At 63.8% G+C, this 105,157-nt stretch carries 101 protein-coding genes; 48 read left to right on the top strand and 53 right to left on the bottom strand.

Annotation, left to right across the window (positions count from 1 at the left end):
• Positions 1 to 118: 118 nt before the first annotated feature.
• The 19 genes from ACQKPZ_RS16490 to cbiE all read right to left on the bottom strand — a co-directional run bounded on the left by ACQKPZ_RS16490 (position 119) and on the right by cbiE (position 18,634).
• Positions 119 to 634 (bottom strand): N-acetyltransferase family protein, encoded by a 516-nt coding sequence (locus ACQKPZ_RS16490; RefSeq protein WP_427540030.1) that lies wholly within the window; start codon positions 632 to 634, stop codon positions 119 to 121.
• Positions 635 to 665: 31 nt separating this feature from the next.
• The gene (urtE, locus tag ACQKPZ_RS16495; RefSeq protein WP_391129378.1) at positions 666 to 1,364 is read right to left on the bottom strand and encodes an urea ABC transporter ATP-binding subunit UrtE; all 699 of its coding nucleotides are present in this window, start codon (positions 1,362 to 1,364) and stop codon (positions 666 to 668) included.
• 141 nt (positions 1,365 to 1,505) lie between these two features.
• Positions 1,506 to 2,363: an urea ABC transporter ATP-binding protein UrtD gene (urtD, locus tag ACQKPZ_RS16500; RefSeq protein WP_427540033.1), complete on the bottom strand. Its 858-nt coding sequence runs from the start codon at positions 2,361 to 2,363 to the stop codon at positions 1,506 to 1,508.
• Entirely contained in the window at positions 2,360 to 3,439 is a 1,080-nt protein-coding gene (gene urtC, locus ACQKPZ_RS16505) for an urea ABC transporter permease subunit UrtC (RefSeq protein ID WP_427540036.1), read from the bottom strand. Before urtC ends, urtD begins: the two co-directional genes overlap by 4 nt.
• Positions 3,439 to 4,926 carry an urea ABC transporter permease subunit UrtB gene (urtB, locus tag ACQKPZ_RS16510; RefSeq protein ID WP_427540039.1) on the bottom strand — a complete coding sequence of 496 codons (1,488 nt, stop codon included), beginning with the start codon at positions 4,924 to 4,926 and terminating at the stop codon, positions 3,439 to 3,441. Before urtB ends, urtC begins: the two co-directional genes overlap by 1 nt.
• Positions 4,927 to 5,105: 179 nt before the next feature.
• A complete protein-coding gene (gene urtA / locus ACQKPZ_RS16515; protein ID WP_201202524.1) occupies positions 5,106 to 6,371 on the bottom strand; it encodes an urea ABC transporter substrate-binding protein in 1,266 nt (421 codons plus the stop codon).
• A gap of 285 nt (positions 6,372 to 6,656) precedes the next feature.
• On the bottom strand, positions 6,657 to 8,063 hold the full coding sequence (gene cycA / locus ACQKPZ_RS16520) for a D-serine/D-alanine/glycine transporter (protein ID WP_427540042.1): 1,407 nt from the start codon (positions 8,061 to 8,063) through the stop codon (positions 6,657 to 6,659).
• Positions 8,064 to 8,285: 222 nt separating this feature from the next.
• Positions 8,286 to 9,653 carry a PepSY-associated TM helix domain-containing protein gene (locus ACQKPZ_RS16525; RefSeq protein WP_427540045.1) on the bottom strand — a complete coding sequence of 456 codons (1,368 nt, stop codon included), beginning with the start codon at positions 9,651 to 9,653 and terminating at the stop codon, positions 8,286 to 8,288.
• Between the two features lie 58 nt (positions 9,654 to 9,711).
• Positions 9,712 to 11,778, bottom strand: coding sequence for a TonB-dependent copper receptor (locus tag ACQKPZ_RS16530; protein WP_427540048.1), 2,067 nt, complete (start codon positions 11,776 to 11,778; stop codon positions 9,712 to 9,714).
• A gap of 66 nt (positions 11,779 to 11,844) precedes the next feature.
• Positions 11,845 to 12,276: a DUF2946 domain-containing protein gene (locus tag ACQKPZ_RS16535; RefSeq protein WP_132844125.1), complete on the bottom strand. Its 432-nt coding sequence runs from the start codon at positions 12,274 to 12,276 to the stop codon at positions 11,845 to 11,847.
• Positions 12,277 to 12,298: 22 nt separating this feature from the next.
• The gene (locus tag ACQKPZ_RS16540) at positions 12,299 to 12,784 is read right to left on the bottom strand and encodes a copper chaperone PCu(A)C (RefSeq protein WP_427540051.1); all 486 of its coding nucleotides are present in this window, start codon (positions 12,782 to 12,784) and stop codon (positions 12,299 to 12,301) included.
• Positions 12,785 to 12,830: 46 nt separating this feature from the next.
• Positions 12,831 to 13,220 carry a DUF2946 domain-containing protein gene (locus tag ACQKPZ_RS16545; RefSeq protein WP_427540054.1) on the bottom strand — a complete coding sequence of 130 codons (390 nt, stop codon included), beginning with the start codon at positions 13,218 to 13,220 and terminating at the stop codon, positions 12,831 to 12,833.
• Between the two features lie 219 nt (positions 13,221 to 13,439).
• Positions 13,440 to 14,294: an SPFH domain-containing protein gene (locus tag ACQKPZ_RS16550; protein WP_016712216.1), complete on the bottom strand. Its 855-nt coding sequence runs from the start codon at positions 14,292 to 14,294 to the stop codon at positions 13,440 to 13,442.
• Positions 14,295 to 14,320: 26 nt separating this feature from the next.
• On the bottom strand, positions 14,321 to 14,758 hold the full coding sequence (locus tag ACQKPZ_RS16555) for an NfeD family protein (protein ID WP_104833875.1): 438 nt from the start codon (positions 14,756 to 14,758) through the stop codon (positions 14,321 to 14,323).
• A gap of 128 nt (positions 14,759 to 14,886) precedes the next feature.
• The gene (gene vapC, locus ACQKPZ_RS16560) at positions 14,887 to 15,297 is read right to left on the bottom strand and encodes a type II toxin-antitoxin system tRNA(fMet)-specific endonuclease VapC (RefSeq protein WP_427540057.1); all 411 of its coding nucleotides are present in this window, start codon (positions 15,295 to 15,297) and stop codon (positions 14,887 to 14,889) included.
• On the bottom strand, positions 15,297 to 15,527 hold the full coding sequence (vapB, locus tag ACQKPZ_RS16565) for a type II toxin-antitoxin system VapB family antitoxin (protein WP_427540060.1): 231 nt from the start codon (positions 15,525 to 15,527) through the stop codon (positions 15,297 to 15,299). The genes vapC and vapB overlap by 1 nt, the downstream gene beginning before the upstream one ends.
• Before the next feature lie 92 nt (positions 15,528 to 15,619).
• Positions 15,620 to 16,339 carry a cobalt-precorrin-6A reductase gene (locus tag ACQKPZ_RS16570; protein ID WP_427540063.1) on the bottom strand — a complete coding sequence of 240 codons (720 nt, stop codon included), beginning with the start codon at positions 16,337 to 16,339 and terminating at the stop codon, positions 15,620 to 15,622.
• Positions 16,336 to 17,430 (bottom strand): cobalt-precorrin-5B (C(1))-methyltransferase, encoded by a 1,095-nt coding sequence (locus ACQKPZ_RS16575; protein WP_427540066.1) that lies wholly within the window; start codon positions 17,428 to 17,430, stop codon positions 16,336 to 16,338. Before ACQKPZ_RS16575 ends, ACQKPZ_RS16570 begins: the two co-directional genes overlap by 4 nt.
• Positions 17,423 to 18,634: a precorrin-6y C5,15-methyltransferase (decarboxylating) subunit CbiE gene (gene cbiE / locus ACQKPZ_RS16580; RefSeq protein WP_427540069.1), complete on the bottom strand. Its 1,212-nt coding sequence runs from the start codon at positions 18,632 to 18,634 to the stop codon at positions 17,423 to 17,425. The genes ACQKPZ_RS16575 and cbiE overlap by 8 nt, the downstream gene beginning before the upstream one ends.
• Positions 18,635 to 18,863: 229 nt before the next feature.
• Between cbiE and cobG the strand changes: the two genes are divergently transcribed.
• From cobG to ACQKPZ_RS16615, 7 genes are all read left to right on the top strand, one after another.
• Positions 18,864 to 20,195 (top strand): precorrin-3B synthase, encoded by a 1,332-nt coding sequence (gene cobG, locus ACQKPZ_RS16585; protein WP_427540072.1) that lies wholly within the window; start codon positions 18,864 to 18,866, stop codon positions 20,193 to 20,195.
• Complete coding sequence (locus ACQKPZ_RS16590; protein WP_016489386.1) at positions 20,188 to 20,814, top strand: precorrin-8X methylmutase; 627 nt, start codon at positions 20,188 to 20,190, stop codon at positions 20,812 to 20,814. The genes cobG and ACQKPZ_RS16590 overlap by 8 nt, the downstream gene beginning before the upstream one ends.
• Positions 20,811 to 21,545, top strand: coding sequence for a precorrin-2 C(20)-methyltransferase (locus ACQKPZ_RS16595; protein ID WP_391129336.1), 735 nt, complete (start codon positions 20,811 to 20,813; stop codon positions 21,543 to 21,545). The genes ACQKPZ_RS16590 and ACQKPZ_RS16595 overlap by 4 nt, the downstream gene beginning before the upstream one ends.
• A complete protein-coding gene (cobJ, locus tag ACQKPZ_RS16600) occupies positions 21,533 to 23,230 on the top strand; it encodes a precorrin-3B C(17)-methyltransferase (RefSeq protein ID WP_427540075.1) in 1,698 nt (565 codons plus the stop codon). The genes ACQKPZ_RS16595 and cobJ overlap by 13 nt, the downstream gene beginning before the upstream one ends.
• Before the next feature lie 93 nt (positions 23,231 to 23,323).
• Positions 23,324 to 24,004, top strand: coding sequence for a hypothetical protein (locus ACQKPZ_RS16605; protein ID WP_427540078.1), 681 nt, complete (start codon positions 23,324 to 23,326; stop codon positions 24,002 to 24,004).
• 59 nt (positions 24,005 to 24,063) lie between these two features.
• A complete protein-coding gene (locus ACQKPZ_RS16610) occupies positions 24,064 to 24,756 on the top strand; it encodes a hypothetical protein (RefSeq protein WP_427540081.1) in 693 nt (230 codons plus the stop codon).
• Positions 24,704 to 25,372 (top strand): hypothetical protein, encoded by a 669-nt coding sequence (locus ACQKPZ_RS16615; protein ID WP_427540084.1) that lies wholly within the window; start codon positions 24,704 to 24,706, stop codon positions 25,370 to 25,372. The genes ACQKPZ_RS16610 and ACQKPZ_RS16615 overlap by 53 nt, the downstream gene beginning before the upstream one ends.
• Here ACQKPZ_RS16615 and ACQKPZ_RS16620 read toward each other — a convergent pair.
• From ACQKPZ_RS16620 to ACQKPZ_RS16660, 9 genes are all read right to left on the bottom strand, one after another.
• A complete protein-coding gene (locus ACQKPZ_RS16620) occupies positions 25,369 to 25,965 on the bottom strand; it encodes a MarC family protein (RefSeq protein ID WP_391129322.1) in 597 nt (198 codons plus the stop codon). The two genes, ACQKPZ_RS16615 and ACQKPZ_RS16620, sit on opposite strands and share 4 nt — an antisense overlap.
• Positions 25,966 to 26,122: 157 nt before the next feature.
• Positions 26,123 to 28,894, bottom strand: a complete 2,772-nt coding sequence (locus tag ACQKPZ_RS16625) for a response regulator (protein WP_427540087.1) — start codon at positions 28,892 to 28,894, stop codon at positions 26,123 to 26,125.
• Positions 28,895 to 29,044: 150 nt separating this feature from the next.
• Positions 29,045 to 30,340, bottom strand: coding sequence for a phosphoribosylamine--glycine ligase (gene purD / locus ACQKPZ_RS16630; RefSeq protein ID WP_427540089.1), 1,296 nt, complete (start codon positions 30,338 to 30,340; stop codon positions 29,045 to 29,047).
• Between the two features lie 182 nt (positions 30,341 to 30,522).
• The gene (purH, locus tag ACQKPZ_RS16635; RefSeq protein ID WP_391129314.1) at positions 30,523 to 32,130 is read right to left on the bottom strand and encodes a bifunctional phosphoribosylaminoimidazolecarboxamide formyltransferase/IMP cyclohydrolase; all 1,608 of its coding nucleotides are present in this window, start codon (positions 32,128 to 32,130) and stop codon (positions 30,523 to 30,525) included.
• Between the two features lie 81 nt (positions 32,131 to 32,211).
• Entirely contained in the window at positions 32,212 to 32,532 is a 321-nt protein-coding gene (gene fis, locus ACQKPZ_RS16640; protein WP_019099786.1) for a DNA-binding transcriptional regulator Fis, read from the bottom strand.
• Positions 32,529 to 33,542, bottom strand: a complete 1,014-nt coding sequence (gene dusB / locus ACQKPZ_RS16645; RefSeq protein WP_391129311.1) for a tRNA dihydrouridine synthase DusB — start codon at positions 33,540 to 33,542, stop codon at positions 32,529 to 32,531. Before dusB ends, fis begins: the two co-directional genes overlap by 4 nt.
• A 255-nt stretch (positions 33,543 to 33,797) precedes the next feature.
• A complete protein-coding gene (locus ACQKPZ_RS16650; protein ID WP_427540092.1) occupies positions 33,798 to 35,156 on the bottom strand; it encodes a DUF3426 domain-containing protein in 1,359 nt (452 codons plus the stop codon).
• Positions 35,157 to 35,198: 42 nt separating this feature from the next.
• Positions 35,199 to 36,077 (bottom strand): 50S ribosomal protein L11 methyltransferase, encoded by an 879-nt coding sequence (gene prmA / locus ACQKPZ_RS16655; RefSeq protein ID WP_391129305.1) that lies wholly within the window; start codon positions 36,075 to 36,077, stop codon positions 35,199 to 35,201.
• A 211-nt stretch (positions 36,078 to 36,288) separates the two neighbouring features.
• Complete coding sequence (locus ACQKPZ_RS16660) at positions 36,289 to 36,744, bottom strand: MaoC family dehydratase (RefSeq protein WP_427540095.1); 456 nt, start codon at positions 36,742 to 36,744, stop codon at positions 36,289 to 36,291.
• 143 nt (positions 36,745 to 36,887) lie between these two features.
• Between ACQKPZ_RS16660 and ACQKPZ_RS16665 the strand changes: the two genes are divergently transcribed.
• The 3 genes from ACQKPZ_RS16665 to ACQKPZ_RS16675 are packed head-to-tail and all read left to right on the top strand — an operon-like array spanning position 36,888 to position 38,563.
• Entirely contained in the window at positions 36,888 to 37,250 is a 363-nt protein-coding gene (locus tag ACQKPZ_RS16665) for a CidA/LrgA family protein (protein ID WP_391129301.1), read from the top strand.
• Positions 37,247 to 37,963 carry an LrgB family protein gene (locus ACQKPZ_RS16670; protein ID WP_427540098.1) on the top strand — a complete coding sequence of 239 codons (717 nt, stop codon included), beginning with the start codon at positions 37,247 to 37,249 and terminating at the stop codon, positions 37,961 to 37,963. Before ACQKPZ_RS16665 ends, ACQKPZ_RS16670 begins: the two co-directional genes overlap by 4 nt.
• A 9-nt stretch (positions 37,964 to 37,972) precedes the next feature.
• Complete coding sequence (locus tag ACQKPZ_RS16675; RefSeq protein ID WP_391129296.1) at positions 37,973 to 38,563, top strand: LON peptidase substrate-binding domain-containing protein; 591 nt, start codon at positions 37,973 to 37,975, stop codon at positions 38,561 to 38,563.
• A gap of 128 nt (positions 38,564 to 38,691) precedes the next feature.
• Here the strand turns inward: ACQKPZ_RS16675 and ACQKPZ_RS16680 are convergent, their stop codons facing one another.
• Both ACQKPZ_RS16680 and ACQKPZ_RS16685 read right to left on the bottom strand, forming a co-directional pair.
• Positions 38,692 to 40,008 (bottom strand): bifunctional DedA family/phosphatase PAP2 family protein, encoded by a 1,317-nt coding sequence (locus ACQKPZ_RS16680; protein ID WP_427540101.1) that lies wholly within the window; start codon positions 40,006 to 40,008, stop codon positions 38,692 to 38,694.
• Positions 40,009 to 40,010: 2 nt separating this feature from the next.
• Positions 40,011 to 40,679 carry a DNA-3-methyladenine glycosylase gene (locus ACQKPZ_RS16685; protein ID WP_427540104.1) on the bottom strand — a complete coding sequence of 223 codons (669 nt, stop codon included), beginning with the start codon at positions 40,677 to 40,679 and terminating at the stop codon, positions 40,011 to 40,013.
• A 330-nt stretch (positions 40,680 to 41,009) separates the two neighbouring features.
• Between ACQKPZ_RS16685 and ACQKPZ_RS16690 the strand changes: the two genes are divergently transcribed.
• From ACQKPZ_RS16690 to ACQKPZ_RS16750, 13 genes are all read left to right on the top strand, one after another.
• Complete coding sequence (locus ACQKPZ_RS16690; protein ID WP_427540107.1) at positions 41,010 to 42,281, top strand: glutamate-5-semialdehyde dehydrogenase; 1,272 nt, start codon at positions 41,010 to 41,012, stop codon at positions 42,279 to 42,281.
• Between the two features lies 1 nt (position 42,282).
• A complete protein-coding gene (gene nadD, locus ACQKPZ_RS16695; RefSeq protein ID WP_427540110.1) occupies positions 42,283 to 42,942 on the top strand; it encodes a nicotinate-nucleotide adenylyltransferase in 660 nt (219 codons plus the stop codon).
• Between the two features lie 43 nt (positions 42,943 to 42,985).
• Positions 42,986 to 43,405: a ribosome silencing factor gene (gene rsfS, locus ACQKPZ_RS16700; protein ID WP_198752385.1), complete on the top strand. Its 420-nt coding sequence runs from the start codon at positions 42,986 to 42,988 to the stop codon at positions 43,403 to 43,405.
• Positions 43,406 to 43,415: 10 nt separating this feature from the next.
• A complete protein-coding gene (gene rlmH / locus ACQKPZ_RS16705; protein ID WP_003249722.1) occupies positions 43,416 to 43,883 on the top strand; it encodes a 23S rRNA (pseudouridine(1915)-N(3))-methyltransferase RlmH in 468 nt (155 codons plus the stop codon).
• Between the two features lie 16 nt (positions 43,884 to 43,899).
• Positions 43,900 to 45,789 carry a penicillin-binding protein 2 gene (mrdA, locus tag ACQKPZ_RS16710; protein WP_427540113.1) on the top strand — a complete coding sequence of 630 codons (1,890 nt, stop codon included), beginning with the start codon at positions 43,900 to 43,902 and terminating at the stop codon, positions 45,787 to 45,789.
• A gap of 38 nt (positions 45,790 to 45,827) precedes the next feature.
• Positions 45,828 to 46,931, top strand: coding sequence for a rod shape-determining protein RodA (rodA, locus tag ACQKPZ_RS16715; protein ID WP_284353465.1), 1,104 nt, complete (start codon positions 45,828 to 45,830; stop codon positions 46,929 to 46,931).
• 17 nt (positions 46,932 to 46,948) lie between these two features.
• On the top strand, positions 46,949 to 47,959 hold the full coding sequence (gene mltB, locus ACQKPZ_RS16720) for a lytic murein transglycosylase B (RefSeq protein WP_427540116.1): 1,011 nt from the start codon (positions 46,949 to 46,951) through the stop codon (positions 47,957 to 47,959).
• The gene (locus ACQKPZ_RS16725) at positions 47,959 to 48,957 is read left to right on the top strand and encodes a septal ring lytic transglycosylase RlpA family protein (RefSeq protein WP_427540119.1); all 999 of its coding nucleotides are present in this window, start codon (positions 47,959 to 47,961) and stop codon (positions 48,955 to 48,957) included. The genes mltB and ACQKPZ_RS16725 overlap by 1 nt, the downstream gene beginning before the upstream one ends.
• A gap of 362 nt (positions 48,958 to 49,319) precedes the next feature.
• Positions 49,320 to 50,480 carry a D-alanyl-D-alanine carboxypeptidase family protein gene (locus ACQKPZ_RS16730; protein WP_012274373.1) on the top strand — a complete coding sequence of 387 codons (1,161 nt, stop codon included), beginning with the start codon at positions 49,320 to 49,322 and terminating at the stop codon, positions 50,478 to 50,480.
• 73 nt (positions 50,481 to 50,553) lie between these two features.
• Positions 50,554 to 50,829 (top strand): DUF493 domain-containing protein, encoded by a 276-nt coding sequence (locus tag ACQKPZ_RS16735; RefSeq protein ID WP_003249736.1) that lies wholly within the window; start codon positions 50,554 to 50,556, stop codon positions 50,827 to 50,829.
• A complete protein-coding gene (lipB, locus tag ACQKPZ_RS16740; RefSeq protein ID WP_427540122.1) occupies positions 50,829 to 51,476 on the top strand; it encodes a lipoyl(octanoyl) transferase LipB in 648 nt (215 codons plus the stop codon). The genes ACQKPZ_RS16735 and lipB overlap by 1 nt, the downstream gene beginning before the upstream one ends.
• A gap of 2 nt (positions 51,477 to 51,478) precedes the next feature.
• A complete protein-coding gene (gene lipA, locus ACQKPZ_RS16745; RefSeq protein ID WP_391129268.1) occupies positions 51,479 to 52,495 on the top strand; it encodes a lipoyl synthase in 1,017 nt (338 codons plus the stop codon).
• Positions 52,496 to 52,582: 87 nt separating this feature from the next.
• Positions 52,583 to 53,521, top strand: a complete 939-nt coding sequence (locus ACQKPZ_RS16750; protein ID WP_427540124.1) for a S66 peptidase family protein — start codon at positions 52,583 to 52,585, stop codon at positions 53,519 to 53,521.
• 133 nt (positions 53,522 to 53,654) lie between these two features.
• On the opposite strand, the gene ACQKPZ_RS16755 is transcribed toward ACQKPZ_RS16750, so the two are convergent.
• From ACQKPZ_RS16755 to leuS, 5 genes are all read right to left on the bottom strand, one after another.
• The gene (locus tag ACQKPZ_RS16755) at positions 53,655 to 54,971 is read right to left on the bottom strand and encodes a lytic murein transglycosylase (RefSeq protein WP_427540127.1); all 1,317 of its coding nucleotides are present in this window, start codon (positions 54,969 to 54,971) and stop codon (positions 53,655 to 53,657) included.
• Between the two features lie 60 nt (positions 54,972 to 55,031).
• Positions 55,032 to 55,196, bottom strand: coding sequence for an alternative ribosome rescue factor ArfA (gene arfA / locus ACQKPZ_RS16760; protein WP_003257578.1), 165 nt, complete (start codon positions 55,194 to 55,196; stop codon positions 55,032 to 55,034).
• Positions 55,197 to 55,393: 197 nt separating this feature from the next.
• On the bottom strand, positions 55,394 to 56,431 hold the full coding sequence (gene holA / locus ACQKPZ_RS16765; protein WP_427540130.1) for a DNA polymerase III subunit delta: 1,038 nt from the start codon (positions 56,429 to 56,431) through the stop codon (positions 55,394 to 55,396).
• 39 nt (positions 56,432 to 56,470) lie between these two features.
• Positions 56,471 to 57,076, bottom strand: coding sequence for an LPS assembly lipoprotein LptE (gene lptE, locus ACQKPZ_RS16770; protein WP_391129255.1), 606 nt, complete (start codon positions 57,074 to 57,076; stop codon positions 56,471 to 56,473).
• A gap of 61 nt (positions 57,077 to 57,137) precedes the next feature.
• Positions 57,138 to 59,744, bottom strand: a complete 2,607-nt coding sequence (gene leuS, locus ACQKPZ_RS16775; protein WP_427540133.1) for a leucine--tRNA ligase — start codon at positions 59,742 to 59,744, stop codon at positions 57,138 to 57,140.
• 228 nt (positions 59,745 to 59,972) lie between these two features.
• On the opposite strand from leuS, the gene ACQKPZ_RS16780 reads away from it, so the two are divergent.
• Positions 59,973 to 60,287 (top strand): hypothetical protein, encoded by a 315-nt coding sequence (locus ACQKPZ_RS16780; RefSeq protein ID WP_198752397.1) that lies wholly within the window; start codon positions 59,973 to 59,975, stop codon positions 60,285 to 60,287.
• Between the two features lie 133 nt (positions 60,288 to 60,420).
• Positions 60,421 to 61,182, top strand: a complete 762-nt coding sequence (locus tag ACQKPZ_RS16785) for a YdcF family protein (protein WP_427540136.1) — start codon at positions 60,421 to 60,423, stop codon at positions 61,180 to 61,182.
• A gap of 156 nt (positions 61,183 to 61,338) precedes the next feature.
• Here ACQKPZ_RS16785 and lnt read toward each other — a convergent pair whose 3' ends face one another.
• From lnt to ACQKPZ_RS16805, 4 genes are read right to left on the bottom strand one after another with little or no spacing between them, the layout of a single operon-like run.
• Entirely contained in the window at positions 61,339 to 62,856 is a 1,518-nt protein-coding gene (gene lnt / locus ACQKPZ_RS16790; protein WP_427540139.1) for an apolipoprotein N-acyltransferase, read from the bottom strand.
• Between the two features lie 8 nt (positions 62,857 to 62,864).
• Positions 62,865 to 63,704, bottom strand: a complete 840-nt coding sequence (locus tag ACQKPZ_RS16795) for an HlyC/CorC family transporter (RefSeq protein ID WP_391129244.1) — start codon at positions 63,702 to 63,704, stop codon at positions 62,865 to 62,867.
• A 25-nt stretch (positions 63,705 to 63,729) separates the two neighbouring features.
• The gene (gene ybeY, locus ACQKPZ_RS16800) at positions 63,730 to 64,203 is read right to left on the bottom strand and encodes an rRNA maturation RNase YbeY (RefSeq protein ID WP_403199625.1); all 474 of its coding nucleotides are present in this window, start codon (positions 64,201 to 64,203) and stop codon (positions 63,730 to 63,732) included.
• Positions 64,196 to 65,194, bottom strand: coding sequence for a PhoH family protein (locus ACQKPZ_RS16805; RefSeq protein WP_016712170.1), 999 nt, complete (start codon positions 65,192 to 65,194; stop codon positions 64,196 to 64,198). Before ACQKPZ_RS16805 ends, ybeY begins: the two co-directional genes overlap by 8 nt.
• Positions 65,195 to 65,455: 261 nt before the next feature.
• Between ACQKPZ_RS16805 and ACQKPZ_RS16810 the strand changes: the two genes are divergently transcribed.
• Positions 65,456 to 65,782 (top strand): DUF1820 family protein, encoded by a 327-nt coding sequence (locus ACQKPZ_RS16810; RefSeq protein ID WP_198752411.1) that lies wholly within the window; start codon positions 65,456 to 65,458, stop codon positions 65,780 to 65,782.
• A gap of 3 nt (positions 65,783 to 65,785) precedes the next feature.
• Here the strand turns inward: ACQKPZ_RS16810 and ACQKPZ_RS16815 are convergent, their stop codons facing one another.
• The 4 genes from ACQKPZ_RS16815 to ACQKPZ_RS16830 all read right to left on the bottom strand — a co-directional run bounded on the left by ACQKPZ_RS16815 (position 65,786) and on the right by ACQKPZ_RS16830 (position 69,306).
• Positions 65,786 to 66,331 carry a tetratricopeptide repeat protein gene (locus ACQKPZ_RS16815; protein WP_391129237.1) on the bottom strand — a complete coding sequence of 182 codons (546 nt, stop codon included), beginning with the start codon at positions 66,329 to 66,331 and terminating at the stop codon, positions 65,786 to 65,788.
• 239 nt (positions 66,332 to 66,570) lie between these two features.
• The gene (gene hemL, locus ACQKPZ_RS16820) at positions 66,571 to 67,854 is read right to left on the bottom strand and encodes a glutamate-1-semialdehyde 2,1-aminomutase (RefSeq protein ID WP_427540142.1); all 1,284 of its coding nucleotides are present in this window, start codon (positions 67,852 to 67,854) and stop codon (positions 66,571 to 66,573) included.
• A gap of 17 nt (positions 67,855 to 67,871) precedes the next feature.
• Complete coding sequence (gene thiE / locus ACQKPZ_RS16825) at positions 67,872 to 68,495, bottom strand: thiamine phosphate synthase (RefSeq protein WP_391129231.1); 624 nt, start codon at positions 68,493 to 68,495, stop codon at positions 67,872 to 67,874.
• A gap of 13 nt (positions 68,496 to 68,508) precedes the next feature.
• Entirely contained in the window at positions 68,509 to 69,306 is a 798-nt protein-coding gene (locus tag ACQKPZ_RS16830) for a hydroxymethylpyrimidine/phosphomethylpyrimidine kinase (RefSeq protein WP_427540144.1), read from the bottom strand.
• Between the two features lie 265 nt (positions 69,307 to 69,571).
• Between ACQKPZ_RS16830 and ACQKPZ_RS16835 the strand changes: the two genes are divergently transcribed.
• The 4 genes from ACQKPZ_RS16835 to ACQKPZ_RS16850 all read left to right on the top strand — a co-directional run bounded on the left by ACQKPZ_RS16835 (position 69,572) and on the right by ACQKPZ_RS16850 (position 76,041).
• The gene (locus ACQKPZ_RS16835; protein ID WP_427540147.1) at positions 69,572 to 71,560 is read left to right on the top strand and encodes a sensor histidine kinase; all 1,989 of its coding nucleotides are present in this window, start codon (positions 69,572 to 69,574) and stop codon (positions 71,558 to 71,560) included.
• Between the two features lie 504 nt (positions 71,561 to 72,064).
• On the top strand, positions 72,065 to 73,717 hold the full coding sequence (locus tag ACQKPZ_RS16840) for an acyl-CoA dehydrogenase family protein (protein ID WP_427540149.1): 1,653 nt from the start codon (positions 72,065 to 72,067) through the stop codon (positions 73,715 to 73,717).
• Positions 73,718 to 73,932: 215 nt separating this feature from the next.
• A complete protein-coding gene (amn, locus tag ACQKPZ_RS16845; protein ID WP_403199643.1) occupies positions 73,933 to 75,396 on the top strand; it encodes an AMP nucleosidase in 1,464 nt (487 codons plus the stop codon).
• Between the two features lie 6 nt (positions 75,397 to 75,402).
• Positions 75,403 to 76,041: a pseudouridine synthase gene (locus tag ACQKPZ_RS16850; protein WP_427540151.1), complete on the top strand. Its 639-nt coding sequence runs from the start codon at positions 75,403 to 75,405 to the stop codon at positions 76,039 to 76,041.
• 137 nt (positions 76,042 to 76,178) lie between these two features.
• On the opposite strand, the gene ACQKPZ_RS16855 is transcribed toward ACQKPZ_RS16850, so the two are convergent.
• Together ACQKPZ_RS16855 and ACQKPZ_RS16860 are read right to left on the bottom strand one after the other, a co-directional pair.
• A complete protein-coding gene (locus ACQKPZ_RS16855; protein WP_003249787.1) occupies positions 76,179 to 76,382 on the bottom strand; it encodes a DUF2788 domain-containing protein in 204 nt (67 codons plus the stop codon).
• 54 nt (positions 76,383 to 76,436) lie between these two features.
• Positions 76,437 to 76,913: an Lrp/AsnC family transcriptional regulator gene (locus tag ACQKPZ_RS16860; protein ID WP_016712159.1), complete on the bottom strand. Its 477-nt coding sequence runs from the start codon at positions 76,911 to 76,913 to the stop codon at positions 76,437 to 76,439.
• A gap of 395 nt (positions 76,914 to 77,308) precedes the next feature.
• On the opposite strand from ACQKPZ_RS16860, the gene ACQKPZ_RS16865 reads away from it, so the two are divergent.
• Positions 77,309 to 78,103 carry a DUF6515 family protein gene (locus ACQKPZ_RS16865; protein ID WP_427540154.1) on the top strand — a complete coding sequence of 265 codons (795 nt, stop codon included), beginning with the start codon at positions 77,309 to 77,311 and terminating at the stop codon, positions 78,101 to 78,103.
• A 155-nt stretch (positions 78,104 to 78,258) separates the two neighbouring features.
• Here the strand turns inward: ACQKPZ_RS16865 and ACQKPZ_RS16870 are convergent, their stop codons facing one another.
• The gene (locus ACQKPZ_RS16870) at positions 78,259 to 79,128 is read right to left on the bottom strand and encodes a cation diffusion facilitator family transporter (protein ID WP_427540157.1); all 870 of its coding nucleotides are present in this window, start codon (positions 79,126 to 79,128) and stop codon (positions 78,259 to 78,261) included.
• A 24-nt stretch (positions 79,129 to 79,152) separates the two neighbouring features.
• Positions 79,153 to 79,572, bottom strand: coding sequence for a polyribonucleotide nucleotidyltransferase (locus tag ACQKPZ_RS16875; protein ID WP_391135373.1), 420 nt, complete (start codon positions 79,570 to 79,572; stop codon positions 79,153 to 79,155).
• A gap of 117 nt (positions 79,573 to 79,689) precedes the next feature.
• Here ACQKPZ_RS16875 and hrpB point away from each other — a divergent pair, with 117 nt between their 5' ends.
• The gene (hrpB, locus tag ACQKPZ_RS16880) at positions 79,690 to 82,218 is read left to right on the top strand and encodes an ATP-dependent helicase HrpB (protein ID WP_427540160.1); all 2,529 of its coding nucleotides are present in this window, start codon (positions 79,690 to 79,692) and stop codon (positions 82,216 to 82,218) included.
• Between the two features lie 18 nt (positions 82,219 to 82,236).
• On the opposite strand, the gene ACQKPZ_RS16885 is transcribed toward hrpB, so the two are convergent.
• Positions 82,237 to 82,893 carry a YciC family protein gene (locus ACQKPZ_RS16885; RefSeq protein ID WP_427540163.1) on the bottom strand — a complete coding sequence of 219 codons (657 nt, stop codon included), beginning with the start codon at positions 82,891 to 82,893 and terminating at the stop codon, positions 82,237 to 82,239.
• Positions 82,894 to 83,059: 166 nt separating this feature from the next.
• Here ACQKPZ_RS16885 and ACQKPZ_RS16890 point away from each other — a divergent pair, with 166 nt between their 5' ends.
• The 5 genes from ACQKPZ_RS16890 to ACQKPZ_RS16910 all read left to right on the top strand — a co-directional run bounded on the left by ACQKPZ_RS16890 (position 83,060) and on the right by ACQKPZ_RS16910 (position 87,506).
• Positions 83,060 to 83,824, top strand: coding sequence for a DUF2076 domain-containing protein (locus tag ACQKPZ_RS16890; protein ID WP_427540166.1), 765 nt, complete (start codon positions 83,060 to 83,062; stop codon positions 83,822 to 83,824).
• 162 nt (positions 83,825 to 83,986) lie between these two features.
• The gene (locus tag ACQKPZ_RS16895; RefSeq protein ID WP_016489324.1) at positions 83,987 to 84,466 is read left to right on the top strand and encodes an NYN domain-containing protein; all 480 of its coding nucleotides are present in this window, start codon (positions 83,987 to 83,989) and stop codon (positions 84,464 to 84,466) included.
• A 9-nt stretch (positions 84,467 to 84,475) separates the two neighbouring features.
• Positions 84,476 to 85,081 carry a 3'-5' exonuclease gene (locus tag ACQKPZ_RS16900; protein WP_427540169.1) on the top strand — a complete coding sequence of 202 codons (606 nt, stop codon included), beginning with the start codon at positions 84,476 to 84,478 and terminating at the stop codon, positions 85,079 to 85,081.
• A 123-nt stretch (positions 85,082 to 85,204) separates the two neighbouring features.
• Positions 85,205 to 86,125: a drug/metabolite exporter YedA gene (yedA, locus tag ACQKPZ_RS16905; RefSeq protein WP_427540172.1), complete on the top strand. Its 921-nt coding sequence runs from the start codon at positions 85,205 to 85,207 to the stop codon at positions 86,123 to 86,125.
• A 55-nt stretch (positions 86,126 to 86,180) separates the two neighbouring features.
• The gene (locus ACQKPZ_RS16910; RefSeq protein ID WP_391135352.1) at positions 86,181 to 87,506 is read left to right on the top strand and encodes a DEAD/DEAH box helicase; all 1,326 of its coding nucleotides are present in this window, start codon (positions 86,181 to 86,183) and stop codon (positions 87,504 to 87,506) included.
• A gap of 136 nt (positions 87,507 to 87,642) precedes the next feature.
• Here the strand turns inward: ACQKPZ_RS16910 and ACQKPZ_RS16915 are convergent, their stop codons facing one another.
• From ACQKPZ_RS16915 to ACQKPZ_RS16925, 3 genes are all read right to left on the bottom strand, one after another.
• Positions 87,643 to 88,884 (bottom strand): TIGR03862 family flavoprotein, encoded by a 1,242-nt coding sequence (locus ACQKPZ_RS16915; protein WP_427540175.1) that lies wholly within the window; start codon positions 88,882 to 88,884, stop codon positions 87,643 to 87,645.
• Positions 88,885 to 89,032: 148 nt separating this feature from the next.
• A complete protein-coding gene (locus ACQKPZ_RS16920; RefSeq protein WP_427540178.1) occupies positions 89,033 to 89,947 on the bottom strand; it encodes a histone deacetylase family protein in 915 nt (304 codons plus the stop codon).
• A gap of 197 nt (positions 89,948 to 90,144) precedes the next feature.
• Positions 90,145 to 90,831 (bottom strand): histidine phosphatase family protein, encoded by a 687-nt coding sequence (locus tag ACQKPZ_RS16925; protein ID WP_427540181.1) that lies wholly within the window; start codon positions 90,829 to 90,831, stop codon positions 90,145 to 90,147.
• Between the two features lie 179 nt (positions 90,832 to 91,010).
• On the opposite strand from ACQKPZ_RS16925, the gene ACQKPZ_RS16930 reads away from it, so the two are divergent.
• The 7 genes from ACQKPZ_RS16930 (at position 91,011) to ACQKPZ_RS16960 (ending at position 97,429) form a co-directional block, all read left to right on the top strand.
• A complete protein-coding gene (locus ACQKPZ_RS16930; RefSeq protein WP_391135340.1) occupies positions 91,011 to 91,580 on the top strand; it encodes a GNAT family N-acetyltransferase in 570 nt (189 codons plus the stop codon).
• A 96-nt stretch (positions 91,581 to 91,676) separates the two neighbouring features.
• The gene (gene tesB / locus ACQKPZ_RS16935) at positions 91,677 to 92,546 is read left to right on the top strand and encodes an acyl-CoA thioesterase II (RefSeq protein ID WP_016712127.1); all 870 of its coding nucleotides are present in this window, start codon (positions 91,677 to 91,679) and stop codon (positions 92,544 to 92,546) included.
• Positions 92,543 to 93,133: an HAD family hydrolase gene (locus tag ACQKPZ_RS16940; protein WP_427540184.1), complete on the top strand. Its 591-nt coding sequence runs from the start codon at positions 92,543 to 92,545 to the stop codon at positions 93,131 to 93,133. Before tesB ends, ACQKPZ_RS16940 begins: the two co-directional genes overlap by 4 nt.
• A 229-nt stretch (positions 93,134 to 93,362) precedes the next feature.
• Positions 93,363 to 94,373: a zinc-dependent alcohol dehydrogenase family protein gene (locus ACQKPZ_RS16945; RefSeq protein ID WP_427540187.1), complete on the top strand. Its 1,011-nt coding sequence runs from the start codon at positions 93,363 to 93,365 to the stop codon at positions 94,371 to 94,373.
• Between the two features lie 124 nt (positions 94,374 to 94,497).
• The gene (locus tag ACQKPZ_RS16950) at positions 94,498 to 95,613 is read left to right on the top strand and encodes an ABC transporter substrate-binding protein (RefSeq protein WP_427540190.1); all 1,116 of its coding nucleotides are present in this window, start codon (positions 94,498 to 94,500) and stop codon (positions 95,611 to 95,613) included.
• Positions 95,610 to 96,671: a FecCD family ABC transporter permease gene (locus tag ACQKPZ_RS16955; RefSeq protein ID WP_427540193.1), complete on the top strand. Its 1,062-nt coding sequence runs from the start codon at positions 95,610 to 95,612 to the stop codon at positions 96,669 to 96,671. Before ACQKPZ_RS16950 ends, ACQKPZ_RS16955 begins: the two co-directional genes overlap by 4 nt.
• Positions 96,668 to 97,429: an ABC transporter ATP-binding protein gene (locus ACQKPZ_RS16960; RefSeq protein ID WP_427540195.1), complete on the top strand. Its 762-nt coding sequence runs from the start codon at positions 96,668 to 96,670 to the stop codon at positions 97,427 to 97,429. The genes ACQKPZ_RS16955 and ACQKPZ_RS16960 overlap by 4 nt, the downstream gene beginning before the upstream one ends.
• Before the next feature lie 166 nt (positions 97,430 to 97,595).
• Here ACQKPZ_RS16960 and ACQKPZ_RS16965 read toward each other — a convergent pair whose 3' ends face one another.
• A complete protein-coding gene (locus tag ACQKPZ_RS16965; protein WP_427540198.1) occupies positions 97,596 to 98,297 on the bottom strand; it encodes a FadR/GntR family transcriptional regulator in 702 nt (233 codons plus the stop codon).
• A 261-nt stretch (positions 98,298 to 98,558) separates the two neighbouring features.
• Between ACQKPZ_RS16965 and ACQKPZ_RS16970 the strand changes: the two genes are divergently transcribed.
• The gene (locus tag ACQKPZ_RS16970) at positions 98,559 to 99,911 is read left to right on the top strand and encodes an MFS transporter (protein ID WP_391135318.1); all 1,353 of its coding nucleotides are present in this window, start codon (positions 98,559 to 98,561) and stop codon (positions 99,909 to 99,911) included.
• Between the two features lie 19 nt (positions 99,912 to 99,930).
• On the top strand, positions 99,931 to 101,286 hold the full coding sequence (gudD, locus tag ACQKPZ_RS16975) for a glucarate dehydratase (protein ID WP_391135315.1): 1,356 nt from the start codon (positions 99,931 to 99,933) through the stop codon (positions 101,284 to 101,286).
• A gap of 175 nt (positions 101,287 to 101,461) precedes the next feature.
• Here the strand turns inward: gudD and ACQKPZ_RS16980 are convergent, their stop codons facing one another.
• Positions 101,462 to 102,349 (bottom strand): LysR substrate-binding domain-containing protein, encoded by an 888-nt coding sequence (locus ACQKPZ_RS16980; RefSeq protein WP_427540201.1) that lies wholly within the window; start codon positions 102,347 to 102,349, stop codon positions 101,462 to 101,464.
• Between the two features lie 99 nt (positions 102,350 to 102,448).
• Here ACQKPZ_RS16980 and ACQKPZ_RS16985 point away from each other — a divergent pair, with 99 nt between their 5' ends.
• Together ACQKPZ_RS16985 and ACQKPZ_RS16990 are read left to right on the top strand one after the other, a co-directional pair.
• Positions 102,449 to 103,399, top strand: a complete 951-nt coding sequence (locus ACQKPZ_RS16985) for a 2-hydroxyacid dehydrogenase (protein WP_427540204.1) — start codon at positions 102,449 to 102,451, stop codon at positions 103,397 to 103,399.
• 191 nt (positions 103,400 to 103,590) lie between these two features.
• A complete protein-coding gene (locus ACQKPZ_RS16990; RefSeq protein ID WP_391135307.1) occupies positions 103,591 to 104,934 on the top strand; it encodes an MFS transporter in 1,344 nt (447 codons plus the stop codon).
• Positions 104,935 to 105,157: the final 223 nt, after the last annotated feature.

Here is a 105,157-nt window from a genome sequence, read left to right on the forward strand (position 1 = left end):
CGCGAAAGGGCCGCAAAGCGGCCCCAGATTTTTGTCCTGCCTCAGGACTGCCGGGGCTGCTGCGCAGCCCATCGCGACACAAGGCCGCTCCTACAGGGGGCGCGTCAGGCCTGGGTTCTCAGGTTGGTTCAGCCCCCGGGTTCAACACCAACTGCATGAAGGTCAGGTCCAGCCAGCGGCCAAACTTCACCCCCACCTGTGGCATCTGCCCGGTCACCACAAAGCCCAGCCGCTCATGAATGCGCACCGAAGCGGCATTGCCACTTTCGATTGCCGCCACCATCACATGCTTGCCGCATTCCCGCGCTCGCTCGATCAGCGCCGCCATCAACACTGGCCCTAGCCCTTTGCCACGCTGGTCACCACGTACATACACCGAATGCTCCACGGTCAGGCGAAACCCTTCGAACGGCCGCCAGTCACCAAACGAGGCATAACCCAGCACGCCGGTGGCATCCACCGCAACCAGAATCGGATACCCCTGCTGCGCCCGTGCTTCAAACCAGGCCTGGCGGTTGCCAAGGTCAACCGGGGTTTCGTTCCAGATCGCCGTGGTGTTGCGCACCGCGTCGTTGTAGATGTCGAGGATGCCCGGCACGTCGGTAGGCAGGGCGTCGCGGATTTCGTAACTCATGACAGCGTCTCGCAAGGTCGTTGTTTGCAGATTAAATGGTTACCAGGCCGCGCACACCTTCGGCTTGCATGTTTTCACCACGGCCACGCTGCACGATCTCGCCACGGGCCATGACCAGGTACTGGTCGGCCAGTTCCTCGGCAAAGTCGTAGAACTGCTCCACCAGCAAGATTGCCATGTCGCCGCGCTCGGCCAGGCGGCGGATGACCGCACCGATTTCCTTGATGACCGAGGGCTGGATGCCTTCGGTCGGCTCATCAAGGATCAGCAGGCGCGGGCGGCTGGCCAGGGCGCGGCCGATGGCCAGCTGTTGCTGCTGGCCGCCAGACAAGTCGCCGCCGCGGCGTTGCTTCATCTGCTCCAGCACCGGGAACAGTTCGTAGATGAACGCTGGCACTTCGCGGGCTTCCCGAGCGGGGAAGCGCGACAGGCCCATCAGCAGGTTTTCCTCCACGGTGAGGCGCGGGAAGATCTCGCGGCCCTGGGGCACGTAGGCGATGCCCGCGTGCACCCGCTGCTGCGGTTTGAGGGCGGTGATCGGCTTGCCTTCCCATGTGATGCTGCCGTCGCGGGCGGGCACCAGGCCCATCAGGCAGCGCAGCAGGGTGGTCTTGCCCACGCCATTGCGGCCCAGCAGGCAGGTCACTTCGCCAACCTTGGCTTCGAAGGACAGGCCGCGCAGGATGTGGCTGCCGCCGTAGTACTGGTGCAGGGTGTCGATCTTGAGCATGTTGGTATTCCTGAAAGGGTTGCTGTGCCTGTGCCGGCCTCTTCGCGGGCTCGCCCGCTCCCACAGGAAACTCGTAGTTTTCGAGCCCTGTGCCTGTGGGAGCGGGCAAGCCCGCGAAGGGGCCGGCACAGGTTTCCTTGTCTAGCGGCCCAGATACACCTCGACCACCCGCTCATCCGCCTGCACCTGCTCCAGCGACCCCTCTGCCAGCACACTGCCCTGGTGCAGTACGGTCACATGGTCGGCAATGCTGCCGACAAAGCCCATGTCATGTTCCACCACCATCAGCGAATGCTTCCCGGCCAGGCCCTTGAACAGCTCGGCGGTGAACTCGGTCTCGGCATCGGTCATACCCGCCACCGGTTCATCCAGCAACAGCAATTGCGGCTCCTGCACCAGCAGCATGCCGATCTCCAGGAACTGCTTTTGCCCGTGCGACAGCAGCCCGGCCGGGCGCTGGGCCAGCGGCAACAGGCGCAAGGTGGTCAGCACCTCTTCGATACGCTGGCGCTGTTCACCGCTCAAGCGCGCTGCCAGGCTGGCCCACACCGACTTGTCGGTCTTCAAGGCCAGCTCCAGGTTCTCGAACACCGTCAGGGCCTCGAACACCGTGGGTTTCTGGAACTTGCGGCCGATGCCGGCCTGGGCGATCTGGTATTCGCTCATGCGGGTCAGGTCGAGGGTGTCGCCAAAGTAGGCGCTGCCCGTGTCGGGGCGGGTCTTGCCGGTGATCACGTCCATCATCGTGGTCTTGCCGGCGCCGTTGGGGCCGATGATGCAGCGCAACTCGCCCACGCCGATGTACAGGTTCAGCGCATTGAGCGCCTTGAAGCCATCGAAGCTGACGCTGATGTCTTCCAGGCTCAGCACCGTGCCGTGACGGGTGTCGAGGCCGGCCTTGCGGCTTTGGCCCAGGCCGATGGCGTCACGGCCGGCGCCGAGGTTGTCGAATACCGGCTCCAGCATGAATTCCGGGTGTACCGGGGGCACGCCTCTCATGGCTGGCTCCTTTTTTTCAACAGGCCGACCACGCCCTTGGGCAGGTACAGGGTCACGAGGATGAACAGTGCGCCGAGGAAGAACAGCCAGAACTCCGGGAAGGCCACGGTGAACCAGCTCTTCATGCCATTGACCAGGCCGGCGCCGAGCAGCGGGCCGATCAATGTGCCGCGCCCGCCCAGGGCCACCCACACGGCGGCTTCGATGGAGTTGGTCGGCGACATCTCGCTGGGGTTGATGATGCCCACCTGCGGCACGTACAGCGCGCCCGCCAGGCCGCACAGCACGGCGCTGAGCACCCACACCAGCAGCTTGAAGCCACGAGGGTCGTAGCCGCAGAACATCAGGCGGTTTTCGGCGTCGCGCACGGCGGTGAGAAGGCGACCGAATTTGCTGCGGGTCAGGCGCCAGCACAGGTACAGGCTGGCCAGCAGCAACCCGACGGTGAGCAGGAATAGCACGGCCCGGGTGCCTTGCGCGGTAATGTCGAAGCCGAGGATGGTGCGGAAGTTGGTGAAGCCGTTGTTGCCGCCAAAGCCGGTTTCGTTGCGGAAGAACAGCAGCATGCCGGCGAAGGTCAGGGCCTGGGTCATGATCGAGAAGTACACGCCCTTGATCCGCGAGCGGAAGGCGAACCAGCCGAACACCAGTGCCAGCAACCCCGGCGCCAGCACCACCAGGCACAGGGCCCAGGCAAAGTGCTGGGTACCGGCCCAGTACCAAGGCAGTTCGGTCCACGACAGGAAGGTCATGAACCCCGGCAGGCCGTCACCGGCCGCCTGGCGCATCAGGTACATGCCCATGGCGTAGCCGCCCAGGGCGAAGAACAGCCCGTGCCCCAGCGACAGCAGGCCGGCGTAGCCCCAGACCAGGTCCAGGGCCAGGGCGACAATGGCGTAGCAGAGGATCTTGCCGACCAGGGTCAGGGTGTAGGCCGACACTTGCAGGGCATGGTCCGCCGGTAGCAACGACAGCAGTGCAAGGGCGACCAGCAGCAGGATGACGACGGCGCCGATGGCCAGCGTCAGGCGGGGCCCGGCCTTTTGCGTAGCGGTGACAAGCAGTGGCTGGTTCATCAGTCGATTACCCGTCCCTTGAGGGCGAACAGGCCTTGCGGGCGCTTCTGGATGAACAGAATGATCAACGCAAGGATGAGGATCTTGCCGAGCACCGCACCGATCTGCGGCTCCAGCAGCTTGTTGGCGATGCCAAGGCCGAAGGCGGCCCAGAGGCTGCCGGCCAGTTGCCCGACGCCACCCAGCACCACCACCAGGAACGAGTCGATGATGTAGCTCTGGCCCAGGTCCGGGCCGACGTTGCCGACCTGGCTCAAGGCCACGCCGCCGAGCCCGGCAATGCCAGAGCCCAAGCCGAATGCGAGCATGTCGACGCGCCCGGTGGACACGCCACAGCAGGCGGCCATGTTGCGGTTCTGGGTGACTGCGCGCACGTTAAGGCCCAGCCGTGTGCGGTTGAGCAGCAGCCAGGTGAGCAGCACCACGGCCAGGGCGAAGCCGATGATGACCAGGCGGTTGTACGGCAGCACCAGGTTGGGCAACAGCTGGATACCGCCCGACAACCACGCCGGGTTGCTGACCTCGACGTTCTGCGCGCCGAACAGCAGACGGATGGCCTGGATCAGGATCAGGCTGATGCCCCACGTAGCCAGCAGCGTTTCCAATGGGCGGCCGTAGAGGTGGCGGATGACCGTGCGCTCCAGTGCCATGCCGACCCCGGCACTGATGGCGAAGGCCACCGGCAGGGCAATCAGTGGATAAAACTCGATGGCACCTGGGGTGTAGCGCTGTACCAGCACCTGGACCATGTAGGTGCTGTAGGCGCCGAGCATCAGCATCTCGCCGTGGGCCATGTTGATCACCCCGAGCAAGCCGAAGGTGATGGCCAGGCCCAGCGCCGCCAACAGCAGGATCGAGCCCAGCGACAGGCCGCTGAAGGCCTGGCCGAGCAGTTCGCCGACCAGCAGCTTGCGCTTGACCTGGGCCAGGCTGGTTTCGGCCGCGGTGCGTACGCCTGGGTCGCTTTCTGCATCGGGTTGCAGCAACGCTTCAAGGCGGGTGCGGGCCAGCGGGTCGCCTGTTTCACCCAGCAGACGCACGGCGGCCAGGCGTACCGCTGGTTCGCTGGCGCCCAGTTGCAGGTTGGCCAGGGCCAGGCCGAGGGCGGCATGCACGGCGGCGTCCGGTTCGCTGGCGAAGCGCCGGTCGAGGAAGGCCATTTGCGCCGGCTGTGCGCTTTTTTGCAGTTGCTGGGCGGCGGCCAGGCGCGTTTCGCTGTTGTCGCTGAGCAGCTGGTGGCTGGCCAGGGCGTTGTCGATCAGGCCGCGCAGGCGATTGTTCAGGCGCAGTTTGCGGGTGTCATCGGCGGCGATGCGGCCTTGGCGCAGGTTGTCCAGCAGTGGCAGGCGCGCGGCATCGGGTTGCGCCGCCCAGCTTTCGAGCAGGCGGGCTTGCTCGGCGGGTTTGGCGGTGAGGAAGAATTCGCCCTCGTTGGCCTGGGTGGCCAGGGGGAATAGCAGGAGCAGGGTGAGCAGCAGTCTGAGCATGCGGGCAATCCTGGAAATCGGCGGTGGATTCTTCGCGGGTGAACCCGCTCCCACAGGTACGGCGCAAGCGCTGAAGTTTGTGCAATCCCTGTGGGAGGTACGGCGCAATGGCTGAATCTTGTGCGGTCCCTGTGGGAGCGGGTTTACCCGCGAATGGGCCGCATAGCGGCCCCGTACACTCAGTTACCTTTCACGGCGTAATCAGGCCGCTTGTCATTCCCCGGAATGAACGGGCTCCACGGCTGCGCCCGCAGCGGCTGCTCGGTTTCCCACACCACGCTGAATTGCCCGTCATCCTGGATCTCGCCGATCATCACCGGCTTGTGCAGGTGGTGGTTGGTCTTGTCCATGGTCAAGGTAAAGCCCGAAGGCGCTTTGAAGCTTTGCCCGGCCAGCGCCTCACGCACCTTGTCGACATCGGTGGACTTGGCTTTCTCCACCGCCTGCGCCCACATGTGGATGCCCACGTAGGTGGCCTCCATCGGGTCGTTGGTCACTGCCTTGTCGGCGCCCGGCAGGCCCTTGGCCTTGGCGTAGGCCTTCCAGTCGGCAACGAACTTCTGGTTGACCGGGTTATCCACCGACTCGAAGTAGTTCCAGGCGGCCAGGTGCCCCACCAGCGGCTTGGTGTCGATACCGCGCAGCTCTTCTTCACCCACCGAGAACGCCACCACCGGCACGTCGGTGGCCTTCAGGCCCTGGTTGGCCAGTTCCTTGTAGAACGGCACGTTGGAGTCGCCGTTGACCGTGGAGATGACCGCCGTCTTGCCGCCGGCAGAGAACTTCTTGATGTTGGCGACGATGGTCTGGTAATCGGCGTGGCCGAACGGCGTGTACACCTCTTCGATGTCCTTGTCGGCCACGCCTTTGCTGTGCAGGAAGGCGCGCAAAATCTTGTTTGTGGTGCGCGGGTAGACGTAGTCGGTGCCCAGCAGGAAGAAGCGCTTGGCGCTCCCGCCGTCTTCGCTCATCAGGTATTCCACCGCCGGGATGGCTTGCTGGTTGGGTGCGGCGCCGGTATAGAACACGTTCGGCGACATCTCTTCACCCTCATACTGCACCGGGTAGAACAGCAGGCCGTTGAGCTCTTCGAACACCGGCAGTACCGACTTGCGCGACACCGAGGTCCAGCAGCCGAATACCACCGCCACCTTGTCCTGGGTCAGCAGCTGGCGGCTTTTTTCGGCGAACAGCGGCCAGTTGGAGGCCGGATCGACCACCACCGGTTCGAGCATCTTGCCGTTCACGCCGCCCTTGGCGTTGATCTGCTCGATGGTCATCAGCGCCATGTCCTTGAGCGAAGTCTCGGAAATGGCCATGGTCCCGGAAAGCGAATGCAGGATGCCGACCTTGATGGTTTCGGCGGCCTGGATACTCCAGCTCAGGCCCATTGCGGCAATCGATGCGCTAAGGGTAAAGGCCTTGATCAGACTGCGACGCTTCATGTGCTCTCTCCGCTGGGGTTTTTATGGTGTTGGGCAAGCGGGGAGGGGCGTTGCAAGGGGTGTGCCTAGTGGCGAAAGGGGCGGGATAGAGGGGTTGTGCGAGGTGTTGGGGCGCTTTTTAGGTCCAGCTTGGTGCCCGTGGGATTTGAGTGCACAGGATTGGGGCCGCTGTGCGGCCCATCGCGACACAAGGCCGCTCCTACAGTAGTCCGCGTTCCCCTGTAGGAGCGGCCTTGCCGGGGCGCCGGACCGGTCGGATGGGCTGCAAAGCAGCCCCCGAGGCCATCAGCCGTTACGCACAGCCGAACGCGGATGACGGCGGCTACGCACGCCCTGATAGGTCACTGCCAGCAGCAAGAACCAGATAGGCGTGACGACCAGCGCCGAGCGTGTATCTGCCTCCAGGCTCAACAACACCAGGATGAAAGCAAAGAACACCAGGCACACGTAGCACATGAAGCGCCCGCCCGGCATCTTGTACTTCGACGCCTGGTGCAGCGCCGCACGGTTTTTGCGGTACTTCAGGTACGACAGCAGGATCAGCGTCCAGACGAACATGAACAGCACCGCCGAAACCGTGGTCACCAGGGTGAACGCTTCGACAACGTTCGGCACCAGGTAGATCAGCACCGCACCCAGCAGCAGGCAGGTGCACGAGAAGTACAGGCCGTTGGCCGGCACCGAGCGGCTCGACAGCTTCTCGAACGCCTTGGGCGCGTCACCTTCCTGCGACAGGCCGTAGAGCATACGGCTGGTGGAGAACACGCCGCTGTTGGCCGACGAGGCCGCCGAGGTCAGCACCACGAAATTGATGATGCTGGCCGCTGCCGGCAGGCCGGCCAATACGAACAGCTCGACGAACGGGCTCTTGCCCGGCACCACGTCGCGCCAAGGTGTCACCGCCATGATCGCGATCAGCGCCAGCACATAGAACACGATGATGCGGATCGGGATCGAGTTGATCGCCCGCGGCAGGGTGCGCTCCGGGTTCTTCGCCTCGGCGGCGGTGGTGCCCACCAGTTCGATACCGACGAACGCGAACACGGCAATCTGGAAACCGGCGAAGAAGCCCATCAGGCCATTGGGGAACATGCCGCCGTCATTCCACAGATTGGCCAGTTGCGCCGTGCGCCCGCTGGGCGAAGTGAAGCCGGTGATGACCATGTACAACCCGGTGGCGACCAGGCCGAGAATGGCGACGATCTTGATCAGGGCGAACCAGAATTCCATCTCGCCGAACATCTTCACGGTGACCAGGTTCAGCGACAGCAGCAGCCCGACACAGGTCAGCGCGGGTATCCACTGTGGAAGGTCCGGGAACCAGAACTGCGTGTAGGCCGCGATGGCCACCACGTCGGCAATACCGGTGACCACCCAGCAGAACCAGTAGGTCCAGCCGGTGAAGTAACCTGCCCACGGGCCGAGCAGGTCGGCGGAGAAGTCGATGAACGACTTGTAGTTGAGGTTCGACAGCAGCAGTTCGCCCATGGCGCGCATGACGAAGAACAGCATGAAGCCGATGATCATGTAGACGAAGATGATCGATGGCCCGGCCAGGCTGATGGTTTTGCCCGAGCCCATGAACAGGCCGGTACCGATCGCGCCACCGATGGCGATCAGCTGGATGTGGCGGTTGGTCAGGTTGCGTTGCAGGTGTTGCTCTTCTGGTGGTGTGGGTGAGGTTTGCGTCATAGGCTGCATTCCCTTGTAAGGTCGGTCTTCTTGTCTGAGGTAGCCGGCTAGGCTAACACGCGCGTTCCAGTTCAGGGCGCGACAGATCGACTCTACTTTTGGGTGGCAGCTGTGGGCTGCTGTGCAGCCCTTTCGCGACACAAGGCCGCTCCTACAATGATCGCGCATTCCTGTAGGAGCGGCCTTGTGTCGCGAAAGGGGCGCAAAGCGGCCCCGGCGATCTCAAGCCTGAACCAGCATCCGGCGGCGCCTTACCACCAGGCTATCGACAACCCACATCACCACCATCGACACCCCCACCAGCGGGAACATCACCCCCAGCACCAGCATCACCCCCACCGCCGCCTTCCAGCGCGGCAGGTCATGGCGCAGCGGCGGTACGCCCAGCCCACCCGTTGGCCGGCGCTTCCACCACATCACCAGCCCGCTCACCGAGCCCAGCAGGATCATCAGGCACACCAGCAGGATGATGATCTGGTTGAGGGCGCCGAACATCTTGCCTTCGTGCAGCATCACCCCCAGCTCGGTGGCGCGGGCGACCGGGCTGTAGTCCTGCCAGCGCACATCGGCCAGGACCTTGCCGGTGTACTGGTCGACATGCAGGGTGGCGTCGTTGCGCGGGTCGTCGGCGAACACGGCAATGGTGAACACGCCGTCTGCCGTGGTTGGCAGGGTGATGCTGTAGCCCGGCTCGACCTGGCGGGCAGTGGCGATGTCTTCGACCTGCTGCACGTTCACCTGAGGTGCTGCGGGCATGTCCGACATCATGTGGTGCCCGGCGTGTTCGGCGTGCGCGCCGGACTGCGGCATCGGTGTGTTCTCCATCGCCCAGGGCACGGTCTGGCGGTGCGCACTGTTCAATTCACCCGCCTGCTGGTCCGACTTGGGCACGTCGTTCCACATGGCCGCCGGGAAGCGGTTCCACACATCGGCGTACTGCTTGCCCCACAAGCCTGTCCAGGTCATGCCGCTGACCAGCATCAGCAACAGCAAGGCCGAGCCCCAGAAGCCGGTTACCGCATGCAGGTCGCGCCACAGCAGCCTGCCGCGTGACGACAGCCGCGGCCATAGCACGCCGGCACCGTTGCGCCCGCGCGGCCACCACAAATACAGGCCCGACACCACCAGCACGATGCCCCAGCCGGCCGCCAGCTCCACCAGGCGGTCACCGACCGTGCCGACCATCAGTTCGCCATGCAGGGCGCGGGCGATGGCTTGCAGGTTTTGCTTGCCGTCCTGCTCGCCGAGGACCTTGCCGCTGTACGGGTCGACAAACACATTCAGTTCACGCCCGCCGTCATGCACCACGAACTGCGCACTGCGCTCCGCGTTCAGCGGTGGCAGGTACTGGCCGACGTGGGCCTTGGGGTAGGCCTGGCGCACTTCGGCCAGCATCACGTCGGCGCTCTGTCGATGGTGGCCGGCTTCGACCACCATCAGATCGCGGTACAGCAGAGGGTCGAGCTGCGGCTTGAACAGGTAGATGATCCCGGTGATTGCCAGCAGGATCATGAACGGGGCCACGAACAGCCCCGCATAGAAATGCCAACGCCAGGCCAGGTTATAGAAGTTGATGCGTGTTCCTCTCATGGGAACCTCCTGTGTGACCAGCTGATGGGCGCAACCGAAGTTGCGCCCGTTGTTGTTATCAGAAGCTGAAATCGACCTTGGTCCAGAAGGTCCTGCCTGGCTCATTGACCGGCTGTGGATCTGTAGCCGGGTAGCCGAACCCGGCGTTCCCGGCCAGGTTCAAGTGCTCGGCGTAGGTTTTGTCGAACAGGTTGTCGACCCCCGCGCTGAGCTTGAGGTTGTTGTTCACCTTGTAGGCGCCATTGAGCGAGAACACGCCGAAGCCGGCGCTCTTGTCGTAGTCCTTGCCGACCACGTTGCCCTGGTTCTCGGCAATGCGGTTTTGCGCCGCCACCAACCGCCACAGTGCGCCGACGCTCCACACATCACGGCTGTAGGTCAGGCCCAGGCGGCTCTCCAGGGGCGGCATTTGCGGTAGCGCTTTGCCATCACTGCTGTTCTTGCCCCAAGCGTAGGCCAGCGTGCCGTCGGCCTTCCAGTTTTCGGTCAGCTGGTAGGCCGCGCCCAGTTCGCCGCCCATGATGCGGGCGTCGATGTTCTGTGCCTGAGAGGTGCTCATGCCCATCATGCCGGTGCGGTAGTCGAACAGGATGTAGTCGCGAATCTGCCCGACATAGCCCGAAGCCCAGGCGTCCAGGCGCTCGGTGCGGTACTGGATGCCAAAGTCGAGCTGGGTGGTTTTCTCCGGCTTGATACCGTCAAAGGCGTTGGCCGCCCCTGGTGGTGCCAGCTTGGGCGAGAACAGCTCCCAGTAGTCGGGGAAACGCTGAGCGTGGCCGAGGCCGATGTAGGTAGTGGCCGGGATGGCTGCCAGGTCGTGCTCATAACGGACGAAGCCGCTGGGCAGGGTATCGGCGCGAGTGTCGCCTTCGGTGGCGCTGCCTTTGCGGAAGTCACGGGCCGAGGCGCGGTCCAGGCGGGCACCGGTAATCAGCCGGTCTTCACCGCTGAGGTACCAGGTCAGTTCGCTGAAAGCACCGTAGTTATGGAAGTCGGCGTCCTTGGTCCAGGCCTGGCCCTTGTGCGCATCCACGCCCATGCCGCCACGCTGGCGGTGTTCGTTGGTTTGCGCGTCGATGCCGCTGATCAGTTGCACGTCGGCCCAGCGCCAGGTGGCCTTGATACGTGCACCCATGGTGCGACGGTCGACGTTGCTGACCATTGGCATGCCCATCATGCCGCTGCCCGAAGGGGTGCGCAGGCTGTAGTTGTCCATCACATGGTCGGCGTAGTTGTAGTAGACCTGCGCCTCGACCTTGTCGAGCACCTCGCCGAGGTTGGACTTTTCAAAGCGCAGGCCCAGGCTTTCACGCTTGAACTGCGAGCCGTCCATACCGCGCCCGGCATAGCGGGCCTCGCCATCGCCCTTGCCGGCAGTCAGCTCCAGCAGGGTGTCCTGGTCGGGCGTCCAGCCGAGGGCGACATCGCCGTTCCATTTTTCCCAGCGCGACGGCACGGTGTCGTTGTTGCCGTCGTGGTAGTCGTCCGAGCGAGACTGGTTACCGACGAAGCGGGCATAGGCCTGGCTGTTGCCGGCGGCGGCATCCAGCACCTTGTCGAAGCGGCCGTTGGAGCCGGCCAGCAGGCTGGCGTTCACGCGGCTGCCGAGGGTGCCGAATTTCTCCGGTTCGCGTTCGAAAAGGATGGTGCCTGCCGAGCCGCCCGGGCCCCAGATCACGCTTTGCGGGCCTTTGATCACGGTGAGGCGGTCGTAGGTTTCCGGCGAGATGTAGGACGTGGGCGCGTCCATGCGGTTGGGGCAGGCGCCCAGCATCAGGCCACCGTTGGTGAGGATGTTCAGGCGCGAGCCGAACATGCCGCGCAGTACCGGGTCGCCGTTTGTGCCACCGGCACGGATTGCCGAGAAGCCGGGGATGGTCTTCAGGTAGTCGGCGCCGTCGCTGGCCGGTACGGGCTGGCGCGGGTCTTTCGGGTTGGTGACCACGGTCAGCGGCGAACTCGGGGCCACGGCGGTGATCACCGTCGGGCTCAGCTCGGGTGCTTCGTGCACATGGCCTTCATGGCCAGGGTCGGCGGCCAGGGCCATGGGCGCGAGCAGCGAGCCGCACAGGGCGGCGATGGTCCCACGCAGGGACAAGGCAAAAACAGGGGTGCAGCCGGACATAATGATTCCAGTCGATCAGTCATGAGTTAGCGCGAAGCCTCCTGGCTTCGTGCGCAAAATGTGGGTTCAGACGCTGATCGAGGAAGGTGGGGCGCGGCTGCGCGCACCGGGGAATACAGCCTGCCGGGCATGGCCCTGGTGCGTTGGCGCAAGCAGGTGGGTGGTGGGGACGACGCTGCCGGCACTGAGCGGGCTGAGGGCCTGGGGCAGGGCCGGGCAGTTGAACAACAGGCTGCAGTAACCGCACTTTTCCCACATCACATGCAGCTGGCCATCGCCGCCGTGGCCGTGATGGGTGTCGCCGCCATGCTGATGGGCAGCGGCCATTGGCATGTCCATCGGCATGCTCATGCCGGCGTGGTGGTCCATCGGCATCGACTGGGAAATCAGCGGGCCGATGAAGATCATCCACATGGCGAACAGGCTCAGCCATCCGCCACCGGCGCGCCTGCGGTCAGGGCGGGTGGTACGGCTGATGCTGTTGCGCGGCAGGCTCATGGCGAGTGCCTGTCAGCAGGTGTCAGTGCGCGTGTTCGTGGGCTTGCGGCTGGTCCGCTGGCGCCTGCTTCTGCACGGCCACTTCGACGGTGACGTCGCCGGCCTTTTCAAAGTGCAGGGTCAACGGGAAACGCTTGCCGTCGACCAGCAGGCTGCGGTCCTTGGGTTGCATCAGCATCACATGGTAGGCGCTGGGAGCAAACGTCAGATCTTTGCCGGCAGGCACCACCACGTTAGGCACCTGCTGCATCTTCATGGCGCCGCTGGCACTCATGGCATGCTCGTGCAGTTGTGCGTCATCGCTGATGGGGCTGTCGACACTCAGCAGGCGGTCGTCGGCCTTGCCGTTGTTGTGCACCACGAAATAGGCGGCGACATTGGGCGCGTTAGGGGGTAGCTGCAGCGACCAAGGGTGAGCGATGTGCAGGTCACCCACGCTGTATTCGTGGGCATTGGCAAAGGCGCCGGGCAGCAGCAGGGCGGCCATGACGAGGGCGTGCTTGAGCATGGTGAATCTCCGTTCTGGTCAGGTTCAGGCAGACAGCGTGATGAACTCAGGCCAGCGGAGAGGCACGGGGATTGAGCGCAGGCCATAAATGGCGCGGCGTGGGTTGGTAGTCGGCAGGTGGCGGCAGTCGCCCGGCGAGCAGTGTCGGTGGGTTGTGCAACTGCGGCGGGTAGCCGGGCAGGGCCAGCAGCGGTGCGGCGCCCGAGCAGCACCAGCAGTTCATCATGCTGGCGCTGTCATCGCTTTGCGGGCCGAGGTCGATCTTGGCCAGGGCCTGGACATCGACTTTGGCCTTGTTGGCCATGCTTGAACAGAAAGCCCCCCACAGCAGCTGCTCGGCCGGGCCCTTGGGCACGGCAGAGGCCAGCGGCATGGCCAGCAGGTTGAACAGCACTGCAAGGCAGGCTATCCAGGCGATGTGCCGACGTGGGGGCATGGAGAGATCCGGTCAGGAATCGTGGTGGGTATTGTAAGGCGGAGTATAGGTAAAAATGGCGGGGTGCGGTGAAGTGACGCAGGTGGCGGGGATTGGGGGCTGCTGCGCAGCCCATCGCGACGCAAGGCCGCTCCTACAGAGGAACGCATCATGGCCAGCATGCGCGGTCTCTGGAGCGGCCTTGTGTCGCGATAGGGGCGCAAAGCGCCCCCGGCATTCTCAAGCCTTGTTACGGCCCATCAACCCGCGCACGGTTTCCTGTAGGTCCGCCGGCAACACCACCACCTTGGCATTGCTGCTGCCCGCCAGGTTCTCCATGGCCCCGACATATCGCTCGCCCAGCAGGTACATGGCCGGTACGGTCTCATTGCCCACCGCTTCCTTTACCAGCGAAATCGCCCGCGCCGAGGCCTCGGCCAGGCTTATCTGTGCTTCGGCATCCAGCCTGGCCGCTTGCAAGCGTGCTTCCGCTTCAAGGATCGCCGCTTGCTTGGCCCCTTCGGCGCGGGTCACGTCTGCCTTGCGCTCACGCTCGGCGGCAGCCTGGCGTTCCATGGCCAGTTGCATGTTTTCCGAAGGCTTGATGTCCTGGATTTCCACCGAGCGCACGGTCACGCCCCAGTCTTCGGTCTGCTCGGACATCGCGTCGCGAAGGCGAGCCTTGATTTGCTCGCGGCTGGACAGCGCTTCGTCCAGGTCCATGGCACCGACGATGGCGCGCAGCGAGGTCATGGTCAGGCTGGTGACGGCAAACGAGAAGTTCTGTACGCCGTAGGAGGCCTTCTGCGGGTCCACCACCTTGGCAAAGCACAGGGCGTTGGCGACGATCACCGCGTTGTCCTTGGTGATGATTTCCTGCTGTTGCACATCAAGGATGATGTCCTTGGTCGGCAGGCGGTAGGCGACCACATCCATGTACGGAATGAGGATGTTCAGGCCGGGCTTCAGGGTGCTGTGGTAGCGGCCCAGGCGCTCGACGATCCATTCCTCGCCCTGGGGCACGATACGCACCCCCTTGAACACGGTGATCAGGACGAACAGGGCGATGGCAGCGACGACGATGAGGCTGGTCATGATGCTAAATTCCTTTTAGTGCAGGTTCAGGCCCGAATGACGCGGGCGGTGTTCCCCTCGATGGCAGTAAGGCGCACCCGCTCGCCGGCCGGGATCTCGCTGTCGGCGATGCAGGTCCATTCTTCGTTACCCAGGATCGGCTTCTGGAAGCGTACCCGGCCTTTCTGGAACTCCGAAACGCCGGCAGTCAGCAAGCCGACTTCGCCGATCACGCTGTCGGCTGTCCAGCGCACATCCGGCTGCTTGCGCCGGAACAGCTTGAACCAGCACGCGGTGGTGACCGACGACAGCAACACCCACAGCAGCACCTGCATGTCCAGTTGCAGGCTGGGGGCGGCCAGGGAGATGAGCGAGACCAGCACGGCACCGATGCCGAACCAGAGGATGAAGAACGTCGGCAGGACCAGTTCGAGCAGGATCAGCGCGATGCCGAACACCAGCCAGATCCACCATTGCATTTCCATATGGGTGAAACCTTCCGGGGGAGGGGACTAAAGCTTAATGCAGCATTAGCCACGAAGGCCATTTGGATTAGCGGTTTACGTGCTGGAGAAAGTCGATCAGGGCTGTAGGAAAACCTGCAGTGAAGGATTCAAACGGGTGTAGTCAGCCAGTCTTCTACTCGTAATCCGGGTACACGCTGAAACTCTCGGAGGTTGTTGGTGACCAGTATCAGGCCAAGCGCCCGAGCATGGCCGGCAATAAATTGATCATACGGGCCGATAGGTGTGCCGGCCTTGGCCAGTTCTGCACGTAGCTGGCCCGTGTGTTCTGCTGCATGCTCGTCGTAGTCAAGAACATCCAAGCGAGCAGCGAACCCTTCGAGGACCGTGAGATTTCTCTGTGGGTCGGCAGATTTCTCAGCGCCGTAGATCAACTCCATCAGGGTCACGGTACTGATCGCCAGTTGTCCATGATGGCGATTGAAGGCTTCTCGAACGATCCTGGGTTTATTCTTGATCGTGAAAATGCAGATGTTGGTGTCAAGCATGTACCTGAGCATTAAAAACCTTCACGTTCCTGATCGGCGGGTTGGTCGCGGCTAGCCATGTAGTCCGTCGTGGCATCGATATCGTCGAACCAGCTGTCCCACGATTCCCCGGCAGGCGTGATGATGCGCGTGCGACCTATTGCAACAATGTCTACACGAGTAACGTCTTCGGGAAGTGCGACGGACTTTGGCAAGCGGATGGCCTGGCTGCGGTTGCTTTTGAAGACTGCACCTTGCTCCATGATAGGCCTCCTTTAAAAGCCGAAATGTGTGACTGAAGTTTAGGGATCACGCTGTATATGTCAACGGGATATACAATTTGCCGGGTATGTGTTCAGGTGCCCAACCTGCTCAAAATATCGTCAGCGCACGCTACCATCACATCTACTCTCGGCAGAATTGGCCGCTTCAGCACCAGCACCGGCACCCCCATCTCCCGCGCCACTTCCAGCTTCGGCTCGGTCGCCACACTGCCGCTGTTCTTGCTGATCAGCACATCGATCCTGCGGCGCTGGAACAACGCCCGTTCATCCTCGATATGGAATGGCCCACGCGCACCAATCACTTCGCAACGCTCGTTGCCAGGGCACGCCTCCAGCGCCCGCAACGTCCAGAACTGCTCCGCCGGAATCTCGTCCAGATGTTGCAGCGGCTCCCGCCCCAGCGTGAACAGCGGCCGGCGAAACGGCTTGAGCGCTTCGATCAACCCGGCCCAGTCCTCGACCTCGCGCCAATCGTCCCCCGCCTGCGCCTGCCAGGCCGGGCGGCGCAGGGCCCAGCACGGGATGCCGGCGCTGCGCGCAGCACTGGCAGCGTTGCGGCTGATCTGCGCCGCGTAAGGATGGGTGGCGTCGATCAGCAGCGTGATACCTGCCTCGCGCAGGTAGCTGGCCAGGCCTTCGGCGCCGCCAAAGCCGCCGACCCGCACCTGGCATTGCAGGTCCTGCGGAACGCGGCCGATACCGGCCAGGCTATAGACATGCTGTGGGCCCAGGCGACGGGCGATGGCCAAGGCTTCGGTAACGCCGCCCAGCAACAGGATGCGCGCCGTCATTGCACACCCGCCCGGCCAACGATGCCGCCTTGGCGGTCGATGGCGAACACTTCCACGTGCACCTGTGCCGGCACCACGCTGCGGGCGAAGGTCAGGGCGTGGGCGCATACCGCGTCACCCAGGGCAACGCCAGCCGCATGCGCCAGTGCGAGCGCTTGCTGGCTGGTATTGGCATTGGTGATGGCCGCCTGCAACGCTGCGTCAGCGCCTATATCAGCAGCCCAGCCGGCCAGTTGCGGCAGGTCGATGCTGGAATGGCGGCTGTGCAGGTCCATGTGCCCGGCAGCCAGCTTGCTGATCTTGCCGAAGCCGCCACACAGGGTCAGGCGTGGTACCGGTACTTTGCGCAAATGCTTGAGCACCGCACCGACAAAGTCGCCCATTTCGATCAGGGCGATTTCCGGCAGGCCGTAGACCCGGCGCATGGTGTCTTCGCTGGCGTTACCGGTACAGGCAGCGATGTGCGTGTAGCCGTTGGTGTGGGCTACGTCGATGCCTTGGTGGATCGAGGCAATATAAGCGGCACATGAGAACGGCCGCACGATGCCGCTGGTGCCGAGGATCGATAGCCCGCCAAGGATGCCCAGGCGCGGGTTCATGGTCTTCAGGGCCAGTTGCTCGCCTCCCTGCACATTGACCGTGACTTCGAAGCCGCCAAGGTAACCGCATTCGTCAGCCAGGCGTTGCAGGTGTTCGCTGATCATACGCCGAGGTACCGGGTTGATGGCTGGCTCACCCACCGCCAGCACCAGCCCCGGGCGGGTCACTGTGCCAACGCCGGCGCCGGCGATAAAACGGATACCCGGTTCAGTCAGCAGGCGCACCTGGCTGTAAAGCAGGGCGCCGTGGGTCACATCCGGGTCGTCGCCTGCATCCTTGAGCGTGCCGGCTTCAGCCCCTTCGCCGGCCAGGCGGCAGAACTCCAGGCGCATCTGTACCACCTTGCCTTTGGGCAGGGTGATGCTCACGGCATCGCTGCTTTCACCACACAGCAGCAGGCGAGCAGCTGCCAGGCTGGTGGCGGTGGCGCAGCTGCCGGTGGTCAGGCCGCTGCGTAGGGGAGCGGGCTGTTCGCGGGTTTCTTCACGCATCGACAGGTTTTACCACGTCCAGCAGGGTGATCGGCAGCGCCTGGCGCCAGGTGTCGAATGTGCCCAGGGGCTGGGCATGGGCGACATGCAGGCGGGTCAGTTCACCGCCGTGTTGTTCACGAAAATGCGCCAGGGCCAGCTCGCTTTGCAAGGTCACGGCGTTCGCCACCAGCCGGCCGCCGGGGCGCAGGTTCGCCCAGCACAGGTCCAGCACGCCTTCACGGGTGACGCCGCCGCCGATGAAGATGGCATCGGGCTGTTCCAGGCCTTGCAGTGCCATTGGCGCCTTGCCGCGAACCAGTTGCAGGCCGGGTACGCCTAGCGCATCGCGGTTATGTTCGATGAAGCCCTGGCGGCCTTCGTCGGCCTCGATGGCCAGCGCGCGGCAGGCCGGGTGGGCACGCATCCATTCGATGCCGATCGAGCCGCAGCCTGCACCCACGTCCCACAGCAGTTCGCCGGGCTGGGGGGCCAGGCGCGCCAGGGTGATAGCGCGGACATCGCGCTTGGTCAGTTGGCCGTCGTGCCGGAAGGCGCTGTCTGGCAGCCCCGCCAGGCGGTGCAGGCGCGGCGCTTCGGGCGTGGCCAGGCATTCGATGGCCACCAGGCTGAGCGCTGCGATCTCGGCATGCGGCCAGTCCTGGGCGGTGCCGGCCAATGCGCGTTCGTCCTGGCCCCCCAGGTGCTCGAAAACCCGCAGGCGGCTTGGCCCGAAGCCACGATCGCGAAGCAATGCTGCAACGGCCGCCGGGCTGTCGCCATCGTTGCTCAGCACCAGCAAGCGCACACCGCTATGCAGGTGGGCATTGAGCGCCGCCAAGGGACGGGCAACCAGCGACACCACTTGCACGTCCTGCAGCGGCCAGCCCAGGCGCGCAGCGGCCAGGGCGCAGGAGGAGGGCATCGACAGCACGCGCATTTCATCGGCAGGCACCTGGCGCGCCAGGCTGGCGCCGACGCCGTAGAACATCGGGTCGCCGCTGGCCAGCACGCACACCGCCTCGCCGCGCAGGGCCAGCACCGGGGCCAGCGAGAACGGGCTTGGCCAGCCCAGCCGTTCGCCGGGCACGCAGCGCGGCAGCAGGGCCAGCTGGCGCGGGCTGCCAAAGATTCGCGCAGCGCCCAGCAGCGCGCGCCGGGCCTGTTTGCCCAGGCCACTGAAGCCGTCTTCGCCGATGCCTACTACTGTCAGCCAGGGAGCCATTTATACCTCTTCAAGATTTCGGGGCCGCTGCGCGCCCCATCGCGACTCAAGGCCGCTCCTACAAAGGGTACGGTGATCCCTGTAGGAGCGGCCTTGTGTCGCGATGGGCTGCATGGCAGCCCCAAAATTTCAGCCCAAACTCGAATGATGCTCGACCACCGGCTTTTCATGCCGCCGGACAAAGCAGGCATAATACCGCGCCTTCTACACTCAAGCGCATTTTCACAGATTGCCGGACGCCCCTTTGACGCAGGCCCATGCCCCCAACGTTTCGCCCCGTCCCTCGGCTTGCCCGGGGTTGTGGCGCATTGTCAGTGCCCGTGACGGCGGCATTTGCCGCATCAAGCTGCCGGGCGGCTTGCTGCTGGCCGATCAGGCCGAAGCGGTAGCGGCGGCGGCCGAGCGTTTTGCTGGCGGTGTGATCGAGGCCACCAACCGTGGCAACCTGCAGATCCGTGGTATCGGCAACGCTCATCGTGCCTTGATCGACACCTTGCTCGATGCCGGCCTTGGCCCGCGTGATGCCGCCGGTGACGATGTGCGCAACCTGATGCTCAGCCCGCTGGCCGGGCACGACCCGGCGATGCTGCTGGATGCCAGGCCATTGGCCGGGCAGATCCTCGACATGCTGGAAAGCACACCGCGCTTCCATCAGCTGTCGGCCAAGTTCGCCGTGCAACTGGACGCCGGCGAACGCCTGGCAATGCTCGAACACCCTCACGACCTGTGGCTGTCAGCCCTGCGCCTGGAGCAGCAGACCTGGCTGGCGTTCGGCCTGGCGGGTTGCCCGGCGGACGGCCAGGTGCTCGGCGCAGTGCCGCTGGAGCAGGGCCTGGCACTGGTGCGTGCCGTGCTGGAACGCTTTCTCGATCTGGCAACCCCTGCGCAGTCGCGCATGCGCCAGCTGCTTGAGCTGTGCCCGCCAGGCGATTTCGTCGACGGGCTAGGGCTGGACATCCGCCGCGATGCCACCGTGCTCGCGTGGCGACGCGAACACCACCGTGCCTCTTGGCTGGGCCAACTGGCTCAGGTTCAAGGCCTTGCCCTTGGCGTTGCCCCGCCGCAAGGCCGCCTGACCCCGGCCATGCTGCGCGGCGTTGCACGTATTGCCCGTGAATGGGGCGATGGCAGCCTGCGCTTCAGCCCTTGGCAAAGCCTGGTGCTGACCAACCTGCAAGCGCAACGCATTGATCAGGCCCAAGCCGGGTTGTCTGCACTGGGCTTGCTGTGCAACGACCAGGAACCCCTGGCGCGCATCAGCGCCTGCACGGGTGCCAGCGGCTGCGCCAAGGCCCTTGGCGAAACCAAGGCCGACGCTGTTGTCCTGGCCGCACTTCTGGGCCCTGGTACACCCGCCAGCGTGCACCTGTCTGGCTGCCCCCGTTCTTGCGCCGTGGCCCATGTTGCCCCGGCCACCTTGCTGGCCCGCTCGCCGGGCCGATATGACCTGTACCTGCGTGATGCGCGCCAGCCGGGCTTCGGTACCCTGCGCGCCACCGACCTTACCTTGAATGAAGCAGGCGCCATGCTCGACCTGCCGACGGAGCACCTTGATGATTGACTACATCCGCGATGGTCAGGAGATCTATCGCAATTCCTTCCGGATCATCCGTGAGGAAGCCCGGCTCGAGCGGATCCCCGCAGACCTCGAGAAGCTCGCCGTACGCGTGATCCACGCCTGCGGCATGGTCGATGCCATTGATGGCCTGCAGTTCTCCGAAGGCGCCGGCCGCGCCGGGCGCGAGGCGTTGCTCAATGGCGCGCCGATCCTGTGCGACGCGCACATGGTGGCCGAAGGCATCACCCGGGCACGCCTGCCGGCAGACAACAAAGTCATCTGTACACTGCGTGACCCAAGTGTGCCAGGCCTGGCCAAGGACGCCGGCAATACCCGTTCCGCCGTGGCCCTGGAACTGTGGCGCCCGTACCTGGAGGGCAGCGTGGTGGTCATCGGCAACGCGCCTACTGCGCTGTTCTACCTGCTGGAGATGATTGACGCCGGCGCACCCAAGCCGGCCCTGATCCTCGGTTTCCCGGTCGGCTTCGTTGGCGCTGCCGAGTCCAAGGCGATGCTCGCTGCCGACAGCCGTGGCGTGCCGTTCGTGATCATGCAAGGCCGCCTGGGCGGCAGCGCGATGGCCGCCGCCGCGGTCAACGCCTTGGCCACGGAGGTGGAATGATGGCGCCGCGTGGACGACTGCTGGGCCTGGGCGTGGGCCCGGGCGACCCTGAACTGATCACCCTCAAGGCCCTGCGCCTGCTGCGCGAGGCACCGGTGGTCGGGTACTTCGTGGCCAAGGGCAAGCGTGGCAATGCCTTCGGCATTATCGAGGCACACCTGCAGCCCGAGCAGACACTGCTGCCGCTGGTCTACCCGGTAACCACAGAGGCCCTGCCAGCGCCGCTGTCCTATGAGCAGGTAATCAGTGACTTCTACGACGAAGCCAGCGTGCAGGTGGCCGAACACCTGGATGCCGGCCGTGATGTGGCGGTGATCTGCGAAGGCGACCCGTTCTTCTACGGCTCGTACATGTACCTGCACGACCGCCTGGCGCAGCGCTATGAGGCCGAAGTGATCCCGGGCGTCTGCTCGATGCTGGGTGGCGCGTCGGTGCTGGGTGCGCCGCTGGTGTACCGCAACCAGAGCCTGTCGGTGCTGTCGGGCGTATTGCCGGCCGAAGAACTCAAACGCCGCCTGGCCGACGCCGATGCAGCGGTGATCATGAAGCTTGGGCGTAACTTCCCCAAGGTGCGCGAAGTGCTGACCGAGCTGGGCCTGGAGGGGCGTGCGCTGTATGTGGAACGGGCGACCATGGCCAACCAGAAGATCGTGCCGCTGGACCAGGTCGACCCGCAGTCGTCGCCGTACTTCTCGCTGATCATCGTGCCGGGGGAAAAATGGCAGGGGTGAACATGCACAAGGCACCGGCAATCGTCATCCTTGGTCCGGGCAGCCTGGCCACCGCGCAGCGTATCCAGCAATGTTATCCACAGGCGTCGATCCATGGCCTGCAAGGCCGGGTCGAGGGTGCCGACCACTATTACAGCGCGTTTGGCGATACCTTGCGTGGGCTGTACGAACAGGACACGCCCATTATCGCCCTGTGCGCCGCAGGTATCGTCATTCGCAGCCTGGCCAGCCTGCTCTGCGAGAAAGGCACGGAGCCGCCGGTACTGGCCGTGGCGGAAGATGGCAGTGCGGTGGTGCCGTTGCTCGGTGGCCTGGCGGGCGTGAACGTGATGGCACGTGAGATCGCAGAGGCACTGGGTGTTGCTGCTGCGATTACCACCAGTGGCGAGTTGCGTTTTGGCACCTGCCTGCTGAACCCGCCGCAGGGTTACGCCCTGGCGGACATCGAGCAAGGCAAGCGGTTTGTCTCCGATTTGCTGGCCGGTGAGTCGGTGCGCGTCGAAGGTGATGCACCGTGGCTGCAACAGGCGCAACTGCCCTCCAGCGAGGCTGCCCAGCGCACCATTCATGTGGGGCACCAGGCGCGCCCGGCCAGCCGCGACGAGCTGCTGATTCACCCGCGTTCGGTAGTGGTGGGTGTTGCCGACGGCGACTTGCACAGTATTCGTGCCGCATTGCAGTTGGCTGGTGTTGCCGAGCCATCCCTGGCCTGCGTGCTGGCGGATGAACACGCCATGGCCAGTAACGCCCTGCACGAGGCGGCACAGGCCCTGGGTGTCGCTTTGCGCTTCGCTGCCAAGCCGCACGATGTGGCGGGCATGGTTGCCGGGGCTTTGCCCGATGCCCGGTTGATCGAGCAGGGTGACGTGGTCATCGCAGTGGCACCGGCACCGGTCGAGGTGGCGCGGGTTGGCCGCCGCCGCGGTCGCCTGGCGGTCATCGGCCTGGGCCCGGGTGCTGCCGAACTGATGGTACCAGCAGTCAAGGCCGAGCTTGCGCAGGCCGAAGATGTACTGGGCTATGAAACCTACGTGCGCATGGCCGGGCCGTTCCGTGACGAGCAGGTGCTGCACTGCACCGATAACCGTGAAGAAATGCAGCGCGCCCGGCATGCCTTCGAGTTGGCGGCCCAAGGCCGTTCGGTGGTGGTGGTGTCGTCGGGTGACCCGGGCGTGTTTGCCATGGCTGCCGCAGTGCTTGAAGCGTTGCATGAGTCCAGTGACCCCGCCTGGCATCGGGTGGATCTCGAAATCCTGCCCGGCGTATCGGCCTCGCTCGCAACCGCCGCCCAGGCGGGGGCGCCGCTGGGCCACGACTTCTGCGTGATGTCGCTGTCGGACAACCTCAAGCCTTGGTCGATCATCGAGAAACGCCTGGACCTGGCCGCTCAGGCCGATCTGGTATTGGCCTTCTACAATCCGATTTCCAAGTCCCGACCGCACCAACTGGGGGTGGCACTGGAAGTCGTGCGCCGACATCGCGACGGGAACACGCCTGTAGTCCTTGGCCGTGACATCGGTAGGCCGGGGCAGGCGCTGAAAGTAGTCACCTTGGCCGAACTGGTGCCAGAAATGGTCGACATGCGCACCATGGTGTTGGTCGGTTCCTCTACAACCTGCGTGTTTCCTCGCCTGGCAGGTGGGGTGTGGGCCTACACGCCCCGTTGGTACCCTTCGGCCGACTAGTTGCTCCGGAAACCCTTCAGCGCGTTGCATGGCGAGCTCGCTGGCTAAGGTGGTTGCCCCTGAACAATGGGGCAACCACCAAGGAGTTTCCCGATGTCCGATGAAACACAAATCACAGCCACCAACACCGCCATGCTGGTCGAAGGCAACCTGCTGGCCTGCGGCGCAGGCATGTCTGCGCAAAGCCGTCACGATGTGAAGAATGCCTTCCACTTCGCCACCTTGGTGGCCGACAAGGCGTTCGATGCCGAGAAACAGAGCCGGGCGTGGTACGACAAATTCGTCGATGTCATGCGTGACCTTGGCTTCACCATCCCACGGCGTACCTTCGAGCTGGAAACCTCGGCAGAGCTGTCTGTCACCGTTGGCGCCGTTGCGATCCGTGCGATCGGTGTAGTTGGCAATGCGGTGCTGGGGGGGACGAAACTGGGCGAAGTGGCGAAGCTGGCCTTCGACAAGCTGACCACCATCGAAAACGACGCCAAGGTGCTTGATCACAAACGCAAGAACAAGGCGAGGGGCATGGTTGGCCTGGCCGCCTGCATCGAAACCGAAAACAACGACGTGGTCATGGTGGTGAGCTGCATCCAGGCATCTGCCCCGCAACTGGACGATGACGTACTGGGCATCCAGTGGAAGCTGGACAAGACCGAATACTACGCCGGTACGGCTGTGCTGACGCTCAACAACTTCGTCTACGACAAAGTGCGTGAAACCGTGGAAAACAAACTCGGCGTGCGCAGTGTCGAGAACGTTCTGCAATACGACATCTGATTGCACGGCGGCGTTACACCAACGCCGCCTTGTTCGCTTACTTGTGGTGAGACAAGACCATGAATACTGCAGTTGAGCAGCTGATGCTGATTGGCGGGACGGCATTGCTGTATTCCACGGGCGCCGTCGCGCAACAACGCCAAGCCGCATTTGACTCGATCCTTTACGCACAATTGTTGGCCAACAAGAGTGCCGGGCCACGTTTTGACGACCATGAGCGTTGGTATGCCGCCTACAGGGACGCGTACCGTCAACTGGGTTGGATCAAACTGGCCAGTACCTATGACCTCAAGCAGCTGGGGCAGCCTGTGCGCAGCGCGCCCGTGCAGCCGCTTGAGGCATGGCTGAGAATGCGCTCGATCCGGCATGAAGCCGTGCTGGCCGCTGTGAAGGCGGGTTTGAGCCGCTCAGCGGAGAGTTTTGCCCACGTGTTGAAATTCAGCACGCAGGATCAGGCGCAGGGTTCAAAGCTGGTGATCGAGCTCGGCATACTCAAACCGGGGCCGGTGGTGGACCTGTGCTGCATTACGATGCAGACCGACAAACCGCTTACTGGCGTTTCGCTGGACAGGCTGTTACGTGAGCAGGTGTTTCAGGGTGAAGCCGAGTTTAATGGGGTTTCGCTAGCACTTGATAACGGGCGGTTCCAAGGCCAGCGGGAAGAACTCCAGGCGCTGATGAATGCCAAGGACGCGCAGGGTGACTACCGGTTTGACCCTAACGCTTCGCCAGCAGGAGCAAATCATGTCTGAGACCGCATCCGCCGTGATCGGCGCAGGCATCGTTTCGTTCCTGCCGGGTATTTCTTCACTACAGGCAAACAAGGTGAAACTGGCCTTGGCGATGGCCGAGCGGGCTACTGAAACGGCGTACCAGGAAGGGTTGATACAAGACTGGTTTACCTATTATCGCAATCAGCTCAAGTTCATGGGGTGGGACTCGGTTTCGGCCGAACAAATTCATTGGCCTGACGAGCGCCGCAACAAACAGAGCGATCAGGTTCTGGAAACCATTGCCGCCACTGCCGGTGAGCATTTTGCTGCAGCAACCAGCCTCGCCATGCAGAAACTGTTTTCCAGCCCGGCGGCCCTGGGTGAACTCGAACGCCGGGCTTATGAGCGTCAGCACTTCCAGTTGTTACCTTGTGCGCCAGCGGGTGCCAACCGTGTCGATATGGTGCTTTACCACGAAGTCGATATTCGCGCGGCTTTCAGCGCAGGCTTCATCAGCCACAAGCGCAGCCATCAAATCGTGCGGGCAGAACTGGTGCGCTTCAATCTGCTGGCGTTTGAAAACAGTTACTTGCCCAAGGTGCAGGAGCGCGTGGTGCAGGTGTCGTTACGGCGCATTCTGGATTACGGCGTTTAAGGCGCCATGTAGCCTTTTATGCCGGTGAAGATGATTTGCGCAGCCAGGGCGCAGACGAACAACCCCATCAGCCGGCTGACGATCTGCAACCCCTGGTCGCCGAGAATGCGCTCGATACCGTGTGACAGGTAAAGCACCAGGCCGACGGTAAAGCTGGCCAAAGCGATGCTGATGATGGCCAGCAGCTTGTCGTCCCAGTGCGGCTGGCCGACGCCCATCACCAGCAGGGCGCCGATGGTGCCAGGGCCGACGGTCAGCGGGATGGTCAACGGAACAATGGTCACATCCTGCTGCACGTTGTCGGCCTGCACTGCCGGCTTGCCTTGGGCCATGCCCAGGGCGGAGATGAACAGCACGCTGCCGGCACCGATGCGGAAGGCGTCGGCGGTGATGCCGAAAATACCGAAGATTACCCGGCCGAACAGGTACAGCAGCACGCTGGCGACCAGTGCCGCGAAGGCTACCTTCCAGGCCAGTTGCTTACGCTCCTTGCTGGAGTGGCCACGGGTCAGGCTGATGAAGCACGACAGCACGAAGAACGGGCTGTAGAGGACGAGCATTTTCAGGTAGACGCTGAATAACTCATGGAGCATGGGCGCTGGTCCTTGGCAAATATGCGGTCGTGTTGGAGCGGCCTTGTGTCGCGATGGGCTGCGCAGCAGCTCCAGATCCCCGATTCAGCATAGACCTTGGGGCTGCTGCGCAGCCCATCGCGACACAAGGCCGCTCCCACACGGGAAGTCGTTGTCGCTAGGAAATATGCGCCGGGTTCACTTTGGCTTCGCGCTGGTTGGCCCAGTACTGGATAAGCTCGCGCAACTGCGACAGCTCTACTGGCTTGGCCATGTGCCCGTCCATGCCCGCCAGCCGTGCGCGTTCCTTGTGCTCAGCCAGAATGTGCGCGGTCAACGCCACCACCGGGGTGCGCTGGCGCTGGTTGGCCACCTCCCAGGCGCGCAACTGCTGGGTGGCTGAGAACCCGTCCAGTATCGGCATCTCGCAATCCATCAACACCAGGTCATAGCGCTGTGCTTTCATCGCCTGCAGCGCCTCTTCGCCATTGCTGGCGGTGTCCGGCTCAAGGTTGAGCTTGCCGAGCATCCCGCGGATTACCTTGGTCGAAATGCTGTTGTCCTCGGCTACCAGCACCCGGAAGTCGCCTGGCAGGTCCAGCGCTTGCGGGATGCCAGGCAAGCTGGCAGGCACTGCCTGCTCGCGGCCGCGCTGGGCCAGTTCCTCGGCCAGGGTAGTCTTCAGCGTGTAGCCGGCGACCGGCTTGGCGAGTATCCGCTTGACCCCGGCGTTGCGTGCGATGACCTTGCTCGGGGCATTGCTGATACCGGTCAGCATCACCACCAGGATGTCGTGGTTCAGGCTTGGGTCTTCCTTGATCTTTGCAGCCAGCTGCATACCGGTCATGCCCGGCATGTTCTGGTCCAGCAGCACGGCGTCGAAGTAGTCGCGCAGGTGCGCCTTGGTACGCAACAGGGCCAGGGCCTCTTTGCCCGACGGCACCGCGCTCACATTCATGCCCCAGGCGCTGCACTGTTGCACCAGCACCTTGCGGCAGGTGTCGTTGTCGTCCACCACCAGCACGCGGGCATCGCGCAGCGGGCTGTCGAGGTCGGCCGGTGGCTGCTCCAGGCGCGAAGGGTCCAGCGGCAGGGTCAGCCACAGGGTGTTGCCCATGCCGGTACTGCTTTTGATGCCGAACTCGCCCTGCATCAGGCCAATCAGCTGTTTGGCGATGACCAGGCCGAGGTGGCCGCCCAGCTTGCTGCTGGAAAGGAAGTGGTGGCTGTGTAGCTCGGCCTGTAGCAAGGCTTCGCGGTCGGCGGCGGGCAAGGGTTCGCCACTGTCCTGCACGGCAATGCGCAGGCGCGGTGTTTCGCCGCGTTGATCCAGCGCCACTACCAGCAGAATCTCGCCCTGGTCGGTATTTTTCAAGGCGTTTTCCAGCAGGCTCGACAGCGCCTGACGCAGGCGCGTCGGGTCGCCGCTGATAACCTGCGGTACCTGCGGCTGGGTAAAACTGATCAGCTCGATGTTCTGTTGCTCGGCCTTGGCGCGGAAGATGTTAAGGCAATCCTCGACCAGCGCGTTGAGGTCGAATTGCACGTCATCCAGTTCGATCTGCCTGGACTCCAGCTTGGAAATGTCGAGAATTTCGTTGATCAGCGTCAGCAGTTCGTTGCCGGCACTGTGGATGGTCTGCACGTAGTCACGCTGCTTGACCGACAGTGGTGTGCCCAGCAGCAGCTCGGTCATGCCCAGCACGCCATTCATGGGGGTGCGGATTTCGTGGCTGATCTTGGCCAGGAACTCGGCCTTGGCGTTGATTTCGGCGTCGCTGGCGGCCAGTGCGCGGCTGGCGCTGAAGCGTTCTTCGCTCATGCGCCGCAGCCGTTCGCTGACGGCCAGGTTGAGCAACAAGCCGCTGGCCACCGTCAGGCCCAGCAGGATGCACAGCAGCCAAGGCGTGGACGTGCGGGTCAGGCCCAGCAGCGCCGGCAGCAGCACCAACCCGCCCAGGTTGAACACCACCATGGCAAGGCTGAACAGGCGCCCGGGTGCATAGCCCCGGTACCAGTGGTAGCTGCTGACCAGCAGCATGCTGACGCTGCCCAGGGCCAGCAGGGCGTAGGTCATCAGGTTGAGGGGCAGGGTATCGACAAACAACAGCACCAGGCCGCTGACCCCGACCACCAGCATTTCACCTTGCAGCAGGCGGTTAAGCCGTGGTGAGTTGCAGGGGGTAAAGAAATGCTGGGTGAAATAGAGCCCGGCCAGGCCCGCCAGAACCAGCGTCAGGTAGGCGGCCGGGGTTTGCGCGTTGTGCCACACGTGCCACCAGGGGCCACTGAGGTTCAGCAAAATCAGGCCGCTGAGCAGCATCAGGCCGTGGTACAGCGCCAGAATCAGGGTGGTGGTGGAGCGGCTGTAGAGGAAGCGGATCAGGTTGTGCAGGATCAGCATCACCAAACCGCCAAACAGCATGCCGAACAGCAGTGGCTGGCTTTGGTCCGAGGCGGCTACGGCTGCAGGCTCCAGGCTGATAGCCGGGCGCAACTGATGTTCCGAGACCAGGCGCAGGTAGATATCCAGCGGTTGCTGGCTATTGGGCAGGGGCAGTACATGGTCGCTTCCCCTCAGGGTCGGGCTGGCATTGCCGGCCAGGCGCCCGTGGTGCAGCTGACGCAGAAGCTTGTCGCCTTCGAGGGCGTAGAGGTCAAGGCCAGAGAGGTCGGGTGCGAATACCCGTAGCAGTTGCTCCTGGTCGCCTGGCGCCAGGCGGTAGTGCAGCCACAAGGCCTGTTCTGGTGGGGCAGCATCCAGCTCGGCAAGCACCAGCGGGCTGAACTGGTTACGGTAGCGTTCGGAGCGTACATCGCTCAGTTGCAGGTTGGCCTGTTCATCAAGCAGAACGGTCCAGCCTCCGTCAGTTTCGGCAGCAGCCGGGAACAGGCAGAGCAGGGTCAGCAAGCTGACGATCAGAGCTGAGGCAATCCGAAGCCGACGCACTACGAGATCCCTTCTTAGCCGATGTGCCGGGTGTTAACTATGCGCGGCGCGCCAAGTCGAAGGCAAGGCCCGTACCGGGCCTTGTCGACGAGCCGGAACCCATGCGCCGGGCGTTTCACAGCCCCGGGCAGCACGGCGTTCCGGTACAACTTACTGCTGGTGCTCACCGCGCTCACGGGCGATTGCCCGGTAGCCGATGTCGGTACGGTAGAAGCTGCCGTTCCAGCTCACTTCCTTGGCCAGGCGGTAAGCCTGCTGCTGTGCATCGGCAACGGTGCTGCCCATGGCAGTGGCGCACAGGACGCGCCCGCCGTTGGTAACCACTTGGCCGTCCTTGAGCGAAGTGCCGGCATGGAATACCTTGCCTTCGATCTTGGCAGCAGCGTCCAGGCCGTTGATGGCGTCGCCCTTGGCGTAATCGCCCGGGTAACCGCCAGCAGCCAGTACTACGCCCAGGCTCGGGCGCGGGTCCCATTGGGCTTCGACTTTGTCCAGCGCCTTGGCGAAGGCGGCTTCGATCAGCAGCACCAGGCTCGATTCCAGGCGCAGCATGACGGGTTGGGTTTCCGGGTCGCCGAAGCGGCAGTTGAACTCGATGACCTTGGGGTTGCCCGCCTTGTCGATCATCAGGCCAGCGTAAAGGAAGCCGGTGTAGACGTTGCCTTCCTCGGCCATGCCACGCACGGTCGGCCAGATGACCTGGTCCATCACGCGCTGGTGAACGTCGGCGGTGACCACCGGGGCAGGGGAGTAGGCACCCATGCCGCCCGTGTTCGGGCCGGTGTCCTGGTTGCCAACGCGCTTGTGGTCCTGGCTGGTGGCCATGGGCAGCACGTTGTGGCCGTCGACCATGACGATGAAGCTGGCTTCCTCGCCGTCGAGGAACTCTTCGATCACCACGCGCGAGCCTGCTTCGCCGAAGGCGTTGCCAGCCAGCATGTCACGTACCGCGGCTTCGGCTTCTTCGAGGGTCATGGCAACGATCACGCCTTTGCCCGCAGCCAGGCCGTCGGCCTTGATCACGATCGGTGCGCCTTTCTCTTGCAGGTAGGCAAGTGCAGGCTCGATTTCGGTGAAGTTCTGGTAGTCGGCGGTCGGGATCTTGTGGCGCGCCAGGAAGTCCTTGGTGAAGGCCTTGGAACCTTCCAGCTGGGCCGCGCCCTTGGTTGGGCCGAAGCAGTCCAGGCCACGGCTGCGGAACAGGTCGACCACACCAATGACCAGTGGCGCTTCCGGGCCGACGATGGTCAGGTCGACGTTCTTCTCGGCGAAGTCGGCCAGTTGCTCCAGGGCGCAGACGTCGATGGCGACGTTCTCGCACTTGGCTTCAATGGCGGTGCCGGCGTTGCCTGGGGCAACGAAGACTTTCTCGACGCGTGGGTCCTGGGCGACTTTCCAGGCCAGGGCGTGCTCACGGCCGCCGCTGCCGATGATCAAAACTTTCATGTCAAAACCTCTGTTTGGCGGCGTACCTCGTCCCCTGTGTAGGAGCGGCCTCGTGTCGCGAAAGGGCCGCAGAGCGGCCCCGGGATTTATGCTGTGTTGCAAAGGCCCGGGGGCTGCTGCGCAGCCCTTTCGCGACACAAGGCCGCTCCTACAGGGGGCCGAGGTTTGCTCGGCCAGCTGAATTAGTGGCGGAAGTGGCGCATGCCAGTGAAGACCATCGCGATGCCGGCTTCGTCAGCAGCGGCAATGACTTCAGCATCACGCATCGAACCACCCGGCTGGATCACGGCGCTGATACCCACTTTAGCCGCGTTGTCGATGCCATCACGGAACGGGAAGAACGCATCCGAAGCCATGACTGCGCCCTGCACCTGCAGGCCAGCATGCTCGGCCTTGATTGCAGCAATGCGGGCGGAGTTGACGCGGCTCATCTGGCCGGCGCCTACGCCGATGGTCTGGCGCTGCTTGGCGTAGACGATGGCGTTGGACTTGACGAATTTGGCCACTTTCCAGGCGAACACCAGGTCGTGGACTTCTTGCTCTGTCGGCGCACGCTTGGTGACGATTTTCAGGTCATCGGCGGTGATCATGCCGATATCGCGGCTCTGCACCAGCAGGCCACCGTTGACGCGCTTGAAGTCCCAACCGGCAGCGCGCTCGGCAGGCCACTCGCCGCATTCCAGAAGGCGAACGTTCTGCTTGGCAGCCACCACGTCGCGCGCAGCCTGGGAAATTTTCGGGGCGATGATCACTTCGACGAACTGGCGATCGACGATGGCCTTGGCGGTTTCGCCGTCCAGTTCGCGGTTGAAGGCAATGATGCCGCCGAATGCCGACTCGGTGTCGGTAGCGTAGGCCAGGTCGTAGGCCTTGCGGATGCCGCCCTCGTCTTCAGGCACTACCGCCACGCCGCATGGGTTGGCGTGCTTGACGATGACGCAGGCTGGCTTGACGAAGCTCTTAACGCATTCCAGCGCGGCGTCGGTGTCGGCCACGTTGTTGAACGAAAGTTCCTTGCCCTGCAGCTGCACGGCGGTGGAAATGCTGGCTTCGCCTTTCTTGGCTTCTACGTAGAACGCCGCGCTCTGGTGCGGGTTCTCGCCGTAGCGCATTTCCTGGGCCTTGACGAACTGGCTGTTGAAGGTGCGCGGGAATTCGCTGCGCGCTTCGGTGCTCAGGGTGTCTTTGGCCTGGTCGATGGTGCCCATGTAGTTGGCGATCATGCCGTCGTAGGCGGCGGTGTGCTCGAACGCCTTGAGCATCAGGTCGAAGCGCTGGGCGTAGGTCAGGCCACCGGCCTTCAGGCCTTCGACGATGCCGGCGTAGTCGCTGGCGTTGACCACGATGGCCACGTCTTTGTGGTTTTTGGCAGCCGAACGGACCATGGTCGGGCCGCCGATGTCGATGTTCTCGATGGCCGTCGGCAGGTCACAGCCAGGCTTGGAAATGGTTGCCTCGAACGGGTACAGGTTGACCGCGACCAGGTCGATCGGCTTGATACCGTGCTCGTTCATGATGGCGTCGTCGGTGCCGCGACGGCCGAGGATGCCACCGTGGATCTTCGGGTGCAGGGTCTTGACCCGGCCATCCATCATTTCGGCGAAGCCGGTGTAGTCGGCCACTTCCACCGCGTTCACGCCGTTGTCCTTGAGCAGCTTGTAGGTGCCGCCGGTGGACAGGATCTCGACACCGAGCTGCTGCAGCTCACGGGCGAATTCGAGGATACCGGTCTTGTCGGAGACGCTGATCAGGGCGCGGCGGACTGGCAGGCGGGTAGTCTGGTCGGTCATTTCGGGTTCCAATAACGCGGTGGAGTCAGCAAAAAAGGCGCCTCTGTTCAGGGAGCCGCCTTTTCTGGTTGGGATTCTGGCTTACAGCAAGTCGTACTGCTTGAGCTTCTTGCGCAGGGTGCCTCGGTTCAGCCCGAGCATCTCGCTGGCCTTGGTCTGGTTGCCCTTCACGTAGTTCATCACGCATTCGAGCAGGGGCGCCTCGACTTCGGAGAGCACCAGGTTGTACACGTCCGTGACGGTCGCGCCTTCCAGGTGGGCGAAGTAGTTGTGCAGCGCCTTCTCGACGCTGTCGCGAAGGGTCTGGCCCTCTTCGCTCGGCGTGTTGAGGTGCTGTTTCAGGTTGGCGTTGTCGCTCACGGGCGTTGTTCCACTCACAAATGTCTCGGTCATCATCGTCATGCGGCCACCCCTTGTCCGTCCTCTGTCTCAAGGCTCTGTCGACGTTCACTGAAAAACGCGCGAACGTTGGCGCACTGCGCTTGTGTGTCTTCCAAAGCGTTGAACCGGGAGCGAAACTCCTTGCCGCCGGGTCGTGTTGCCAGGTACCAGCCAACGTGCTTGCGGGCGATACGTACGCCCATCACATCGCCATAGAAGGCATGCAACGCGGCCAGGTGCTCCAGCAGGATGCGTTCCACTTCATCCAGTTGCGGCGCTGGCAGGTGTTCACCAGTGCGCAGGTAATGCTCGACCTCGCGAAAGATCCATGGTCGCCCTTGGGCAGCCCGGCCGATCAGCAGGCCATCGACCCCGGTGGCATCCAGCACCGCCCGGGCCTTTTCTGGCGAAGTGATATCGCCGTTGGCAAAAACCGGAATCGACACCGCCTGCTTGATGGCAGCGATGGTGTCGTATTCGGCTTCGCCTGTGTACAGGTCGGCGCGTGTGCGGCCATGCACCGCCAGCGCCTGGATACCAGCCTGTTCAGCGATTTTCGCCACGTTCAGGCCGTTCTTGTTCGCCCGGTCCCACCCGGTGCGGATCTTCAGGGTCACCGGTACGTCCACGGCGCCGACTACGGCGTGGAGGATTTCGCTGACCAAGGCTTCATCTCTCAATAAAGCAGAGCCTGCAGCTTTGTTGCAGACTTTTTTTGCCGGGCAGCCCATGTTGATGTCGATGATCTGGGCACCCGCTTCGACGTTGGCCTTTGCCGCCGCTGCCATCATCTGCGCATCACCACCGGCGATCTGAACCGAGCGTGGCTCGGGATCACCTTCATGGATGCGGCGCAGGCTCGACTTGCGGCTGTTCCACAGGCTCATGTCGCTGCTGACCATTTCCGACACCACCATGCCTGCGCCCAGGCGCTGGCAAAGTGTACGGAAAGGCTGGTCCGTGACCCCGGCCATGGGCGCGAGGATCAGGTTGTTACGTAGTGTGTATTGGCCGATGCGTACCGCCGACATAGGTGATCCCTGTTGTGGGGCCGAATCTTGGAGTTCGAAAAAGGGTTGGCATGATACCCGCTCTCGGTGACCGGATAAAGATGGATTTGGATAAAATCTGAACAGTTGTCGGCTTATGACTTTTGGTATGAGCAAAGATCCGGGCATCGCGCGGACCCTGTGGGAGCGGGCGTGCCCGCGAAGCAGGCGCCGCAGTGGATGGCACGGGCTTTGCCCGTGTTCGCGGGCATGCCCGCTCCCACAGGGTTGTGCTGACTATTCCGGCGAACGGAAGCTCAGGCTGTAGTTCACGGCCTTCGGCCCCGGGTCGAGGATGTCCAGGGCGATATGGATCGGCGTCTGGCTTGGCATGTCGCCACGCCCGGCCAACTCGCCGGACAGGTACTCGCTGGGCTTGAAGCGCCGGCTGGCAATCAGTTGGCCATTGAGGTCGGCAAAGCGTAGCTCCAGCAGCGGGAAGGGCTGGGCGAACGGTGCACGGTTGTAGATGATCGCATCGACGATCAGGGCGCCTTTGAAGTCCGGGTGGCTGCGCACCACCAGGTTACTGCTCTTGATTCGTGCAATATCAACGCGGGTTGGCACCTCGCAGCCGACCAACGGGCAGAGTTGCTGGAAGATTGGCCGGTACTGGTCCTGGCGGGCCATTTCGTCAAAATGGAACCACACATACTGGAACAGCAGCAGGCCAGCGGCCAGCAGGGTCAGAAAACCCCATAGCAGGCGCTTGCCCCAGTTGGGTGCGGGTTTTTCCCAGCCCAGTTGCAGCGGGTCGTCGACCACGTCGACCAGCGGCTCCTTGCGCGCCGGGCGCTCGGGCTTGCCGGCAAGGCCCGGTTCCAGGCGCTCACCGGGCAAGGGCTCGATAGCGTCGTCATCGCGCGCCGACAGGTGCAATGCCAACGGCTCATCGTCGTGGGCGCTCAGGCCTTGTTCCGGGATTTCGTCATCGCCGGCACGCAATGGCTCGTTGAATGCGGGCTGGTCATCGATTACGGCGGCGTGGCGTACGGGCGGCTCGTCATCGATGTCCAGGTCAAGGCTGCTGCCCAAGGTCGGCTCGGTGCGCTCGCCGGGCTCAGGCTCCAGGTCCAGCTCCAGGGGCTGCGGTTCCAGCAGTACCGGGGCAGGCTCTGCTGGCGTTTGCGGCTCGAAGGGCTCGTCGGTGGCGTTGCCGAACAAGTCGTCCGCATGCTCGTCCGGGTGCAGCTCGTCACGGCGCGCCTGCAACCCGTCATCCTGGTTGGCGGGGCGTGCCGGTGCCGGCTGGCCGCGCTGCTCCAGGCGCGCCAGTTCCTGGTCGAGGTCCAGTGCGTCCAGCGCCTGGGCCGTCAGGGCCCAGTCCTCGTCAGGCGTGATGCTGCGCTCGCGGCTGGCAGGTTCGGGCGTGATCGACGGCTCGACTAGTGGCTCGGCAGGTGCCGCTGGCACAGGCGCCGGTACCGGCACCTCAGGTGCGCTGGCACGGCTTTGTTCCAGCAGTTGCCTGGCGGCATTGAACACCTGCAGGCAATGGCCGCAGCGCACCACGCCGCGGGCCACGCTCAACTGGTGGTGGGTGACGCGAAAGCTGGTCTGGCAATGCGGGCACTGGGTGACGAAACTGTCGGTCATGCGGCGATCCGGGAGCTGTGCAGAGAAATATTCTAGGCCCGCTTAGCGGCGGCGACCACTGATGCGCACCCAGCCATCGCGAACGACGATCGGGTCCAGCTCGAAGTCGGCGGCGTAGGCAGCTGCCACTTCCTCGCCCTGCTCGGCAAGGATGCCCGACAGCGCCAGCAGGCCACCTGGGCGGACCAGGCCGGACAACTGCGGCGCCAGCGAGACCAGTGGGCCGGCCAGGATGTTGGCGACCAGCACATCGGCCTGCATGGCCGGCATGTGCTCGGGCAGGTACAGCGCCAGTTTCTCGTCGGCGATGCCGTTGCGCTGAGCGTTGTCACGCGAAGCCTCGATGGCCTGCACGTCGATGTCGGTACCCACCGCTTCACGTGCGCCCAGCAACAGCGCAGCGATGGCCAGGATGCCCGAGCCGCAGCCGAAGTCCAGCACCTGGGTGCCTTCCATTTGCTGGCCGTCGAGCCACTCCAGGCACAACGCGGTGGTGGGGTGGGTGCCAGTGCCGAAGGCCAGGCCTGGGTCGAGCAGCAGGTTGACGGCGTCCTTTTCCGGGGCGTCATGCCAACTCGGCACAATCCACAGGCGCTGGCCGAAACGCATCGGCTGGAAGTTGTCCATCCAGCTGCGTTCCCAGTCCTGGTCCTCGATCACTTCGGCCTGGTGCTCGGGCAACTCGGCGCCGGTCAGCAGGCGCAGGTGGGAGAACACCTGCTCAGGTTCGGCATCGGCCTCGAACAGGGCCAGCAGATGGGTGTGCGACCACAACGGGGTGGTGTTGAGGTCTGGTTCGAAGATCGGCTGATCTTCGGCGTCCATGAACGTGACCGAGACGGCACCTACTTCGAGCAGGGCATCTTCGTAGGTTTCGGCTTGTTCCGGGCTGATGGCCAGGCGTACTTGCAGCCAGGGCATGGCGGGCACCTTTGGTAAATCGACAGAGGGCAGCCCTAGGCTGCGCGAAGGCTGGCAGTTTACGCGAGTGCGGGGGATTTGTGGATCGGCTTGGGAAGGGGGCCGCTGCGCAGCCCGATCGCGACACAAGGCCGCTCCTACAGGAGATCGCATTCCCTTGTAGGAGCGGCCTTGTGTCGCGATCGGGGCGCGCAGCGCCCCCAAAAATCCATTAGACAAAACAGAGCGAAAGCGACTCGGCTATATAAGCAGGCTTATCTTCATCCTCGATTTCCAGCGTGGCAATTGCCTTGAGCAGCCACTGCCCCGGCTTTTTCTCCGTCACCTCGGCCAGGTCCACCTTCAATCGCACCTGGCTGTCGACCTTGACCGGCTGGATGAACCGCACGCTGTCCAGCCCATAGTTCACCACCATCTTCAGCCCTTGCGGCAGGACCAGGATGTCCTCGATCAGCTTGGGGATCAGTGACAATGTCAGGAAGCCATGCGCAATCGTGCCGCCAAACGGGGTTTTCGCGGCTTTTTCAGGGTCGACATGAATGAACTGGAAATCGCCCGTCGCCTCGGCGAACAGGTTGATGCGCTGCTGATCGATCTTCAGCCAGGCAGAGTGGCCCAGTTCCTTACCAACGTATTGCGAAAGCTCTGTAACCGGTACATAGGGCATCGCTGACTCTCCAGGTTGTCAGTTGGTACGAAAGTGCTAGATCAGCACGGCGAACCGTTTCAGTCAAGTTGTCCGCTTTTCGGCGAATATCGATCTATAGCCGTGCGTGCTTATAATGGCGGCCATGCCCGAGGGAGATGCTTATGCTGTTGCGTGGTTTGACCTGGCTGGTGCTGTTCCAGCTGCTGGGGACGGCGATCAATCACTTGTTGGTGCCGTTTCTGCCGGGGCCGATCATCGGCCTGGTGCTGCTGTTGTGCTTCCTCATGGCCCGCGGTGAAGTCGGCAAGCCGCTCAATGAAGCCGCCAGCAGCCTGCTGCGCTATCTGCCGCTATTGCTGGTGCCGCCGGCGGTGGGGGTAATGGTGTACGCCAAGGACATCGCCGCCGATTTCTGGGCAATCGTCGGTGCCTTGCTGATTTCCTGCTTGCTGACGCTGGTGTTTGTCGGTGTGCTGATGCAGAAACTCATCCACCGCCAGGGCAAGCGCGAGGAGCAGCCATGATGCTCGACTGGCAAGGCGCGGTGGACGCGGTGGTGCATCATCCCTTGTTCGGCATCGGCATTACGCTGGGGGCTTATCAAGTGGTGCTGGCAGCCTACGAGAAAACCCGCTGGATCTTCTTGCAGCCGGTACTGGTGTCGATGTTGCTGGTGATCGGCGTGTTGCTGCTGTGTGGTATCGACTACAGCGAGTACCGCAAGAGCACCGAGATCATGAACATTCTGCTGGGCCCGGCCACCGTAGCCCTGGCCGTACCGCTCTATCTCAACCTGCGGCGTATCCGGCAGCTATTCTGGCCCACATTTACTACGCTGGTAATCGGAGGCCTGTTCGCCACGCTCTGCTGCCTGTTGCTAGGCTGGTGGTTCGGTGCAGAACACATGATCCTGATGACCATGGCACCCAAGTCGGTGACCTCGCCAATCGCCATGCTGGTGGCAGAGCAGATTGGCGGTGTGGCGGCCCTGGCGGCAGTGTTCGTACTGATCACCGGGGTGATTGGCGCGATCTTCGGCCCGGCGCTGCTGAGCCGCTTTGGCGTGCACAGCCCCGAGGCGCGCGGCATGTCGCTGGGGGTTACAGCGCATGCGGTGGGCACTTCGGTTGCCCTGCAGGAAAGTGATGAATGCGGCGCTTTTGCCGCGCTGGCGATGAGCTTGATGGGGGTAGCCACGGCAGTGTTCCTGCCGTTGGCGGTCAGCCTGGTGGCTTGAGGAGTTGTGATGACACTACCGCTGTTTCCGCTCAATACCGTGCTGTTCCCGGGCTGCTTTCTCGATTTGCAGATTTTCGAGGCGCGTTATCTGGACATGATCGGGCGCTGCATGAAGCAGGGCGCAGGTTTTGGCGTGGTCTGCATCCTGGAGGGCGAGCAGGTTGGCAAGGCGCCACCGATGGTCGCCTCGATCGGCTGTGAAGCGGTGATTCGCGACTTCGTGCAGCAGGATAATGGCTTGCTGGGCATTCGCGTCGAAGGTGTGCGGCGCTTCAACCTGGACAGCACCGAGGTGCAGAAGGACCAGTTGCTGGTGGGGCAGGTGCAATGGTTGCCGGAGCAGGCGGACAGCCCGTTGCTTGAGGCAGACGATGACTTGTTGGCGTTGCTGGTGGCCTTGGGCGAACACCCCATGGTCGAGGCGCTGGACATGCCGCGCCCGGTGGACGGGCGCCAGGCGCTGGCCAACCAGCTGGCTTACCTGTTGCCGTTCATGGAAGAAGACAAGCTGGACCTGCTGACCCTTGACTCGCCGCAGCAGCGGCTGGGCGAGATCCAGAAGCTGCTGGAGCGGATTCAGGGCGAGTTGTTCGCTTGATTGTTCTCTAGTGCCAGTGCCGGCCTCTTCGCGGGCTTGCCCGCTCCCACAGGTATGTCACGCGCTGCAAGGCTGGTGCAGTACCTGTGGGAGCGGGCAAGCCCGCGAAGGGGCCCGCACTGGCAACATCAATATTGGTATCTGAGCAAGGCCTGTGGCAGCGCATGCATGGCAAAGAACGCCAGCAGCGCGGTACACGCTGGCAACACCAGCCACCACACCCGCTGCGGCAATGCCGGCAACGTCTGCCGGTGTTGCACCAGCGTCAGGCTAAGCGCACACACGCAGCATGCCAGCAGGGCCCCGGCGAGGATGTCGGTCGGCCAGTGTGCCCCCAGGTACACCCGCGATAGCGCAATCGCCAGTGCCGGAATACAGCCCAGCATCACCCAGGTCAGGCGCATGCGTGGCGGCTGGCCACGCCCCGCCAGCACCGCCAATACCAGAAAGAACGCAAACGACGCCGAGCTGTGCCCGCTGGGCATGCTGTAGCTGGTCAGCGGGTCAGTCAGTACTTCAGGCCTGGCGCGGGCAAACAGCCATTTGAGGCTGCCGTTCGCCAGCGCTGTACCTATCAGTGCGCCACCGGCGAACAGGGCATGGCGCCATTGCCGGGCAAGTAGCAGCAAGCCCGTCAGCAAGCCACCGAGAAAGAACTGGGTCTTGAAGTCGCCCAGGCGAGTGACCAGCACCACGGTGCCATCAATGGCTTGGCTGCGGTGTTCCTGTACCAGCGTCATCACGCCCTGGTCGAACTCGTGCAAGTAGGGCCAGCCCAGGAAAATCCCGGCCAATGCCAGAAAACTCAAGCCCGCGACCAACCGGGTGCCGTGGCGCTGATCGCGAATACTGGTGTTCAGGCTCAGCCCGATGATGACTGCCAATGTGCCGGCGATGATGCCGGCATCCAGCCAGAAGCCTTCCGGTAGCGGCAGGCGCATGGCCGCCCCGGTGGCCCAGCCTGGCAGCAGGTAGGCTACCGACCAGCCAGCACCTGCCACCAGGCTGACGGCGATGAAGCGCGGCAGGGGCATGTCGAACATGCCGGCGACCATGGGCAGCATCGGCCGCAGCGGGCCGATGAAGCGGCCTACCAGCAGGCTGGCAATGCCGTAGCGCTGGAAGTAGGTCTCGGCGCTGCTGATCCACTCTGGGTGGTGGCGTATTAGCGGCAGGCGTCGGATGTTCTGGTGGAAGTACTTGCCCACCGTGTACGACAACGCATCGCCCAGCAGGCCGCCAAGAAAGCCCAGCAGCAAGGTTTCGCCCAGGGTGAAGGCGCCACTGCCGGCCAGTACCGCGACCGCGAATAGCAGCACGGTGCCCGGCACGATGATGCCGGCGATGGCCAGGCACTCGATGCAGGCGATGAGGAAAATTGCCACGCCAAGCCACTGCGGGTTGGCGCTGAGCCAGCCGGTCAGGCCGTCGAGCCATTGGCCCATGTTCAGCTTCCTTGTTCGAGAATGAAGAAATCACGGCCTTCGACTTGGCCACGACGTAACGGGTTCCGCGTGCAGAACCGGGCGTACTCGGCGTCTACAAAGCGGTAGGGCAGGTGCTCGTCGCGCCCGTGCGGAATGCCCAGGCGGGCGGCCTGGATCACGCGCGGCACGCTGTTGCCGCAATCCTCCACGTACAGCCGCTCGGCGTCGAAGCGTTGGGCGTCCCAGTGCGGCACTTTCAGGCCCAGGGCGCGGCACAGCAGGGTCTGGCCGGCGCACAGGCGCTCATCCGGGCGCAGTTTGCCGCTGGCGTCGGGGTTGTTCAGTTGCATCTGCGCCAGGCTGTTGGGCCCAGAAAGGGCATCCTGCCAAGGATAGGCGGACTTGATCAGCACCGCGTTGCCCGGCCCGTGGGCGCTGAAGTTCAGCGAGTCGCCGCCGCGGGCGTAGTACATGTAGATATGCCCGCCGTCGAGGAACAGCGCCTTGCGCTTCTCGGTGTAGCCGAGCGAGGCGTGGCTGCCTTTGTCGGTGAGGTAGTAGGCCTCGGTTTCGATGATGCGCGCAGCCAGCCACAGGTCGCCGTGGCGATGGCGGATGACCTTGCCGAGCAGGGCCTTGGCCAAGGTCTGGGCATCGCGGTCGAAAAAGCTGTCGGGCAGGGCTGGCATGCGGGCGGTTCGTGGCTGGGAGGCGGGTGATGATAGCAATGAATGGCTTAATCGAGGCTGAATCGAATGCGATGTTGGTGGTGCGGGCCTCTTCGCGGGTGAACCCGCTCCCACAGGTGTCGTGGAGGTCTGGGGCCTTGTGGAATCCCTGTGGGAGCGGGTTTACCCGCGAAAGGGCCAGAGCAGGTAGAGGAATTTTCGATAAGTGCAGTTACATCTTTCCTGCATATTGTCCCTGACCATTTTCTACCATCCGCCACCCGCCGCTGGGCGTACACCTGCGCGGCAGTTATAATCAGCCGATTTCCCCTTCGCCAAGACACCGAACCCATGACTGAGTCCGTTCTTGACTACATGACCCGCTTGGGTCGCGCTGCCCGTGAGGCTTCCCGGGTGATCGGCCGTGCCAGCACCGCGCAGAAGAACCGCGCCCTGCAAGCCGCTGCCGACGCGCTGGACGCTGCCCGTGCCGAGCTCACGGCTGCCAACGAGCTGGACCTGGCCGCCGGCCGCGCCAACGGGCTGGAGCCTGCGCTGCTCGACCGCCTGGCGCTGACCCCTGCACGCATCGATGGCATGATCACCGGCCTGCGTCAGGTGGCCAGCCTGCCGGACCCGGTCGGTGCCATCCGCGACATGAGCTACCGCCCATCGGGCATTCAGGTAGGCAAGATGCGCGCGCCGCTGGGGGTGATCGGGATCATCTACGAGTCGCGCCCGAACGTGACCATCGATGCCGCCAGCCTGTGCCTGAAGTCGGGCAACGCGACCATCCTGCGTGGCGGCTCCGAGGCCATCCACTCCAACCGCGCCATCGCCACCTGCATCCAGCGTGGCCTGGCCGCTGCCGGCCTGCCGGCAGCCGTGGTGCAAGTGGTCGAAACCACCGATCGCGAAGCCGTGGGCGCTCTGATCAGCATGCCGCAATTTGTCGACGTCATTGTGCCGCGAGGCGGCCGTGGGCTGATCGAACGCATCAGCCGCGATGCCCGCGTGCCGGTGATCAAGCACCTGGACGGCATCTGCCATGTCTATGTCAGCCAGCATGCCGACATGGACAAGGCCTGGAACGTGGCTTTCAACGCCAAGACCTACCGCTACGGCATCTGTGGCGCCATGGAAACACTGCTGGTCGACCAGCAGGTGGCCGACCGCTTCTTGCCGGAAGTGGCCCGTCGCTTCCAGGAAAAAGGCGTGGAGCTGCGAGGCTGCGAGCGCACCCGGGCGATCATCGACGCCAAGCCGGCCACTGAAGACGACTGGCACACCGAATACCTGGACGCGATCCTGTCGATCCGCGTCGTCGATGGCCTCGACCAGGCCATCGAGCACATCAACCACTACGGTTCGCATCACACCGACTCGATCATCAGCGAACACCAGGGTGAAGCCCGCCAGTTCATGGCTGAAGTCGACTCGGCGTCGGTCATGCTCAACACCCCGACCTGCTTCGCCGACGGTTTCGAGTACGGGCTGGGTGCGGAAATCGGTATTTCCACCGACAAGCTGCATGCCCGCGGCCCGGTAGGCCTGGAGGGCCTGACCTGCGAAAAGTACGTAGTGATCGGCGACGGCCAGCTGCGCGGCCAGGGGTCCTGCTGAGTTGAGCAAGGCCCAGGCAGTCCGGCGTATCGGCATTCTTGGCGGCACTTTCGACCCCGTGCACATCGGCCACCTGCGCAGCGCGCTGGAAGTGGCCGAATTCATGGGGCTGGATGAGCTGCGCCTGTTGCCCAACGCCCGGCCGCCGCATCGCGACACCCCGCAGGTAGCCGCCGAGCATCGCCTGGCCATGGTTCGCGAAGCGGTGCAGGGTGTTGCCTGCCTGAGCGTCGATGCCCGCGAACTGGAACGTGACAAGCCGTCGTACACCATCGACACGCTGGAATCGATCCGCGCCGAGCTGGCCGGCAACGACCAGCTGTTCCTGGTGCTGGGCTGGGATGCCTTCTGTGGTCTGCCTACCTGGCACCGCTGGGAAGAACTGCTGCAACACTGTCACATCCTGGTGCTGCAACGCCCGGATGCCGACGTAGAACCCCCTGACGAGCTGCGCAACCTGCTGGCTGCGCGCTCGGAGAGCGATCCCGCCGCCATGTCCGGCCCGGCGGGAAATATTTCGTTCGTCTGGCAGACGCCGCTTGCGGTGTCGGCTACACAGATCCGACAGCTGCTGGCCAGCGGCAAATCGGTGAGGTTCCTGGTGCCGGACGCCGTACTGGCCTACATCGAGGCGCACGAACTGTATCGTGCGCCTAACTGACGGTGCCTTTGGCGCCTCATCCAACGAGTTGAACGAGTTTTATATGACCAAGCAGAAAATTTACGGCGAAGAACTGGTCGCCCTGACCAAGGCAGCGCTGGAAGACGTCAAGGCCCAGGACATCCAGGTCATCGACGTGCGCGAGAAGCACAGCCTGACCGACTACATGATCATTGCCACCGGTACCTCCAACCGCCAGATCAACGCGATGCTGGAAAAGGTCCGCGAAGCGGTGAAGAGCAAGGGCGCCCAGCCACTGGGTGAAGAAGGCAAGGGCGACAGCGATTGGGTGCTGCTGGACCTGAACGACGTCATCGTCCACATGATGACCGCCGCTGCCCGCCAGTTCTACGACCTGGAGCGCCTGTGGCAGGGTGCCGAGCAAAGCCGTGCCGCCGATGGCAAGCACCACAGCCCGGACCACGCCCACGAGTACTCCGACAAGCTCAAAGACCGCGAATAAGGAAAGCGCCGTGCGTTTGCGCCTGATCGCGGTCGGCTCGCGCATGCCGAAGTGGGTGGAGGAAGGCTGGCATGAATATGCCAAGCGCCTGCCCGCCGAGCTGTCGCTGGAGCTGGTGGAAATCCCGCTGAACACCCGTGGCAAGAATGCCGACGTCGCCCGCCTGATTCGTCAGGAGGGCGAGGCCATGCTAAGCAAGGTTCAGCCAGGGGAACGCATTGTCACCCTCGAGGTCCATGGCAAGCCCTGGAGTACCGAGCAACTGGCGACCGAGCTGGACCGCTGGCGCCTGGATGCGCGCACGGTGAATTTGATGGTGGGCGGCCCGGAAGGCCTGGCGCCTGAGGTTTGTGCGCGCGCCGAGCAACGCTGGTCGCTGTCGCCGCTGACCTTGCCGCACCCGTTGGTAAGGATACTCATCGGCGAGCAGATCTACCGCGCCTGGACCGTGTTGTCCGGGCACCCTTACCACAAATGAGCCTGTAAGCAGTCCGATGTCGCAGCCGATCCGTCTCAAGGACCACGAGAAAGACGCCCGCCTGGTGCGCAACCGCGTCGTGGTCGGCGCAGTGGCGATCATGCTGCTTATTTGCGTGCTGATTGCGCGGCTGTACTACCTGCAGATCATCCAGTACGACTATCACTCGACGCTGTCGGAGAACAACCGGGTGCATGTGCAGCCGATTCCGCCGACGCGCGGGCTGATCTTCGACCGCAACGGTGTGATCGTGGCCGACAACCGGCCCAGCTTCAGCCTGTCGATGACCCGTGAACGTGCGGGTAACTGGCAGGAAGTGCTGGACACCATCGTCGAAGTGCTGGAGCTGACGCCAGAGGACCGCGCCCTGTTCGAGAAGCGCATGCGCCAGGGGCGCCGGCCATTCGAACCGGTGCCGATCCTGTTCGAGCTCAACGAAGAGCAGATCGCCCGGGTGGCGGTAAACCAGTTCCGCCTGCCAGGTGTAGAGGTGGTGGCCCAGCTGGTGCGGCATTACCCGCAGGGGGCGCATTTCGCCCATTCGGTGGGCTATGTGGGGCGCATCAACGAGAAAGAGCTGAAAACGCTCGACCCGGTGAACTACAGCGGCACCCACCACATAGGCAAGACGGGTATCGAGCGCTTCTACGAAGACGCCCTGCATGGCCAGGTCGGCTACGAGGAAGTCGAGACCAACGCCCGGGGGCGTGTGCTGCGGGTGCTCAAACGCACCGACCCGAAGCCGGGCAAGGACATTGTGCTGAGCCTGGACATCAAGCTGCAGGAAGCCGCCGAGGCCGCCCTGGGTGGCCGGCGTGGCGCGGTGGTGGCACTCGACCCGCGTACCGGCGAGGTTCTGGCAATGGTCAGCCAGCCAAGCTTCGATCCCAACCTGTTCGTTACCGGCATCAGCTTCAAGGCTTACGCCGAACTGCGTGATTCGATCGACCGGCCACTGTTCAACCGCGTGCTGCGTGGCCTGTACCCACCTGGCTCGACCATCAAGCCCGCGGTAGCCATCGCCGGCCTGGACAGTGGCGTGGTCAATGCCGGCAGCCGGGTATTCGACCCTGGCTACTACCAGCTGCCCAACTACGACCACAAATACCGTAACTGGAACCGCACCGGCGATGGCTGGGTAGACCTGGATACCGCGATCATGCGGTCCAACGACACCTATTTCTACGACCTTGCGCACAAGATGGGTATTGATCGGCTGTCCAGCTACATGAACAAGTTCGGCATCGGCCAACGGGTTTCCCTCGACATGTTCGAGGAATCTGCCGGGTTGATGCCGTCGCGAGAATGGAAGCGTGCCACTCGCCGCCAGGCCTGGTTCCCCGGTGAAACCCTGATTCTGGGTATCGGCCAGGGCTACATGCAGGCAACGCCGCTACAACTGGCCCAGGCCACTGCGTTGATCGCCAACAAGGGCGTGTGGAACCGCCCGCACCTGGCCAAGACCATCGAAGGCCAGCCGCCGGTGGACGAAAACCCCATGGAAAACATCGTACTGCGTGACAAGTCCGACTGGGCCAAGGTCACCCATGGCATGGAGCAGGTGATGCACGGCGCCCGCGGTACCGCACGCAAGGCCGCTGCCGGTGCCCAGTACCGTATTGCCGGCAAGAGCGGTACCGCCCAGGTGGTGGCGATCAAGCAGGGCGAGAAGTACGACCGCAACAAACTTCAGGAGCGCCACCGCGACCACGCGCTGTTCGTCGCCTTTGCCCCGGCCGACGACCCGAAGATCGTGGTTTCGGTGATGGTCGAGAACGGTGAGTCCGGCTCCGGTGTCGCCGCCCCCGTGGTCCGCCAGATCATGGACGCCTGGCTGCTCGACGAAAACGGCCGGCTCAAATCCGAGTTCGTGCCTGCCACCGTTACCCAGGAATCGGCCCTGTGATGAACAATTTCGATCGCATGCTCTCCAGCGAGGATGTGATGCGTCGGCGCGCCAGCTTTTTGCAGCGCATCCATATCGACGGCCCCTTGCTGGTCATTCTGCTGACCCTCGCGGCCGGCAGCCTGTTCGTGCTGTATTCGGCCAGTGGCAAGAACTGGGACCTGCTGCTCAAGCAGGCCACTTCGTTCGGCATCGGCCTGGTGTCGATGTTCGTCATTGCCCAGCTGGAGCCCCGTTTCATGGCCCGTTGGGTGCCGCTGGCCTACCTCACGGGGGTGCTGTTGCTGGTGGTGGTGGACGTGATGGGCCACAACGCCATGGGCGCCACGCGCTGGATCAACATCCCCGGGGTGATCCGCTTCCAGCCCTCGGAATTCATGAAGATCATCATGCCGGCGACCATCGCCTGGTACCTGTCCAAGCGCACCCTGCCGCCGCACCTGAAACACGTGGCAATAAGCCTGGTGTTGATCGGCGTGCCGTTCATTCTTATCGTTCGTCAGCCTGACCTGGGCACCGCGCTGCTGATCCTGGCCTCCGGTGCTTTCGTGCTGTTCATGGGTGGCCTGCGCTGGCGCTGGATCCTCAGCGTGCTGGCCGCGGCGGTGCCGGTGGCGGTGGCGATGTGGTTCTTTGTGATGCACGACTACCAGAAGCAGCGAGTGCTGACCTTCCTCGACCCGGAAAGCGACCCGTTGGGCACGGGCTGGAACATCATCCAGTCCAAGGCTGCCATCGGCTCGGGCGGGGTATTCGGCAAGGGCTGGCTGCTCGGCACCCAGTCGCACCTGGACTTTCTGCCAGAGAGCCACACGGACTTCATCATCGCCGTACTGGGCGAAGAGTTCGGCCTGGTCGGTATCTGCCTGCTGCTGATCGTCTACCTGCTGCTGATCGGCCGTGGCCTGATGATCACCGCCCAGGCGCAGACCCTGTTCGGCAAGCTGCTCGCGGGCAGCCTGACCATGACCTTCTTTGTATACGTGTTCGTCAATATCGGGATGGTCAGCGGCCTTCTGCCCGTGGTGGGCGTGCCGCTGCCCTTTATCAGCTATGGCGGAACATCGTTGGTGACGCTGCTGTCAGCGTTTGGCGTTCTGATGTCGATCCACACGCACCGCAAATGGATCGCGCAGGTTTGAATAAGGTGAAGAATTTCATGCAAGCAGTGCGTAACTGGGCTGCCCGTTGTGCGCCGTGGTTCGGTGCGGTGGGCCTGTTCGGCGCTGTACAGCTGGCCCATGCCGGCGATTACCAAGGCTCGCCGCAGGTGGCCCGGTTTGTCGGCGAAATGAGCCGCGACTACGGTTTTGCCCCTGAGCAACTGATGGGCGTGTTTGCTGAAGTGCAGCGCAAACAGGCAATCCTCGACGCCATTTCGCGCCCGGCCGAACGGGTCAAGCCGTGGAAGGACTACCGGCCGATGTTCCTCACCGATGCGCGCATCGCCCGTGGTGTGGACTTCTGGCGCCAGCACGAAGCGGTACTGGCGCGTGCGGAGCAGGAATACGGCGTGCCGGCGCAATACATTGTCGCCATCATCGGCGTGGAAACCTTCTTTGGCCGCAACACTGGCAACTATCGGGTGATTGACGCGCTGTCGACCCTGGGCTTCGATTACCCGCCGCGGGCCGAGTTCTTCCGCAAGGAACTGAGAGAATTCCTGCTGCTTGCCCGTGATGAACAGCTCGACCCGCTTACGCTCAAGGGCTCCTACGCCGGTGCCATGGGCCTGCCGCAGTTCATGCCGAGCAGCTTTCGCAACTTTGCGGTGGACTTCGACGGCGACGGCCACATCAATATCTGGAACAACCCGGACGATGCCATTGGCAGTGTCGCCAGCTACTTCAAGCGCCATGGCTGGGTGGCCGGTGGCGGCGTGGTCAGCCGCGCCTGGGTGGAGGGCGCACGTGCCGACGAAGGCCTGACCACCGGCATCGAGCCGGTGAAAACCGTCGGGGAGTTGCGCGCGCTTGGTTGGTCGGTTCATGATTCGCTGCGCGATGATCTGCCGGTTACCGCCTTCCGCCTTGAGGGCGACAGTGGGCCTGAGTACTGGATGGGCCTGAAGAACTTCTACGCGATCACTCGCTACAACCGCAGCGTGATGTATGCCATGGCGGTGCATCAGCTTGCGGAACAGCTGGTTCAAGCACGGGGCGTCAAGTAATGCGCGCAATCATCTCTGCCAATTCGTTCAAGTTGCTCACCTGCCTCGCCGTTGGCGTGGTGCTGGCCAGCTGTTCTTCCAGCCGCCCGGCTCAGCAAAGCAGTGGCAACGTGGTGCGCAGCCAACCGGGCCTGGACATCAACCGGGCGCACAAGGATGGCGCGCCGTGGTGGGACGTGGATGTGAACAAGATCCCCGACGCCACGCCGACCGTGCACACTGGCAACTACAAGGCCAACCCGTACACGGTGCTGGGCAAGACCTACTACCCGATGCAGGACTCGCGCAATTACCGCGCCGAGGGCACCGCTTCGTGGTATGGCACCAAGTTCCATGGGCAGAACACCGCCAACGGCGAGCTGTATGACCTGTATGGCATGAGTGCGGCGCACAAGACCCTGCCGCTGCCCGCCTATGTGCGGGTGACCAACCTGGCCAACGGCCGTAGCGTGATCTTGCGGGTGAACGACCGTGGCCCGTTCTATTCCGACCGTATCATCGACCTGTCCTACGCGGCGGCGAAAAAGCTTGGCTATGCCGAGATCGGCACTGCGCATGTGCGCGTCGAGGGCATCGACCCGCAGCAGTGGTGGGCCCAGCGTGGCCAGACACCACCGATGGTGCTGAAAGAGCCGCAGGTGGCCCAGACCCAGGCAATTGCGGCGAATACCGGGCGCGTCGAGCAGTGGACCCCACCGGCACAGCAGCATGCGGCACCGGTCGTGCCGGTGCAGGTAGGTGGCAACAACGTGCCGGCGGGCAACGGCGGCAGCTTCTTGCAGGTAGGCGCCTTCGCCAACCCGGACGCCGCTGAACTGCTGCGCTCCAAGCTCAGCACCATGGTCAGTGCGCCGGTGTTCATCAGCTCGATCGTGCGCAACCAGCAGACCTTGCACCGCGTGCGCCTGGGGCCGATTGGCAGCCAGGGCGAGATCCAGCAAGCACAAGACAGTATCCGCCTGGCGAACTTGGGGCAGGCCAAGCTGGTCACAGACTGACTGAAAGTGGAACTCCAGCGATGATGCGCTTTCTGTAGGAGCGGCCTTGTGTCGCGATCGGGCTGCGCAGCAGCCCCGGCAATTTTTGCACTCACGCTAAAATCATGGGGCCGCTTTGCGGCCCTTTCGCGACACAAGGCCGCTCCTACAGTGACCGAGTCCCAAATCAGGGCACCGTTAAACTGTCGGTTTTGTCATGAATTGCCGGGCGTGGGCATGTACAATGTCGGCTTTTGCCCGCAGCGACATAAAGCCGCACTTTCGCGGGCCAGGCCAACGGCCATAAAACTAGACTGACTGGCGCTGGGCACACGATCTTGCCCAGGGAACATCTCAGACCATTAGCGATTTTCGAGAGACGGATGAACATCACCAACCTTGCCAAACGACTTTGCCTGCCTGTACTGCTGATGATCACGCCTGCCGCCTTCGCGGCGGAGCAGATGACGCCGGCGCCACCGCAACTGGCAGCCAAGTCCTACGTACTCATGGACGCGTCCAGCGGCAACGTGCTGGTCGAGAACAACGGTGACGAGCGCCTGCCGCCAGCCAGCCTGACCAAGCTGATGACCGCCTACATCGCCACCCTGGACATCCGCCGTGGCCAGATCGGTGAGAACGACCCGGTTACCGTCAGCGAAAACGCCTGGCGTACCGGCGGTTCGCGCATGTTCATCAAGGTGGGCAGCCAGGTAACCGTCAGCGACCTGCTGCACGGCATCATCATCCAGTCCGGCAACGACGCCTCGGTGGCCCTGTCCGAGCACATCGCCGGCAGCGAAGATGCCTTCGCCGACATGATGAACAAGACGGCTGCCGACCTGGGCATGACCAACAGCCACTTCATGAACCCGACCGGCCTGCCGAACCCGGAGCACTACTCGTCGGCGCATGACATGGCGACCCTGGCCCGTGCGATCATTACCGTCGATCCGGCCCACTACGCCATCTATTCGCAGAAAGAGTTCTTCTGGAACAACATCAAGCAGCCTAACCGCAACCTGCTGCTGTGGCGTGACAAGACCGTCGATGGCCTGAAAACCGGCCACACCGACGAAGCCGGCTACTGCATGGTGGCCTCGGCCGTTCGCGATGGCCAGCGCCTGATCGCCGTGGTGTTCGGTACCAACAGCGAGCAGTCGCGTGCTGCCGAGACCCAGAAGCTGCTGACCTACGGTTTCCGCTTCTTCGAAACCCAGACCTTCTACCAGAAGGGCACCGAGCTGACCCAGGCCCCGGTCTGGAAGGGCGCTACCGGCCAGATCAAGGCTGGCCTGGCTGACGACCTGACCATGACTATGCCTAAAGGCCAATTGAAGCGCCTGCAGGCTTCGATGACCATGAACCCGCAGCTCACTGCACCGATTGCCAAAGGTGACGTGATCGGCAAAGTGGAAGTCAAGCTGGACGAGAAAGTGGTTCACAGCGCCGACCTGATCGCCCTCGATGGCGTTGAGGAAGGTGGTTTCTTCCGCCGTATGTGGGATAGCATCCGTCTATTCTTCTATGGCTTGTTCAACTGACACGTGACCGGCATGCCCCCGCGTATCTCGCGGGGGCGTTGTTGTTGCCACGGCTTACGAGGCCGTTTCCGCCATGAGCGAACCAGACGTCAAGTCGCATAAAATCGAATTCCCTTGCGACGATTACCCGATCAAGGTAATCGGCGATACCGTTGTCGGCTTCAAGGACACGGTAATCGAGATCCTCAGCAAGCACGCGAAGGTTGACCTTTCCACCCTGGCCGAGCGCCAGAGCAAGGAAGGCAAGTACACCACCGTGCAATTGCACATCGTTGCCGAAAGCGAGAACCAGCTGCACGATATCAACAGCGCCCTGCGCGCTACCGGCATCGTGAAAATGGTGCTCTGATGCCCGCTTGTCTCGGTTTTCGCGAGCTTGGCCTGCAGCCCTACGAACCTGTGCTGGAGGCCATGCGTCGCTTTACCGAGCAGCGCAGCCCGGACAGCCAGGATGAAATCTGGCTGGTCGAGCATCCCGCAGTCTTTACCCAGGGCCAGGCCGGCAAGGCCGAGCACCTGCTGGTGCCGGGCGAAATCCCTGTGGTGCAGACCGACCGCGGCGGCCAGGTCACCTACCATGGCCCCGGGCAGCTGGTGGCTTACCTGCTGCTGGATGTGCGCCGGTTGGGCTTTGGCGTGCGTGAGCTGGTCAGCCGTATCGAGCAGACGCTGGTCGACCTGCTAGCCAGTTACGGCGTGCAGGCATTGGCCAAGCCCGATGCCCCGGGCGTCTATGTCGATGGAGCGAAAATCGCCTCCCTCGGCCTGCGAATTCGCAACGGCCGTTCGTTCCACGGCCTTGCCCTGAACGTGGACATGGACCTTGCGCCATTCCGCCGAATCAACCCCTGCGGTTATGCGGGGCTGGCCATGACCCAGCTGCGCGATCTGGCAGGTCCGATCGAACTCGACGAGGTCAGGACAAGGCTGCGCGGACAGCTGGTCAAGCACCTCGACTACGCTGAGCAGACGACCCTCACGGGCGGAATCGACTGAATATGACAACTGTGCAAGAAGCCGTGCCGAACCTGATACCCACCCAGGATGTCACCCCGCGCCAAGCGCCGAAGAAGGTGGAAGCTGGGGTAAAACTGCGTGGCGCCGAAAAGGTGGCGCGCATCCCGGTGAAGATCATCCCGACCGAAGAGCTGCCGAAAAAGCCCGACTGGATTCGCGTGCGTATTCCGGTATCGCCCGAGGTAGACCGCATCAAGCAACTGCTGCGCAAGCACAAGCTGCACAGCGTGTGCGAAGAGGCCTCCTGCCCGAACCTGGGCGAGTGCTTCTCCGGTGGTACTGCCACCTTCATGATCATGGGCGACATCTGCACCCGTCGCTGCCCGTTCTGTGACGTCGGCCACGGCCGGCCGAAGCCGCTGGACCTGGACGAGCCGAAAAACCTGGCTGTGGCTATTGCCGACCTGCGCCTGAAGTACGTGGTGATCACTTCGGTGGACCGCGACGACCTGCGTGACGGCGGTGCCCAGCACTTTGCCGACTGCATCCGCGAAATCCGTGCGCTGTCGCCGGGCGTGCAGCTGGAAACCCTGGTACCGGACTACCGTGGCCGTATGGACGTTGCGCTGGAAATTACCGCGCAAGAGCCGCCGGATGTGTTCAACCACAACCTCGAAACCGTACCGCGCCTGTACAAGGCTGCGCGCCCGGGCTCGGACTACGACTGGTCGCTGGACCTGCTGCAGAAGTTCAAGCAGATGGTGCCGCATGTACCGACCAAGTCGGGCCTGATGCTCGGCCTGGGCGAAACCGACGAGGAAGTGATCGAAGTGATGCACCGCATGCGCGAGCACGATATCGACATGCTCACCCTCGGTCAGTACCTGCAGCCGTCGCGCAGCCACCTGCCGGTTCAGCGTTTCGTTCACCCGGACACCTTCGCCTGGTTCGCCGAGGAAGGTTACAAGATGGGCTTCAAGAACGTTGCTTCCGGCCCGTTGGTGCGTTCGTCGTACCACGCCGACCAGCAGGCTCACGAAGCCAAGATCAAGCTCTGAGCCACGCGCAGGGTTGAACATGCCGATGCGCGCCGAAGGGCGGCATCGGCATTTTTGTTTGTGTACCACGCGCTGCAAGGAGCCACGATGATTTGCGCCGAACCCTTCGAAATCTGCCTGCCGGCTGCGCTGCCGCGTAATGCCTGCTTTGCCATTGTCGCCCCGGCTGGCGCAGCGCGGCTGGATACGCACAAAGTCAGCCAGTGGTTTGCCGACCGCGGTTACCGCTGTCGGGTGTATCCGGGTGCGCTTCAGGCGCAAGGTTACCTGGCGGGGTCGGACCAGCAGCGCTTGCAAGACTTGCACGATGCCTTTGCCGACCCGGCTATCGACGCCATCCTGTGCATGCGCGGTGGTTACGGCAGCATGCGCCTGCTAGACCGGCTGGACTTTGACCTGATTCGCCGCAACCCCAAGCCGTTGATCGGCTACAGCGACATTACCGCGTTGCACACGGCTATCTACCGGCATGCCGGGCTGATCACGTTCCATGGCGGGATGCTTAATGCCGACCTGCTGGGGGCCAAGTTGCCGCCGACCGAGTCGTCGTTGCTGGCGCAGCTGGGTGGGCATGTGCGGGCAGGCGAGCACGTCGTGCACCCGGCGGACCATGCCTTGAGCAGTGTATTGCCGGGTGTGGCCAGCGGACCGCTGCTGGGCGGCAACCTGTCGATGCTGGGCGCGACCATGGGAACCGTTGCCGAGCTGGATACCCAGGGCTGCATCCTGTTCATTGAGGACGTGAACGAGCCGCTGTACCGGGTGGATCGCCTGCTGACCCAGATGCGCCTGGCGCGCAAGCTGGAGGGGGTGAAGGGCGTGCTGGTGGGGGACTTTGCCGGGATTACCACGGCGGCGTTGACGCCGTTGCTGGTGGACATCTTTGCGCCGCTGGGCGTGCCGGTGCTGGCGGGGTGGCGCAGCGGGCATTGCGACCCGAATGTGTGCTTGCCGTTGGGGGCTCGGGTCAGGCTGGACAGTGATCAGCAGAGTCTGGTGTTGGAGCAGGACCTGTTCAAGGCTTGAGATTGTCGGGGCTGCTTTGCAGCCCATCGCGACACAAGGCCGCTCCTACAGGGATCGCGTAACTACAATGTATCGCGGTTCCCTGTAGGAGCGGCCTTGTGTCGCGATGGGCCGCGCAGCGGCCCCAAAAATCTCACTGGCTACGCAAGCTCTCAAGCAACTTGTGGGTCGGGTAGCCATCTGCCGGCCACCCCAGCCCCTGCTGGGCATTGCGAATAGCCTTGCGGGTATTGGCGCCGATGATGCCGTCGGCATTCCCGGCCTCATGCCCGCGGCTGTTCAACAGGTTCTGCAACTCCATGCGCTCGCTGCGGCTCAGCGGCAAGTCCTCTTTCGGCCAGCTGCCGGCGATGAAGCCCCAGCCAGTGAAGCGATCCCCCAGCAAGCTCACTGCCAGCGCATAGGACGACGAGTTGTTGTACTTGAGAATGGCGCGGAAGTTATCCAGCACCAGGAATGCCGGGCCACGTGCTCCCGCTGGCAGCAGCAGGGCGGCCGACAGCGGGTTGCTACCTGCCGGCAGTTGAGTGCCTGCGGGCAGTTTCACGCCCATTGCCAGCCACTCACTCACCGGTTTGCGCAGCGCGCCATCGGCTTGCCAGAAGTCGAAACCAGCCGGTACCTGTACTTCGAAGCCCCACGGTTGACCACGCTTCCAGCCCGAGCTTTGCAGGTAGTGCGCAGTCGAGGCCAGGGCATCCGGTGTGCTGTTCCAGATATCGCGGCGGCCATCACCGTCGAAGTCCACGGCATGGGTGTTGTAGGTGGTCGGGATGAACTGGGTCTGGCCCATGGCGCCCGCCCACGAGCCGCGCATGGCTTCTGGCTGGATGTCGCCATGCTGGATGATTTGCAGCGCTGCGATCAGCTGGTCCTGGGCAAATTGCGGTCGGCGGCCCTCGTAGGCCAGGGTAGCCAGCGAGCGGATCACCGACTTGTTGCCCTGGAACTGGCCGAAGTTGCTTTCCATCCCCCACACCGCGACCAGCACCTGGCGGTCCACGCCGTAGCGTTGTTCGATGCGTGTCAGCAGCTCGGCGTTCTGCTCCAGCAGCTTCTTGCCGTTGCGCACGCGCAGGGGCGACAGGGCGCCTTCGAGGTATTCCCACACTGGGCGGGTGAATTCCGGCTGGCTGCGGTCGGCCTTGATCACGTCCATGTCCGGCGTGACGCCGAGGAACGCGCGGTCGAAGGTGCTTGGTGAAATGCCGGCTTGCAGGGCTTGTTGGCGGAAGTTCGCCTGCCACTGGGCGAAGGTTTGCAGAGGCTGGATTTCGGTGCTGACGTCAGGCGTTGCGCCGGGTACGGTTACCACGGGCGCGGGTTGCGCAGGGGCTAGCGGCAGTGCGTCGGCAGCGGTGGGTTTTTCCGCGCAGGCCACGAGCAGGATGAAGCTGGAGGCCGCGATCAGCTGGCGGGTTTCCCAACGGGGGAGAAGACGGAAGAGCATGCACAGATCCAGAATTGCAGGTCAGGTGACGACCATACCATGCCTGCGCTTGCGATGCTTTCATGCCGCCAAAAAGTAGGAAGCCTCCCAATCTCTCGATTGGAAGGCTTCGCGGCGGTAGCTGCCTTTGCCCTTGTTCGGTTGTTCCTGGCGGCAGCGGAACAGCGGTTGGGCGATGATCGATTTGGCCTTGTTGGGGCCGTGCTTTTTCGGCTTTTTGCTCATGGTGAAATTCCCGGGTTGGGTGGGTTTCGGGGCGCACTGTAGGGCTTGGGGTAGGGTGGGGCCAATTGATTGTGTATATGGCTGAGATCCCGGGGCTGCTTCGCAGCCCTTTCGCGACACAAGGCCGCTCCTACAAGGGAATGTGATCCCCTGTAGGAGCGGCCTTGTGTCGCGAAAGGGGCGCGAAGCGGCCCCAGCTATTGCGAAGGAAGCACTAGTCTTTGCCCGGCCATCAGCAGCGCCAACCGCGACAACCCGATCCAGGGCGAACCCTCGGCCTGCCCCTTGATCTGTGCATCGATGCGCTGGGCATCCTGCAGCAACTGCGACCAGCGCTGCGCCGACAGGCGCTGCAGGGCCTTGCTGACCAACGGTCGTCGTTTGTCCCAGATCGGTGGGCGGGCCTGGCTGAAGGCCTTGTCCAGCGGTACACCCTGGCTGAACTGCTGGGCTAGCCCGGCCAGCTGGCGCAACTCACGGGCCAGGGCCCAGAGGATCACCGGTGGCTCCACACCCTCACCACGCAAACCTTCGAGCATGCGCAGGGCATGTGCGGCTTCGCCATTGAGGATGGCGTCGACCAGGCCGAACACATCGAAGCGGGCGCTGTCGGCAACGGCGGCCTGCACGGTTTCCACGGTGATCTGGTTGCCGTCGGCGAGCAGCTTGAGCTTTTCGATTTCCTGCGCGGCCGCCAGCAGGTTGCCTTCCACGCGGGCAGCGATCAGGTCGACAGCGTCACGTTGTGCCGACAGGCCCGCTTGCTGCAGGCGCTGGTTGATCCACTGCGGCAACTGGTGCACATCCACCGGCCAGATCTGGATGAACTGGCAATGCGCGCCCTCGATCAACGCCTTGCCCCACTTGGTCTTTTGCGCACTGCCGTCGAGCTTGGGCAGGCTGACCAGCAGCAGGGTGTCTTCGGCGGGGTTCGCGCAGTATTCCATCAGTGCAGCGGCGCCTTTGTCACCGGGCTTGCCAGAGGGCAGGCGCAGTTCCAGCAGGCGACGCTGGGCGAACAACGAAAGGCTGGCGCCCGCCTGGAGCAGGGTGCCCCAGTCGAAGTTGGCATCGGCACTGAAGACCTGGCGTTCGTCGAAACCTTGCTGACGCGCGGCATTGCGGATGGCGTCGGCGGCTTCCTGGCACAGCAGCGGGTCGTCGCCGCTGACCACGTAGACCGGTGCCAGGGCGCCTTGCAGGTGCTTGTTGAGCTGGGCGGGGGCGAGTTTCATGGGAAACAGGCGGGGCACCCGAAGGTGCCCCACGCGGGCTTAGTTGCCCGGAACTTCCAGTGGCGACTGCTGAGGCGTTTCGGCCTGCTGACGCTGGGCAGCCTCCAGCGCGGCGGCTTCGGCCTTGGCGCGTTCGTCGGCTTTGCGCTGCAGCTCGTCGAGCTGGGACGGGCTCAGCATCTGCAGGCGAACGACCATGGCGTTTACCAGGTCGCGGCGCATTTCTTCACGGGCGCGGTTGGCTTCCTGCTCGGACCCTGTGATGTTCGAGCCGTCACGCACATAGATCTTGCGCACTTCCAGCTTGTCGCTCATCAGTTCCAGGTTGTTCAGGCCCTGGATGCTGTAGTTCAGCACGGTGGTCAGTTCGTATTCGGCAGTACGGTTGCCGCTGCTGTAGGTGGCGGAACGTTCGTTTTCCTGCTCGTTGGTCAGTACCAGGCGGTAGGGTGCGCCGGTGTGTACGTTGACACCGCTACGCTCCAGTACTTTGCGCAGCTCGACCACGGTCGGGCCGTAGGCGTTGCGTGCGCTGACGTCCATTTCCTTCACGCTCAGCTCGGTAGAGCCGGTGCCGCGCAGCTGGAAACCGCAGGCGCTGAGCATGACCGCCAGGCCGATTACCAGCAAATTGCGTTTGATCATGTTGTTGCTCCCTTGTGGGCCTGTTACGCCCGCCCGCAGTGACTGCGAGCGGGCGCTGCCATCAGTTGGCGACGATGTTGACCAGCTTGCCCGGTACCACGATGACCTTGCGGATAGTCAGGCCATCGATGAAGCGCAGGACATTCTCGTTGCTGCGGGCGGCGGCTTCGACTTCTTCGCGGCTGGCCGCGGCAGGCATCTCGACCTGGCCGCGCAGTTTACCGTTGACCTGGACCACCAGGGTAATGGTGTCCTGCACCAGCGCTTGTTCGTCGACGCTCGGCCAGGCGGCATCGATTACCGAGCCTGCGTGGCCCAGTTGCTGCCACAGTTCGTGGGAGATGTGCGGGGTGATCGGCGCCAGCAGCAGGGTCACGGCTTCAAGGCCTTCCTGCAGCAGGGCGCGGTCCTGTTCGCTGGCCTGCGGGGCCTTTTCCAGCACGTTCATCACGGTCATTACCTGGGCAATGGCGGTATTGAACTTGTGGAACTGGCCCACGTCGGTGCTGGCCTGCTTGATGGCGGCGTGGATGGCGCGGCGGATGACCTTTTGCGCGTCGTCCAGGGCGGCAACATCCAGCTTGCCAGGCAGGCCTTGGCTGACGTGCGCCTGGGCCAGGCGCCAGACACGGCGCAGGAACCGGCTGGCACCTTCGACGCCGGAGTCGGACCATTCCAGGCTCATGTCGGGCGGCGAGGCGAACATCATGAACAGGCGGCAAGTGTCGGCGCCGTAGGCTTCGATCATCGACTGCGGGTCGACGCCGTTGTTCTTCGACTTCGACATCTTCTCGGTGCCGCCGATTTCCACCGGCAGGCCGTCGGTCTTCAGGCGGGCGCCAATGATCTTGGCCTTGGCATCGCGCTCGATCTCGACATCGGCCGGGTTGAACCAGTCCTTGCCGCCGTTGCTGGCCACACGGTAGTAGGTTTCGGCGACCACCATGCCCTGCGTCAGCAGGTTCTTGAATGGCTCGTTCGAGGTGACCAGGCCTTCGTCGCGCATCAGCTTGTGGAAGAAGCGCGCGTACAGCAGGTGCAGGATCGCGTGCTCGATACCGCCGATGTACTGGTCGACCGGCAGCCAGTGGTTGGCGGCTTTCGGGTCTACCAGGCCCTTGTCGTAGTTAGGCGAGGCGTAGCGGGCGAAGTACCAGGACGACTCGACGAACGTGTCCATGGTGTCGGTTTCGCGCTTGGCCGCGGTGCCGCATTTCGGGCAGGTGCACTCATAGAATTCAGGCATCCGCGCCAGTGGCGAACCGGCGCCGTCCGGCACAACGTTCTCTGGCAGGGTGACCGGCAGCTGGTCTTCCGGCACCGGTACGTCGCCGCAGGACGGGCAGTGGATGATCGGGATCGGGCAGCCCCAGTAGCGTTGGCGGCTGATACCCCAGTCACGCAGACGGAACTGGGTACGCGACTTGCCCAGTTCCTTGCGCAGCAGGGCCGCTTCGATGGCGTCGAAGGCGCCGGCGAAGTCCAGGCCGTCGAACTCGGCGGAGTTGATCAGCTGGCCGTGCTCGCCATAGGCGGCCTGCCATTCGTTGCCGACTTCATCGCCAGCGCTGGTGCGCACCACGGCCTTGACCGGCAGGTTGTACTTGTGGGCGAACTCGAAGTCACGCTCGTCGTGGGCCGGCACGGCCATCACGGCGCCGTCGCCGTAGTGCATCAGCACGTAGTTGGCGACCCATACCGGCAGCTTCTCACCGGTCAGCGGGTGCTCTACCAGCAGGGAAGTGGCCATGCCCTTCTTCTCCTGGGTGGCCATGTCGGCTTCGGCTACGCTGCCGCTCTTGCACTCGTCGATGAACGCCTGCAGCGCCGGGTTGCCCTGGGCTGCCTGGGTGGCCAGCGGGTGCTCGGCGGCAACGGCAACGTAGGTCGCGCCCATCAGCGTGTCGGGGCGGGTGGTGAAGACCTTCAGGGTGCCTTCGTGGCCGATGCTGGCCTGGTCGTACGGGAACTGTACTTCCATGCCGCGCGACTTGCCGATCCAGTTGCGCTGCATGGTCTTGACCTGTTCAGGCCAGCCCGGCAGCTCGTCGAGGCTTTCCAGCAGCTCGTCGGCGTAGTCGGTGATGCGGAAGTAGTACATCGGGATTTCGCGCTTTTCGATCAGCGCGCCCGAGCGCCAGCCGCGGCCGTCGATGACCTGCTCGTTGGCCAGTACGGTCTGGTCCGCCGGGTCCCAGTTCACGGTACCGTTCTTGCGGTAGATGATGCCTTTCTCGAACAGGCGGGTGAACAGCCACTGCTCCCAACGGTAGTAGTCGGGCTTGCAGGTGGTGACTTCACGTGCCCAGTCGATGGCCAGGCCCAGGCTCTTGAGCTGGGTCTTCATGTAGTCGATGTTTTCGTACGTCCACTTGGCCGGGGCGACGTTGTTTTTCATCGCCGCGTTTTCTGCGGGCATGCCGAAAGCGTCCCAGCCCATCGGCTGCAGGACGTTCTTGCCCAGCATGCGCTGGTAACGGGCAATCACGTCGCCGATGGTGTAGTTGCGAACGTGGCCCATGTGTAGCTTGCCGCTCGGGTACGGGAACATCGATAGGCAATAGTAGGTGTCTTTGCCTGGCTGTTCGGTAACAGCGAACGATTGTTGCTCGTCCCAGAACTTCTGGGCGGCGGCTTCGATATCACGGGGCGTGTATTGTTCGTGCATGGCTACTTTTGGCTGAGAGAGAAGAGACCTTGTTCCAGGCAGCGGAACCTCGCTGCGTCCGGCACTCCGGTGTCGTTCAGAGTGAACGCCGTAGCATACAGCAGCGCCGCGCATCGTGGGAAACCTTCGTTGCGAATGGCCGCTGGTCGCAGCGCCCGGCTGCTTTTCATGGCGCCGCTAAGCTCAGGTGTGGGGGGAGATATTCTTTATCTTCAATTGAGGTGACGGATGGGAGAGACGCAGCTACCCGCTATGAAACCGGAGCTTTACGAGCGCCTGATCGACCGGCTTGGCCTGGCACTGGAAGTGGCCAGGACCTCGGTACGATTGCGCGACGAGATGCCAGCCGAGCTGGAGTTGCGTGGCCTGAGCCACGCAGAGTTCGAAGTGATCAAGGCCTACCTGGAATCCCTCCCGGAGCGCCACAATGCCTCTGTCGGCAGTTACCCACAAGCGGAGCCGACATCGGCCAAGATCATCTGGCTCAAGGACAAGAAGCGCCCCGCCAATCCGGCGAGGTCCAGGACGCTGCCACATCGCTAGCCGTTCAGGACGCCAGGCGCGGGCTGGCGAGCCGGTTCTTCGACTACACACAACTCATGATCGGCGCCGGTCGCACCCTTGTTGACCGGCGCCGATCCTTCTAGGCTGCACGCCTGCCAAGGAGGTGTGGCCGATGCCGATCCGATTCTTCATCAAACAATGGCTGATGCCGCCGGGCATCCTGTTCCTGCTGCTGCTCGCGGCCTGGTGGTTGCGTGCGCGGCGGCCACGGCTGGCGGCGCTGTGCTTTGCCGTGGGGCTTGGTGGCCTGTGGCTGATGAGCCTGCCGCTGGTGGTGCAGCAAACCGCCCGTGTGCTGGAAAGCGAACCACCGTTGTCTGTCAATGACTGGGCCGACCTTGCGAAACGGGCGGATGCCATTGTGGTGCTGGGCGCAGGGCGCGAACGTGGCGACCCGGCCTGGGGCGGCAGCGACCAGCCCACGGCCACGGCTTTGGAACGCATGCGTTTTGCTGCGCAGCTGGCCAAGGCGTCAGGCCTTCCGGTGCTGACCAGTGGCGGGTTGCACTATGGTACGCCGCCGAGTGAGGCGCGGCTGATGGCTGATCGTCTGCATGAGGATTTCGCGGTCGAAGTGAAGTGGCGCGAAGAGGCCAGCCGCACGACCTGGGAGAACGCCCAGCTAACAGCCAAGGTGTTGCAGCCGTTGGGCATTCGCCGGGTGGTGGTGGTGACGCAAGCCTGGCACATGCAGCGCTCGCGCTGGAGCTTCGAGCAGGCGGGGTTCGAGGTGGTGCCGGCGCCAGTGGGGTTCCTAGGGCGCGATCATGCTCGCCCGTTTGGCGGGTTGCTGCCGGAGAGCCGGGCGATGTGGCAGAGCGGGCAGTTGTTCAATGAGGTGGTGGGGCTGGTGGGATATCGGGTGTTCTATTGAGCCCAAGGCATACACAGCCCTTTGTAGGAGCGGCCTTGTGTCGCGAACGGGCCGCGAAGCGGCCCCGGCAATATCGGCTGCGAAGCTGAAATCTGGGGCTGCTGCGCAGCCCTTTCGCGACACAAGGCCGCTCCTACAGGGATCTGTGTTGCCTGATTAAACGGTCTTGGCAATGCGCCCAGCCAGCAGCGCCCAACCCAGCAGCAGCGCACAGACAATCGCCAGCGGCCACGACCGCCATTGCAGGTACGGCGTCAGCTGCTGCATCGGCACCACCTCGCCATACAGCACCGCCTGCTGGAACTGCGGAACCTGCGTGGTGATGCGGCCAAACGGGTCGATCAGCGCGGTCACGCCGTTGTTGGTGGCGCGGATCATCCAGCGGCCGGCTTCCAGTGCGCGCATTTGCGCCATCTGAAGGTGCTGCAACGGGCCGATCGACTTGCCGAACCAGGTGTCGTTGCTGATGGTCAGCAGCAGGTCGCTGCGAGCGGCCAGGCCTGCGGCGAACTCGGGGTAGACCACTTCGTAGCAGATGTAAGGCGCAATCTGGTAACCCTTGGCCTGCAGCAGTGGCTGATCTTCCGGCCCGCGGGCAAAGTCCGACATGGGCAGGTTGAAGAACTCGATGGCGCCCCGCAGCATGTCCTGCAACGGCACGTACTCGCCGAATGGCACAAGCTTCTGTTTGAGGTAGGTGCCATCGCCTTCGCCGGCCACCGTGATGCCGTTGTAGTAACGGCGTTGGTGGTGCACCACTTCCCGCACCGGTACGCCGGTGATCAGCGCCGAATGCCGCTCGGCGGCGAAGCGGCCCATCACGTCGATATAGCCCTGGGCCTGGTCCTTGAGTACCGGTACTGCGGTTTCTGGCCAGATCAGCAGGTCCACCGGCCTGGAGCTGAAACTCAGGTCACGGTACAGCGCCAGTTGCGCGTCGATGTGCGCCGGGTCCCATTTCAGGTCCTGTTCGACGTTGCCCTGGATCGCCGCCACTTTCAGCGGGTCGCCCGCCGGCTTGGTCCAGGCATGGCCCTTGAGCGCCAGGCCCAGCGCCCACGGGGCCAGCAACAGCAGGCAGCCCACGGCCAGGAACGAAGGCCGCGCGCGCAAGCGGTGCAGGTTGCACAGCAGGGCAGCCGTGAGCGCCAGGGCGAAGGAAACCAGCCATACGCCGCCCAGCGGTGCCAGGCCGGCCAGCGGGCCGTCCAGCTGGCTGTAGCCGGAATAAAGCCAGGGGAAACCGGTAAGGAACCAGCCGCGGAAGGCTTCTTGCAGCAGCCACAGGGCGGCAAAGCACAGGGCGTCGGCCAGCGGCGCTTCATTGCGCCGCAGCCAGCGCGCCCATAGCCAGGTGGGCAGGGCAAAGAACCAGGCCAGGGCGGCGAAGAACGCCAACAGCAGCAGGATCGCCAGCAATGGCGATGCGCCGCCGTAAGTGTTCATGCTGACGTAGATCCACCAGGTGCCGGCGCCATACAGGCCGAAACCGAACCACCAGCCACGCCACATGGCCTGGCGCGGGTTGAGCTCGCGCAGGCCAAGGTAGAGCAGGGCGATGGACAACACGGCCAGCGGCCAGATGTCGAACGGCGCCAGGGCCAGGAGGGTGGAAGCACCGGCCGCCAGGGCCAGCAGGTTACCGGGCCAGCCGGGGCGGGTGATCCAACGCATGTTTGTCCTTAACGGGTGATCGGGGTCAGGCGCAGCAAGTGTATCCGCCGGCTGTCGGCGTTGAGAATACGGAACTTGTAAGCCCCGATCTCGGTGGTTTCGTTGCGCTTGGGCAGGTGGCCGAAAGCGCTCATCACCAGGCCACCGACCGTGTCGAACTCGTCATCGGAGAACTCGCTGTCGAAGAACTCGTTGAAGTTCTCGATCGGGGTAAGCGCCTTGACCAGGAAGTCACCGCTGGGCAGCGGCTTGATGTAGCTGTCTTCCTCGACATCGTGCTCGTCCTCGATATCGCCGACGATTTGCTCCAGCACGTCTTCGATAGTCACCAGGCCAGCCACTCCGCCATATTCGTCGATGACGATGGCCATGTGGTTATGGTTGGCGCGGAATTCGCGCAACAGCACGTTCAGCCGCTTGGACTCGGGTACGAAGGTGGCCGGGCGCAGCAGGTCCTTGATGTTGAAGCTGTCGCCGTTCTCTTTGAGGATCAGCGGCAACAGGTCTTTGGCGAGCAGGATGCCGAGCACATCGTCGTGGCTTTCGCCGATCACGGGGTAGCGGGAGTGGGCGGCGTTGATCACCGCTGGCAGGAACTCGCGCGGCGACTGGCTGGCCTTGATGCTGATCATCTGCGAACGCGGCACCATGATGTCGCGAACCTGCAGGTCGGCGACCTGGATGGCGCCTTCGACGATGGTCAGCGCTTCGCTGTCCAGCAATTTGTTCTGATGGGCTTCGCGCAGCAGCTCAAGGAGCTCCTGGCGGTTTTTCGGCTCATGGGCAAAAGCCTGGGTCAGTTTACCCAGCCAGGACTTCTGCCCGTTGCTCGATCGATCTTCGCTCATGGCGGTTCTCGTGATCCTTCGTGTTTCAGTGTGTGATTGAGTCGGTTTCATCGTCGGCATACGGGTCGGGGTGACCCAGTTCTGCCAGCAATTCCCGTTCCAGGCCTTCCATTTCCTCGGCTTCCTCATCATCGATGTGGTCGTAGCCGAGCAGGTGCAGGCAGCCGTGGATGACAAGGTGGGCCCAGTGGGCTTCAAGCGCCTTGCCTTGTTCGGCAGCTTCGCGCTCGACCACGGACACGCAGATCACCAGGTCGCCCAGCAGCGGAATATCGAGCAGGTCGTCGGGCACATCGGCCGGGAACGACAGCACATTGGTCGCGTAGTCCTTGTGCCGGTAGGTGTGGTTCAGCTCACGGCCTTCGGTTTCGTCGACCAGGCGAATGGTCATTTCCGAGTCGGCGCTGCGCTGGCGCAGGGCCAGTTCGCACCAGCGGCGGAAAGCGGCGTCATCCGGGGCGGCAGCGTCCGTGGCCCGTTGGATATCAAGTTCAAGCATCTTTGCCGGGCGCCTCGGGCTTGGCCTGGCGGGCTTCGAAGCGGTCATAGGCTTCGACAATGCGCTGCACCAGTGGGTGACGAACCACATCTTTGGGTTGGAAGTGGGTAAAGCTGATCCCCGGAACGTCCTTCAGCACCTCGATGACATGTGCCAGGCCCGACTTTGTGCCCCGTGGCAGGTCGACCTGGGTGATGTCACCGGTGATCACCGCCGTTGAGCCGAAGCCGATGCGGGTGAGGAACATCTTCATCTGTTCCAGCGTGGTGTTCTGGCTTTCGTCAAGGATGATGAAGCTGTTGTTCAGGGTGCGGCCACGCATGTAGGCCAGCGGGGCGATCTCGATTACCTGGCGCTCGATCAGCTTGGCGACGTGCTCGAAACCGAGCATTTCGTACAGGGCGTCGTACAGCGGGCGCAGGTACGGGTCGATCTTTTGCGCCAGGTCACCGGGCAGGAAGCCGAGCTTTTCGCCCGCTTCGACCGCCGGGCGCACCAGCAGGATGCGGCGCACTTGTTCGCGCTCCAGTGCGTCCACGGCGCAGGCCACGGCGAGGTAGGTCTTGCCGGTGCCGGCCGGGCCGATGCCGAAGTTGATGTCGTTGGCCAGGATTTCCTTCACGTAGCGCTGCTGGTTGAGCCCGCGCGGGCGGATGTTGCCCTTGCGCGTACGCAGCGACACGCTGACCTCGTTGACGGCCGGGTTGTCGATGTTTTCGACAGCCGACTCCTGCAGGTACAGGTGCACGGTCTCCGGCGACAGGTCGGTAGCCTTGGTCTCGCGGTAGAGACGGCGCAGCAGCTGTTCGGCCGCGGAGGTGGTCTTGGGTTCGCCGATCAGTTCGAACTGATTGCCGCGGTTGCGGATTTCGATGGCCAGGCGCTGTTCGATCAGGCGCAGGTGCTCGTCGAACTGGCCGCACAAATTGGCGAAACGGTGGGCCTCGAAGGGCTCGAGGATGAAACGATGGGGTTCTATGGGTGCGTTCAAGGTCGTTTTTAGCCGCTCGACGGCAATGGAGGTGAACTCAAGAATAACCCTTGAATGGCAGTGGCGAAAGCACTGAAACGATCAAGGGTTGGCACAAGGTATGTAGTGCCTGTTCTGGCCTCTTCGCGGGCAAGCCCGCTCCCACAGGTACTGCACCGGTTTGAAGGTGGGTGCAATACCTGTGGGAGCGGGCTTGCCCGCGAAGGGGCCGGTGCAGGTATGATGCCTGCCTTTTCTTACGCATGTGTTATCCCGCCGAACATGAGCAAACGCGAACCTGCCATCTATAAAGTGATCTTCCTCAACCAGGGGCAGGTCTTCGAGATGTATGCCAAGCAGATCTACCAGAGCGACCTGTGGGGGTTTCTGGAAATCGAGGAGTTCGTCTTCGGCGAGCGCTCGCAGCTGGTGGTGGACCCGAGCGAGGAAAAGCTCAAGACCCAGTTCGAGGGGGTGGTGCGCAGTTTCGTGCCGATGCACTCGATCGTGCGCATCGATGAGGTGGAGCGCCTGGGCACGGCCAAGATCAGCGAAGCCAAGGGTGGCGGCAATGTAATGCCGTTCCCGATGCCGATGCCGGAAAAGTAAGCCTCAGGGGAGTGGCGAGAACGGCGTGCGCCCTTCGGCGTTCTGCAGTTCCAGCAGGTACTTGCGGAAGATCTGGCCGAGCACCTGGGTGGCATGCTCCAGCTCGTCGCGGGGCATTTGCTCGGTCACTTCGTCAGCCATGTCCAGTGCATCTTCAGCACCGTTGACGGCGGCCATCTTCAGCAGGATGTAGGCCTGCACATTGTTGGCCTTGACCCCTTCGCCGTGGAAGAACATGGCGCCCAGGCGATACTGTGCGTCGGCCTGGCCTTGCAGTGAGGCCTTCTGGAACCAGTCCAGGGCCTTGTTCAGGTTTTTTGGCGTTTGCGTGTAGTAGTACTCGCCCAGTTCGAATTGTGCCTGGGCATCCCCGTTCGTCGCCGTCTGCTCGCAAGCTTTGAGGGCGTTTGCCAGGTCTTCTGGCTGGACGTTCAAGGTGCAGCGGCCCGTGGCTGGAATGAGCAACGAGTTACCGCCCTCCGCCAAGGCCAGCAGGGGCTGAAGAAGCAACAGGCAGCCCAGGGTCAGGGCGCGGCCGGTGCGGTTCATGGGGATCGACTTACCTCTGCAAAGCTGCGGCCAATGTCTCTGGTGGCACATTATGGGATAAGCAGCGCCAACCTTACAAAGTTTTACTCGAATTTCTGCTTGGTTGGGGAAGTCAGCTGATTGTGCACGAATAAATGTTGCCTGTACTGGCCCTTTCGCGGGCTCGCCCGCTCCCACAGGTTACGCGCTTGAACTGTGGGAGCGGGCGAGCCCGCGAAGAGGCCAGCACAGGCTAACTATTACTTCAGGGCTGCAAAGGCCTTTTCAGCCGCATCCAGGGTGATCTGCAGTTCCTTGTCGCCATGAGCGATGGAAGTGAAGCCCGCCTCGAATGCGCTCGGTGCCAGGTACACGCCACCGTCCAGCATCAGGTGGAAGAAGCGCTTGAAGCGCTCGGCATCGCTGGCCATCACGTCTTCGAAGGTGACGATATCGTCGGCACCGCTGAAGTACAGGCCGAACATGGCGCCGGCCTGGGTGGTGACGAACGGTATGCCAGCTGCGTCGGCACGTTGCTGCAGGCCATCGAGCATGCGGCTGGTGTAGTCGGTCAGCTCGGCGTGGAAGCCTGGGCGGCTGATCAGCTTCAGGGTGGTCAGGCCGGCGGCCATGGCCAGCGGGTTGCCCGACAGGGTGCCGGCCTGGTAGACCGGGCCGAGCGGGGCGATGCAGCCCATGATCTCGCGCTTGCCGCCGAAGCAGCCGACCGGCATGCCGCCACCGACGATCTTGCCGAAGGTCGACAGGTCTGGCTTGATGCCGTAATGGCCCTGGGCGCCGCCCAGGGAAACGCGAAAGCCGGTCATCACTTCGTCGAAGATCAGCACCACGCCGTGCTTGTCGCACTGCTCGCGCAGGCCTTCAAGGAAGCCTGGCGCCGGCGGTACGCAGTTCATGTTGCCAGCCACCGGCTCGACGATGATGCAGGCCACGGTCTGGCCGACGTCGGCCAGGGTTTTCTCGACGGCGGCGATGTCGTTGAACGGCAGGGTCAGGGTGTGCTTGGCAAAGTCTGCCGGCACGCCGGCCGAGCTAGGCACGCCCTGGGTCAGCAGGCCGGACCCGGCTTTTACCAGCAGGCTGTCGGAGTGGCCGTGGTAGCAGCCTTCGAACTTGATGATGGCGTCACGGCCGGTGTAGCCACGGGCCAGGCGGATGGCGCTCATGGTGGCTTCGGTGCCCGAGCTGACCATGCGTACCATTTCCATGGACGGCACCAGCGAGCAGACCAGGTCGGCCATGTCGGTTTCCATGGCGGTCGGTGCGCCATAGGACAGGCCGTGTTCCAGCTGCTTGCGTACCGAATCCAGTACCTGCGGGTGGCCGTGGCCGAGGATCATCGGGCCCCAGGAGCCGACATAGTCGACGTAGCGCTTGTCGTCCTCGTCAACAACATAGGCGCCTTCGGCATGCTTGAAGAACAGCGGCGTGCCGCCAACGCTCTTGAACGCACGCACCGGCGAGTTGACGCCACCGGGGATGTGCTTCTGGGCTTTGGCGAACAGGTCTTCGGAACGGGACATGAAAGGCTCTCTCGAAATCAGGATGCGAACAAGGCGTTGAAGGCGCGGGCGCGGCGGGTGACTTCCTGCGCGCTGTCGGCACCGAACAGGCCGTGGATCACCGCCAGCAGGTCGGCGCCATGGGCGACCAGCGGGGCGGCGTTGTCGAGGGTGATGCCACCGATCACCGCGATCGGCAGTTTCACCTGGGCGCGTGCCTGCTCCAGCAGTTCGACGTTGGCAGCGGGCGCACCCGGCTTGGTGACGGAATTGAAGAAGCGGCCAAAGGCGACGTAGCTGGCGCCCTCGCTGGCGGCCTGGGCGGCCAGCTCGAGGCTGGCGTGGCAGGTGGAGCCGATGATCGCCTGGCGGCCAAGCAGGGCGCGGGCGGGTGTCAGCGGGCCGTCGGTCTGGCCCAGGTGCACGCCAACGCCCAGGCGTGCGGCCAGTTCGGCGTCGTCGTTGATGAGCAGCTGGGTGCCGTAGCGCTCGCAGAGCTTCATCAGCCCTTCGGCTTCGCGCAGGCGGCGCGCAGCGTCGTCGCTTTTGTCGCGATATTGCAGCAGGCGCACGCCGCCTTCCAGCGCCGCTTCGACATGGGACAGGAACCGGCCAGCGAGCAGCTGGCTGTCGGTGATGGCGTACAGACCGCGTAGCTTCATTGAAGGCCTCGCATCAGGAACAGAAGTCCAGGGGCAGGCGGCGCGGCACGAACTGGCCTTTGCCCAGCTGCTCGGCGTCACGCAGGGTGCGCCAGGTGTATTCCAGGGCGCTGCGCACGGCGCTTACCAGCTGCTCGCCAAGGGCAAGGCGGCCGGCCAGGGCGCTGGCCAGGGTGCAGCCCGAGCCGTGGTAGCTGCCCGGCAGGCGTTGGCAGGTCCAGGTGTGGCGCTGGCCGTCCTGGGTATACAGGCGGTTGTGGATTTCGTCTTCGTCGCCGTGACCGCCGGTGATCAGCAGGTGTCTACAGAACGGCAACAGTTTCTCGGCACACTCGTCGGCAGTGCCTTCGGGCAGTTCGGCGAGGATGCGCGCCTCGGGCAGGTTCGGCGTGGCGATGGTCGCCAGCGGCAACAGGCGTTCGCGCATGGCGTAGCCCACTTCGTCCTTGCCCAGGCGGCCACCGCCACCGGCACGCAGTACCGGGTCGCAGACCAGTGGCAGGTGCGGGTGGGCGGCCAGCAGTTCGGCGACGGTGTCGACCATTTCGATCGAGCCGAGCATGCCCAGCTTGACGGCGGCCACCGTGGAGTCGGTCAGCACGGCATTGGCCTGGGCCAGTACCCACTCGCGGTCGAGCACGCGGAAGTCGGAAACGTTGACGGTATCCTGCACGGTCAGGGCGGTCACGGCGGGCGCGGCGTGACAGCCTTGGGCGATCAGGGCTTCGATATCTGCCTGCAAGCCGGCGCCGCCACTTGGGTCGTGGCCGGAGAGACAGAGGACAACGGGGCGGGAGCTGTAGGTATTCATGGTCGGCGAGCTTACCACCAAACCTGTTTGGGCGGATCGTCCTACAAACGAGTTTTGCTGATCGATCGGTCAGCTTGTGGTTTGTTGGCCTTCTGAAAGCATTGATTTAGAGCCTTTTCTTTGGTTTTTGATATGGCCGATTGCCAGGTTGCGAAGCTATGCTAGAGTGCTCGGATAACTCGACAAACGGGTTCTGCTGGATCACGTCGTCTCAAACGGATGGGAGGCAAACGCGACGCGACCAGACAGGCCATGCTGGGGCTGTATGCGCTATTTGCTGATTGTGCTTCTGGGCTTGTTGCCCGTGCTGGCCGGAGCGGTCGATTTCGACGACGCTTCCCGGCATCTTCCGTTGGGCAAGGTCATGCAGGTTTATGAAGACCTCGACGGCAGTGCCAGCATCGCCCAGGTCAGCGCCCCTGGGTTCGCCAAACATTTCCGCCCTCACCATGAAGACGTGCTGAACGCCGGTTACTCCACCTCGGTGTTCTGGCTCAAGGTCGAACTGCGCCCGGTTGCACCGCCCGGTGCCGCGCCACGGCAATGGCTGCTGGAGCTGGCCTATCCGCCGCTGGACCACCTGGAGCTGTATTTGCCAGACAGCACGGGTGTGTACCGCCTGGCCCAGCGCACCGGCGATTCCTTGCCCTACGACAGCCGGCAGATCCGGCAGAACAACTACTTGTTCAATCTGCTGTTGCCCCCAGGCCAGGTGACCACCGCCTACCTGCGGCTGCATAGCCAGGGCTCGGTGCAGGCGCCGCTGGCGCTGTGGTCCCCCGAGGCCTATATGGAAGAGCAGCCAACGCGCCTGTATGTGTTGGGCATGATCTACGGCGTGTTGCTGGTGATGCTGGTGTACAACCTGTTCATCTACCTTAGCGTGCGCGATGTCAGCTACCTCTACTACATCCTCTATATCGCTTCGTTCGGCTTTTACCAGGTGTCGGTGAACGGTGCGGGTGTGGCCTACTTCTGGCCTGACAGCCCGTGGTGGGCAAATGCCTCGACGCCATTGTTCATTGGTGCGGCTGGCCTGTTTGGCTGCCAGTTTGCCCGCCACTTCCTGCAGCTGGGCAGCATCAGCCGTGGCTTTGACCGGCTTCTGCAGCTATTGATGCTGGGCGGCGCGGTGGTCATGGTGCTGGCGGTGTGCATGGCCTACGGCGTTGCCCTGCGCATGGCCACGCTGCTGGCGCTGCTGTTTACCGTGAGCATCTTTAGCGCCGGGCTGTTCGCCTGGTGGCGCGGTTTGCGTGTGGCGCGCTGGTTCATCATCGCCTGGACGGCCTTCCTGCTTGGCGGGCTGGTCAACACGCTGATGGTGCTGGGCTACCTGCCGAACGTGTTCATCACCATGTATGCCAGCCAGCTGGGTTCAGCGCTGGAGGTAGCGTTGCTTTCGCTGGCGCTGGCCGACCGTATCAACAGCCTGCGCGAGCAGCAGGCGCAGGCGTTGCGGGAGACGGGGCGCACGCTGGAGCAGTTGAACCTGCAACTGGCCAGGAGCAACCGGCTGAAGGACGAGTTCCTGGCCAGTGTGACCCACGAGCTGCGCACGCCGATGAATGGGGTGATCGGGTCGCTGGAGCTGATGCATACGCTGCCGATGGAAGGCGAGATGGCCCAGTATCACCGTACGGCGGTGGGGTCGGCGCAGGGCATGATGGACATGGTTGATGCGATCCTGACCCTGTCCGAGCTGCAAGCGGGGCGCCTGAGAGCGCAGCCTGCGCCGTTCAGCCTGCGCACGCTGTTGCAGAGCCTGCGTGCGGGTTATGCCGGGCAGGCTTTGGGCAAAGGCTTGTACCTGAGCCTGGATATACCGGCTGATCTGCCCGACGCGCTGGTGGGTGATGCGCAGAAGCTGGCGCGTTGCCTGGGCTGCCTGGTGGACAACGGGCTCAAATTCACCCACCAGGGCGGGGTGATGATCCAGGTGCGCGGGCGCCGGGTAGGGCCGGACGACCTGGCATTGACCTTTACGGTGAGTGACAGCGGGATCGGCTTTGATGACCTGGAGCAGTCGACCTTGTACCAGCGGTTCTTCCAGGTGGATGGCTCGATGACCCGGCGTTATGGCGGGTTGGGGATCGGGTTGTCGATTTGCCGGCAGATGGGCGAGTTGCTGGGGGCGCGGTTGGCGCATGAGTCGACGCGGGGGCTGGGGAGCCGGTTTGAATTGAATTTGAACATGGCGGTTTCGCAGGTGCAGATACCGGTGAGTAGCCTGCAGACGCGGCGGTCGCTTTGAGGGCGTGGATTGGGGTAGGGCTGGAAGGTGTTCGCCGATAGGTTTTTAGCGCTTATGAGATCGAGCGCCGCCCGCGCGGCGCATCGCGACGCAAGGCCGCTCCCACATCTGTTTCGGGCCAGTCTTGCCTGTGCCATTGGCGCGCGCCCCCCTTGTCTGTCCTATTCGATATCGAAGGTGTCGCTGCTGCTTTCCTGCAATTCCCAGCCATGCATCCAGGGTACGAGTGCGGAGGAAGCAGGAGTAACTGGCCCGAAACAGATGTGGGAGCGGCCTTGCGTCGCGATGCGCCGCGCGGGCGGCGCTCGATCTCATAGGCGCTGAATGTGTTGTGGCGAACACCTTTCAGCCCTGATGCTTACTCAAGACATGCACCTATCACCCCTCACACCACCTCAACCGATGCCCCCACCACCACACCTTTAGTCACGAATGCCCCTTTGACTCCCCCGCAAGCAGTGCTTCACTGGGTCTCTCAAGCCTACCCGGATCCAGGAGCCCCCGATGAACCTGCACCAGTACGCTGAAACCCACGAAGTCACCAACCAGCCACCGCCTCTCGACGGCGCCAACCTCTACCGCCTCGACCTGCCATTGCAAGAGTGGTCCCGGCGCTTTGGCGCAGGCTGGGCCGAGTCGCGGATCGACGCCTACGGCGCCCTGGCTGGTGGCCCGTTGATGCAGGCGGGCTTCCTGGCCAACGTGCACAAACCCGAATTCAGCAGCCACGACCGCTACGGCCATCGTATCGACCTGGTCGAGTTCCACCCCGCTTACCACGAACTGATGCGCACCGCCGTCGAGCACGGCCTGCCGTCGCTGCCATGGGCCGAACCCCGCGCCGGCGCCCATGTGGCGCGGGCTTCGATGACCTACCTGCACAGCCAGGCTGAAGCCGGTACCGGCTGCCCGCTGACCATGACCTTCGCCGCCGTGCCAGCCCTGCGCCTGCAACCCGAGCTGGCTGAATACTGGCTGCCGAAGATCCTTGCCTGCGAGTACGACCCGCGCAATGTCGGCGACCGGCACAAGGCCGGGGTCACCCTGGGCATGGCCATGACCGAAAAGCAGGGCGGCACCGATGTGCGCGCCAACACCACCCGGGCCTACCCGGTCGGTGCGCCGGGCCCGGGCCAGGCTTACGAGCTGGTCGGCCACAAATGGTTCTGCTCGGCGCCCATGTGCGACGCCTTCCTGACGCTGGCGCAAACCGAAAAGGGCCTGAGCTGCTTCCTGCTGCCGCGCCATCGCCCGGACGACAACCGCAACCAGTTCTATATCCAGCGGCTGAAGAACAAGCTCGGCAACAGCTCCAACGCCTCCAGCGAGGTGGAATTCCGTGGCGCGCTGGCATGGATGATCGGAGAAGAAGGGCGCGGTGTGCCGACCATCATCGAGATGGTGGCCATGACCCGCTTCGACTGCATGGTCGGCTCCAGCGCCCTGATGCGCCAGGCACTGACCCAGGCTGCTCACCACTGCGCGCACCGCAAGGTCGGTGGCCGGGTGCTGAACGAACAGCCGCTGATGCAGAACGTGCTGGCTGATCTGGCGCTGGAAAGCGAAGCTGCATTGGCCTTGAGCCTACGCATGGGCCAGGCACTGGAGCAGCTCGACGACCCGCAGCAGGCGCATTTCGCCCGGCTGGTCACGGCAGTGGGCAAGTACTGGATCTGCAAACGGGCGCCGGCCATGATCAACGAGGCGGCCGAATGCCTGGGCGGCGCAGGTTATGTGGAAGACAGCATTCTGCCGCGGCTGTACCGCGAAGCACCGGTCAATTCAACCTGGGAAGGCTCGGGTAATGTGCAGTGCCTGGATGTGCTGCGAGCCTTGTCCAAGGAGCCCGGGGTGCTGGATGCGTTGTTTGCCGAACTGGGCGATGGCCACGGTGACCCGCGCCTGGCGGCGCATATCGGCAACCTCAAGGGGGCGTTTGCTGATACCGGGGACATGCAGTACCGGGCGCGGCAGTTGACCGAGGATATTGCCTTGGCCTTGCAGGCCAAGCTGTTGCTGGAGGCGGGGAATGCGCTGGTCAGTGATGCATTCATCGGCAGCCGGTTGGCGGGCGGTGGCCGGGTTTACGGTGCTCTGCCGCGTGGTATCGATGTGCAGGCCCTGGTGGCAAGGGCGACGCCAGCACGGGGTCTGTAGGAGCGGCCTTGTGTCGCGAGCGGGCTGCGAAGCAGCCCCAGGGTATCAATACAGATGCACAAATTGCTGGGGCTGCTTCGCAGCCCTATCGCGACACAAGGCCGCTCCTACAGGGATCCGCGCTGGCCTGCTGATCAACACCGATCAATGGGGATGTATTTAGCCCAGAAGGCAGGCAAGATGGTTCACATGCATGTCCAGACAGGAAGCACAGTGTGAGCCACGCTTTTGTAGTCGTTGATACCCCCGAACAGGCCGTCGACCGTCTGGCGGCCCTGCATGATCAGGCCACCGGGGCCCTTAGCCAGGCCCTCAAGCGTTACCTGAAGGACCGTACCGAGCCAGATGCCGACGAGCGCGACCTGTTCCGCTACCCGGCACTGCGCCTGACCTACTACAGCCACGGTGAAGTCGCCGCCACCACGCGGGCCTACGCCAAGGTCCAGGTGGCTGGCACCTACAGCGTCACCGTCACCCAGCCTGCCGCGTTCCGCAGCTACCTGCTGGAACAGCTGCGCCCCCTGATGCACGACTACACCGTTACGGTAGAGGTCGGCGTCAGCGAGCAGAACATTCCTTATCCGTACGTGGTCGACCAGGGCGACGAACTGGCCGGCAGCGGCATCACCGCCGCGCAACTGGCGCGGGTGTTCCCCAGCACCGACCTGTCGGCTGCCACCGACAATATCGCCGATGGCCTGTACGACTGGGACCGTGCGGAAATCCTGCCATTGGCGCTGTTCGATGCCGCGCGCGTCGACTTCTCGCTGCGTCGCCTGGTGCACTACACCGGCAGCGACTGGCGCCATGTGCAGCCGTGGATCCTGCTGACCAACTACCACCGCTATGTCGACCAGTTCATCAGCCATGGCCTTGAGCAACTGCGTGACGACCCGCGCTTTGTGCGCATGGTGCTGCCGGGCAACGTGGTGATTGAAAAGGGCATGGACCATGGGGAGACCCAGGCTTTGGTAGCCAGTGTGATCTGGCACCGCTACCAGATGCCGGCCTACCACCTGATCGCGGCCGATGGCGATGGCATCACCTTGGTCAACATCGGTGTCGGCCCGTCCAACGCCAAGAACATCACCGACCACCTGGCCGTGTTGCGCCCACACTGCTGGCTGATGATCGGCCACTGCGGCGGCCTGCGGCAGTCGCAAACCATCGGCGATTATGTGCTGGCGCACGCCTACATGCGCCGTGACGGTATTCTGGACCGGGTGGTACCGCCCAACATCCCGATTCCGGCCCTGGCCGAAGTGCAGTTAGCGTTGCAGGAAGCCGCAGCCCAGGTTACCGGTGAGCGTGGCGAGCAGTTGAAGAAGCGCCTGCGCACGGGCACCGTGCTGACTTACGACGACCGTAACTGGGAGTTGCGCTGGGCGCAGGAACGCCCGCTGATCAACCTGTCGCGTGCGGTGGCGGTGGACATGGAAAGCGGCACCATTGCCGCCCAGGGTTATCGTCTGCGCGTGCCTTACGGCACCTTGCTGTGTGTGTCCGACAAGCCGCTGCACAGCGAGATCAAGCTGCCGGGTTCGGCCAACGCCTTCTACAACCGGGCAGTCAGCCAGCACCTGAAGATCGGCATTGCTGCCCTCGACCTGCTGCGCACCGAGCTCAACTCGCTGCACTCGCGTAAACTGCGCAGCTTCGATGAGCCGCCGTTCCGCTGAGGATCCATGTCACTGCCACCCCGTAACAAGCCGCGCCGCCCCCAGGCGCGGCCTGCCGCCGGCCCACGTCGCCAGCCCAAGGCGCCACCGGCCGAGCCGCGCCTGATCCTGTTCAACAAACCGTTCGACGTGCTGACGCAGTTCAGCGACGGCGAGGGGCGGGCGACGCTCAAGGATTTCATCGACATCCCGGGCGTGTACCCGGCGGGGCGGCTGGATCGTGACAGCGAAGGGCTTTTGCTGCTGACCAACGATGGCGGGTTGCAGGCGCGCATTGCCGACCCGAAGCACAAGTTGCCCAAGACCTACTGGGTGCAGGTGGAAGGCGAACCGAGCGACGAGCAGATCCAGCGCTTGCGCGATGGCGTGGAGCTGAACGACGGGCCGACCTTGCCGGCAGAGGCACGGCGGCTGGATGAGCCTGAGCTGTGGCCGCGCAACCCGCCGGTTAGGTTTCGCAAGAGTGTGCCGACCTGTTGGCTGGAGTTGGTGATCCGCGAGGGGCGTAACCGCCAGGTGCGGCGGATGACGGCGGCGGTCGGGTTGCCGACCTTGCGCCTGGTGCGGGTGCGGATTGGGGATTGGGCGCTGGATGGGCTGGAGCAGGGGTGCTGGCGGGAAGTTCCGGCGAAGTTGCAGCGCTAGAGGGGGCCGCTTTGCGGCCCATCGCGACACAAGGCCGCTCCTACAGGACAGCGCAAGCCCAGGCCTTGTGCGATCCCTTGTAGGAGCGGCCTTGTGTCGCGAAAGGAGCGCAAAGCGCTCCCGGCTTTCTCAATGACCTACACCCCTTCGAGAAACCCTACCACCACGCTCTTGATGATAAAGGCCAGCACCCCCAGCCCCAGCACGAAGAACAGGATCAACGTACCAAACTTCCCGGCCTTGGACTTTTTCGCCAGGTCCCAGACGATGAAGCCCATGAAACCGATCAACACGGTGACCAGGATGATCATCATCCACTCTTCGAATACGGCGGGATCCATCGGTGTTCTCCAGGCAGGCTGAGCAGCCGATTATACGCCGGCTGCCGTGGGCATTTAACGCAGGTGGGTCAATGGCATCTCGGTACTGGCCAGCACCTGGTTGAGCACGAAGCTCGAGCGCACGCTGGTGACGCCTTCGATACGGGTCAGGCTGCCTAGCAGCAGTTTCTGGTAGTGGTCCATGTCGGGTACCACCACTTTAAGCTGGTAATCGGCATCCATGCCGGTGACCAGGCTGCATTCAAGCACCTGCGGCAGGTTGCGGATGGCCGCCTCGAAGGTTTCGAAGCGTTCCGGGGTGTGGCGGTCCATGCCGATCAGCACGTAGGCGGTCAGGCTCAGGCCCAGCTTCTTGCGGTCGAGCAGGGCGACCTGGCGCGAGATATAGCCGTCGTCTTCCAGTTGCTTGACCCGACGTGAGCATGGCGATGGCGACAGGCCGATGCGTTCGGCCAGTTCCTGGTTGGAAATGCGCGCATCGCGCTGCAATTCGGCGAGGATGCTCAGGTCGTAGCGGTCAAGTTTGCTCATGGAAGTTGGCCTTTTCTGTTCGTGTTGCTGCGAATTATCAATCCAGGGTGAAAAATTGCGCAAGTGCTATTTATTCGAGCAATCTTCGCAATCCTGTGCTGCAACCTGTCCGGTATCTTTATCAACAGAATCACTGCCCGGACATCAGTCCACGGCGACGCGCTCTAGGCGGGCGGTCGCGGCCAGCCATCCAACAGGATCTGCAGGCCCCCGGGCTACACACCCTCCAGAAGACGGTGTGAGGTGAGCCGGCGCCACAAGTGCCGAGCACGGACGACAATTCCTGAAGGGAGGCCCTGTGGCCTCCCTTTTTTCTGTCTGGAAATTTAATTGGCCTGTGTGGCGGGCGCGGTAGACTGGTTGCGGGTGCAGTTTTTTCTACCGAGAGGAATACCATGAAGTCGCGCATCTGGCAGTTGGCAGGTGTTGGTTTGCTGGGTTTGAGCATCAGCCTGGGGGCGTTGGCCGAAGGGCCGGGTGACGGGCACGGTGAACACGGTCAGCAGGTGCAAGGTGAAGGCGGGCCGGGCCGCACGCTCAACTCGCGCGACGAAGTGCGCCAGAACCAGGCGCCACGCCAGGGGTATTACCAGGACATTCCTCGACGCCACGGTGATGACCGCTGGCAGGGGCGCCCGGATGGCCATGGCAATGGCTGGGGGCCTGGGCCGCAGTATCGTCCGGGGCATACGGTGGACCATTTCCCTGACCGCTACTGGAAAGTGCCCTACCGTGGCGCGGATTACTTCTACTCCGGTGGCTACTGGTATCGCCCGCACGGTGGCAGCTACATCGTGGTGACCCCGCCTTACGGCGTGCGGGTCAGTTACTTGCCGTCCTACGCGCAGGAGGTCTGGTTGGGCGGTGCATTGTTCTTCCTGGTGGCCGATACCTATTACCAGTACCTGGCGGACAGCCAGGAGTATGTGGTGGTCAACCCGCCCGTTGCGGCGCCGGCTCCGGCACCGGTGGCACCCTCGAACGGTGGCTATGACGTGGTGGCGTACCCGATGAATGGCCAGGGACAGGAACAGCAGGAGCAGGACCGTTACCAGTGCCACCGCTGGGCGGTGAGCCAGTCGGGCTTCGACCCGGCGACGGCGACCTATGCGCCTCCGGCCAATGTGCTCAGCCTTTACCAGCGGGCGCTGGGCGCCTGCTTCAGTGGAAGAGGCTACAGCATCAACTAAAGCAGAATGCTCCCCTGTAGGAGCGGCCTTGTGTCGCGAAAGGGCCGCAAAGCGGCCCCCGGGTTCAGCGTCAAGCAGATATTGCCGGGGCTGTTGCGCAGCCCTTTCGCGACACAAGGCCGCTCCTACAACGGTCTTGTGAGCCTGAACAATATCTACACCGGGTCGGCGTGCACCATCACATCCGCCTGTGGATAACGCTGGCGGATCACCTCTGATGCCTGAACGCACAACCCATGCGCGTCATGCAGCGGCAACTGCCCCGGCAGCTCCAGGTGCAACTGCACGAACCACTGATTGCCCGACACCCGCGTACGCAGGTCATGCACGCCTTTCACACCGGGAATGGCCAGCACCAGCGCGGCCATGCCTTCGCCGACATCGCTCGGCAATTCCTTGTCCATCAGGATCGCCGTACTTTCGCGGGCAATCTGCAAGGCGCTCCAGAGGATGTAGAAGGCGATGCCCAGGCCGAACAGCGCATCCAGCTGCGGCCAGCCAAAACGTGCCAGCAACAGGGCCAGCAGAATGCTGCTGTTCAGCAGCAGGTCCGAGCGGTAATGCAGGGAGTCGGCCCGCACGGCGGTGGAGCCGGTCAGGCGAATGACCTTGCGCTGCAGTGCCAGCAGGGCAAGGGTCAGCCCTAGTGACAGCAGCATCACGGCAATGCCGATACCGGTATCGCCCAAGGGTTGTGGCGTGTGCAGGCGTTCGGCTGCCTGCACACCAATCAGCACCGCACTGACGGCGATGAACAGCGCCTGCGCCATGCCGGCCAGCGCCTCGGCCTTGCCATGGCCAAAACGGTGGTCGTCGTCGGCCGGGCGCAAGGCGTAGTGCACGGCGAGCAGGTTGAGAAACGAGGCAACAGCATCCAAGGCCGAGTCAGTCAACCCGGCCAGCAGGCTGACCGAGCCGCTCAGCCACCAGGCCAGCGCCTTGCTCAACACCAGGATACTGGCCACTGCCAGTGAGGCGCGGGTGGCCAGGCGCAGCAGGCGCTGGTGTTCGGCTGGGGTGATCATCCTTGGTCAACGTCCGTGCGGGGTTCAGGCGGCCGGTACCAGGCCCAGGCTGGCCAGCTGTTCGATGCTGCCGCGGTGCTGGATCAGCCGCGGGTCGTTCAGCGGCAGGCGCTGGCCCAGTTCGCTTTCGATGATGGCCTGCAACTTCAGGTTGTCGACCTTGCCGTCAGCGCTTACGGCTTCTTGCAGTTTTGCCGGGTCTACCTGGGCGGTTCGGCCGCCTGGGTAATAGATGGCACCCGTGGCAAAGTCGATGCCGAAGGCGATCAGCCCCGGGATCACGTAGAACAGGATGCCGATGGCATCCATGGCAGCGACCACAGGGTCGATCTTGCCGCCGATCTGGCCGCGACGGTCTGGGTAGAAGATCGTGCCGCAGGCCGTCAGCTGGGTCAGCAGGGTGACAATCAGGGCGCCGCCGATGACGCGGGATGGGATGCGCATGTAAATCTCCGAGAGGGTGTTCAGCAGGGCAGGCGAAGCGCCTGCACCTGAAGCTTAAGACCATGATAGAGCAGGCTGGGTTCGCCGTTATACTCGCGAGATTGTTCGAGGACCACCATGATTTCATTACCGATCGATGCCGTCTTGCCCGCCTTGCGCCAAGCCTTGGAAAAACGTGACGAAGCCGTGCTCGAAGCACCGCCCGGCGCCGGCAAGACCACCCGCGTGCCATTGGCGTTGCTGAACGAGCCGTGGCTGGCCGGGCAAACCATTCTCATGCTGGAGCCCCGGCGCCTGGCGGCGCGTGCGGCTGCCGAAAGGCTGGCCAGCGAACTGGGCGAGCAGGTGGGCCAGACCGTGGGTTACCGCATACGCCTGGACAGCAAGGTCGGGCCGAACACCCGCGTCGAAGTGGTAACCGAAGGTATCCTCACCCGCCGCCTGCAGGCCGACCCGGCGCTGGAAGGTGTGGGCTTGCTGATCTTCGACGAGTTTCATGAGCGCAGCCTGGATGCCGACCTGGCCCTGGCGTTGAGCCTGAACGGCCGCGAGTTGCTGCGTGACGACCCGCCGCTGAAGATTCTGCTGATGTCCGCCACCCTGGAAGGCGAGCGCCTGTCGCGGTTGCTAAACGATGCCCCGGTGGTCAGCAGTGAGGGCCGCATGCATCCAGTGGATATCTGCTGGGGCCGGCCTTTCCAGCCGGGCGAGTTCATCGAGCCACGGGTAGTGGACAGTGTGCTGCACGCGCTGGCCGAGCAAACCGGCAGTGTGCTGGTGTTCCTGCCGGGCCAGGCCGAGATCCGCCGGGTGCACCAGAGCTTGCAGGAGGCACTGGGCGAGCGCCCCGGGATACTGTTGTGCCCGCTGCACGGCGAACTCGACCTCAATGCCCAGCGCGCCGCCATCGACCCGGCGCCCAAGGGCCTGCGCAAGGTGGTGCTGGCGACCAACATCGCCGAGACCAGTCTGACCATCGACGGCGTGCGTGTGGTGATCGACGCAGGCCTGGCCCGGGTGCCGCGTTTCGACCCCGGCAGTGGCATGACCCGCCTGGACACTCAGCGTATCTCTCGTGCCAGTGCCACCCAGCGTGCAGGCCGCGCCGGCCGGCTGGAGCCGGGCGCGTGTTACCGCCTGTGGTCCGAGGCCCAGCATGACCAGCTGGCGGCCCATGGCAGTGCCGAGATCTTGCAGGCCGACCTGGCTGGGCTGGCCCTGCAACTGGCGCGCTGGGGCGTTGCACCTGACCAGTTGCGCTGGCTCGATCAACCGCCCAGTGCGGCGTTCTCCCAGGCCCAGGACCTGCTGGCGCGGCTCGGGGCATTCAAACCGGGCAGCCGCGACAACCTCAGCGACCACGGCCAGGCCATGGCAGAACTGCCGGCTCACCCACGTATCGCCCATTTGTTGCTGCGTGGTCAGTACCTGGGGTTGGCCACCATGGCCTGTGATGTGGCGGCGTTGCTGGGGGAGCGGGATATCCAGCGCGGCGGCGGTGCCGACCTGCACAGCCGGCTGGCCCTGGTCAGTGGCGAGAGCAAGGCCAGCCGTGGCGGCCAGGGTGGTGTGCAGCGTGCCCGGCAGCTGGCGCGACAGTACCGTGGCCTGTTGCGCGGCAAGGCCGGGGCCGCCGTTGCCGACCCGAATCATCCACGTTGGCTTGGCGCCCTGCTGGCGCTGGCCTACCCCGACCGGGTCGCGCAGCAGCGGCGTGAAGGGGGCGCCGAGTATCGCCTGGCCAATGGCCGTGCAGCCTTGTTCGGCGAGGTCGATGCGTTGATGAAATACCCATGGCTGGTGATCGCCGACCTGGGCAGCCGCCAAGGCCAGCGTGAAGAACGTATCTACCTGGCGGCAGAATTCGACCCGGCGTTGCTTGATGACGTGCTGGCCGAACAGGTCGAGCGGGTTGACTTGCTGGATTGGGACGAGCGCGAGCAGGTGCTGCGTGCCGAGCGCCAGACCAAGGTCGGTGAGCTGATACTCAGCCGCGAACCGTTGACCGGCCTGAGCGACGAAGCGCGTGCCAAGGCGCTGCTTGGCCTGGTACGGCGCAAAGGCCTGAACCTGCTGACCTGGACCCCGGAGCTGCGCCAGTGGCAGGCGCGGGTGGCCCTGCTACGCCAACTGGACATGGACAGGGACGGGCAAAGCGAGTGGCCCGACCTGGGTGACGAAACGCTGCTGGCCAGCCTGGAAACATGGTTGCAGCCCTATCTAGGCAAGGTTTCTCGCCTTAGCCACTTCGCCGCACTGGACCTACCGTCGTTACTGCGCAACCTGTTGCCCTGGCCTTTGCCGCAACGCCTGGAAGAACAGGCCCCCGCTCACCTGGCGGTGCCCTCCGGCTCGAACATTCGCCTGGACTACAGCGAAAACCCACCGATTCTCGCCGTGCGCCTGCAAGAGTTGTTCGGCCTTGCCGACACCCCGCGCATCGCCAATGGCCGGCAGCAGGTCAAATTGCACCTGCTGTCACCGGCACGCAGGCCGGTGCAGGTGACCCAGGACTTGGCCAACTTCTGGCGCACCACCTATGCCGAGGTTAAGAAGGACCTCAAGGGCCGCTATCCGAAGCATTACTGGCCGGACGACCCGCTGGTGGCCGAGGCCACGGCGCGGGCCAAGCCGCGGGGTACCTGATCAGGTCGGGCCTGGGCATCACGCCCCGGCTTCGCCCTCCAGCAGCATGAACAGGCGGTACAGCACCACAGTGCTGAACAGTTGCAGGAAGCCGCTGAGGCTGTCCATGGCCAGCTCCATGCCAGGTGATGGCTCGGGGAAGGCCATCAGCAGCAGCCCGTCGATCAGCCAGATCGGTGCCAGCACCGCCACCACGCAGATCATGATGCGCATGAAGTGCCCGGTGGTCATGCTGGCACTTTCGCGCATCGCCTGCACCACCGGCCGGCCGCGCAGTACCAGCAGGTACTCGGCGAACACCAGGTTGATCATGATCCACACGCCCGGGAAGATGAACAGCGCAAGGCCGGCCATGATCAGCAGCGAGCTGATGAGAATCAGCAAGGCCAGCTGCGGCCATAGCTGCACGGCGCGGGCGAACAGGTCGCGCTTGCCGATGTCCTGGCCATTGCTGCGGGTGTGCAGGTAAAGGATCAATGCGGCGCTGTACAGCGGGTAGAACAGCAGGCTCACCAGCATGCCGTAGGCTGGCGACGCCTGGTCGCCCATCTGCCGGTAAAGCAGCTGGGTGAGCAAGGCCTCCAGCACCACCAGCGGCAGGCACAGCTGGAGGATGTTCGGCAGGTGGCGGCGGAAGAAGTACAGGGAGTCGCGCAGAACGCTCAGCGGATTCATCAGTCAACATCGCATGGCAGTAAAACAGGGGCGTAACTTTAGCCCAAAGCAGGCCCGGGGCTGTCACTTGCTGAAAAAAGTTTCACGGCGCCAGTGATTGAATCCCGTGCCGCTACACCCCATCTTTGACGCTGTCCGTTGTCCCGCTACCCCACGAGGTCGCCCCATGAACACTGAAGAACAAACCCTGATCGACGGCCTGTTCGGCCGCATCAAGCAAGCTGAAGATCCGAGCCAGCCGCGTGACGCGCAGGCGCAGGCGTGCATCGAGCAGCACCTGCGTCAGCAACCGGCAGCGCCTTACTACATGGCCCAGGCCATCCTGGTGCAGGAGGCCGCAATCAAGCGCCTCGACGAGCAGAACAAGCAGCTGGAAGCCGAATTGCAGCAGGCTCGGGCCCAGGCTCAGGCCGCACAAGCTGGCAACAGTGCGCCGAGTAATGGTGGCGGTGGCTTCCTGTCGAGCATTTTTGGTTCGGGTGGGCGCAGTTCGGCTCCAGCCGCACAGCCGCAGCGTCCTGCTGCAGCCCCGGTGGCCTCGGGTGGTGGCTGGCGTGAACCATCGGCCCCGGGCTTCTCCCAGCCACAAGCACAGGCGCAACAGCCCGGTTTTGGCGCCGCGCCGGCACGTGGCGGTGCCAGCAGCTTCCTCGGTGGTGCCATGCAGACTGCGGCAGGTGTGGCCGGTGGCGTGTTGCTGGCGCAGGGCATCAGCAGCCTGTTCAACCACAATTCGCAGCCCGAAGAAGTGGTCGAGGTGATCAAGGAAGAGCCGATGCCAGCCAGTGACAGCGGCGGCTGGAACGACCAGGGCGGGCAGCAGCAAGTGGCTGACAACGGTGGTTGGGGCAATGACCAGGGCGGTTATGCCGACACCGATTACGGCAGCGACGATGGCGGGTTCTTCTCGGACGACGACTCGTACGTCTGACAGGTCTGGCATACTGCTGGCATTTTTGGGGGCGCTGTGCGCCCCTTTCGCGACACAAGGCCGCTCCTACACGGGTACGCAATTCCCTGTAGGAGCGGCCTTGTGTCGCGAAAGGGCTGCAGCGCAGCCCTCAGCATTCCAGGCCAGACATGAGGTTCCAAGGTGAAAAAGATCGCGCTGTTCGCCGATGTGCAGAACCTCTACTACACCGTGCGCCAGGCCCATGGCTGCCATTTCAACTACACCGCATTGTGGGCCGACGTCAGCCGTGAGGGCCAGATCGTCGAAGCCGTGGCCTATGCCATCGACCGTGGCGACAGCAAGCAACAGCAGTTCCAGCAGATCTTGCGCAACCTCGGTTTCGATGTGCGCCTCAAACCTTTCATCCAGCGCAGCGACGGCTCGGCCAAAGGTGACTGGGATGTGGGTATCACCCTGGATGTGATCGATGCAGCCAGCCGGGTCGACCAGGTGGTGCTGGCCTCTGGTGATGGCGACTTCGACCTGCTGCTGGAGCGGGTGATCCAGCGCCACGGTACCGAGGCCGTGGTGTATGGGGTGCCTGGGCTTACCGCCTTGTCACTGATCCGTGCAGCCACCCGTTATGTGCCCATCGAGGGTAAGCTGTTGCTCAAACATTGAGGCCCTTTCATGGAACGTATTGCTGTCATCGACTTTGAAACCACCGGTATTACCCCCAGTGCAGGCTGCCGCGCCACCGAAGTGGCGGTTGTGATGCTGGAGGACGGGCGCATCGTCGAGCGCTACCAGAGCCTGATGAACGCCGGTGTGCCAGTACCGGCCTTCGTTGCCGGGTTGACGGGCATCACCACCACCATGCTGCGCAGCGCGCCGCCGGTGGACAAGGTAATGAACGAAGTGGCCGAATTTGTCGGCGACACCCCGCTACTGGCACACAACGCGGCTTTCGACCAGAAGTTCTGGGACTACGAACTGGGCCGCATCGGCCGTAGCCGCAGGCAGTCTTTCGCCTGCTCCCTGCTGCTGTCGCGGCGCCTGTTGCCGATGGCGCCAAACCACAAGCTGGGCACACTGACCCGTTGGGCCGGCCTGCCGGACACCGGCACCGCGCACCGGGCCATGGCCGATGCCGAGATGGCTGCCAACTTGCTGCAACACCTGGCCGGCGAACTGCGTCAGGCCCATGGTATTCAGCAACTTTCGCACGACTTCCTGTGCCGCTTGCAGAAAGTGCCCGCCGCGAAGATCCGCGAAACCCTGGCCAAATACCGTTAGGGCTCACCACCGCCGAAACCGGCGCACCAAAAGTGTGCCGCTCATTTCGAGCCATTTTGTAACTGATGTTTACCCAGGCAGGCTATTAAACTGAATCACCCGTAAACGGATTTCGAGTTTCCCATGCCTGCCGCCCGTCGCTTCCCGTTGTTGCTCATTGGTGCTTTCCTGGCCTTGTACCTGGTCTGGGGGTCTACCTACCTGTTCATTCGTATCGGGGTGGAGAGCTGGCCGCCAATGCTCATGGCCGGGGTGCGCTTTCTGATTGCTGGTGGCCTGCTGTACGGTTTCTTGCGCTGGCGCGGTGTGCCGGCGCCTACCTGGCCGCAGTGGCGAGCGGCAGGGGCGATCGGTTTTCTGCTGTTGAGTTGTGGCAACGGCGGCGTGACGGTGGCCGAGCATGCTGGCGTGGCATCGGGCGTGGCAGCGCTGGCGGTGGCCACAGTGCCACTGTTCACCTTGCTGTTCGGCTTGTTGTTCGGGCACCGCAATTCGAAGCTGGAATGGGCGGGGATTGCCCTGGGGTTGGTGGGGATCGGCCTGCTGAACCTGGGCTCCAACCTGCAGGCAAGCCCGGTTGGCGCGGCGCTGATCATTTTTGCTGCAGCGTCGTGGGCGTTTGGCTCGGTGTGGAGCAAATCCTTGCCGCTGCCTCAAGGGCCGATGGCGAGTGCTGCAGAAATGCTGGTGGGCGGTGCGGTGCTGTTGCTGGGCAGCGTGCTGTCGGGCGAGCGCATGACCCAGATGCCGACCGCAGCCGGCTGGGGGGCGTTGGCCTACCTGGTGTTCTTCGGCTCGATCCTGGCGTTCAGTGCCTACATGTACCTGCTCAAGCATGTGCGCCCGGCCGCCGCCACCAGCTATGCCTACGTCAACCCGGCGGTGGCGGTGTTGCTGGGCATTGTCTTTGCCGGCGAACAGATTGGTGCCGAAGAGTGCGTGGCCATGGCGGTGATTATCGGCGCGGTGGTGCTGATTGGCCTGCCGCAGTGGCGCAAGGCCCCCGAGCCTGCGCAGCCGTTGAAAGGCGAAATCTGCAAGTAGGTCGGGGCGATGCGGTAAACTTGCCGCCTTCGCTGAACCCCCTTACGGTATTGCCATGAATTTCGCCAAACTCGGCCTGATCGAACCGCTGCTGCGCACCCTGCAGCAGCTGGACTACACCACTCCGACCCCGGTGCAGGCCAAGGCCATCCCTGCCGTGCTGGCCGGCCGCGACCTGATGGCCGCAGCCCAGACCGGCACCGGCAAGACCGCAGGCTTTGCCCTGCCTGTACTGCAGCGCCTGGCGCTGGAAGGCGAGAAGGTGGCCAGCAACTCGATCCGCGCGTTGGTGCTGGTGCCTACCCGCGAGCTGGCCGAGCAGGTGCACAACAATGTGCGCGAGTACGCCGAGAACCTGCCGCTGAGCACTTACGCCGTTTACGGTGGGGTCAGCATCAACCCGCAGATGATGCGCCTGCGCCGTGGCGTCGACCTGCTGGTGGCCACCCCGGGCCGTTTGCTCGACCTGTTCCGGCAGAACGCGGTGAAGTTCAACCAGGTGCAAACGCTGGTGCTCGATGAAGCCGACCGCATGCTCGACCTGGGCTTTGCCGAAGAACTGCAATCGGTTTACGCCGCGCTGCCACGCAAGCGCCAGACATTGTTGTTTTCCGCCACGTTCTCTGACCAGATCCGCATGTTGGCAGGGCTGGCGCTGAATGACCCGCTCAGCATCGAAGTGAGCCCACGCAATGCCACGGCCGCCAGCGTCAAGCAGTGGCTGGTGCCTGTGGACAAGAAGCGCAAGGTCGACCTGTTCTGCCACCTGCTGCGCAAGCAGCGCTGGAAGCAGGTGCTGGTGTTCGCCAAGACCCGCAACGGCGTCGACCAGTTGGTAGAGCGCTTGCTGGCCGAAGGTGTCAATGCCGATGGCATTCACGGTGACCGCCCGCAGGCCACCCGCCAGCGTGCGCTGGACAGCTTCAAGGCCCGCGAGATCCAGGTGCTGGTGGCGACCGATGTGGCGGCCCGTGGCCTGGACATCGATGACCTCCCGTTGGTGGTCAACCTGGACCTGCCGATTGTTGCCGAGGATTACGTGCACCGCATTGGCCGTACTGGCCGGGCGGGCAACAAGGGCGAGGCGATTTCGCTGGTGTGTGCGGACGAAGTGCAAATGCTGTCGGCCATTGAAGTGCTGACCCGGCAGACCTTGCCGCGCCATGAAGAGCCAGACTTCATCCCGGAACACAGGGTGCCGATGACCGATGCCAGTGGCCAGGTGATCAAGAAGCCGAAGAAGCCCAAGAAGCCGAAAGAGAACAGCGCCAAGCGCGGGTTGGGGCGCTGGATGGACAGTAGTGGTGAGGCAGAGCCGGCGGTGAAGGCCGTGCGCAAGGTGCCTAGTTTCAATGGTGGGCCGCGTAAGCGTAAGCCTTGAGATTTTTGGGGCCGCTTTGCGGCCCATCGCGACACAAGGCCGCTCCTACAGGTACAGCGCAAGCCTTAGCCATTGTGCAACTCCTGTAGGAGCGGCCTTGTGTCGCGATGGGCTGCAAAGCAGCCCCGGCAATCTGTCAGGAAACCCGCTTGACCCAATCCGCCGCCGCCCGCCCGGCGCGCAGCCCACTGGCAAAACACGCCGTCAGCAAATACCCCCCGGTCGGCGCCTCCCAGTCCAGCATCTCGCCGGCACAGAACACCCCCGGCATGCCCTTGACCATCAACCCCTCATCCAGCCCCTCGAAACGCACCCCGCCAGCACTGCTGATCGCTTCATCCAGCGGCCGTGTGCGCACCAGCGTGATCGGCAACGCCTTGATCGCCCGGGCCAGGGCCTGTGGGTCGGCAAAGGTCGCCTGATCGGTCAGCTCCCGCAGCAGTGCCGCCTTGACTCCATCAATACCTAGCTGGCTGTGCAAGTGCTTGGCCATCGAGCGTGACCCCCGCGGCTTGGCCAGTGCCAGGGCAATCTTGTCCACAGGCTTGTCCGGCAGCAGATCGAGCAGTAGCACCCCTCGGCCACTGCGGTTGATGGCCTCGCGCAGCGGCGCTGACCAGGCATACACGAGGCTGCCTTCCACGCCTTGAGCGGTGAGAATGAACTCGCCCTTGCGCGGTGCGCTGCCAGGCACGCTGAGGGCAATGTTCTTCAGTGGCGCACCGGCGAACTTCTCCTTCAACAATGCGCTCCAACCGGCCACTTCGAAGCCGCAGTTGCTTGGCTGTAAAGGCGAGATATCCACAGCCCGTTCAGCCAGCAGCGGTTGCCAGTTGCCGTCGGAGCCCAATCGCGCCCAGCTACCACCGCCCAGTGCAAGCACCACAACCGCAGCCTTCACGGCAAGCTCGCCCTGTGGATAAGCAATGCGCAAGGCACCGTCGGCATTCCAGCCCAGCCAGCGGTGGCGGGTGTGGATAACTACCCCGGCTTCGCGCAGGCGCTTGAGCCAGGCGCGCAGCAGTGGCGCGGCTTTCATGTCGGTGGGAAACACCCGCCCCGAGGTGCCGACAAAGGTTTCGATGCCCAGGCCGTGAATCCACTGGCGCAAGGCTTCGGCGTCGAAGTCACGCAGCAGCGCATCGATTTCGCCCTGGCGCTGTGCATAGCGTGAAACGAACGCCGGGTACGGCTCGGAGTGGGTGATGTTCATGCCGCCAACGCCCGCCAGCAGGAACTTGCGCCCCACCGAAGGCATGGCATCGAACACCTCGACCGCAAGGCCCGCCTGGGCCAGCGCTTCAGCAGCCATCAGGCCGGCAGGGCCCCCACCGATCACGATGGCGAGGGGAGAGGAGGCGGGGTTCAGATCGGGCATGGTGGGCAGCAGGCTGTGGAAAAGAGGCGCATTCTAGCGCAGGGCCGCCTAAGGAAGCACTGGTCAAAAAACAATCAGTTCTCTGCAGGCCTTGCCAACAAAGGGCTACAGCGCCTTTCCCGCAGGTTATCCACAAGCGGTTCCACAGTCATTGTGAACAACCGATGACCCGTGCCGCGCTGTGGTGAAGGATGCCATGGCGCCTGGCCAACGCTTGGCGGTCCTTGCTGTAGCCGCCGCCGATCACGCCTACCACCGGAATGTCGCGCCCCACGCAATGGCGCAGCACCGCTTCGTCACGGGCGGCAACACCCGCGTCGGTCAGTTGCAGGTAACCCAGGGCATCGTCCTTGTGCACATCGACGCCGGCGTCGTACAGCACCAGGTCGGGTTGGTAGAGGGGCAACAGGTAGTTGAGGGCATCGTCCACCACCTTCAGGTAGGCCGCGTCGCCCATGCCGCGCGGCAGGGGGATGTCCCAGTCACTCTGCGCCTTGCGCGCCGGGAAGTTCTGTTCGCAATGCAGCGACACGGTGATGGCTTCGGGCGTGTCGTGCAGGATGCGCGCGGTGCCGTCGCCCTGGTGCACATCGCAGTCGAAGATCAGCACCTGGTGCACCCGGCCAGCCTCCAGCAGGTAGCGGCTGATCACGGCCAGGTCGTTGAAGATGCAGAACCCGGCAGGCTGGTCGTAGTGGGCGTGGTGTGTACCGCCAGCGAGGTGGCAGGCGATGCCCTGTTGCAATGCCATCTCGGCGGTGAGCAGCGAACCACCCACTGCCCGCACCGTGCGCCGGGCCAGGGCTTCGCTCCAGGGGAGGCCGAGCCGGCGCTGGTCCTCGCGGGACAGGTCGCCGTTCATGTAGCGCTCGATATAGCCGCGGTCGTGGGCCAGGGCGAGGATGTCGTTGGGGCAGATGTCCGGGCGCAGCAGCGCCTGGTCGGTGGTCAGCCCGCTGTCGACCAGGTGGTCGTGCAGCAGGCGGAACTTGTCCATCGGGAAGCGGTGCTCGGCGGGGAAGTCCGGGCTGTAGTCTTCGTGGTAGATCAGCGGCAACGGCATGGAATGTTCGCAATCAGGGCCAGTGCTGATCTTGCCAGTTCCGGGGCTGCTGGTGCCATGGCGAATGCGATCCCTGTAGGAGCGGCCTTGCGTCGCGATGGGCCGCACAGCGGCCCCAGGATTTCGGCGTTACAGCAGAGATTGCCGGGGCCGCGTTGCGGCCCATCGCGACGCAAGGCCGCTCCTACAGGGGAATGCTATTTGCCTGTGCTGGCCAGCACCCGCTGCCAGTCTGGCTCGTTCAAGCGCCCGAGGATGCGCGCCTTGCCGTTGCCATCCACCGACACGAACAGGGCACTGGCATAGCCACTCTGGCGCTCGCCACCGGCAACGTTCTGCTGGCGGGCAAAATGGTCGATGCAGCCATTGTGGGTCACCAGCACCAGGTTGTGGCCCGGGCGCTTGCGTGACAACGCTTCACTGGCGAACTGGTTGTCGCAGCCTTCCAGCCAGTCCTCGCTGGCGACTGCCTGGCCGAGGATGAAATGCGCGGTTTGCCGGGTGCGCAGCTTCGGGCTGCTGAGCAGGTCGGCATTTTCCAGGCCCAACTGGTTCAGCCCTTGGCCAACGCGGCCGGCCGCCTGGCTACCGGCCACCGTAATACCGGTGGGGTCGTCCAGGCAGGGGCCGGGGGCGCTGTCGCAGCGTTCGGCGTGGCGGATCATCACGATCACTGCGCCGTCGGCCCAGTCCTGCAGCAGGCCGCTGTCACTCAGTTGTTGCTCGTTACCAAGGTCCACGATATGCGTCCTCGTCGCCAGCCAGGTGGTCAATGCCGCAACGACCATGCACAGGCCAAGGGCGGCACCGAGGGCTTTGCGTGACAGGCGCCGCTTGCGCCGGGCGTGAATGGCTGGGTGGCCCAGGGTGTTGCTGGTAAACATGCGTTGCTCCATTGGCATGGCTGCGCCAGGCGCAGCAGTAATGGCGGCATCCTGCCAAGCGGCCTGTCGGGAGGCGGTGAAGGGCTTGTGAAAATTGCATTCGGCGGCTGTTGGCTGGGTGAAACCTGCGCTCGCGCCTACGCTGTAAACTGCAACACGGCAAAACCGGAGCAGGCCCGATGACCCCCATTCTTGAACTGGAAAGCGCACGGCTGGTAATGCGCCAATGGCACGACGACGATTTGGGCGAGTTCGCTGCGCTGTGTGCCGACCCGCAGGTAATGCGTTATTTCCCGGCACCGCTGACGCGCCTTGAAGCGGCTGCACTGATAGGCCGCGTGCGCGGGCATTTCAACGAGTACGGCTTTGGCCTGTGGGCGCTGGAGCGCAAGGACAGCGGCGCATTCATCGGCATGACCGGGCTGTTGCATGTCGGCTTCGATGCCGATTTTGCGCCGGCTGTGGAAATTGGCTGGCGCCTGGCGCGGCGTCACTGGGGCCTGGGTTTTGCCAGCGAGGCAGCGTGGACCAGCCTGCGTTGTGCTTTCGCCCAATTGCGCCTGGAGGAAGTGGTGTCGTTCACTAGCGAGAGCAATTTGCCGTCGCAGAAGGTGATGCAGGCCATTGGCATGCAGCAGGACCTGAACGGCAGCTTCGAACACCCCCGCCTGGCCGAGGGCCACCCGCTGCGCCCCCACGTGCTGTACCGCATCGACCGCGCGCACTGGGAGCGCACCCTGCGCCCCTGAATGCACGGCCATGCCCGGCGCGAATGACAAACCCTGTATCATTTGCCTTCATTACGAGTGCTGTAGAGACGTGTTGCCTTGCGAGGAGAACCCCCAATGAGTCATGTGTTGGACGACCTGGTCGACCTGTTGAGCCTCGAAGCCATCGAGGAGAACCTGTTCCGTGGGCGTAGCCAGGACCTGGGCTTCCGCCAGCTGTACGGTGGGCAAGTGCTGGGCCAGTCGTTGTCGGCGGCCAGCCAGACGGTCGAGGACGCTCGCCATGTGCATTCGTTGCACGGCTACTTCCTGCGCCCGGGTGATGCCAGCCTGCCGGTGGTGTACTCGGTGGACCGCGTGCGCGATGGTGGCAGCTTCAGCACCCGTCGGGTGACGGCAATCCAGAAGGGCCAGACCATCTTCACCTGCAGCGCGTCGTTCCAGTACGACGAGGAAGGTTTCGAACACCAGGCGCAGATGCCTGACGTGGTCGGCCCGGAAAACCTGCCCACCGAGGTAGAGCTGGCGCGCGCCATGGCCGACCAGTTACCCGAGCGCATTCGCGACAAGGTGCTGTGTGCCAAGCCGATCGAGATCCGCCCGGTCACCGAGCGCGACCCGTTCAACCCCAAGCCCGGCGACCCGGTGAAGTACGCCTGGTTCCGCGCCGACGGCAACCTCCCCGATGTGCCGGCCCTGCACAAATACATGCTGGCTTACGCCTCGGATTTTGGTCTGCTGACCACTTCGCTGCTACCACATGGCAAATCGGTTTGGCAGCGTGACATGCAGATTGCCAGCCTCGACCATTCGCTGTGGTTCCATGGCAACCTGCGCGCCGACGAGTGGCTGCTGTATGCCACCGACAGCCCGTGGGCCGGTAATTCCCGCGGGTTCTGCCGTGGCAGCATCTTCAACCAGGCCGGGCAACTGGTGGCGTCTTCGAGCCAGGAAGGCCTGATTCGCCATCGCAAGGATTGGGCATGAGCCTGGACGAGGTGCGTAACTGGGTGTTCGACATGGACGGCACCCTGACCGTGGCCGTACATGACTTTGCCGCCATTCGTGTGGCGTTGGACATCCCGGCCGAGGACGACATCCTTACCCATCTGGCGGCGTTGCCGGCAGACGTAGCCGCGGCCAAGCATGCCTGGTTGCTGGAGCACGAGCGCGACCTGGCGCTTGCCTCCACCGCGGCCACCGGGGCGGTGGAGCTGGTGCGCGAGCTGGCCGGGCGTGGCTGCCGGCTGGGTATTCTGACCCGTAATGCGCGGGAGCTGGCGCATGTGACGCTGGAGGCCATCGGCTTGGCCGATTGCTTCCCGGTGGAGCATATTCTTGGGCGTGACGAGGCGGCGCCCAAGCCGAGCCCGGATGGGCTGCTGAAGATTGCCAGTGCCTGGGGCGTGACCCCGGGCGAGTTGGTGATGGTGGGGGATTATCGGTTCGACCTGGACTGCGGGCGGGCGGCTGGAGCCCGGACGGTGTTGGTGAACTTGCCCGACAACCCTTGGCCGGAGCTGGTGGATTGGCATGCGGCCGATTGCCGGGCATTGAAGGTGATGCTGGGCTGAACCCGTCTTGGGCGGCATGCGCAGGCTTTTGTAGGAGCGGCCTTGTGTCGCGAAAGGGCTGCGAAGCAGCCCCGGCGATCTTGTGGTGCCACTGAAATGCTGGGGCCGCTGCGCAGCCCTTTCGCGACACAAGGCCGCTCCTACAGGAGTTCGCATAGCCTTTGAAACCGGTAGGGCCGGACCTGTCTATGCTGAACCCCATTCTTTCCTCTGATACGGAGACCCACCCATGACCAGCAAGGCCATCTACGTACAACCCGGCGGCGGCTACGACAAGGTCGAGGTCGGCACCAGCGAGGCCCCCGCGCCCCAGGCCGGCGAGATCACCGTGCAGCTGCACGCCAGCTCCCTCAACTACCATGACTTCGCCGTGGTCAGCGGCATGTGGGGCCCGAGCGAGCGGCGTATCCCCATGGCTGATGGCGCCGGCGAAGTCATTGCGGTGGGCGAAGGTGTCAGCGAATTCCAGGTTGGTGACAACGTGGTCAGCACCTTCTTCCCCGACTGGCTCGACGGCCAGGCCAATGTCGAAGGCTTCGCCAGGGTGCCCGGCGACGGCATCGATGGCTATGCCCGCGAACAGGTGACCGCCCGCGCTACCGCGTTCACCCTGGCGCCCAAAAGCTTCAGCCATGCCGAGGCCGCTACCCTGACCACGGCCGGCCTCACCGCCTGGCGTGCGCTGATGAGCGATGACCACCTCAAGCCTGGCGACACGGTGCTGGTGCAGGGCACTGGCGGTGTATCGATCTTCGCCCTGCAGTTTGCCAAGCTGGCCGGCGCGACGGTGATCGCCACCTCGTCCAGCGACGCCAAGCTGGAGCGCCTGAAGGCGTTGGGCGCCGATCACCTGATCAACTACAAGAGCACCCCGGCATGGGGTGAGAAGGTTCGCGAGCTCACCGACAACCGTGGTGTCGACCACGTGATCGAAGTGGGCGGCCCGGCGACGCTGGAGCAGTCGATGATTGCCGCGCGCATCGGTGGGCATGTGTCGCTGATCGGCATCCTCACTGGCGTGGACGGGCAGCTGCCGCTGGTGCAGGCGCTGGTGCGCCAGATTCGCCTGCAAGGTGTGCTGGTGGGCAGCCGCGCCCAGCAGCAGGCGATGGTACGGGCAATCGATGCCAACGGCCTGCGCCCGGTGGTGGACAAGCATTTCGAGCTTGAGCAGATCGTCGAGGCGTTCCGCTACCAGGAAAGCAACCGGCATTTCGGCAAGATCTGCCTGACCTGGTGAGTTGAGCCGGCCGGATGTAACGGCCACTCTACAAGCCAATACATTCGCGCACATCGGCAGCGCAGGGCGGCTGGCTAGAATGCCCCGCTCTGTTGCGACTGATTCTCTTCAAGAGGATGCCCCGATGTGTTTGCTTCCCCATTCCTGGCGGCGTGTGCTGCCTGCCTTGATGCTGTTGGCGTCCTGCCTCGGCTTCACCCAACCCGCTAGTGCCGTGCAAGTGACCGATGTACTTGGGCGCAAGGTCGAAGTCGACCACGCTCCACAGCGCATCGTGCTCGGTGAAGGGCGGCTGTTTTTTGCCCTGGCCTTGCTCGACCGCGACAACCCGTTCCAGCGGGTAGTTGGTTGGCAGAACGACATGCGCCTGCTCGACCCGCACACCTATGAGGTGTACGCGCAGAAGTATCCGCAAATTGCCAAGTTGCCGCTGATCGGCCAGGCCTCCGAGCAGAGTGTCAGCGCCGAGCAGATTCTGGCGCTCAAGCCCGACTTGGCCATTTTCAGCATCGCCGGTGAGGGCCCGACCCAGCACAGCCCGGTGGCCGACCTGCTGGAAAAGGCCGGCGTGCCGGTGCTGTTCATCGATTTTCGCGTGCATCCGATCCGTAATACCCTGGTGAGCATGCAAGCGCTGGGTACGCTGCTGGGGCGCGAGCCGCAGGCGGCGCAGTACCTGAGCCTGTACGACCGCCATCTGAAGCGGGTAACCGACGGCGTGGCCGGGATCAAGGACAGCGAGCGGCCCAAGGTGTTTCTCGAGCTGTTGGCCGGTGTGTGGCAGGCGCCGGGGCATACTACCGGCAAGAGCGGCCTGGGCAGTGTGGTCGAGGCCGTTGGCGGGCATAACATCGGTGCCGATGTGGTGCCTGGGGCGTTGGGTGATGTCAGTGTCGAGTATGTGCTGCAAGCCGACCCGGACGTGTACATCGCCACCGGCAACCGCGCGCCGGGGGTACTGCTGGGGGCCGGTGTATCCGCCGATACGGCACGCCAGAGCCTGGCGAAGATCACTGCGCGCCCCGAGTTCGCCCCGCTGCGGCCGATTCAGGCCGGCCAGGCCCATGGCCTGTGGCATGACTTCTACAACTCGCCGTTCAACATCCTGGCGATCGAGGCCATGGCCCGCTGGGTGCACCCGGAGCGCTTCAAGGACCTGGACCCACAGGCGACCATGGGCGAAATCAACCAGATGCTCAAGGTAGGCCTGGACGGCCACTACTGGGTCAGCGCCCAGTGACCGCGCAGGCTCACCCGGGCGCCGCGCAGGCCGCCTGGCATTACCGCCGGTTGCTGTGGCGCCGCACCTGGCTGGTGGCGGGCCTGGCCCTGTTGCTACTGCTGTCGGTGCTGGGTGACCTGGCCAGCGGCGCCTCTGGCATGAGCCTGGGGCGCCTGCTGCAAGGGCTTGGCGACCCGGCAACGCTCAGTGCCACCGAGCGGGTAATCATCTGGAACGTGCGCCTGCCCTACACGCTGATGGCCGTGCTGGTGGGCGCGGCATTGTCGCTGGCGGGCGCCGAGATGCAGGCGATCCTCGACAACCCGCTCGCCAGCCCGTTTACCCTGGGTGTGTCGTCGTCTGCCGCGTTGGGTGCATCGTTGGCGATTGCCTACCCGCTGGGCATCGCCTGGCTGGCGCCCAGTGCGCAGGTGACCGTGATGGCGTTTGTTTTCGCCTGCCTTTCGGTCGTGCTGCTGCAGGCCATGTCGCGCTTGCGCGGGGCGGGGGTGGAAAGCCTGGTGCTGTTCGGCATTGCCCTGGTGTTCAGCTGCAACGCACTGGTCTCGTTGCTGCAACTGTTGGCCACCGAAGACGTGTTGCAGCAACTGGTGTTCTGGACCTTGGGCAGCCTGGCACGGGCCGATTGGCAGAAGCTCGGCATCCTGGCGTTGGTGCTGGCGCTGTTGCTGCCGTTCTCGCTACGGGCGGCACCCGCCATGACCTTGCTGCGCATGGGTGAGGACCGCGCGCGCAGCTTTGGCGTGGACACCCGGCGCTTGCGCCTTGCCTCGCTGTTGCGCATTAGCGTGTTGTCGGCGACGGCAGTGGCGTTCGTCGGCACCATCGGGTTCGTTGGCCTGGTCGGGCCGCACATCGCCCGCCTGCTGGTGGGCGAGGACCAGCGCTTCCTGCTGCCGGCCAGTGCACTGGTGGGGGCGCTGATGCTGTCGCTGTCGTCGATTGCCAGCAAGGTGATCTTGCCGGGTGTGATCGTGCCGGTGGGTATCGTCACCGCGTTGGTGGGGGTGCCGGTGTTCGTGGTGTTGGTATTCCGCCGTGGGAGAAGGTTGTGAGCCTGTTGATCGAGGGTGTTTCGGTGGCGTACGGCGCACGGCAGATCCTGCATGGGGTGAGCCTGCCGGCCTTGCCGGCCGGTAGCCTGGTGGCCCTGGTCGGGCCCAATGGCGCGGGCAAGTCGACGCTGCTGAGGGCATTGGCAGGGCTGGAACGGATGCGCGGCGGCGTGAGCCTGGATGGGCAGGACGTGACCCGGCTGGGTTTTGCCGAGCGCTCGCGGCGGCTGGCCTACATGCCTCAACAATTGCCGCCCGGCATTGCCTTGGGCGTGCTGGAAAGCATTGTCGCGGCCTTGCGCGTGAGTGGCAGCGACAACCTGCTGGGGAGCGCTTACGAGGCGTTGCGCCAGTTAGGGATCGAGGCGTTGGCAGAGCGTTCGCTGGACGGCCTGTCTGGCGGGCAACGGCAGTTGGTGGCGCTGGCCCAGCTGTTGGCGCGTAACCCGCAGGTGCTGTTGCTGGACGAGCCGACCAGTGCGCTGGACCTGCATTACCAGTTGCGGGTGATGGATGCAGTGCGCGAGCGGGTGCAGGCGCATCGGTTGCTGGCGGTGGCGGTGCTGCACGATATCAACCTGGCAGCCAGCCATGCCGATTGGCTTGTGGTGTTGCGTGAGGGCAGGGTGGTGGCCTGCGGGGCGCCGGCGGATGTGTTGCAGCCGGGGTTGCTGGCTGAGGTGTATGGCGTGCAGGCGCGGGTGGAACAGTGTTCTCAAGGACGCCTGCAAGTGCTGGTTGACCGGGCGCTCGCCTGACTTTCAAGTTGACGCGGTCCCCTGTAGGAGCGGCCTTGTGTCGCGAAAGGGCTGCGAAGCAGCCCCCGGCCTTCAGCTTTTTTCACATAAATCGAGGGGCTGCTTTGCAGCCCTTTCGCGACACAAGGCCGCTCCTACAAGGAGAAGTGCGCCAGTCAGTTGAATATCAATCGGGCAACAACCGGTCGCGGCTGTTGGACAGGTGCAGGCAGATCGCCGCCCGCGCTGCATCCGGGTCTTGCCGGCGGATGGCATTGAGCACTGCCTCATGCTCCAGGTTGGCCAGGTACGCCTGCCGCGCCAGCTTCGCGCCGCCACGTTCGGCCAGGGCCATGCGGTTGCGCGGGATCAGGCTGTTACCCAGATGCAGCAGCATCTCGGTGAAGTACAGGTTGCCAGTGGCCTCGGCGATCAGCAGGTGAAAGCGCCGGTCGGCCTCGATGCAGCTGTCGCCAGCGGCCGCCAGGTCCTGATAGTCATCCAGCGCCTGGCGCATGCGTGCCAGGTGCTCCTCGTCACGGCGCAGCGCAGCCAGGGCGGCGGCCTGGCCCTCCAGGCCAATACGCAACTCCAACAGGTCGCGTACGCTGGCCGCGCTTTCTGCCGCGATGCGCAGCCCGGCCTGGGCCTGGCGCTCCATTACGAAAGTACCGATACCGTGGCGCGGCTCCACCAGCCCCGAGGCCTGCAACTTGGACAAGGCTTCCCGCACGACCGTGCGGCTGACCCCATGCTCGCGCACCAGCGTGTTCTCTGACGGCAACTTGTCACCCGGTTTGTAGGTGCCCAGCAAAATCTGCTGGGTCAGGCTGGAGACCAGATCATGGGCGCGGCTGTGGCCACGTTTGTGCGCGTGTTCGGATTCCACGTTGTGATCCCTTTCTTGTTTTGCTTGTACGACAAGTTAATCGATAGAAATATTTTTTGCCGAATTTTCCGATGGGCAATCCAGTGTTTAACGAAGCTGTTTTTGCAAGATCGCAGCATATTGGCATTATGACAGCTTGTATTTTGCTATTTTGACGACGTTATTGATCTTGTCGTACAACCGCGCTGCGCATATGCTCATCCCCACTGCCCTGTCAGACAACCAATACCCGCACAACAACAATTAGTGGGAGATTCACAAGTGAACGACACCCTCGCTCCGCTTGCCCGGAATGACGGCGACGCGTTGGCCAGTGCCGTGGCCAAGGTCAAGCGCCACGTCCTGCCGCTGTTCGTCATCATGTTCATCGTCAACTACCTCGACCGCGTCAATATCGGCTTCATCCGCCCGCACCTGGAAAGCGACCTGGGCATCAGTGCCGCAGCTTATGGCTTTGGTGCCGGCTTGTTCTTCATTGGCTACGCATTGTTCGAAGTGCCTTCGAACATGTTGCTGCAGAAGGTGGGGGCGCGGCTCTGGCTGACCCGCATCATGTTCACCTGGGGGCTGGTGGCCACGGCCATGGCCTTTGTACAGAACGAAACCCAGTTCTATGTGTTGCGCTTTCTGCTGGGTGTTGCCGAAGCGGGCTTCTTCCCGGGGGTGATCTACTACTTCACCCGCTGGCTGCCTGGCGCCGAGCGCGGCAAGGCAATTGCCATCTTCCTCAGCGGCTCGGCGCTGGCCTCGCTGATTTCCGGGCCGCTGGCCGGTGCGTTGATGCAGATTCAGGGCCTGGGCATGCACGGTTGGCAATGGATGCTGTTCATCGAAGGCATGGCCTCGGTGGTGCTGTGCTTCTTCGTGTTCTTCTGGCTGGACTCCAAGCCCCAGGATGCCAAGTGGCTGAGCCAGGCCGAGCAGGAGGCGCTGGTGGCCACCATCGACCGCGAGCAGCGTGAACGCGAAGCCGTTGGTGCGGTGAAGCCTTCTGCCTGGAGCCTGCTGAAAGACCGCCAGATCGTGCTGTTCTGCCTCATCTACTTCTGCATCCAGTTGACCATCTACGCCGCCACCTTCTGGCTGCCGAGCATTATCAAGCGCATGGGCGACCTCAGCGATTTGCAGGTCGGCTTCTTCAACTCGATCCCGTGGCTGATCTCGATCATCGCCATGTACGCCTTTGCGGCCGGCTCTGCGCGCTGGAAGTTCCAGCAGGCGTGGGTGGCCGGGGCACTGGTGGTGGCCGCAATCGGCATGTTCATGTCCACCACCGGCGGGCCGGTGTTTGCCTTCGTGGCCGTGTGCTTTGCAGCCATCGGTTTCAAGTCGGCGTCGTCACTGTTCTGGCCGATCCCGCAGGGTTACCTGGACGCCCGCATCGCGGCGGCCGTGATCGCCCTGATCAACTCGGTCGGCAACCTTGGCGGCTTCGTTGCCCCTACCACGTTCGGTTTCCTGGAGCAGCAGACCGGCTCGATCCAGGGCGGGCTGTATGGCCTGGCGGTGACCTCGGTGCTGGCGGCCATTGCCATCTTCTTTGTACGCACTCGCCCAAAGGGCGCTCCTTCTGACGACCTCAAGGCCCCCGCGGGCCTGGGCCAGACCCACTGATGACTGCGAGACAACAACCATGAATATGCAGACCAATCCCGCCGTTCACACCAGCACCCCTGTGGTCACCGACCTGCGCGTGATCCCCGTGGCTGGCCACGACAGCATGTTGCTGAACCTCAGTGGCGCCCACGGCCCGTACTTCACCCGCAATGTGGTGGTGCTGCGTGACAGCGCTGGCAACACCGGCCTGGGTGAAGTGCCGGGTGGCGAGAAGATTCGCCAGACCCTGGAAGACGCCCGCAGCCTGGTGGTCGGCCAGCCGATCGGCCACTACCAGCGTGTGCTCAACGCCATGCGCCAGACCTTCGCCAACCGCGACTCGGCGGGCCGCGGCCTGCAGACGTTCGACCTGCGCATTACCGTGCATGCGGTAACCGCTATCGAGTCTGCGCTGCTCGATCTGCTTGGCCAGCACCTCAATGTGCCAATGGCGGCGCTGCTGGGCGAGGGGCAGCAGCGCGATGCTGTGAAAATGCTGGGTTACCTGTTCTATATCGGCGACCGCCAGCAAACCGACCTGGCTTACCGCAATGAAGCCGATGCCGATGACGACTGGTTCCGTGTGCGCCACGACAAGGCCCTGACCCCGGAAGCGGTGGTGCGCCTGGCCGAGGCGGCCAAGCAGCGTTATGGCTTCAGTGACTTCAAGCTCAAGGGCGGTGTGTTGCGTGGTGAGGAGGAGATGGAGGCAGTGACGGCGCTGGCCGAGCGCTTCCCCGAAGCACGTATCACCCTCGACCCGAATGGCGCCTGGTCGTTGAAGGAGGCCATTGCGCTGTGTCGCGACAAGCATGATGTGCTGGCCTACGCCGAAGACCCGTGTGGTGCCGAAAACGGTTACTCGGGCCGTGAGGTGATGGCCGAGTTCCGCCGTGCCACCGGCCTGCCCACCGCCACCAACATGATTGCCACCGACTGGCGGCAGATGGGCCACGCGATCCAGTCGCAGGCAGTGGACATTCCGCTGGCCGACCCGCACTTCTGGACCTTGCAGGGTTCGGTACGTGTTGCACAGATGTGCAATGACTGGGGGCTGACCTGGGGTTCACACTCCAATAACCACTTCGACATTTCGCTGGCGATGTTCACCCAGGTTGCGGCTGCGGCGCCGGGCGAGATCACCGCGATCGACACCCACTGGATCTGGCAGGACGGCCAGCGCCTGACCCGCGAGCCGCTGCGTATCGTCGACGGGCATGTGCGGGTTCCGGCGCGGCCGGGGCTGGGGGTTGAGCTGGATGAAGACCAACTGGCGAAGGCGCATGAGTGCTACCGCAACATGGGCCTGGGCGCGCGGGATGACAGCGTGGCGATGCAGTTCCTGATTCCGGGTTGGAGCTTTGATAACAAGCGGCCTTGCCTGGTGCGTTGACGCCCACACCGAGCTTGGGGCATGTGCTGGTCCTTGTAGGAGCGGCCTTGTGTCGCGAAAGGGCCGCAAAGCGGCCCCAGCAATCCATGCGTCAACGCTGAAATCCTGGGGCGGCCTTGCGGCCCTTTCGCGACACAAGGCCGCTCAAGTGGTCGCGTTCTAGAACCGTTATGGGTCAATCCTGCTCGAAGAACGCCCGCGCCATTTCTACGAACGCCCCCAGCACCGGGTTGGGGTTGTCCCGGCAGTACGCCAAAAAAATCTCCGCCTGCTGCTCCATCCCCGTCAGCGGCCTGAACACCACCTGCTCCAGGCGCAACGCCTGCGCCGAGGCCGGTACCACAGCGCACCCCAGCCCTACATTGACCAGGCCCAGAATCGAATGCGTCTGCCCCAACTGATGCAGGTACCTGGGCTGCACTTCATGCCGGGCAAACAGGTTCGCGATGCGGTCATGGAAGTAGCGCCCTTCGTTGGCGCTGTACATCACGAACGGCTGCTCATGAAAATCGCTCGGCCTTATCCGCTCACGCACCGTCAGTGCATGCCCGGCAGGCAGGGCGGCGACAAAGGGTTCGCGGTGAATCGGCACGTACTCCACGCGCGCACTGGGCAGCACCTGGCGTACCAGCCCGACATCGATCAGGCCGGCTTCCAGGTCATGCACCTGCGCGCTGGAAACGCGCTCGCTGAGCACCAGCTCGATGTCCGGCACTGTTTGCCCGGCATGCACCAGCAGGCGCGGGATCATGCTGTAGGCCCCGACCGCCGTGAACCCCAGGGTCAAGCGGCCTGCTTCGCCATGGGCGATGCGCCGTGCCGAGTGGCTGGCCGAGTCGGCGATTTGCAGGATGCGCCGGGCGTCTTCAAGGAAGCTCTGGCCCGCCAGGGTCAAGCGCGCCTGGCGGTTGTTGCGCTCAAGCAGCAGCACGCCCAGGGCATGCTCCAGCAGCTGGATCTGCCGGCTCAAGGGCGGCTGGGTCATGTGCAGGCGGGTGGCGGCGCGGCCGAAATGCAGCTCTTCGGCAACGGCGACGAAGCAGCGCAACTGGTGCAGCTCCATGATTCAATTCCTGAATTATTCGATCCACTATCTATATTAGACCTGTATCAATTGCAGGCCTAGCATCAGGTCATGTCTTGCAACTGCTGGATACCTACGATGAACGACAACCCCATTGAAGTGCTGTTGACGCAGCCCGTCCCTGAAGCCATCGATGCCCAACTGGTCAACGCTTATCAGGTACATCGCCTGTATCAGCAGCCCAACCCGCAAGCGCTGCTTGACGCCGTTGGCCCGCGCATTCGTGGCGTGGTCACCGGGGGCGCCAAGGGCCTGGCCAACGCATTGATGGACCAACTGCCGGCGCTCGAAATCATTGCCATCAGCGGCATCGGCACCGACGCTGTGGACCTGCGCCACGCCGCCAGCCGCGGCATCCATGTCAGCACCACGCCGGGCGTGCTCACGGCGGATGTCGCCGACCTGGCCCTGGGGCTGATCATCAGCAGCCTGCGCCGCTTGGGCGAAGGTGAGCGGCTGGTGCGCGATGGCTTGTGGGGCAAGGTCGAGCTGCCGCTGGCGCGTCGGGTCAGTGGCATTGAACTGGGCATCGTCGGGCTTGGCCAGGTGGGTAAGGCCATCGCTCGCCGCGCTGCGGCCTTCGACATGCGCATTGCCTACAACGGGCGGCGCGAACAGCCTGATACGGGGTATCGCTATGAGCCCGACCTGGTTGCGCTGGCACGCTCGGTGGATGTGCTGGTGGTGGCCGCTGCTGCCGATGGCGGGCAGGTGCTGGTGACGGCCGAGGTGCTGGAGGCGCTGGGGCCGCAGGGGTATCTGGTGAATGTGGCGCGTGGCAAGTTGGTCGATGAGCACGCGCTGGTCGAAGCGTTACGCGAAGGGCGCATCGCCGGTGCCGGGCTGGATGTGTTTGTCGATGAGCCGCATGTGCCGCCAGCGTTGCTTGACCTGAACCAGGTCAGCCTGCAACCGCACCGGGGCAGCGCCACCCTGCAGACCCGGTTGGAGATGGGGCGCATGGTTTTGCTCAACCTGGAGGCCTGTTTCCAGGGTGAGCTGCCGCCACATCGGGTGGTTCACCCTTAGGGCCCTTTCGCGGCGGTTCGACGCCTCGACACGCCCGCTCCCACAGAGGTCAGCACAGGTCCTGAGCATTGTGCAGTACCTGTGGGAGCGGGCATGCCCGCGAAAGGGCCGGCACAAGCAACACAAGGCCCCTGGGCCACCCCTTCTGCGCACAAGAACAATCGCTTCCACCGAGAAGCAAGAGGGTTAACATGAACAGCAAATCCGCCGTTGCCGCACCGCAGGCCGTGGCCGGGATCGGTCGCCATCGCTTCCTGGTCCTGGCACTGATCTTCGTCATCACCGTCATCAACTACGCCGACCGCGCCACCCTGTCGATCACCGGCACCGAGGTGCTCAAGGACCTCGGCCTGGATCCGGTCATGCTGGGCATGATCTTCTCCGCTTTTGCCTGGGCCTACGCCCTGGGCCAGGTGCCTGGCGGTTGGCTGCTCGACCGTTTCGGCGCCCGCCGCGTGTATGGCATCAGCCTTATCCTCTGGTCGCTGTTCACGCTGTTGCAGGGGACTGTGGGTTGGATGGGCCTTGCCGGTGTATCCGCGGCAGTGGCGCTGTTCTCCATGCGCTTCATGCTGGGCCTGGTGGAGTCGCCAGCGTTCCCGGCCAACTCGCGCATTGTCAGTTGCTGGTTCCCTACCCGCGAGCGTGGCACTGCCTCGGCACTGTTCAATTCGGCGCAGTACATGGCGGTGGTGGTGTTCGCCCCGCTGATGGCGTGGATGACCCACACCCTGAGCTGGGAGCAAGTGTTCATCTGGATGGGCGTGTTGGGGCTGGTGCTGAGCGTGGTGTGGTTCCGCCTTTACCACGAGCCGCACAGCGCACCGGGGCTGAGTCGCGAAGAGCTGGACTACATGCGTGAAGGTGGCGCCCTGGTTGATCTGGAGCAGGAACGCAAGGCAACCCAAAGCAAGCCGACCCGTGCCGAAGTCATGCAACTGTTCACCAGCCGCAACCTGTGGGCGGTGTACCTGGGCCAGTACTGCATCACCGCGCTGACCTACTTCTTCATAACCTGGTTCCCGATCTACCTGATCAAGGGCCGTGGCATGACCATCATGGAGGCGGGCTGGGTGGCCGCGCTACCTGCCATCTGCGGCTTCACCGGCGGCATCCTGGGTGGCTTCGTTTCCGACTGGCTGATCCGTCGTGGCGTGCATCCCTCCAGGGCGCGCAAGACCCCGTTCATCATCGGCATGGCGCTGTCGACCAGCCTGGTACTGGCCAACTATGTAGAGGGTAACGCGGCGGTAATCGCCCTGATGACCCTGGCCTTCTTTGGCAAGGGCCTGGCAGCGGTGGGCTGGGCGGTGCTGTCGGATGTGGCGCCGAAGAAAATGGTCGGCTTGTGTGGCGGCGTATTCAACGGCATCGGCAATATCGCCGGCATCATCACCCCGCTGGTGATCGGTTATGTGGTGGCCAGTACCGGCTCGTTCCACAACGCACTCTGGTTCGTGGCCGCCCATGGCGTGCTGGGGATCCTCGCTTACCTGTTGCTGGCCCGGCGCTTCGAGCGTACCGGGCAGGCGTAGGCAGACGCCTTGGCAACAGAGGCCCCGGGAAACCGGGGCTTTTTTGTATCTGGGCCAAGAGGTTTTTGCCTGTGCGAACCTCTTCGCGGGTAAACCCGCTCCCACAGGTTTACTGCAGGCTTGCAGATTGTGCGGTCCCTGTGGGAGATTCTATGGCCGGAGGCAAATTTTCAGTAGAAAAGCCCACGGCCTCTCTCAGCAACATCCAGGCACGAATCAGCCT

It is taken from the genome of Pseudomonas sp. NPDC089547 (assembly GCF_050280665.1).
In the GTDB taxonomy this organism is placed as follows: domain Bacteria; phylum Pseudomonadota; class Gammaproteobacteria; order Pseudomonadales; family Pseudomonadaceae; genus Aquipseudomonas.

Excerpts from the sequence above, each read along its gene's own strand:
- ACQKPZ_RS16885 (WP_427540163.1), bottom strand. The coding sequence starts at position 82,893 with ATGAATCCGCTGAGCGTTCTGCGCGACTCCCTGTACTTCTTCCGCCGC.
- ACQKPZ_RS16910 (WP_391135352.1), top strand. The coding sequence starts at position 86,181 with ATGAATTTCGCCAAACTCGGCCTGATCGAACCGCTGCTGCGCACCCTG.
- yedA (WP_427540172.1), top strand. The coding sequence starts at position 85,205 with ATGCCTGCCGCCCGTCGCTTCCCGTTGTTGCTCATTGGTGCTTTCCTG.
- ACQKPZ_RS16855 (WP_003249787.1), bottom strand. The coding sequence starts at position 76,382 with ATGGATCCCGCCGTATTCGAAGAGTGGATGATGATCATCCTGGTCACC.
- hrpB (WP_427540160.1), top strand. The coding sequence starts at position 79,690 with ATGATTTCATTACCGATCGATGCCGTCTTGCCCGCCTTGCGCCAAGCC.
- ACQKPZ_RS16890 (WP_427540166.1), top strand. The coding sequence starts at position 83,060 with ATGAACACTGAAGAACAAACCCTGATCGACGGCCTGTTCGGCCGCATC.
- ACQKPZ_RS16660 (WP_427540095.1), bottom strand. The coding sequence starts at position 36,744 with ATGCCCTATGTACCGGTTACAGAGCTTTCGCAATACGTTGGTAAGGAA.
- holA (WP_427540130.1), bottom strand. The coding sequence starts at position 56,431 with ATGAAACTCGCCCCCGCCCAGCTCAACAAGCACCTGCAAGGCGCCCTG.
- ACQKPZ_RS16665 (WP_391129301.1), top strand. The coding sequence starts at position 36,888 with ATGCTGTTGCGTGGTTTGACCTGGCTGGTGCTGTTCCAGCTGCTGGGG.
- ACQKPZ_RS16795 (WP_391129244.1), bottom strand. The coding sequence starts at position 63,704 with ATGAGCGAAGATCGATCGAGCAACGGGCAGAAGTCCTGGCTGGGTAAA.
- ACQKPZ_RS16685 (WP_427540104.1), bottom strand. The coding sequence starts at position 40,679 with ATGCCAGCCCTGCCCGACAGCTTTTTCGACCGCGATGCCCAGACCTTG.
- ACQKPZ_RS16810 (WP_198752411.1), top strand. The coding sequence starts at position 65,456 with ATGAGCAAACGCGAACCTGCCATCTATAAAGTGATCTTCCTCAACCAG.
- ACQKPZ_RS16980 (WP_427540201.1), bottom strand. The coding sequence starts at position 102,349 with ATGGAGCTGCACCAGTTGCGCTGCTTCGTCGCCGTTGCCGAAGAGCTG.
- mrdA (WP_427540113.1), top strand. The coding sequence starts at position 43,900 with ATGTCGCAGCCGATCCGTCTCAAGGACCACGAGAAAGACGCCCGCCTG.
- thiE (WP_391129231.1), bottom strand. The coding sequence starts at position 68,495 with ATGAAGCTACGCGGTCTGTACGCCATCACCGACAGCCAGCTGCTCGCT.
- ACQKPZ_RS16920 (WP_427540178.1), bottom strand. The coding sequence starts at position 89,947 with ATGCCGTTGCCGCTGATCTACCACGAAGACTACAGCCCGGACTTCCCC.
- ACQKPZ_RS16940 (WP_427540184.1), top strand. The coding sequence starts at position 92,543 with ATGAGCCTGGACGAGGTGCGTAACTGGGTGTTCGACATGGACGGCACC.
- ACQKPZ_RS16545 (WP_427540054.1), bottom strand. The coding sequence starts at position 13,220 with ATGCCCCCACGTCGGCACATCGCCTGGATAGCCTGCCTTGCAGTGCTG.
- ACQKPZ_RS16550 (WP_016712216.1), bottom strand. The coding sequence starts at position 14,294 with ATGACCAGCCTCATCGTCGTCGCTGCCATCGCCCTGTTCGTCCTGATC.
- ACQKPZ_RS16680 (WP_427540101.1), bottom strand. The coding sequence starts at position 40,008 with ATGGGCCAATGGCTCGACGGCCTGACCGGCTGGCTCAGCGCCAACCCG.
- ACQKPZ_RS16950 (WP_427540190.1), top strand. The coding sequence starts at position 94,498 with ATGTGTTTGCTTCCCCATTCCTGGCGGCGTGTGCTGCCTGCCTTGATG.
- ACQKPZ_RS16575 (WP_427540066.1), bottom strand. The coding sequence starts at position 17,430 with ATGCGTGAAGAAACCCGCGAACAGCCCGCTCCCCTACGCAGCGGCCTG.
- fis (WP_019099786.1), bottom strand. The coding sequence starts at position 32,532 with ATGACGATGATGACCGAGACATTTGTGAGTGGAACAACGCCCGTGAGC.
- ACQKPZ_RS16525 (WP_427540045.1), bottom strand. The coding sequence starts at position 9,653 with ATGAGAGGAACACGCATCAACTTCTATAACCTGGCCTGGCGTTGGCAT.
- urtB (WP_427540039.1), bottom strand. The coding sequence starts at position 4,926 with ATGCTCAGACTGCTGCTCACCCTGCTCCTGCTATTCCCCCTGGCCACC.
- ACQKPZ_RS16540 (WP_427540051.1), bottom strand. The coding sequence starts at position 12,784 with ATGCTCAAGCACGCCCTCGTCATGGCCGCCCTGCTGCTGCCCGGCGCC.
- purD (WP_427540089.1), bottom strand. The coding sequence starts at position 30,340 with ATGAAAGTTTTGATCATCGGCAGCGGCGGCCGTGAGCACGCCCTGGCC.
- ACQKPZ_RS16755 (WP_427540127.1), bottom strand. The coding sequence starts at position 54,971 with ATGCTCTTCCGTCTTCTCCCCCGTTGGGAAACCCGCCAGCTGATCGCG.
- ACQKPZ_RS16610 (WP_427540081.1), top strand. The coding sequence starts at position 24,064 with ATGAATACTGCAGTTGAGCAGCTGATGCTGATTGGCGGGACGGCATTG.
- ACQKPZ_RS16530 (WP_427540048.1), bottom strand. The coding sequence starts at position 11,778 with ATGTCCGGCTGCACCCCTGTTTTTGCCTTGTCCCTGCGTGGGACCATC.
- ACQKPZ_RS16725 (WP_427540119.1), top strand. The coding sequence starts at position 47,959 with ATGCGCGCAATCATCTCTGCCAATTCGTTCAAGTTGCTCACCTGCCTC.
- arfA (WP_003257578.1), bottom strand. The coding sequence starts at position 55,196 with ATGAGCAAAAAGCCGAAAAAGCACGGCCCCAACAAGGCCAAATCGATC.
- vapC (WP_427540057.1), bottom strand. The coding sequence starts at position 15,297 with ATGCTCAGGTACATGCTTGACACCAACATCTGCATTTTCACGATCAAG.
- lnt (WP_427540139.1), bottom strand. The coding sequence starts at position 62,856 with ATGCGTTGGATCACCCGCCCCGGCTGGCCCGGTAACCTGCTGGCCCTG.
- ACQKPZ_RS16750 (WP_427540124.1), top strand. The coding sequence starts at position 52,583 with ATGATTTGCGCCGAACCCTTCGAAATCTGCCTGCCGGCTGCGCTGCCG.
- tesB (WP_016712127.1), top strand. The coding sequence starts at position 91,677 with ATGAGTCATGTGTTGGACGACCTGGTCGACCTGTTGAGCCTCGAAGCC.
- vapB (WP_427540060.1), bottom strand. The coding sequence starts at position 15,527 with ATGGAGCAAGGTGCAGTCTTCAAAAGCAACCGCAGCCAGGCCATCCGC.
- ACQKPZ_RS16900 (WP_427540169.1), top strand. The coding sequence starts at position 84,476 with ATGGAACGTATTGCTGTCATCGACTTTGAAACCACCGGTATTACCCCC.
- ybeY (WP_403199625.1), bottom strand. The coding sequence starts at position 64,203 with ATGCTTGAACTTGATATCCAACGGGCCACGGACGCTGCCGCCCCGGAT.
- ACQKPZ_RS16590 (WP_016489386.1), top strand. The coding sequence starts at position 20,188 with ATGATTGACTACATCCGCGATGGTCAGGAGATCTATCGCAATTCCTTC.
- cycA (WP_427540042.1), bottom strand. The coding sequence starts at position 8,063 with ATGACGCAAACCTCACCCACACCACCAGAAGAGCAACACCTGCAACGC.
- ACQKPZ_RS16650 (WP_427540092.1), bottom strand. The coding sequence starts at position 35,156 with ATGACCGACAGTTTCGTCACCCAGTGCCCGCATTGCCAGACCAGCTTT.
- urtA (WP_201202524.1), bottom strand. The coding sequence starts at position 6,371 with ATGAAGCGTCGCAGTCTGATCAAGGCCTTTACCCTTAGCGCATCGATT.
- ACQKPZ_RS16620 (WP_391129322.1), bottom strand. The coding sequence starts at position 25,965 with ATGCTCCATGAGTTATTCAGCGTCTACCTGAAAATGCTCGTCCTCTAC.
- rodA (WP_284353465.1), top strand. The coding sequence starts at position 45,828 with ATGCGTCGGCGCGCCAGCTTTTTGCAGCGCATCCATATCGACGGCCCC.
- urtD (WP_427540033.1), bottom strand. The coding sequence starts at position 2,363 with ATGAGAGGCGTGCCCCCGGTACACCCGGAATTCATGCTGGAGCCGGTA.
- ACQKPZ_RS16595 (WP_391129336.1), top strand. The coding sequence starts at position 20,811 with ATGATGGCGCCGCGTGGACGACTGCTGGGCCTGGGCGTGGGCCCGGGC.
- ACQKPZ_RS16555 (WP_104833875.1), bottom strand. The coding sequence starts at position 14,758 with ATGGAAATGCAATGGTGGATCTGGCTGGTGTTCGGCATCGCGCTGATC.
- dusB (WP_391129311.1), bottom strand. The coding sequence starts at position 33,542 with ATGTCGGCGGTACGCATCGGCCAATACACACTACGTAACAACCTGATC.
- ACQKPZ_RS16670 (WP_427540098.1), top strand. The coding sequence starts at position 37,247 with ATGATGCTCGACTGGCAAGGCGCGGTGGACGCGGTGGTGCATCATCCC.
- ACQKPZ_RS16925 (WP_427540181.1), bottom strand. The coding sequence starts at position 90,831 with ATGTTTACCAGCAACACCCTGGGCCACCCAGCCATTCACGCCCGGCGC.
- ACQKPZ_RS16945 (WP_427540187.1), top strand. The coding sequence starts at position 93,363 with ATGACCAGCAAGGCCATCTACGTACAACCCGGCGGCGGCTACGACAAG.
- ACQKPZ_RS16535 (WP_132844125.1), bottom strand. The coding sequence starts at position 12,276 with ATGAGCCTGCCGCGCAACAGCATCAGCCGTACCACCCGCCCTGACCGC.
- ACQKPZ_RS16785 (WP_427540136.1), top strand. The coding sequence starts at position 60,421 with ATGCCGATCCGATTCTTCATCAAACAATGGCTGATGCCGCCGGGCATC.
- ACQKPZ_RS16990 (WP_391135307.1), top strand. The coding sequence starts at position 103,591 with ATGAACAGCAAATCCGCCGTTGCCGCACCGCAGGCCGTGGCCGGGATC.
- ACQKPZ_RS16835 (WP_427540147.1), top strand. The coding sequence starts at position 69,572 with ATGCGCTATTTGCTGATTGTGCTTCTGGGCTTGTTGCCCGTGCTGGCC.
- ACQKPZ_RS16915 (WP_427540175.1), bottom strand. The coding sequence starts at position 88,884 with ATGCCCGATCTGAACCCCGCCTCCTCTCCCCTCGCCATCGTGATCGGT.
- lptE (WP_391129255.1), bottom strand. The coding sequence starts at position 57,076 with ATGATCAAACGCAATTTGCTGGTAATCGGCCTGGCGGTCATGCTCAGC.
- ACQKPZ_RS16870 (WP_427540157.1), bottom strand. The coding sequence starts at position 79,128 with ATGATCACCCCAGCCGAACACCAGCGCCTGCTGCGCCTGGCCACCCGC.
- ACQKPZ_RS16570 (WP_427540063.1), bottom strand. The coding sequence starts at position 16,339 with ATGACGGCGCGCATCCTGTTGCTGGGCGGCGTTACCGAAGCCTTGGCC.
- ACQKPZ_RS16850 (WP_427540151.1), top strand. The coding sequence starts at position 75,403 with ATGTCACTGCCACCCCGTAACAAGCCGCGCCGCCCCCAGGCGCGGCCT.
- ACQKPZ_RS16830 (WP_427540144.1), bottom strand. The coding sequence starts at position 69,306 with ATGAATACCTACAGCTCCCGCCCCGTTGTCCTCTGTCTCTCCGGCCAC.
- ACQKPZ_RS16735 (WP_003249736.1), top strand. The coding sequence starts at position 50,554 with ATGAGCGAACCAGACGTCAAGTCGCATAAAATCGAATTCCCTTGCGAC.
- urtC (WP_427540036.1), bottom strand. The coding sequence starts at position 3,439 with ATGAACCAGCCACTGCTTGTCACCGCTACGCAAAAGGCCGGGCCCCGC.
- hemL (WP_427540142.1), bottom strand. The coding sequence starts at position 67,854 with ATGTCCCGTTCCGAAGACCTGTTCGCCAAAGCCCAGAAGCACATCCCC.
- ACQKPZ_RS16875 (WP_391135373.1), bottom strand. The coding sequence starts at position 79,572 with ATGCGCATCCCATCCCGCGTCATCGGCGGCGCCCTGATTGTCACCCTG.
- ACQKPZ_RS16930 (WP_391135340.1), top strand. The coding sequence starts at position 91,011 with ATGACCCCCATTCTTGAACTGGAAAGCGCACGGCTGGTAATGCGCCAA.
- lipA (WP_391129268.1), top strand. The coding sequence starts at position 51,479 with ATGACAACTGTGCAAGAAGCCGTGCCGAACCTGATACCCACCCAGGAT.
- leuS (WP_427540133.1), bottom strand. The coding sequence starts at position 59,744 with ATGCACGAACAATACACGCCCCGTGATATCGAAGCCGCCGCCCAGAAG.
- ACQKPZ_RS16690 (WP_427540107.1), top strand. The coding sequence starts at position 41,010 with ATGACTGAGTCCGTTCTTGACTACATGACCCGCTTGGGTCGCGCTGCC.
- ACQKPZ_RS16860 (WP_016712159.1), bottom strand. The coding sequence starts at position 76,913 with ATGAGCAAACTTGACCGCTACGACCTGAGCATCCTCGCCGAATTGCAG.
- cbiE (WP_427540069.1), bottom strand. The coding sequence starts at position 18,634 with ATGGCTCCCTGGCTGACAGTAGTAGGCATCGGCGAAGACGGCTTCAGT.
- ACQKPZ_RS16675 (WP_391129296.1), top strand. The coding sequence starts at position 37,973 with ATGACACTACCGCTGTTTCCGCTCAATACCGTGCTGTTCCCGGGCTGC.
- rsfS (WP_198752385.1), top strand. The coding sequence starts at position 42,986 with ATGACCAAGCAGAAAATTTACGGCGAAGAACTGGTCGCCCTGACCAAG.
- lipB (WP_427540122.1), top strand. The coding sequence starts at position 50,829 with ATGCCCGCTTGTCTCGGTTTTCGCGAGCTTGGCCTGCAGCCCTACGAA.
- prmA (WP_391129305.1), bottom strand. The coding sequence starts at position 36,077 with ATGCCCTGGCTGCAAGTACGCCTGGCCATCAGCCCGGAACAAGCCGAA.
- ACQKPZ_RS16605 (WP_427540078.1), top strand. The coding sequence starts at position 23,324 with ATGTCCGATGAAACACAAATCACAGCCACCAACACCGCCATGCTGGTC.
- mltB (WP_427540116.1), top strand. The coding sequence starts at position 46,949 with ATGCAAGCAGTGCGTAACTGGGCTGCCCGTTGTGCGCCGTGGTTCGGT.
- ACQKPZ_RS16985 (WP_427540204.1), top strand. The coding sequence starts at position 102,449 with ATGAACGACAACCCCATTGAAGTGCTGTTGACGCAGCCCGTCCCTGAA.
- ACQKPZ_RS16865 (WP_427540154.1), top strand. The coding sequence starts at position 77,309 with ATGAAGTCGCGCATCTGGCAGTTGGCAGGTGTTGGTTTGCTGGGTTTG.
- urtE (WP_391129378.1), bottom strand. The coding sequence starts at position 1,364 with ATGCTCAAGATCGACACCCTGCACCAGTACTACGGCGGCAGCCACATC.
- ACQKPZ_RS16780 (WP_198752397.1), top strand. The coding sequence starts at position 59,973 with ATGGGAGAGACGCAGCTACCCGCTATGAAACCGGAGCTTTACGAGCGC.
- ACQKPZ_RS16815 (WP_391129237.1), bottom strand. The coding sequence starts at position 66,331 with ATGAACCGCACCGGCCGCGCCCTGACCCTGGGCTGCCTGTTGCTTCTT.
- ACQKPZ_RS16490 (WP_427540030.1), bottom strand. The coding sequence starts at position 634 with ATGAGTTACGAAATCCGCGACGCCCTGCCTACCGACGTGCCGGGCATC.
- ACQKPZ_RS16840 (WP_427540149.1), top strand. The coding sequence starts at position 72,065 with ATGAACCTGCACCAGTACGCTGAAACCCACGAAGTCACCAACCAGCCA.
- purH (WP_391129314.1), bottom strand. The coding sequence starts at position 32,130 with ATGACCGACCAGACTACCCGCCTGCCAGTCCGCCGCGCCCTGATCAGC.
- cobJ (WP_427540075.1), top strand. The coding sequence starts at position 21,533 with ATGGCAGGGGTGAACATGCACAAGGCACCGGCAATCGTCATCCTTGGT.
- ACQKPZ_RS16730 (WP_012274373.1), top strand. The coding sequence starts at position 49,320 with ATGAACATCACCAACCTTGCCAAACGACTTTGCCTGCCTGTACTGCTG.
- gudD (WP_391135315.1), top strand. The coding sequence starts at position 99,931 with ATGAATATGCAGACCAATCCCGCCGTTCACACCAGCACCCCTGTGGTC.